The sequence below is a fragment of the Macrococcus psychrotolerans genome (assembly GCF_038095555.1).
Taxonomy (GTDB): Bacteria; Bacillota; Bacilli; order Staphylococcales; family Staphylococcaceae; genus Macrococcoides; species Macrococcoides psychrotolerans.
In genome coordinates, this window is sequence record NZ_CP124591.1 from 576,716 (window position 1) to 692,058 (window position 115,343).

A 115,343-nucleotide genomic window follows, 5' to 3' on the forward strand; every position below is an offset into this window, starting at 1 on the left:
TTTGCAATCTAAAGATCTAGAAAGAATACAAGACAATTATATTATTTTTGGCTACACCCCTTTTTGTGGCACATGTAAACTCGCAGAAAAGATGCTGGATATCGTTAACATGTCACTGAAGCTGGATATATTAAAGCTGGATTTGAATTATTATGAATCCCTCAGTACACAGTATAAGATTTCAAGTGTACCTGTATTGCTCATCGTCAAAGACAATGAAGTCGTTGACACGATATTTCGATTTGAGTCTGTTACTTCAATATACGAAATATTATCGAAATCTATTGACGAATAATTCAATCTGCTTTATTATAAAAATCATTAACAAAACAATTTAATAGTTGCTCTTATCAAGAGAGGTGGAGGGATGTGCCCTTTGAAGCCCGGCAACCGTCTGAAAAGAAATGGTGCCAATTCACATAAAGTGTAAACTTTAGAAGATGAGAGAGTCGAATATATCACTATGTCGTCTTTCTTATGTATTTAAGGAAGACGACTTTTTATTTTAGGAGGATGCACGTGATTAAGTTAAATAATGTTGTAAAGACTTTTACAACGAAAAAAGGTGACATCACTGCTGTAGATCGTGTTTCACTGGATATTACGCAAGGTGAAATCTATGGAATCATCGGCTTTAGTGGTGCGGGTAAAAGTACGTTAATCCGTATGTTTAACGGTTTAGAAAAACCGACGTCTGGTGAAGTGGTGGTTGATAATGATATTATCAATCAACTTGATCAGAAAACATTGAATATGAAACGCCAGAAGATCTCGATGATCTTCCAGCACTTTAACTTATTGTGGTCGCGTACAGTGTATGACAATATTGCGCTGCCACTGGAAATTGCAGGTGTTAAGAAATTAGATATCGATGGTAAGGTGAAGTCATTAATCAATCTTGTTGGACTCAATGGTCGAGAAAATGCATATCCTTCCGAACTGTCTGGGGGTCAAAAACAGCGTGTAGGTATCGCGCGTGCACTGAGTAACGATCCGAAAGTACTGTTATGTGACGAAGCAACAAGTGCACTTGACCCTCAGACGACAGATGAAATTCTTGAACTGCTCGTTGATATCAACAAGAAACTGAACTTAACAATCGTGCTGATTACACACGAGATGGAAGTTATCCGTAAAATCTGCCATCGTGTCGCAGTGATGGAACACGGTAAGGTCGTTGAAGAAGGTTCAGTATTAAGTGTATTCAACAATCCACAGACGAACATTACGAAGCGCTTCGTAAAAGATGATATCTCTGACGAAGAACTGGAAGCTTCTATCAAGGAGATTAAAGCAGAGTATCCTGTAGGGACACTGCTTCGACTTAAGTTCATCGGTTCTGCTACAGGACAGCCGATTGTCAGTCAGGTGATACAGAAGTATGGTCTGGATATGAATATTCTGGCAGGTAACGTAAAGCATACACAAGCAGGCTCATTTGGACATTTAATCGTCCATTTAACGTCGGTGAATGGTGATCTTACGAAAATTGCGGATGAACTTAAGCGTCACGGTGTAGAAGTGGAGGTAGAACAAGATGCAAACTAGTTTTTTAGATACGCTTAAAGAGATGCTGAGCTTCAAAAATGTAATTTGGGCAGATGTATGGACAGCAACGGTAGAAACGTTGCAAATGACATTGATTGCAACCTTCTTTACATTTTTCTTCGGGTTGATTATCGGGATTATCTTATTCCTCACATCACGCAGTAACAATAAAGGAGTGCGCATCTTTTATTCCATCACTGCATTTTTAGTGAATTTATTCAGAGCGATACCATTTATCATTTTAATCTTGCTCCTGTTCCCGTTTACTAACTTAATTATGCAGACAATTAGTGGTGTAAAAGGCGCATTGCCGGCACTCATCATCGGAGCTTCACCATTTTATGCGCGACTCGTTGAAATTGCGATGAAAGAAATTGATAAGGGTGTTATTGAAGCGGTGCAGTCAATGGGTGCGAATACCTTTACATTAGTTCGTAAAGTATTGATTCCTGAAAGTTTACCGGCACTTGTGTCTGGTATTACAGTAACAGCAATCGCTTTAGTAGGGTCTACTGCCATTGCCGGGGTTATCGGTGCAGGTGGATTAGGGAACCTAGCTTATTTAGTAGGGTTCACTAGAGCACAGAATGATGTCATCTTAGTTTCGACAGTGTTAATATTACTGCTTGTATTTGCGATACAATTTATCGGTGATATAATCACAAAACGTATTGATAAACGATAATCAGTTCCAATGGAATTTGACTATAAATTAAATAACGGAAAGAGAGTGAATTAAATGAAAAAGTTTATATCATTATTATTTGTAGCTACATTAGTACTTGTACTTGCAGCTTGTGGAGGCAACGAAAAGAAAGCTTCTAAAGAAGACGATAAGACGATTACTGTCGGCGCTTCACCAGCACCGCATGCGGAATTACTTGAACAAGTTAAACCAGTATTAGAAAAAGAAGGCTATACTTTAAAGATTAAGACAATCAATGACTACACAACTCCGAACCGTTTCTTAGATGCAGGTGAGCTTGATGCAAACTTCTTCCAGCATACACCATACTTAGACACTGAGAAGAAAGCAAAAGGATATAAAATTGAATCAGCAGGTAACATCCATATCGAACCGATGGCTATCTACTCAAAGAAATATAAATCATTAAAAGAGCTTCCAGAAAACGCTGAAGTATTTGTATCAAATAACCCAGCTGAAGAAGGGCGTTTCTTATCATTCTTTACTGAAGCTGGATTAATCACATTGAACGATGGCGTAGATCCAGTAAAAGCTACGTTTAAAGATATTAAAGAAAATAAGAAGAACATTAAATTCAACAACAAGCAAAGTGCTGAATTCTTACCGAAATCATATAACAATGGTGAAGGTGATGCAGTGATCATTAACTCTAACTTTGCACTTGAAAATAAACTGAATCCATTAAAAGATTCAATTGCGATTGAAAAGAGTGATTCACCTTACGCAAACTTGATCGCGGTACAAGAAGGACACAAAGGTGATGCTAAAATTAAAGCTTTAGTGAAAGCATTACAATCTAAAGAAACACAAGATTTTATCAATAAAAAATATAATGGTGCTGTAATCCCGGCGAAATAATATTAGAAAAGATGAATGTTCCTATAGGAATATTCATCTTTTTTTATTATTTAATCTCATTTAATTCATATTCGTTCTCAATTACGTTATAATTAAAACTGTGATTTATGTCATAGGCCTTTGACCTTAGATTAAAATTATTATAAACTAGATGAGATGAAAATTTTATATAAATGGAGGACATCAATATGGTATCAGTATTAGAAATTAAAGATTTACACGTTGAGATAGAAGGTAAGGAAATTTTAAAAGGTGTGAACCTGACAATTAAGCAAAATGAAATACATGCAATCATGGGTCCTAACGGTACAGGTAAATCAACTTTATCTGCTGCAATCATGGGTCATCCGAAATATACAGTGACTCAAGGTGAAGTATTACTTGATGGTGAGAACGTATTAGAGATGGAAGTTGACGAACGTGCGCAAGCAGGTCTTTTCTTAGCAATGCAGTATCCATCAGAAATTTCAGGTGTGACAAACGCGGACTTCTTACGTTCAGCAATTAATGCGAAACGTGAGGAAGGTAAGGAAATCAACTTAATGCAATTTATCAAGAAATTAGATAAAAACATGGAGTTCTTAGAAATGGATCTTGATATGGCACAACGTTATTTAAACGAAGGATTCTCTGGTGGGGAAAAGAAACGTAACGAAATTCTTCAGTTAATGATGTTAGAACCTAAATTTGCGATTTTAGATGAAATTGACTCAGGTTTAGATATCGATGCGCTTAAAGTTGTATCAAAAGGAATCAACGAGATGCGCGGAGAAAACTTCGGCTGCTTAATTATCACGCATTACCAACGTCTATTAAACTATATTACTCCAGACCACGTTCACGTAATGATGCAAGGTCGCGTTGTAAAATCAGGTGGAGAAGAACTTGCACAACGTCTTGAAAAAGAAGGATACGACTGGATCAAACAAGAGTTAGATATTCAAGATGAAACTGTAGACGCATAAACCTGATTAAACATATAGGAGGATATATTCATGAGCAATACGATAGATTTTACACAAGAAATATTAACGGATCTTTCAGCAGCACGTAAAGAACCATCATGGATGCAAAATTTACGTCAAGATGCACTTAATAAATTAAATACAATCGAAATGCCAAAGCCAGATAAAACGAAACTGGATAAATGGAATTTCGATGTGCATCATAAAGTAGTAGAAAGCGAAACTTTTACGTCTAAAGAAGCGTTACCTGAATCTGTTAAAGCACTAATCGATTTAGAGAACACGCATAACTTAATTGTTCAACACAACAACACACCTGCATTCATTGAAATTGAGGAGAAACTTCAATCTCAAGGTGTTATCATTACCGATATACAAACAGCGCTTACAGAACACGGTGAACTTGTAGAGCAATATTATATGACAGATGCTGTTAAAGTTGATGAGCATCGTTTAACGGCTCTTCATGCCGCTATGATGAATGGTGGATTATTTATCTATGTGCCACGTAACGTCGTTATTGAACATCCTGTTCAATACATCGTGCTACACGATAATGAAGATGCGAACCTGTTCAACCACGTTATAATCGTAGCTGAAGAAAGTTCAGAAGTAACATACGTTGAAAATTACTTATCTGGTGTTACATCAGCTAAAGGTCACCTTAACATCATTTCAGAAGTTATCGCTAAAGATAATGCGAAAGTAAACTACGGTGCAGTAGACTTCTTGAATAAAGATTTAGTTGGACATGTCATTCGTCGTGGTATTGCAAGTCGTGACGCAGTTATTGACTGGGCACTAGGATTGATGAATGATGGTGATACGATTCATGATAATACGACTTACTTAATGGGAGATGACTCTAAGAGCCACCTTAAAATTGTAGTTGTTGGTCGCGGTTCACAAAAATTAAACTTTACATCACAAATTATTCAGTACGGCAAACGTTCTGAGGGTCATATTTTAAAACATGGTGTAATGAAAGACAGCGCATCATCTATCTTTAACGGTATCGGACACATTAAACACGGTGGAACGAAAGCGGATGCACAACAAGAATCACGTGTATTAATGCTCTCTGAGAAAGCCCGTGGAGATGCAAATCCAATTCTATTAATTGATGAAGATGATGTAACAGCAGGACACGCGGCATCTGTTGGTCGTGTTGATCCGCTGCAACTCTTCTACTTGATGAGTCGAGGTATTTCTAAACAAGAAGCAGAGCGTCTCGTAATTCATGGATTCTTAGCGCCTGTTGTTAATGCATTACCGATTGAAGCAGTTAAGAAACAATTAACAGAAGTAATTGAGTCTAAAGTTACTGGTAAATAAATACGTTTGAAAGGTCTTGATAGTGTGACCAATTTAAATATACAAGCAATTCGTAAAGATTTTCCGATTCTTTCAGAAGTGGTCAATGATAGACCACTCGTTTATCTTGATTCTTCTGCAACGAGTCAGAAACCAAAGAGCGTCATCGATAAAACAGTAGAATATTATACGCATATGAACGCAAACGTTCACCGTGGTGTGCATACACTTGGGACTCGTGCAACGGATGGTTACGAAGGGGCACGTGAGACCGTTCGTAACTTCATCAATGCAAAGTACTTCGAAGAAATTATTTTTACACGTGGGACAACGACAGCGCTCAATCTTGTTGCTCAGAGTTTTGGCGATCGCGTAATCGAAGCTGGTGATGAAATTCTCATTACTGAGATGGAACACCATGCAAACCTAGTACCTTGGCAACAGCTTGCAAAGCGTAAAGATGCAGTACTGAAGTATATTCCACTAAACGAAGACGGTACGATTTCTCTAGATTCCGTTAAAGACGCATTGACAGATAAAACGAAGATTGTATCGATAGCCCATGTTTCTAATGTATTAGGAACAATTAATGATATACAGGCCATCACAGAACTTGTACATGCACAGGGTGCCTATATGGTCGTTGATGGTGCACAGTCTGTTCCCCATATGAAAGTTGATGTCCAGGCGCTTGGATGTGATTTCTTTGCTTTTAGTGGACACAAGATGTGTGGCCCGACAGGAATCGGTGTGTTATATGGTAAGAAAGCATTACTTGATAAGATGGAACCGATAGAATTTGGTGGAGACATGATTGATTTTGTTGGATTACAAGACTCAACATGGACAGAACTACCGACGAAGTTCGAAGCAGGGACACCGCTTATTGCAGAAGCAGTTGGCTTAGCGGAAGCCATTAAATATTTAGAATCTATTGGTTTAGATAACATTCTAGAATATGAACATGAGTTAACAGCTTATGCTTACGAACAGATGTCAACAATCGAAGGACTTGAAATTTATGGCCCGACCGCTGATAAACGTGCAGGTCTTATTACTTTTAATCTTGAAGGCGTGCATCCACATGACTTAGCAACCGCTTTAGATAGTCATGGTATCGCGATCCGTGCGGGACATCACTGTGCTCAACCTCTTATGAAATGGTTAGGTCAGTCATCAACTGCACGTGCAAGTTTCTACATCTATAACACAAAAGAAGAAATCGATCAGCTAGTAACAAGCTTAAAAGAAACGAAGGAGTTTTTCAGTTATGAGTTTTAATAATTTGGATCAGCTATATCGTTCAGTTATTATGGACCATTATAAGAATCCTCGTAACAAAGGAATTATTGAAGATGGTACATTAACGATCGATATGAATAACCCGACTTGTGGGGATAGAATTCGTTTAACTTTAGATGTAGTCGATGATATCGTTAAAGATGTGAAGTTTGAAGGTGAAGGGTGTTCTATCTCAATGTCAAGTGCATCGATGATGACAGAAGCCATTAAAGGGAAATCAGTAAGTGAAGCACTTGGAATGGGAGAAGAATTCTCTAAGATGATGCTTGGAGAAGACTATACATTTGATGAAAGTGCTGGAGACATCGAAGCGCTTTCTGGTGTGGCGAAGTTCCCTGCACGTATTAAATGTGCAACACTTGCCTGGAAAGCATTGGAACGTGGCACGAAAGAAAACAATGATACACATGTCAGTGAAGAAATAGATGAATAAAATAAAAGGAGTGACGTCAATTGGCTAAAAAAGCACCTGAAGTTGGAGATTACAAATATGGTTTCCACGATAAAGACGTATCGATTTTCCGTTCAGAAAGAGGATTAACAGAGGATATTGTACGTGAAATTTCAAAGATGAAAGAAGAACCACAGTGGATGCTAGACTTCCGCTTAAAATCATTAAAGCAGTTCTATAAGATGCCGATGCCTACATGGGGTGGAGATCTATCAGAACTTAACTTCGATGAAATTACGTATTACGTAAAACCATCTGAACATACAGAGCGTTCATGGGATGAAGTACCTGAAGAAATTAAACAGACATTTGATAAATTAGGTATTCCAGAAGCTGAACAGAAGTATCTTGCAGGGGTATCAGCACAATATGAATCAGAAGTTGTATATCACAATATGCAAGAAGACCTTGAAGACCAAGGGATTATCTTTAAAGATACAGATTCAGCATTACGTGAAAACGAAGATATCTTTAAAGAACACTTTGCGTCAGTAATTCCACCTGCAGATAATAAGTTCTCTGCATTAAACTCAGCAGTATGGTCTGGTGGATCGTTTATCTATGTACCTAAAAACGTTAAACTTGAAACGCCGCTACAAGCTTACTTCCGTATTAACTCTGAAAATATGGGACAATTTGAACGTACATTAATCATCGTTGATGAAGGGGCAAGCGTGCATTACGTTGAAGGTTGTACAGCACCCGTTTATACGACGAATTCATTGCACTCAGCAGTCGTTGAAATTATCGTTAAAAAAGATGCTTACTGCCGTTATACAACAATTCAAAACTGGGCGAACAACGTATTCAACTTAGTTACGAAACGTACTTTCGTCTATGAGAATGGAACGATGGAATGGATTGATGGGAACATCGGTTCTAAACTTACGATGAAATATCCAGCATGTTACCTTCTAGGTGAAGGTGCACGTGGTATGACATTATCTATTGCCTTAGCAGGTAAAGGACAAGTTCAGGATCTTTGGAGCGAAGATGATGCATATGGCACCGAATACTTCTTCTACAATTGTTTCGAAATCAATTTCAAAACAAGGTGGTAAAGTAGTATACCGTGGTATCGTTCACTTCGGACGTAAAGCGACGGGTGCACGTTCAAACATCGAATGTGATACATTAATTATGGATAACGAGTCAACATCAGATACAATTCCATATAACGAAATGTTAAACGATAACATTTCATTAGAGCATGAAGCGAAAGTTTCAAAAGTATCTGAAGAACAACTATTCTATTTAATGAGCCGTGGTATCTCTGAAGAAGAAGCGACTGAGATGATCGTAATGGGCTTCATTGAGCCATTCACGAAAGAATTACCGATGGAATATGCGGTTGAGATGAACCGTTTAATTAAATTCGAAATGGAAGGCTCGATTGGATAATCTTCACATATAAAAAGATTGGGGTAACCCAATCTTTTTTATTTTTTCTAATTATCTATAGATTTTAAATGGAAGTTATTATAAGATTTTAATGTTGATATCACGGAGGTGGGCAAATGATTACTACATATATTAATTCAGAAGAAGGCACAATTATTAAAACAGAGAAGTATCAGACGAATAACTGGGTTAACCTTGTCATGCCTTCCCGTGAAGAAATGGAAGAAGTTGCAGAAGCATTTGAAGTTCCTATAGAGTTTCTCGAGGATCCACTTGATCCAGAGGAAGGGGCACGTATTGAATATGATGAAGATTCTAACAGTACATTAGTGATAACGGATTTTCCGGTACTGGATAAGAATATAAGGCAGACAGAATCGTATATTACAGTGCCTATCGGTATCATATTAAGCAAAGGTTATATTATAACGATTTGTTCAAGAGAAAACGATCTATTCAATAAGATTGTAAATCTGACCTTTGATCTTCGGATGAAATCTCGATTCTTGCTGGAAGTGATGCTTACAGTTGCAACGAAATATAATAACACATTGAAGAAAATAAATCGTGAGCGTATTAAGATTGAAGCAAACTTAAGACACTCCTTAACGAATAAGCAGCTGTATGAATTAATGGAGATTGAGAAGAGTTTAGTCTATTTCTTGACGTCACTTACTGCAAATGGAGATACGATAAAAAAAATATTCAGATCACGTTCACTTAAACTTTACGAAGAAGATAAAGAATTGCTAGAAGATTTAATGATTGAGAATACACAGGCCTTAAATACGACAGAGCTTTATACACGCATATTAGAAAGTATTACAGGATCTTATTCATCATTAATTGCGAATGAAATGAATAATATTATGCGGATATTAACACTGTTTACAGTATTTTTGACGCTTCCGACACTTGTGTTCAGCTTCTTCGGAATGAATGTAGATTTACCGAAACTAACGTGGTATGGAACAATTGCTGCGGCATTAACGTTAATGCTTGTAACGTTTATCACACTCTATAAAAGTAAAATGTTTAAATAAAAGGTCGAGACTCTATGTCTCGACCTTTTATAAATTCTGCATAGGCAATATAGATTACGATTTTGAATATTTACCTATGTATTGCTCACGTTCATTAAATAAGGTTGGATAGCTTAAGAATCCGACAAGGACACTTGATAACGTTGCTGCAGTCATTAACAGGAAGATTATTATAAGCTGTAGCTGTGCCGCAACTAGAGGATCAGCTCCCCCGATAATCTGACCACTCATCATACCAGGAAGCTGAACGAGCCCCATCGTCTTTGTGCTTTCGATTGTTGGTATCATCGAATTTTTAATGCTTGTCATCAATACTCTGTGAATTGCTTGTTTTGGAGTACCCCCAAGTGACAGGATTAATTCAATCTGTTCGTCATTCTGGTCCAATTCACTTAAGAAACGATTCAAGAATAAAAGTGAAAGTACCATCGCATTACCAATCATCATTCCACTGATCGGTATAACATATCTTGGTTCAAATGGAATAATACGAAATCCCGTCAGAATACCGATTGTCAATACTTCCACAACGATAAGCGTAAGGACGATTTTCCAGGTGATTCCTCTGATCCCTTGTCCTTTTTTGATGATGTTCTGAGTTGCTGCTACGATCATGAGTAAGATCATTAAAAACATATAGATAGGATGATTGCCATCAAAGACAAAGGTCAATATATATCCTACAATCATCAGCTGGATTGTACTTCGTACTGCAGCGATGATAACATCTTTCTCAAGACCTAGCTTGAGCACAGCGCTCATCACTAACGGTATAATTACAAATATAAATGCGAGTGAAATTTGAAAAAGTGTCATTCGATCTCTCCTTTCAAGAATGCTTTTAATACAGGATGTTCTGTCGTTTCTAGTTCTGAAGAATGGCCTGATATGATAAATTGTCCATCCTTTAACATACAGTAATCATCTGTGATGCGTTTTGCCTGTTCTACATCATGCGTAATCCAGATAATGGTCACACCGAACTGATCACAGATTTTGCGTATGAGGGCTTCTACTTCCTTGACGCTTCTTGGATCCAGACTAGACGTAATCTCATCCAGTAATAATACTTCCGGTTGATTAACAAGCGTTCTGGCAATCGATAGACGTTGCCTTTGTCCGCCAGATAATGATTTAACATCAGTCGTTAGCTCCGTTGTCTCCAGATTTACCTGATCTAGCAGTTCCATTGCTTTATGACTATCAAGCGTGTCCCCGAAAATCGAGCGCGGTAGATTAAGGTTGTCATATACTGTCCCTTGAATCATCGGTGCGCTTTGAAGTGCCATTCCAATCTGCTGCTTCAGCTTGATAAGGTCGAATGATTGAATCTCTTTTTCACCGATATAGATATTACCGGAATCCGGACTCCTCAGACCATTGATCAGTTTCAGCAATGTCGTTTTGCCCGCTCCAGAGGGACCGATAAGTGCTGTAATCTTACCTGAATGAAAGGTTGTCGTAATGTCTTTTAAGATTTGTTTATTATCAACAGAAAAGTTGATATGTTCTAATTTGATATCAGTCATAAGTGCTCCTTCTTAGTTCAGTTTTCTCATCGTTTTCCTTACTTTATGATAAGATTGTAAATGGGTGATGATATGATATATATTGGATTAACAGGATGGGGCGACCACGATTTATTATATGAAGATTTAACGAATAAATCAGAGAAGCTTTTTAACTATGCTGCACATTTTCCTATCGTTGAATTAGATGCGACGTACTATTCACTGCAGCCGGAACGTAATATTCGTAAGTGGATCAGTGAGACGCCGGACAACTTTAAGTTTATTGTGAAGATTCATCAGGCATTAACAGGACATAATGATATCAGCAAGTTTGCTGCCAATAAAGAAGAACTGATCCGCCAGTACAAACAGATGATTCAGCCACTCTTTGCAGCGGGAAAGCTCGGTTGTATATTAATTCAGTTTCCACCTTGGTATGAATGTTCTACTATTAATATTAACTATATCATCTATTTAAAACAACACCTTAAACCATTTCCACTCTGTATAGAGTTTAGAAATGATAGCTGGTTTACAGATGATATGAAAGCGCATACGTTACAGTTTCTTTATGAACATGAACTGATTCATTCTGTGTGTGATGAACCCCAGGCAGGGCATGGTTCTATCCCTTTCGTCAATAGAGTTACTTCAAATACAGCGTTGATGCGACTTCACGGAAGAAATATTGCTGGATGGACAAAGAAAGACTTAACAGATGATGAATGGCGAGATGTCAGATATTTATACGATTATAATGAGACGGAACTCAAGCACATTGCACAATCGCTAAAGATACTAGATCATAAAGCAAAAGACGTCTATTGTCTATTCAACAATAATTCCGGGGGTCATGCAGCTAAAAATGCTAAACAGACATGTGAGTTATTAGGTATTGAATATACAGGGCTGAATCATAAACAGCTGAAATTATTTTAGGAAGTGACATGATGACAATTCAAGCAATTATTATATTAATTATTCTCGGTTTATTCTCAAGTATTATCGGCGCTATCGTTGGAATTGGTGGCGGTATAATCATTGTTCCTGCACTCATATATCTTGGGATGGATGCTGGGATTATTGATGGTATTACACCACAAAAAGCAATCGGGACTTCTACAGTGATTTTAATCTCTACTGGACTGACCGCTGCAATTGGATATATGAAGAATAAACAGGCAGATCTGAAGAATGCAGTCATCTTTATGATTGGTATCATTCCTGGTGCATTAATTGGTGCACATTTAAGTAAGTATTTAACATTACATAGCTTCAATCTATACTTTGGAATATTTCTCATTATCATGAGTATTGTTCTTTTGGTGAGAGATAAGATAAAACCGATAAAACTTTTTCAGAATAAAGCACATGAGAAGACATTTACGGACAAGGAAGGTGTGACATATCATTATAGCATTGCACCTGTTCCGGCTGTAATTGCGACTTTCTTCGTAGGTTGTCTGACAGGGTTATTCGGCATTGGTGGTGGTGCCCTGATGACCCCTTTGATGATCATTATCTTTAGATTTCCACCTCATATTGCAGTAGGTACAAGTATGATTATGATTTTTGTGTCTAGTGTGACAGGAGCAGTGAGTCATATCGCTCAAGGTAATATTATATGGCCCTATGCACTCATCTTGATTGCTGCCAGCTATGTTGGTGCACGTATCGGTGTACGTATCAATAAATCAATGAAATCCTCAACGGTCGTTATGATGCTCAGAGTAATCTTGATGCTGTTAGGAATATATTTAATAATTAAGAGTACGATAAGCTAAGAGAGGTGAAGCGACATGGAAGTGAAATTATTTCATACGAACGATATACATAGCTATTTATCCAACTATCATAAAATTAGTCGTTATCTCAATGATAGACGTGAAGAACACACAGATATGATTTATTTTGACCTGGGGGATCATGTGGACAGAAGTCATCCGCTGACTGAGGCAACATTAGGAAAGGCGAATATAGAATTACTGAATGATGCACAAGTAGATGTAGTGACGATCGGAAATAATGAGGGAATCACGCTCGATCATGATGCGTTCAATCAACTTTATCAAGATGCACGGTTCGAAATTACATGCTGTAATCTATTTGATGAACAAGGCAATCTTCCAGAAAACATTCGCACATCCGTTATTATGGAAAGACAAGGAATCACTTATGGTATCATCGGTGCTACAGCTGAATTTACACCTTTTTATAAAGCGCTAGGCTGGGAGGTTACGGATCCGATGTCTGCCATTATTCGTGAAGTACATCGCATTCATGAACATGTAGATGTCGTGATTATTCTGAGCCATCTCGGAAAGTTCTTTGATCGACAGCTTGCTGAAGCTTGTCCGCAAATTGATATTATACTAGGTGCACATACACATCATTTCTTCCAGCAAGGAGAAGTTGTAAATGATGTACTTATCGGTGCTGCTGGTAGATATGGTGAGTACATCGGAGAGATGACTTTAATATTTGAAGGGCGAAAGCTTATCCGTAAAAGTGCAAGGTTGATTGATACGAACGACCTCAGACCAACAGGAGAAGACTTCTTTGAAGCAGGTGCAGCGCTGCTCAGCCAAAAAGTTTCAGACAAGCAGCTGGATTTGCCGAGACGCCTTTACAGTGCATCCTATACAACAGATCTGCTCTCACAAGCTTTGATGGATTTCACAGGTGGGGACTGTGCTCTGATTAATTCTGGTCTTATTGTAAAAGGATTTGAAGGTAGAGGTTTTTCATATTTCGATTTACATACGATGCTGCCACACCCGATTAACCCAGTTAAGATTACGCTCTCAGGACGTGAACTAAAAGAAATTATCAATATGAGTATGCTGCATGATTACCGCGATGACATTGTCAAAGGTTTCGGATTCAGAGGGGATATCTTTGGAATGTATGTATGGAAGAATATTGGTTATATACAGTCACAGCAACGCTATTTCATTGGTACAGAGGAAATAGATAATCATAAGAAATATTATTTAGCGACACTCGATATGTATACTTTCGGAAGATTCTTTCCCCAGTTTACGCAAAATGAAAAGCGCTATTATATGCCAGAATTTTTACGTGATATTATGGAAACAGCAGTGAAAAAAATATAATACACATGCTGAGTTTATAAATTTGACAATAATGGCATCTTACATATATGTTATAATGAAATCATCAGAATTTTGGAGGGATTAGTTTGGCTACAAAAAATGAAGAAATACTAAGAAAACCCGAATGGCTAAAGATAAAATTAAATACTAATAAAAGTTACACTGGTCTAAAAAAAATGATGCGCGAGCACAATTTAAATACAGTATGTGAAGAAGCAAAATGTCCGAATATCCATGAATGCTGGGGTGAAAGAAAGACTGCGACAATCATGATATTAGGTGCAATCTGTACACGTGCATGTCGTTTCTGTGCAGTTAAGACAGGATTGCCGAATGAACTTGACTTAAACGAACCAGAACGTGTTGCAGAATCTGTTCGTCTAATGAATCTAAAGCACGTCGTTATCACAGCAGTTGCTCGTGATGACCTAAAAGACGGTGGTGCACATGTTTATGCGGAAACAATTCGTCAAGTACGTGAAGTCAATCCATATACAACAATTGAAGTATTACCATCTGATATGGGTGGCAGCATTGAGAACTGGGAAACGTTGATGGCAGCAAAACCAGATATCTTAAACCATAATATTGAAACGGTAAGACGCCTTACGCCAAGAGTTCGTGCGCGTGCAACGTATGACCGTTCTCTTGAAGTATTACGACGTTCTAAAGAACTATATCCAGATATCCCGACAAAATCGAGTTTAATGGTTGGACTTGGAGAAACAACAGAAGAAATCTACGAAGTGATGGATGATTTGCGTGCAAATGACGTAGATATTATGACAATCGGTCAGTACCTTCAGCCAAGCCGTAAACACCTTAAGGTCCAAAAATATTATACACCGCTTGAATTCGGTAAGTTACGTAAAGTAGCGATGGAAAAAGGATTCAAACATTGCCAGGCAGGACCAATGGTGAGAAGTTCATATCATGCAGATGAACAAGTAAATGAAGCTGCGAAAGAAAAACATCGTTTAGGTGAGCTTTCTAGTAAGTAGGTGCGCTATGATCATACAGACTGGACAACATTATTTTGAAGTCATTGAGAATTATCGAGAAGCATTCAATCAGGAAATGTTTGACCATCGATATTCAGAAATATTAGATCGCTATCCTTATATTGTTGGCGATATAGGATTCGAACAGCTCAGGCTACGTGGTTTCTTCGAAGATAATAAAAAGGGCTCGGAAGTAAATAAAAGGTTCTCTACAATCCAGGATTATTTACTTGAGTACTGCAACTTTGGATGTGCATATTTTGTTCTGAGAAGACTGAATGAACAAGAAGTTGTAAAGCATTTCGGTGCTGAGGTTGTGATTGCAGCGAATACATCACAACAAGATGACACAAAGCGTGCTGAGTCAGAGGTACCTGTTCAACTAGAGAAACAGACACAAGTTGAAAAACAACAGCAGAATGAGCAAGAAGAGCCAACTGAGCATAAAGATAAGACCTTCAAATATTTTCAGAAATAAATTGAATTTATTATACTAGACCGAAAAGCATATGCTTTTCGGTTTTTTTAGGAGAGCGTAATGAAAATAGCCTTTGAATTTTTATTTAATCGTAACCGTAATATATCTTACACTGCAATAGATAAATATTTACATGGTCTAAACTTTAATGGACAAATTCGAATAAGTCATGAAGGGCAGGGTATCTTACATCAAAGCTATGGATATAAAAACTTAAACCAGGATCCGATAACATACGATACACAATTTTTAACAGCATCTATACAAAAATTTATTACGGGTATTATCATTGAACAACTGATAGATGAAGGTAAAATCCGTAGAATGGATAAGATTGTTAAATATATTAACGGTTTACCTGATTTTATTACGATTGAAGACTTATTACTTCATATTAGTGGACTTAGTCCGTATAAGGTACATCACAATTTTTATGGACTTGATCAATCCGTAAATATGATTCGAGCATCGGGTGCTAAACTACCATTTCATAAATTTGATTATAACGATGCAAACTATATATTACTCGCAAAACTAATCGAAATTGTCGAAAATCAGACGTATAGAACGGTAGTTTATGACAGAATTATCGACAAATATCAGCTTGCGCATAGTTGCTTTTATGATGAAGTTACCGATGCAACGACGGGCCTTCACCAATTTGGTAGTGTACTTATTGAAGATTGGCATAATGATCTTGATAAGTACTATGGAGCAGGAAATATGTATATGTCACTGAAGGATATTGATATACTTAGTCATCTATTCGCTAACCATCTTATCTTCAATAAACCAAAAACAGAGTTCATACTAGCACCTCATCGATATAAAAATCAAAAGTACAGAAGTGGGATTTCTTTAAGAGATAATTATTTAAGATTAAGAGGCTCTTTATATGCACATGATGTTGTTGTTTATTTTAATGAAAAATCGTTTATTTGTGTGGCATCCAATAGGGAAAGCAATGTATATCAAGCAGAAACAATACTATTAAATATACTCAATTCAAATGAATGTTGCTAATCATTGGATTATGGGCAGCATTAATTTATGAATTAACAGGAAAAAATAATGAAGGACATGAAGTAAGAGGTAAACAAAATACAGGTGTTCAAACAAACGCAGTCAAAATGATGTATTAAAGATACAAGTAGATCAGTCTTATGGATTTAAAGATGCTGATGAGACTAAAAAATTTGATTAGAAGAGTAAGTATTTAAATGAAAAATTGGCACAACAGATTTATAGTCTGCTAAAATAAAAAAGCGATAATGATTATTATAATAATCATTATCGCTTTTTATAGAATGACCTCATATAAAAAGCTCTTTATTTCTTCTGCATCACTTTCATTGACACCAAGTACGTGTTCAATATAGCCAGGTTCATCCAGATCATCTCGACCAATAATACCGAATTTGTTTGATTGTGTATTTAATACAATGGTCTTACCGTAATGTCGGTCAGTTTGAATTAAAGTCAAATCATGTCGGCTATCGCCAACAAAGCTGACGAATCTGACTTTGGCTTGTTCTTCATCATCATATAAGAACATATCTATCATTTTCTTCACCTCATTTAAGAATAGTATACATTGAAGTGCAGCGGAATACAAAATTTGATAAACTGAGAAGTGGAGGCGATGGTATGTATTTCGTAGATAGAGAAGAACTCACATTAAAGTTAGCGTATATCAATCAATTATCACAAGTGTTAGAAGAGAGTGAAGGATACGCACTCGAGCGTATTGCGCATATGTTGATTGAGAGTGTTGTAGATGTAGGAAATATGATTATCGATGGATTTATTATGCGAGATCCAGGAAGTTATAAAGATGTATTGGATATCCTTGAAATGGAACAAGTAATTCCTGCACAAGATGCGCAGATGATGCGCGATACATTGTATTTAAGACAATGGTTTGTACGTGATTATATTAATATTGATCACAATGAAGTGAAGCGTGTATTTATGGAGAATATTGCAAGCTATAAACAGTTTAAAGCAAATGTGGATACATTTATCGAAAATGAATTAGGACCAGTATCAGCATTTGGAAAGGGTGGAAAAGTTGAAGAAGTATAAAGGTTATCTGTTAGATTTAGATGGAACGATGTACGCTGGCACACGCGTTATAGAAGGTGCAAAGGAATTTATCGAATATTTGTCGAATAATAATCTACCCTATCTCTTTGTTACAAATAACGCATCGAAACGTCCGGATGAGGTTGCTGAGAAATTAACGGATATGGGATTTATCGCAACGCCTGATAATGTTGTCACAAGTGCAATGGCAACAGCAAGTTATATCGCAGAAGAACATCCAGGTGCAAGTGTCTATGTTATTGGTGGTACTGGAATCAGACAAGCATTACAAGATGAACAGCTTGTTATTACAGATGATATTCATGTGGATTATGTCGTTATTGGCCTAGATGTAGACATCAACTATGAAAAATTATCTAAAGCATGTCTTGCTGTGCGTAATGGAGCTCGATTTATTTCGACAAATCCAGATACGTCTATTCCGACAGAACGTGGATTTTTACCAGGGAATGGAGCTTTAACGAGTGTGGTCTCTGTATCAACGGGTATAGAACCTAAGTTTATCGGTAAACCAATGGAAACAATTATGAATAAAGCAGTAGATATGATGCAATTACCGAAAGAAGAACTCGTAATGATCGGTGATTTATATATGACAGACATTATGAGTGGTATCAATGCAGGGATAGATACATTACATGTTCAAACAGGAGTCAGCACTTATGAACAGGTGATGGCAGAGCAAGTTCCGCCAACGCATAGTGTTAAAAACTTATTAGATGTTATTCGCATATACGAAACTGGTGAATAATATACGTGTGTTAATCATCAAAAGAAGAAAACAGAAGTATAAAAATACTATGAGAAATCATAGTATTTTTTTTGTGTCCAAATTATGAACAGGAAATTTATTGATTTTAAAGTTAAAAAATAGTAATATCAGTTATTGTAAATAAATTATTAATATAATTTTAATGTTTGAAATATAGTTGTAATATAATTAGGTGAGAATAAAGAGGTGAAGCCATGAAAGATACAATAAACGAGAATACTAGATTAGTACTCCTAACTTTACTTTATATTTCAATACTGTTCATGTTGTTCTGGATATACGCTGGTGGAAGCGTTGAGAATAACTTTATATACAATGAATTTTAATGTAAGAGGTGGAAAATGGATTTTCTAAAAACGTTTGAACAAGTTGTAAATCAGCAGCCAGAAAAAATTGCTTTTATTCATAGAGAGGAAACGATGACGTATCGTGCACTTGATTTATTAAGTGATGATTTGGGGCAGAAGTTATTACATTCGAAAAAACCACTCATCGTATACGGACATATGTCAAAATGGATGCTAGTAGGTATGATCGCATCACTTAAAGCTGGAATTGGTTATGTACCGATAGATGTGTCGATACCAAGTGAACGTATAGATAAAATAATCGATACAATCCAACCGGAATTTATCTTTGCGACAGAAGAATTAGCAACACCCATACAAACGATAACCCCAAGTGACGTTAAAGAAGAATACTATAATTTACCAGGTCTTAAAGCGGATGATGTAGCCTATACAATATTCACAAGTGGATCGACAGGGATGCCAAAAGGGGTAACAATACTGAGTGAATCATTAAATGAATTTACAGAGTGGATGACATCTTTATACGAAACACAAGAAGAAAATTACTGGTTAAATCAGGCGCCTTTATCTTTTGATCTTTCGGTAATGGCCGTATACCCTTCACTAGCGACGGGAAGCACATTAGTGATGATTGACAAGGATATGATCAAAAAACCGATCGGCATTTATGAAACTTTAAAACGATATCCGATATCGGCGTGGGTATCTACGCCTTCATTCATGGAAATGTGTTTAATGCTACCGGAATTTGACGCAGTGCATCATAGTAATTTAAAGTATTTCTACTTCTGTGGTGAGGCACTCAAGCATAAGACAGCTGAAAGCTTAAAGTCCAAGTTTAACGATAGTCATATTTACAATACTTACGGTCCTACTGAAGCAACTGTTGCAGTGACAGGATTAGAAATAACTGAAGATGTACTGCACAAATATAACCCTTTACCTGTTGGATATGCACGACCAGGTGTTACATTATCTATTACCGATGATGAGCTGCACGTTCATGGTAATGCGGTAAGTACAGGTTATGTCAATGCGCCGGATAAGACTGCAGCGCAATTCTACCAAGATAAAGAACGTAGCTACCGTACGGGAGATAAAGCTAGACTTGAAGATGGACTATTGTTTATTGACGGGCGTATTGACTTTCAGATTAAACTGAATGGTTACCGTATGGAGCTTGAAGAGATAGAACATGTGATTACTGAGCAGGAAGGCATTAAGGCGTGTATTGTAACACCTGTTGAGAAACAAGGAAGAGTACAATACCTAATTGCCCATGTTGTTGCAATTAATCTTCAAGAAGCTACTGTTAAAGAAAAGCTAAAAAATGAATTGCCTGAATATATGATTCCAAGAAAGTTTAATGTGATTGATCAAATTCCTATGACTGCAAACGGGAAAGTAGATCGCAAAGCGCTATTAGGTGATCGATAATGATACCTTATGGAGATTTTCAGTTTTTCTTTATAGCATTAGCACTATTGGTACCTGTCATAGTACTCGGTTTCTGTGGAAGAAGGAACCATTATTATAATTGGTTTGTTACAGTTATCATGCTGGTTTTAATCTTTAAAGATCCTAACAAGAACCTTTTTGGCATATCGATACTGTCGTTTGAGATGATTAGCTTTATTATATATATCATCTATCAACTTATTATAATTAGTAGTTACTTAAAATTAGTAAAGCACAAAAATACCTTATCTTTGTTTATTATCTTTTTAGTGTTATCTATTGCCCCGCTGGCAGCTGTAAAAGTGATTCAAAGTTCACTATTTGGTTTTACAGGTCATCTAGGTGGATTTTCTATTAAATCATTGATTGGATTCTTAGGAATATCCTATATCATGTTTAAATGTATTCAAATAATTATGGAAATAAGAGATAGACGCATCAAAACACTTAATTTATTTGAAGTACTGAAGTTCTTAACCTTTTTTCCGACGATCTCTTCCGGTCCTATTGACCGATATAAACGATTTAATAAAGATATTGCGAGAGAGATAACTCAGGAAAAATATTCTGATCTTTTACAAAAAGCAATTTATTATATTTTTATTGGATTTTTATATAAATATATCATTGCGTATTTTATTAACCAGAAAGTAATATTGAATATAACTTTTGAGAATTCAGATTTATGGATGAAGATTATCTATATGTATGCTTATAGTTTCTATCTCTTCTTTGATTTTGCGGGTTACAGTTTATTTGCCCTTGCATTTAGTTATATTATGGGTGTTGAAACACCACCGAACTTTAATCAGCCTTTTAAAGCAAAGAACATCAAAGATTTCTGGAATAGATGGCACATGTCACTGTCTTTTTGGTTTAGAGACATGGTGTATATGCGTTTTGTATTCTTTATTTCAAAGAATAAATATATTAAGAATAACTTTACGACAAGCAATATAGGTTTTATGCTGAACTTTCTTATCATGGGTATCTGGCATGGCATTGAATGGTTTTATATAGCATACGGAATATACCACGGTATCTTATTTGTACTATATGGTTATTATGAACAATACCGAAAGAAACATCCTTATAAGTTACCAGTAAAAGTAGTTGATTTCATAGGAATTCTGATTACTTTCCACGTCGTGGCATTTGGATTTTTAATTTTTTCAGGAAAACTATTTTAGGAGTGAAGAATAATGGAATTTAAACAAGAAGTATTAGATGTAATCGCAGATGTAGCAGAAAACAATATTGTAAAAGAAAATCCGGACGTAAGAATATTTGATGAGAATATTCTTGATTCGTTTGCAACAGTCGGATTATTACTTGCATTAAATGATCGATTAGATATGGATCTCACAATCACCGACTTTGATCGTGATGAATGGGCAACACCAAACATGATAGCAGATGTATTAGAAGCATTAAGATGATTAAAAAGTTCTTACCGGCAATCATTGCCATTAGTCTATTTGTAGTTTTTTTAGCAATGCCATCTGACTATCTAAAAAGATATGTTCCTTTTAAGACAGTAACCGGTGATGGTGTCAATTTAAATGAAATAACATTTAAGGGAAGTGCGATTCAGACAGAGATGTTCGAAGATAAGAAGTTCTACCCGATATTTGGTTCAAGTGAACTTGAGAAACGTGATCCCTTTCATCCGACGCATATATTCAAAGAAAAGAAATTCGGTAAGATCCCTTTTCTTATTGGGACAGGTGGATCTACCGACTTAATTCACGCCATTAATATTGGAAGTCATGCTGGGCATATCGAAAACAAAAAGTTTGCAATTATCATTTCACCACAATGGTTTACAAAAAAAGGACTGGAAGATAATAATTTTTCTGCACGATATTCTCAATTACAATTAGATAAACTATTGAGCAATCCAAATCTATCTCCAGACTTAAAGCATAGGATGAGTAAGAGATTAATGCATTTTTCTGCGACTAAGGATGATGAACAAGTTAATGTGTATGCAAATAGTGAAGCGGATAATAGCGAAGTTTCAAGGGGCATCTATGAAAATCTTATGGAGAAAAATGATATTGTTAAATCAAAGTTCATGATTCCTGGAAATCGATTTAAAAAGAGAAAGCATCTCAATCTAGAACACAAATCTTGGGAAGAAATCAGAGATTTAGCAGTGAAATTTGGAAGTAGGCATGCAACTAACAATCCATATTTTATGAGAAATGAATATTTTGATATGATACAAAAACATCAAAAAAAATTATATAGAAATGGTGAGTTTTATATCAACTCTCAAGAATTTAACGACTTACAATTATTGCTTGATATTTTAAAGGAGAGCAAATCAGACCCGATATTTATCTCTATTCCTGCTAATGGAAAATGGTATGATCATATCAATATTCCACAATCTCAAAGACAGCCAGTATATGATAAAATCAACAAGAAAATCACTTCAGCTGGATTTAAACTCTATGATTTAAGTGATAAGGAGTACGAACCATATGTATTAAGTGACGCAGTACATATCGGCTGGAAGGGATGGGCGTATATAGATGAACAGATGGATAATCACATTCATCATCGTCCAATAACAACCCCATAAGTAAAATAAAATCCCAAATCAACAGTGTTGATTTGGGATTTTATTAAAATACTTGTTCAACCTCAACAACGCCAGGCACTTCTTCAAGTAATGCGCGTTCGATACCTGCCTTTAATGTGATTGTAGAAGAAGGACATGTACCACATGCGCCAAGTAAACGTAATTTTACGATACCATCTTCGACATCAACTAATTCGCAGTCGCCGCCATCTCTTAAAAGAAATGGACGTAACTTTTCAAGCACTTCATTGACTTGGTCAAACATTGTTTGCTGTTCAGTTGTCATAATAACTCCTTTCCAAGAGTATTACTATGTAATTACTCATTTCTTTAGTATAATCAATATAGCATATTTTAATGAAAAAATTAAGGGGGATGGCTTATAAATGATAAATGTTATCATCTATGGTGCCGATGTTGTATGTGCAAGCTGTGTCAATGCACCGACGTCAAAGGATATTTATGACTGGATTCAGCCAAATTTAAAACGGAAATTTCCAGAGCTCGCATTTAATTTTAATTATATTGATATTAATAATAGTTCTAATTTAACGGATCATGATGAAAATATCATTGAACAGATTAACAATGATGAATTATTCTATCCACTGATTACGATGGATGATGAGATTGTTGCAGATGGTTACATTCAATTGCCGCAAGTAACAAATTTTGTAGCGCAACATTACCGTTAAAGTATTAACGGATAGTATAAGAACCCATCATTTGATGGGTTCTTATATTATCCATTATGATATTTATATAACCAGAGTACACCTGACTTCATAAGTCGTGCAAGTCTTCCTGTAACGGTTTTTTCCATCAAGAATGCAAAGCCTTCTTTATCTCCTAATGAGCCCATGAACCCCTGAATTTTAAGTTCTGGCATTGTTTCAGGTAGCGATTTATTCTGCCATATATGTTTCATGACATCAACAATCTGTTCTGCTTGAAGTTCCGCAAGTTGTGCACTTGGTGCATGTGGTAGTGCAGCACAGTCGCCTACTACGAAGACATTGCGATGCTCAGGTATTTGGTGATACTGATTCACTTTTACACGATTACCTTCAGCAAGTTCGACAGGTAGTGTACGAACTAATTCTACAGGTTGGATGCCTGCAGTCCAAACGCAAATGTCTACATCATAGGTGATGTCATTATTATAAAGTTTCCCTGGCTCCACCTTAACAACATTGGAGTTCGGTATCACTTCAACGTCATTCTTATCGAACCATTTCTTTACATATGTACTCAACTTCTCTGGGAATGCAGGAAGTATGCGTTCACCACGATCAAATAATCGAATCTTAAGATCCTTTCTTGATTCTCGTAGCTCACTTGCGAGTTCTATCCCACTTAAACCGGCGCCTACAATTCCAACGCAGCTGCCATTTGGTAAGTCAGCGATCGCCTGATATGTTTTGCGTGCTTTCGTCATCGTCTGAATACTGTAGGTATATTCTTCAGCGCCTGGTACGTTGTGATACTTATCTTCACAGCCGAGTCCAATAACGAGTTCATCGTAATCTACATGATTTTCACCGAGTGAAATAATCTGTTTATCCAAGTCAATATGTGTTACTTCCCCGAAGACAATATTCAGACGTTTGTCCTTTGGGAATTCTACACGTACATCTTTATCCGATTCCGTTCCAGCTGCAAGTGCATAGAACTCCGTCTTAAGTCCGTGAAATGGTATCTTATCAATCAAAGTAATATTGTACTCATCCGGTAACGTATTAGGCAAAAGACGTTGCATAATACGCATATTACCGTATCCCCCACCAAGTAACACTAAATTTTTCATTGTATTCTCCCCATTTATAAGTCAAAGTTCTATAGTTTTTGTACAATTTAAATTATAATATAGTTTGACTTTAATTTATAGCCATTGTAAGTTTCTCGCTATAAAAAAACTTAATGATTCTTGATAAGTAATAGTTATCATGAAAAAAGGATGATCAGATGAATCCAATCGTAGAATTTTGTATTTCTAATTTAGCTAAAGGTGGCCAGGTCGTTTTTGATGAGTTGTCTCAGGATGAGCATCTGGACGTACTTGAATATGGCTGTCTGACTTATTGCGGGCAATGTAACGAGAGTCTATATGCACTGGTTAATGGTGATATCGTTACTGGTGAGACGCCTGAAGCGTTAAAGAAGAATATTTATCAGCACATAGAAGAAACATGGATTTTTTAGGAGGTAATGCAATGTCAACAGTAATATTAACAGAAGCAGCAGCATATGAAGTAAAATCGATGATGCAACAAAACGGTATGCCAGAAGGTTACTTAAGAATTTCAGTCAAAGGTGGGGGCTGTACCGGATTATCATACGGTATGAGTGCAGAGGAATCACCATCGGATAATGATGAAGTATATGATTTCTATGATGTAAAGGTACTTGTAGATAAAGCCGATGCACCGATATTGAAAGGAACAACTGTAGATTTTAAACAATCATTAATGGGGGGCGGCTTTGCAATCGAGAATCCGAATGCAATTGCTTCATGTGGTTGTGGCAGCTCGTTCAGAACGAAAGACGTCGCTGGTACGCCTGAGAACTGTTAAGCAGTTTTTATTTTGCTTGTATATGCTTGAATTCAAAGTGTAAAAGGATTATTATAAAAGATGGAACACTTAAAATTATATTTGTGACATATATCACAAGATTATTGGAATAAAATTATATAAGAATGGGTGAAATCGATGGGTTTTGAGAGAAAGAGAGTTGTGATTTTAGGTGGAGGTTACGCTGGATTACAAACAGCTACTAAACTTCAAAAATTAGTAAGTTCACAAGATTGTGATATTACGCTTATTAATAAGAATGAATATCACTATGAATCAACTTGGTTACATGAAGCATCTGCAGGTACACGTGCATATCAAGATTGTCTATATCCGATTGCGAGTGTTTTAAATCAGTCTAAAGTTGACTTTGTTACTGCTGAAGTTACAAAGATTAACAAAGATGAAAAGACAGTTGAAACGTCTAAAGGTACGTTCAATTTTGATATTTTAGTCGTAGCATTAGGTTTCGAATCTGAAACATTCGGTATCACTGGTATGAAAGAACATGCCTTCCAAATCGAGAATATCAATACTGCACGTCGTATTGCTACACATATTGAAGAGCGTTTTGCGCATTATGCAAACAGCGCAGACAAAGATGATAAGGACTTAGCAATCTTAGTTGGTGGTGCAGGATTCACTGGTATCGAATTATTAGGTGAACTTGCTGAACGTATTCCTGAACTGTGTAAAGAATACAATATCGATCAGTCTAAAGTTAAAGTGACATGTGTAGAAGCAGCACCAAAGATGTTACCGATGTTCTCTGAAACATTAGTGAAATATGTTGTAGATTATCTTGAAGCACGTGGTGTTGAATTCAAGATTGCAACACCTATCGTTGCAGCAAACGAAAATGGTTTCGTTGTTAAAGTTGACGAAAAAGAAGAACAACTTTATGCAAACACAGTAATTTGGGCTGCGGGTGTACGTGGTTCTAAATTGATGGAAGAATCATTTGACGGCGTTAAACGTGGTCGTATCATAGTGCGTGAAGATTTACGTATCGACGGTTACGATGATATCTTCGTTATCGGTGACTGTTCAGCAGTGATGGCTGGCGAAGGTGACAACAAACGTCCATTGCCAACGACAGCTCAACTTGCAATGCAACAAGGTGAATTTACTGCAGATGCAGTTAAACGTTTATTAAACAATGAGAAATTAGCTACTTTCGAATATGATGATAAAGGAACAGTATGTTCTTTAGGTTCACATGATGGTGTAGGTGTTGTATTCGGTAAAGAAATTACTGGTAAGAAAGCAGCATTTATGAAGAAATTAATCGATACACGTGCTGTATTCAAAATTGGTGGTACAGGTGTAGCGTTCAAAAAAGGTAAATTTCTATAATTGCTATAGAATTTGTACTAAGAATCTAAGTTTGTAGGGATGGGATGCAATGTCCCATCCTTTTTATTTATATAAAGTGGTGAAGAGATGAAAAGAGATAAAGTATGGCTTGGCGTTAGTGGCCTTGTAATAAATGAGCAAGGTGAATGGCTTGTCGTTACGAAGCAATATGGGGGTATGAAAGGAATGTGGAGCTTTCCTGCAGGTTTTGTCGATAATGGAGAGACTGCAGACCAGGCAGTATTAAGAGAAATATATGAAGAGACGGGTATTGAAGGTTCTGTTGAAGGTGTAATTGGATTACGTACAGGGGTAATTAAAGATATCATTTCAGATAATATGATCATCTTTTTAGTACGTCCTGCACATACAACGATTCGTCAAGACATTCCTGACGAAGAGATTAAAGATGTACAGTTCCGTAGCACTGATGATTTATATCAAGATGATCACTGTAGCCCCATGGTTAGAGCGCTGATTGATGAAATGCAGGAACCTTTGCGTTTAAAGAGTACGACTTCACCGGGCCCACAGTTTAACTATACACATTATCATTTATTTTTATAGGAGGATTCAAGTGACAGCATTATTACAATTAATTATATCTACTATCTTGTTTTTTGTATTGTTTTTCGGAATAGCGTTTATTCTCAATATGCTGTTAAAATCTACGTGGATTATGACAGCGCTTTATCCTTTTGTCGTATTTGCGATTGTGGATAAGATTTCTACAGCAGATTATATACTGAAACCAAAATTTGCATTCAACCAGCTTATACGTGGAATCACACATTTGATGCCTGCCGATATTCTAATGTTATCCGGTGGACTCATCGGTGCAATTACTGCAGGGTTTGTGATTCGCAATTTACGTCGTAACGGTTACAGTATGTTTTAGAGGTGAACAGATGAATAATGAAATTAAGGCACATATAGCAAGCTATATGTGTTTTTTACCATCACAAATAAGCCAGTTGAAACCTTATATTGATAACGACATATTTAATGATATTAAGACGGTATATCCGTTGCATAGTAACGAAATTATCATCAGAGAAATTAATGGTAAGCATTATACTTTGATTCCATGTGGTAATTTAAAACACTACCAATTCAGTGATGTAAGAAAGCTGATGCACAAGATTAATACGCTTCACTCAATACATGTAGAAGTGAGCGTTGATTTCACATTGCTCTCGCATTATCTTGACAATGAATTGGTCAGCATGATTTCAGAACTGATACAGAAGAAGCAAAAGAAAGAGGTAATAAAAGCTGAAACGATGCTTTATGATGCAGCGGTATATCATCATAAAGCATTTGAAATCGAACGTTATTTTCCGCTCTCTTATGACAAAATAGAGCATGTAGAAGAAGTGATCGGAGATAATGAACGACTCTATATTATTATTAGTCAACCGGAAAGTGCGCTCTATCATGTTGAACTGAAGCATGAAGATATGATAAAGATAGTTTATCAGTCTGATACACAATTAGCGACGAGAATTGCATATAATAACCGTCTGCTTGAAATCGATGCACCCGTACCATATGCTATCATCTATGATGCACTCAGTTATGCAAAGCAATATAGAAAAAAGCCCGTAATTCTGACGCACCTTAACGACGAAGCATGTATAACAATCAGTGGAACATCAAGCACATATATCGATACTTTGATTGGTTTATCACTTCCTATTCGCTTTCGTTATGATATGGCAGCAGCGGAGTCTGTACTGACAGAGGCTACAGCAGGAAAGTTGCTGTTTGATGAAAGTAAATGGTTTCACTGGATTGATCTCGGACAATATTGGAATTTGACAAGCTATTATCAGTATATTTTAAATAAATTAGTTAAATCGGTTGACGAAAAGTAAAAATTACTTTAGTATGCTAATATATTAGAGAACTAAAGTGAGGTTGAGAAGATGAATGCAGTTTTAATCGCAGTACTTGTAATGGTTATATTAAGTTTATGTCGACTGAATGTCGTGCTGTCATTATTTATCGGTGCACTAGCAGGAGGGCTTGTTTCTGGACTCGGGATAGATAAGACGATCGTTACCTTTACAGGAGGAATTGTCGACGGTAGTGAAGTTGCACTGAGCTATGCATTGCTCGGAGGGTTTGCAGCGATATTATCTTATAGTGGTATTACAGATTATTTCGTTGAAAAAATTATCAATATGCTTAAAAGGGATAACACAGTAAAGACAAGAACAGTTACGAAAGTGACGATACTTGTGTCACTGATTAGTATTGCATGTATGTCTCAGAACATTTTACCGGTACATATTGCCTTTATTCCAATTATTATTCCGCCACTTTTAAGTTTATTCAATGAACTCAAAATCGATAGACGATTAATTGCGGTAATCCTTACGTTCGGATTAAACTTTCCGTATGTGCTGATGCCATATGGTTTCGGTTATATCTTCCATGGCATTATCAAAAAAGGTTTTGATAAAGCAGCCCATCCTATAGAAATGAACCAGATTTTCCCTGCGATGATTATTCCATCGTTAGGATTTGTTATCGGGTTAATACTAGCGTTTATAATATTCAGGAAACCACGCGAATATAAGAGGGTTCAATTTAAAGAAGAGGCTCCGAGAAAAGCATTGAAACCATACGTTGTCATGGTTTCTATAGTAGCAATTGCTGCAACCTTTCTAGTACAGCTTACGACAGAATCCATGATTTTCGGTGCACTGGCTGGGATTCTAGTATTCTTTCTGTCATTTGCATTTGACTGGAAGACACTTGATGACGAACTTGTCTCAGGCATCAAGATTATGGCATATATCGGTGTCGTCATGCTCACAGCGAATGGATTCGCCAGTGTAATGTCAGCAACAGGTGATGTTGAACGTTTAGTTGCGGGTATGGTAGACTTTACAAGTGGCTCAAAAGTATTGACGATTATATTTATGTTAATCGTCGGACTGATTGTAACACTTGGTATTGGATCATCATTTGCAACCATTCCGATTATTGCAGCATTATTTATTCCACTTGGTGAATCTATCGGTTTATCAACTGCGGCAATAATCGCAGTTATCGGTACGGCCGCTGCTTTAGGAGATGCAGGTAGTCCTGCTAGTGATTCTACGTTAGGTCCAACCGCTGGATTGAATATGGATGGTCAGCACCATCATATTTGGGATACATGTGTACCGACATTCCTATTATTTAATATTCCGTTAATTATTTGTGGGTTTATCGCTGCAATGATATTATAGTTAAAAACGATAGGAGTCTATATGGAAGCGATTCATCAATTATTTGAACAGAACAATTTATTGAACCACTTAAATATGAAGTTTCACTCTTTCGATGGTCAGACGATAGTACTTACGATGCCAGTCATTGAAGAAGTGACGCAGCCTTTTGGATATCTCCATGGAGGTGCGACTGTCGCCTTATGTGAAACAGCCGCTTCACTCGGGTCAAAACTTCTCGCTTCAGACGATGAAATTCCGCTAGGATTAGAAATCAATGCCAATCACATCAGAAGTGTGAATAGCGGGATAGTAGAAGTACGTGCGAGCATCGTCCACAAAGGTCAGTCTGCACATGTTTGGCAGATGGAAGTAGTTCAAGGCGAAACACTGATCAGTATTAGCAGAGCGACCATTGCAATCAAGAAGAAGAAATAAAACAAACGCATCCGTTAAAGTTACGGATGCGTTTGTTCTATATTCTGATTTATTTAACGTCCTTTAAATCATCTCTAACTGTACTATCCGTATACTTCGTACCACTGTAATAGGCACTGCGCATAATAAGATGAGATCCAATAGGTCCTGTCGTAAAGATAAATAAAATTGCAAGAAGTAATGTCGGTTCAAAGTGATGATCTCGTGCCAGGAAGTGTAAGAAAACACCGAACATCATAGACATGACACCTAGCGTTGATGATTTACCTGCAGCATGCGCTCTTGTATACACATCAGGAAGACGAATAAGCCCGATTGCACTGACACATGACAGCAGTGCACCAATCATAATAAAGATAATGCTAATGATCTGTACGATTGTTACGATCATATTCAACGATCTCTCCTTTTTGCATAAATTTCGCAAACGCTGTTGTGCCTAAGAAAGCGAGAACTGCGAGTAACATGATAATACTAATGAAATACTTTGTATTTAATAATACTGAAAATAAGGCGATCATTGCCATCAGTGAAATGCCTAATGCATCCAGACCGACCACGCGGTCTGCTAGCGTAGGACCTTTTATTACACGGTAAAGTATTCCGAGCATCGCAAAAGAAACGAGAATCAGTGCGATAATAATTATTAAATCCATATTGATCATTGGATACCAATCTCCTTTATCGCTTTTTCAAAAGACTGTTTGATCCCTTCACATTCAGATTCGATATCACTAAAATCAATCGAATGAATATAAAGTTTAGATTTATCATCACTCACAGCAACAACGACTGTACCAGGTGTAAGCGTGATGAGCAGAGATAATAGGCTAATCTCCCAGTCTTTTCTTAGAGATGTCTCATATGTGAAAAATGCAGGTTTTATATCGATTTTTGGTGACATAACAATCTTTAAGACACCGATATTTGCTTTAAAGAGTTCAATAATAAAAATTGCAAATAATCGTAATACTTTAAGAAACGGAATGAGATAAAATCCACCTGGCAGGAATGGACGCATAATATACAGTGCAAACAATCCAAACAGATATCCTAATATTAAATTGCCAAGTGAAGCTGAGCTGGTCATGATCACCCACATGATCATTAGTCCGATATGAATAATAAGTTGTATTGCCATATTATTTCACCCCCAGAGCTTTAACGTAAGACGCTGGATTATAAATATGCTCAGCTGCAGTCGCTATATACGGATAAAGTTGTTCACTGCATAATCCAAATAATACAGCCACTGTTGTCATGATAACAGAAGCAATCAGCATTTTATGATAAGGTTTGGTTTCATATACAATTCCCTTATCATCACCGAAAAATACCATGATAAAGATTTTTATAACAGAGAGCAGTACGATCAAGCTACTGATCAAAATGATAAGTGCACTTGCAGTATAACCTTCTATAAAGGCCGCTTTTACGATAAAAAATTTACCGAAGAATCCACTGAGTGGTGGAATACCAGCTAAGCATAAAGCTGCAATAAAGAATGTCCACCCGAGCACAGGATAGCGTTTAATTAAGCCGCTGATATTTCTAATATCTGTTTCTCCTGTGATCTTAATGATCACACCGACTAGCATAAAGAGACTTGCTTTAATGAGCATATCGTGAATTAAATAGTATATGCCACCGATTGTAGACTCTTTTGTAAATATGACGATACCCATAATAATTACACCGACTGCAATCATAATGTTATAAATAATAATCTTCTTCATATCGAAATATGCAATCGCACCGATACAGCCGAATATTATTGTGAGCAATGCAAGGACAAGTAATATATTTGTTACTACAGGTCCTGAATAACTGAAGAACAAGCTATATGTTCTATAGATTGCATAGACACCGACTTTCGTAAGTAATGCCCCAAACAATCCTAGGATTGGTATCGGCGGTGCATAATAAGCGCCCGGTAGCCAGAAATAAAGTGGGAACATTCCCGCTTTCGTTGCAAATATGAAGATAAATAGAATAGATACAACGATAATAATATCCTGATCCTGAATCGTTGATATTCTACTGCTGATATCTGCCATGTTCAGCGAGCCGACTACAGAATAAAGCATCCCAATTGCCAGCACGAAAAAGGCAGAAGATGTGACATTGACCAAAATATATTTAATACTTTCCTGTAGCTGTATCTTCGTTCCTCCGATGATCATCAGAACATAGGAAGCAATTAAGAAAACTTCGAAGAATACGAACAAGTTAAAGATATCTCCTGTTGTAAATGCACCGTTAAGTCCCGCAAGCATAAACATTACAGAAGTATAGTAATAATAAGTTTCACGATCTTTTCCGATTGTCTGGAAAGAGTAGAAGATCATGAGCAATGTAATAAATGTAGAAGTTACTACAAGAATTGAAGCAAACATATCAGAAACAAGGACGATACTATAAGGTACTTTCCAGTTCCCGAGCTCTAGATATGTCGTTCCATTCTTGTATACATGAAAGAACTGTATCACAGTTGCAATAAGTGTGATTAATGTGCCGAAAAAAGCCACCATACGCTTGATGATTGGACGTTTACCAATCAGGATTAATATAATTGCGGTAATTGCGGGCAGAATGATCGGCATTATAACTAAGTTACTCATCATCCGGCACCCCCTTAAAATCAGCTACGTTATCAGTTCCGAGTTCTTTATAGCTACGAAAAGCGAGTACAAGGAAAAATGCAGTTACGGCAAAGCTGATAACGATAGCTGTTAAGATCAGTGCCTGTGGAATAGGATCAACATATATTTTATGCTTTCCGGAATAAATCGGAGAAGCAGCATTTTTTAAAGTGCCGCTAGTAAGAAGCAGCAAATTGACTGCGTGCGAAATAATTGAAGAACCAATGATAATTCTAATTAAACTTTTAGAAAGAATTAAATAGACACCAGCAGCAACTAATATGCCGCTTAAAATAATTATTAATATTTCCATTATTCATTCTCTCCAATCGTTAAGATGATTGTCAGTGTCGTTCCGATAACGACGAGCATTACCCCGATATCGAAGAATAATGCTGTATGATAATGTATTGCGCCAAGTACAGGTACATGTAGTTCGCCAAAAGAATGCGTAAAAAATGGTTTGCCCTGCAATAAACTGATAAGCGGTGTCGCATAGCAAAATATAAGTCCGATACCGATTACTTTTTTGAAGTCAATTGGCAGGATGCGATATAAAGTCTTAATATCATAAGCGATTAATATGATCAGTAACGCAGCAGAAATTAATAATCCACCAACGAAACCACCACCTGGCAAATAATGTCCGTTCATAAATATAGAGAATGCAAACATTACAATGATGAAGAAGACGACAAGCGTACAGAATTGTAATATCACATCATTATCTTGTTTCTTCATTATGTTCACCTCTCGTCTTTCTTAATCTGACTAGTGTATAGATACCGATTCCTGCAATGGCGAGCACACTTGATTCAAATAATGTATCAAAACCACGGAAATCCACGAGGATAACATTGACCATGTTTTTTCCTGCTGCAAGATCATATACATTTTTGATGTAGTATTCAGAAATAGATGTAAAGTGTTTATTGCTATAAGATACTAATGCAATGAGTGACACGATTATACCTGTAGCAATGGCAATGATAACATTTGTAACTTTAAATTTCTTTTCCTCAACGTGACGGTATTCCTTAGGCATGTGATAGAAACACATCAGAAATAAAGCGGTTGAAATGGTTTCGATTGACAACTGTGTGAGTGCAAGGTCCGGCGCTTTAAAGAATACGAAGAGTAAAGCGATTGAATAGCCTATCGCACTCAGCATTATAATACTGAATAATCGCGACTGAGCCTTTAATATCATTATCGTTGCAATAACGATGATTAATATAAGCACAAGTTCATACAGTCGAATACTGGCAATGGATTCAAAGTATATTGAGAGATCAGTTTTTAAAAACACATACACAGACATCAATAATAATGTTGAGAAAATACTTAAAATGCTGAAACGAATAGAGTGATAGACAAGTCTTCTATTCACTTCGTAGCTGAGCTTTTGTGATTGATCTAATATAATATTATATACGTTATTCAACTTTAATTGCGCAGGCCATAACTGGTAAACCTTCTGCCACTTTGTAATAAAGTAGAGCAGGACACTACCAATAATAATGATTGCCAGCGTAATTAAAAGAGGCGTATTAATACCATGGAAATGATGGATCTGTTTTAACGTAACAGTATCGTTCACAATTGCACTTGTTGCTGATTGCAATAACGGGCGGAACATATCCGGTAATACTGATATTATCAACATCACTGAAATAAGTATAATCGGTGATAATAAAAAGAATATCGGTGCTTCGTGTGGCTTCTTTTCAGTTTTGTTTTGGGTTTTGTTAGGTAGGAACACATCTTTAATCAGTTTTAAAGAGTAGATAAATGTAAATATACTGCCGACAAACATCAATAGTAGTAGGAACCCACTTAGTAATGTATTAAATAACCCATGTTCTGCTGATAATAATACAGATTCTAAAAACATTTCCTTACTGATAAATCCATTAAACGGGGGCACACCAGCCATGCTGAGTACACCTAACGTTGTAAGTGTAAATGTTATTGGCATGATAAACATTAAGCCGTTGAGCTTATGAATATTACGTGTCCCTGTTTCATGATCGATAATACCGACGAGCATAAACAGTGCACCTTTAAATGTTGCATGGTTCAATATATGGAATACAGCAGCAGTAACTGCAATATAATATGCTGTTTCATGTCCTGCTTTTAAACTGATTGACCCAATACCGAGTAAGCTCATGATAAGTCCGAGCTGACTGACTGTACTGAAAGCTAAAATACCTTTCAAATCAATTTGATTGACTGCTTTAATAGAAGCAAAGCACATTGTGAATAATCCAACGATAACGATTGCATATGTCCATGTATTACTCACTGCAAATAATGGTGTAAATCTTGCAACTAAATAAATGCCGGCTTTAACCATCGTTGCAGAATGCAGGTAAGCACTGACAGGTGTCGGTGCCTCCATCGCATCTGGTAACCAGATGTGGAACGGAAACTGCGCAGATTTTGTAAATGCTGCAAGTAGAATAAGGATAGCTGCTAACGTGAACAATGAGTGTGACTGCACTTTTGTTGCTTGGATAAACATATCAGAAATAACAGGTGTGCCTGTAATACTGATTAGGATGCTCAACCCACCAAGCATCATCAATCCGCCAAACACTGTGATTAGCATTGACTTCAATGCCCCGTCGGTTGATTTCTCTTTGTGGTACCAGAATGATATAAGCAGGAAGCTTGAGATACTTGTAAGCTCCCAGAATAAATAGAGCGATAAGACATTGTTGCTTGTTACAACACCTAACATTGCCCCCATAAACAATAATAAGTATGTATAGAAACGACCGAGCGCTTCCTCTTTATGCAGGTAATGAATCGAATAAAATACAACAAGCGTTCCAATGATTGAGATGAGTAATGTAAATAGCAATGCCAAGCCATCAAGACGGATATCAAAGTTGAGACCGATACTTGGCATCCAGGTGAAGTGTTTGTTGATGGGTGCGTGCATCACTGTTTGAATTAACGATAAAAAGTAGAGTGACGCGATAACAGGTACAAGTAACACAAAATAGCCTGTATGTATGCCTTTTATATACTTTGCCAAAATGCCAGGTAAAAGACTAGCGAAGATTGGAAGTAATACGATTAATAATATAGACACCGATTGAACCTCCTTTAAATTTCATATTCTCTATTATACAGAAAAATGTGAGTTTATTAACGACACTGCTTGGAATAAAATATCATTGTACATATAAAATTCATATTTCTTTAAATAAGAAGAAAACATATTTCCAAATTCAAAAGTTCACGAAATTGTAACAATATAACTTTAAAATTTAACTTTATATTGTCTTTCATATTCTCCCTTTAAATTTCGAAGCATTGCCAATGACTGCTGATTAAATGCACTATCCTCTTTATTAAGTTTTTCTTCCATCTTACTGATAGCATTACGGAGTGATTCTTCATAGGACAGAGGAGCTGCTTCATAAGGTTTCAATAAATTTTTATCAACAATGCGTTTTTCTTTGAAGCTTAGTGCACGGCGTTCATGAAAAAAGACATTTTCCACTTCGTTACGGTTATGTAGATCACCTTGAGTGGGGTGGGTGATAACGTTTATAACCTGGACAAGTTCGCCGTTTGGTCTTGATTCCAGATGTTCTACAATATAAATTCCTGTTTTATGCATTAGTCTAAAATACATATTCATCATCCTTTATGTTAAAATGGTTTATTGTAAACATCATATCATGAAGGAGAGAGAAAAATGACTAATTTTCCTCAATTAAGTACAGAAATTTCTGAAAATGAAAAACTCGTAACAATGCATACAAATAAAGGTGTAATGAAGTTTAAGTTATTTCCTGAAATTGCACCAAAGACTGTAGAGAACTTTATTCAGTTATCACAAAAAGGATACTATGAAGGCATTACGTTCCACCGTGTGATCAATGACTTTATGATTCAAGGTGGAGACCCAACTGGTACTGGCATGGGTGGAGAAAGTATTTATGGTGACAAATTCGAAGATGAATTTTCTATGGAAGCTTTCAATCTATACGGTGCATTATCGATGGCAAATGCAGGGCCGGATACAAATGGTTCACAATTCTTTATCGTACAGATGAAACAAGTGCCGGCACAAATGTTATCACAGTTAAAGCAGGGTGGCTGGCCAGAAGAAATTGTTGATGCATATGCTGAACATGGAGGCACACCATGGTTAGACCAGAAACATACGGTATTTGGTCAGTTGGTTGAAGGTGCAGATACGTTAGAAACTATTGCAGCAGTAAAAGTAGGCGGGCAAGATAAACCTCTTGAAGATGTGATTATCGAACGTATTGAAATACAATAATTAATCATTCATAAGTCATGAAATCGTCATGACTTATGATTTTTTTTTATATCCATCATGTTATAATAATAAAATTAGGAGTGTGAAGTTATTATGATGGAATTTCTATATTTCCCTGAAAATAAGTGGGAGTATATACCTGCAGTCATTTCGCTGATCTTTTTTATGGTCCTTGCTTATATCACATATCGTTTCTTTAAGAAGAATTCAGAAGCGGAAGAGAAAAAGTTAAAAGCATTTGAAGCAGAAGTTATGCAAAGATTAAAAGAGGATAAAGACCATGAATCCAGAATTTAATATTAAGATGTATCAAATTTTAAACCAATGGAATCCGATGCAGCTTGAAGATGCAAACGAGGGCGATATGGAGTATTACGAAATCATGGATATCATTCATCAGAAACTGCCTTACAAAATCACAATTGAAAAGATTCAAGATGTCTTCCTATTCAGTTTTGACGCATCTCTTTCTGAAACAGAAATAGCAGATGTTCTGGTACAAATATATGCATTAGATCAATCATGTGAAGTGTAGACTTCACATGATTTTTTTTAATGATTTAATTATGATAAAATAAGCTTAAGAAAATGAGGGATGAAGATGAAGAAGACATATAAAAAGGGACAGTTTATAAAAGTAAAGGTTACAGGCATTCAGCCATATGGTGCATTCGTTGAAACTGAGGATCATACTGAAGGTCTGATCCATATCTCAGAAGTAATGAACGATTATGTCCACAATTTAAATTTGTTGCTATCAGTAGGACAGATTGTGAAGGTTAAAGTATTGAATGTTTCAAGAGATGGGAAACTCAACTTAAGTTTGAAAGAAAATGAATACTTTAAGAAACAAGAAAGAAAGAAAACGAAGCGTTCGGTACTGGAGCAGCTCAATGAGCCTGAATCTATTGGTTTTGAGACACTTCAAGAACGTTTACCCGGGTGGATAGAACGCGGATTAAAGCTATAATTTTTATTCGCGAACATGTATAAATAATTTTTGTAAAATTTTGAGCATTTAGGGTTGAACTATTGAAAGAAATTGTTCATTATATGTATGTAAGGGTTTTCTAACCATAATACTAAGGGGGAAAATATTAAATGATTTCGTACAGACATGAACCTTTTACAGATTTCACTGTAGAAGAGAATAAACAGGCGATGCTAAAAGGTATCGAAACAGTAAAAGGATATTTAGGAGAAGACTATCCGCTCATTATCGGGGGTGAGCGTATCTTTACGGATAATAAAGTACGTTCATATAATCCGGCGAATCGTGAAGAAACAGTCGGTAATGTATCACAAGCAACACAAGAACATGCTGAACAAGCAATGAAAGTTGCTAAAGAAACATTCAGAACATGGAGAAATACAGACCCTAAAATGCGTGCAGACATCTTATTCCGAGCGGCTGCAATCATTCGTCGCCGTAAACATGAATTCTCAGCGATCATGATTAAAGAAGCTGGTAAACCTTGGAACGAAGCGGATGCAGATACAGCTGAAGCAATCGACTTCCTTGAGTTCTATGGACGTGAAATGTTACGTCTTAAAGATGGCGTAAAAGTTGAGAGCCGTCCAGGTGAATATAACCGTTATGACTATATCGCTCTAGGTGTGGGTGTTGTTATTTCACCTTGGAACTTCCCATTAGCAATCATGGCAGGAACAACAGTTGCACCTCTAGTTACGGGTAACACTGTACTACTTAAACCTTCAAGTAATACTTCGGTTGTTGCATATAAGTTTATGGAAGTATTAGAAGAAGCGGGTATGCCTAAAGGTGTAGTAAACTATATTCCAGGTTCAAGCCGTGATATTGGGGACTTCATCGTAGATCACGTAGATACACGCTTTGTCTCATTTACTGGGAGCCGCGACGTTGGCGTTCATATTTATGAGCGTGCAGCGAAGGTTCATGAAGGTCAATTAAACTTAAAACGTGTCATCGCTGAAATGGGTGGTAAAGATACAATCGTTGTTGACTCTGAAGCAGACATTGAATTAGCAGCAGAATCAATCGTGAAATCAGCGTTTGGTTTCTCAGGTCAGAAATGTTCTGCATGTTCTCGCGCAGTCATCGTTGAAGATGTATACGATGAAGTTGTTGCATTAGTTAAAGAGAAAACTGAAAAGTTATCTGCAGGGAACCCAGAGACGAATGAACATTTCATGGGACCTGTCATCGATGAGAAATCATTAAATAAAATTAAAGAATACATTGAAATCGGTAAATCTGAAGGACGTTTACTTGTAGGTGGAACAACTGAGGAGTCAGTTGGAAACTTTGTAAATCCAACAGTTTTCGTTGATCTAAAACATGATGATCGCTTAATGCAGGAAGAAATCTTTGGTCCTGTTGTCGGAATTACTAAAGCGAAAGACTTCACGCAAGCAATCGAATTTGCAAATGATACAGACTACGGTTTAACAGGTGCGGTTATTACAAATAATCGTGAACATCTAGAACAGGCACGTCGTGACTTCATGGTAGGTAACTTATACTTCAACCGTGGATGTACAGGTGCAATCGTTGGATACCAGCCATTTGGTGGATTTAAGATGTCAGGTACAGATTCTAAAGCAGGCGGACCGGACTACTTAGTACTGCACATGCAAGGTCGTACAACTTCCGAAATGCTTTAATCTATATAAAATCTAAACAGTAGTGCGCCGCACTACTGTTTTTAAAAAAGGGGAATAATAATGACTAAATCTCAAGATATTATCGAAATTACAAATCATTACGGAGCGCCAAACTATCATCCGCTACCAATCGTGATCTCAGAAGCTGAAGGGGTATGGGTAAGTGACCCGGAAGGCAACAAATATATGGATATGTTATCAGCGTACTCAGCGGTAAACCAAGGACACCGTCATCCAAAGATTATTCAAGCATTGAAAGATCAGGCTGACCGTGTGACATTAACTTCACGTGCTTTCCACAGTGACCAATTAGGTCCCTGGTATGAAAAGATCTGTAAACTTGCAGGTAAAGAAATGGTATTACCAATGAATACAGGTGCAGAAGCAGTTGAAACTGCAATTAAAGCAGCACGACGCTGGGCTTATGATGTTAAAGGTGTAGCGAAAGATCAAGCTGAAATCATTGCGATGAAAGGAAACTTCCATGGTCGTACGATGGCCGCCGTATCATTATCAAGCGAAGCAGAATACCAACGTGGCTATGGTCCGTTATTGGGTGGCTTTAAACTTGTTGAGTTTGATGATATCGAACAGATTAAGGCGGCTATAACACCGAACACTGCTGCGGTATTACTTGAGCCAATTCAAGGCGAAGCAGGTATCAATATTCCTGAAGATGGATTTTTAAGACAAGTGCGCGATGTATGTACTGAAAACAATGTATTATTTATCGCCGATGAGATCCAGGCAGGCCTTGGACGCTCCGGTAAGATGTTTGCTACAGATTGGGATAATGTAGTCCCTGATATGTATATTCTAGGTAAAGCATTAGGTGGGGGAGTATTCCCAATCTCATGTGTATTAGCTGATAAAGAAATCTTAGAAGTGTTCAATGCAGGTAGTCATGGTTCAACATTTGGTGGTAATCCGTTAGCGTGTGCAGTTTCAAATGCAGCATTAGATGTATTAGTGGATGAGAAGTTAGCAGAACGTTCCTTAGAATTAGGAGAATACTTCCAGTCCAAATTAAAAGAAATTGACAACCCAGTAATCAAAGAAGTTCGTGGTAAAGGATTATTTATTGGTGTTGAATTAAATGAAGCAGCACGTCCATACTGTGAACAACTTAAAGAACTAGGGTTACTATGTAAAGAAACACATGACACGGTCATCCGCTTTGCACCCCCTTTGATCATCTCTCAAGAAGATTTAGACTGGGCGATCGACAAAGTACAACAAGTATTTTCAAAATAGTTGGTAGCGTTTTCAATTTTAGACTTTTAAAAGTTTTTTAATATGTTACAATTAACAATGTAGAATTATAGAATATAAAAAGAGGCGAATAAAATGTCAGAAACTACTAACTTAGTGTCATCTACACAGGAAATTATTCATGAAGCTTTAGAAAAATTAGGGTTTGATGAAGGTATGTATGATTTAGTGAAAGAACCATTACGTCTATTAACAGTACGTATTCCAGTACGAATGGATGATGGTTCGGTTAAAACTTTCACGGGTTACCGTGCTCAGCATAATGATGCTGTAGGTCCTACTAAAGGTGGGGTACGTTTCCATCCGGATGTTGATGAAGATGAAGTGAAAGCTTTATCAATGTGGATGACATTAAAATGCGGTATCGTTGATCTACCATACGGTGGGGGTAAAGGGGGTATCGTGTGTGATCCACGTCAGATGAGTATTCATGAAGTTGAACGTTTATCTCGTGGTTATGTTCGTGCGATTTCTCAAATCGTAGGTCCAACGAAAGATATTCCAGCACCGGACGTATTTACAAACAGTCAGATTATGGCTTGGATGATGGATGAATACAGCATGATGGATGCATTCAACTCTCCAGGATTTATTACAGGAAAACCGATTGTACTTGGAGGATCACAAGGACGTGACCGTTCAACTGCATTAGGAGTAGTAATTGCGATTGAAGAAGCAGCAAAACGTCGTGGTAAGCAGATTAAAGATGCTCGAGTAGTTATACAAGGTTTCGGTAATGCAGGAAGTTTCTTAGCGAAGTTCTTATATGATGCTGGGGCTAAGGTTGTCGGAATTTCAGATGCATATGGTGCTTTACATGATCCGAATGGTTTAGACATCGATTATCTATTAGATCGTCGTGATAGCTTCGGTACAGTAACGAATCTTTTTGAAGATACAATTACTAATAAGGAATTATTCGAATTAGATTGTGACATTCTAGTACCAGCTGCAATTTCTAACCAGATTACTGGTGATAATGCACATGATATTAAAGCAGATATCGTAGTTGAAGCTGCAAATGGTCCAACAACACCTGAAGCAACTAAAATTTTAACTGAACGCGGCATTCTACTTGTGCCAGATGTACTTGCAAGTGCAGGTGGAGTTACAGTATCGTACTTTGAATGGGTACAGAATAATCAAGGCTATTACTGGACAGAAGAAGAAGTTAATGAGAAGTTAAGAGATAAGCTTGTAACTGCATTTGATAATGTATATACATTATCACAAAACAGAAATATTGATATGCGTCTAGCAGCATACATTATCGGTATTAAACGAACAGCAGAAGCCGCACGTTACCGTGGATGGGCTTAAGATTAATAAATATATAAAACCGAGCATATTTGTTATTATGCTCGGTTTTATTATTCTATTTATAGAAAAGTCTTTTTTCATTTAATTTGTTACGAAATGCTTTTTGCTCCTTACTGCTTTTCTTTTTATAATCTTTAAGAAAATTTTCGTATTGGTCCATAATCTCATTTGTTTCTCCGAAAGCTTTAACTTCTCCGGCTTCAATCCACATTATTTTAGTACAAAATTCTCTTACTTGTTTTAAATTATGGCTTACAAAGAAAATGGTTTTACCAGCATCTTTAAACTCGTGGATTTTATTTAAACTCTTTTGAGTGAATGTCTGATCGCCTACAGATAATGCTTCATCAATAACCAGGATATCAGGATCAACATTGATACTGATTGCAAATCCTAGTTTCGATTTCATACCACTAGAATATTTTTTTACGGGCTGATAAATGAAGTCACCTAATTCAGAGAACTCAATAATTTTAGGTGTAAGTTCTTTGATTTTGGATTTAGAATATCCCATGAGCAACAGTTTAAACTCTATATTATCGTAGCCGGATAATTGCGCGTTTAAGCCAGCTGCGATTGCGATAACGCTCACCTGACCATTTCGAACGACTTTTCCATCAGTAATAGCTACGCTCCCACCGATAATATTACTGATTGTTGATTTTCCTGATCCATTGATTCCTACTAAGCCGACAATATCCCCTTCATATGCTTCAAAATTTATATCTTTTAAAGCATAAAACCTTTTAGTTTTCTTGGGTAAAATGATATCTAATAATCGATCTTTATTATTATTGAAGAGTTTGTATTCCTTTGTGACATTTTCAAATTTAACAGTTGTTTTCATTATACTCATCCTTATGTAAAAAAATGTAAATATTAAGAGATTGTAAAGAATGTTTAAATACTGTATATTATAATATACATTATACTAGAAAATTGCAAAGAGGTGATGGATGTCTTGTACATCTTGACCAATGACATATGAACTTTTAAAACGATATAATATCCATACAGCAATATGTGATGTATTAGATGTTCCTTTCAATGATATAACAAAAGAAGAAACTTTAGAAATAATTGAAAAATTTGATACTATACCTACAACAGATAATTTATTTATAGTAACTGCAAATCCTGAAATTACATATATGGCTAAAAAAAATACGAGTTATATGACACGTATTTCTATGGCAGACTTGATTGTACCTGATGGTATCGGTATTATTAAAGCAGCTAGGCACCTTGGCAGACCTATGAAATCCCGTGTGCCTGGTATTGAATTGATGGAAGGAATGCTAGAAATAGCGAATATGAGAAATAAAAAGGTTTTCCTTCTGGGCAGTTCAAAAAAGACGGTTAAGCAATGCCAGCACAAATTAGAAGAGAGATATCCAAATATTATCTTTAACTCCAAGCATGGATATAAAGAAATAGATGATAAAAAAACTCTAAAGAAGTTAAAAGATTTTGAGCCCGACTATGTATTTGTAGCAATGGGCTTTCCAAAACAAGAAAGTTTTATATATTTTAATCAGCATCATTTTCGTCATACTGTATTCATGGGGGTAGGAGGGTCGTTTGATGTATTGAGTGGTAATGTTAAACGAGCACCTGAAGTTTTTATTAATATGAACTTAGAATGGCTATATAGAATATTGACTGATTTTAAACGATTTAAAAGAGCGATAACAATTCCATTATTTATGATTGAAGTTAGGAAGCAAATGTTTAACGAAAAATATGATCCACATAAACATCTAAAAGAAAAAGAATAGAAAAGAGGATATTATGAATCCTGTAAGCGTTGTTTTAAGAGAACAGTTTAAAAATTTTTATTTAATTCAAAGACTTGCACAATTTCAAATTAAAATATCGACACATGATAATTATTTAGGCCTTGCGTGGGAATTTATTAATCCACTTATTCAAATCGGTGTTTATTACTTTGTCTTCGGCATTGGTATAAGAGGAGGACGAGCAGATATTCATGGTGTGCCATTTATCTTATGGATGCTTGTTGGTATAAGTATGTGGTTCTTTGTGAATCAAGGTATTCTGGAAGGTACAAAGTCCATTTCGATGAAGTATAGTCAAGTTGCTAAAATGAATTTCCCTTTATCCACGATTCCAAGTTATATTTTAATGAGTAAATTTTATACACATATTATATTATTAGGGCTAATTATTGGTATTTGTTTCTTGTCAGGAATTAAACCATCCATACATATGCTGCAGCTCTTAATCTATATACCGTTCGTATACATTTTCAGTCTATCTGTAACAATGTTTACATCAACACTTGGTGTCCTTGTCAGAGATGTACAGATGGCTGTTCAAGCATTATTAAGAGTGTTATTTTACATCTCTCCGATATTATGGCTACCAGAAGGTACATCTGAAAAGATGCAAATAGTAGAATTTATAATGAAATTGAATCCTGTTTACTTCTTAGCGGAAAGCTATAGAAGTGCTATACTATATCATGAATGGTACTTAGTAGAACATTGGAAGTTAGCATTATATAATCTTGGATTTGTTTTGTTTTTCTTTATTCTCGGCTCAATCCTCCATGTAAAATTCAGAGAACGTTTCAGTGACTTCATATAAGTTCAAATATTTGAATATCTATTAGTAGCTATGACATAATATGCTTAATTGCGTATTATGTCATTTTTAATTCAGGAGGAAGCAATGAATCAATTTACATTTTATAATCCAGTTAAACTAGTATTTGGAAAAGAAAGTCTGGAACAGCTGAACGATATGGTGAAAGCCTATAGCAACGGGAATAAAGTACTACTTACCTATGGTGGCGGAAGCATTAAGAAGACAGGTCTTTACGACGAAGTAATGGAAAAGCTATCAGACTTTGAAGTATTTGAACTCGCTGGAATTGAACCGAATCCACGTGTTGAAACGGTACGCAAAGGTGTAGAAATTGTGAAAGCGCATGATATCGACTTTATCGTAGCAGTAGGTGGTGGATCTGTCATCGACGGTACGAAATTGATTGCAGCTGCAAGTAAATATGATGGTGATGCATGGGATATCGTTACACGTAAAGCACAAGTAAATGATGCTGTACCATTTGGCACGGTATTAACTTTATCGGCAACAGGTTCTGAAATGAACTCAGGCAGTGTTATTACAAACTGGGAGACGAATGAGAAGTTAGGATGGGGTTCGCCACTTGTTTTTCCTAAGTTCAGTCTGTTAAATCCAGAAGTGCTATACACATTACCAGAACATCAGACGGTAAATGGTATTATTGATAGCATGAGTCACCTATTAGAACAGTACTTTAACGAAGCGGATAATACAGAAGTACAAGACCAAATGATCAGTGGCGTACTGAAGACTGTGATGAAGACTGGACCAATTGCAGTGAAAGACCCTAAAAATTACGAAGCACGTGAGACATTGATGCTATCATCAACAGTTGCATTAAACGGTTTCCTGCGTCTAGGTTACGTTGGTGACTGGGCAACGCATAACTTAGAACATGCAGTAAGTGCCGTCTATGATATTGCACACGGTGCAGGTCTTGCGATATTATTCCCTGAATGGATGCGTTATGTAAGTAAGCAGTCTCCAGCACGTTTTGTGAAGTTTGCTGAAGATGTATTCAATGTAGAGGCATCTTTATCAGATGAAGACAAGATCAATTATGCGATTGATGAACTTCAGAACTTCTGGACAAGTCTAGGAGCGAAGCAGAAGTTATCTGATTACGGAGTGAACGCTGAAGATTTAGAAGCATTTGCAGATAAAACTTTAATCTATGGCCCATTCGGTAACTTCTATAAGTTACAACGTGAAGATATACTGGCAATCTATAAAGCAGCGTTATAAATCAGTACGCAAATAAAAAGCAGCGGATTCCGCTGCTTTTTTACATACATTTTTCTGCTTTTGCAATTTGTTTCATCACGCTTTTTGTACTTGTACCATTGTCATTGATTCTTCTATTTACTGCATGTTCGGGGTTGAGCTTCGTATATATATCATTCGTAATATCTTTATTAACCGTTTGATAATGGCCTAATGGAATATCTTTTAGCAGGATATTGTTATCAATTGCGTAAAGTACGAGTTGTCCTGTTATTTCATGTGCGTCTCTAAAAGGGAGGCCGAGCGTCACGAGATAGTCTGCAAGTTCCGTCGCATTTGAGAAATCATTTTGTGTGATATCTGTTAGATGTGCCGCATTGACTTCCATCGTATCTATCATGCCAGTGAATATTTGAACAGACTGCAATGCTGTATCGATACTATCGAAGAATCCTTTCTTGTCTTCTTGCAAGTCTTTATTATATGCAAGTGGTAAACCTTTAATCGTCATCAGCAGTCCCATATAGTTACCTGCCACTGTTCCGGATTTACCTCGTATGAGTTCGGCCATATCTGGATTCTTCTTCTGCGGCATAATGGATGAACCTGTAGTATAGGCATCACTTAAAGTTACAAATTTAAATTCTTCGCTGCACCAAAGAATAATCTCTTCAGAGAAACGAGACAGATGCATCATAAGAAGATTAATATTATGCATTATATCGAGTACATAGTCTCTGTCGCTTACTGCATCGATGCTGTTTGCATAGACATCATCAAATTCGAGCAGTGAAGCTGTATACTGCTGGTCAATGGGAAAGGTCGTTCCTGCGAGTGCTCCTGAACCGAGTGGTGATATATTGATGCGTTTTAAGCCTTCACTGAATCTTGCTTTATCACGTTCCAGCATCCAGAAATATGTCATAATATGATGGCTGAAAAGAATCGGCTGTGCACGCTGAAGGTGGGTATATCCCGGCATAATTACTGTATGGTACTGCTTGCTTAAATCGATTATGACGTGTTGTAATGCTTTTATAGATGTAATGATGGCCTCTGTCATCTCTTTTGCATACAAGTGCATATCTGTTGCGACCTGATCATTTCTTGAACGAGCGGTATGCATCTTTCCTCCAACAGGGCCGATTTTTTCTATCAGCAGTTTCTCGATATTAAGATGGATGTCTTCTAGTTCTTTTTTGAAAGTCACGTTACCCGCTTCATAGTCTTCTATAATGTCCTGTAGTCCATTGATAATTTGATTCGCTTCATCTGAAGTGATGATATACGTCTTCTCAAGCATCGTAACATGCGCGATACTCCCTTTAATATCTTGGTAGAACAGTCTCGCATCAACTTCAATCGATTGATTGAAGTCGGCGACCTGTTCACTCATACTTTCTTTAAATCTGCCACCCCATAGCGCTTTACTCATGTGCATCACCTCTATACACTCTCGTTGCCTGCTTCACTGGAAGTTCATAGATTTCAATGAATCCGACACTTGCCTGCTGATTGAATGTATCTTCCTTCGTATAAGTTGCGAGCTTCTCGTTATACAGAGTGTTATCACTTTTTCTGCCGATTACTGTGATATTTCCTTTATAGAGTTTGACCTTTGTTTCGCCATTAACGTATTGCTGCATATCTGTTAACAGATGTTTCAGATGATCGGCAAGTGGAGAGAAGAATAAGCCATTATATATAAGGTTAGCAAACTGCTGCTCAACATAGGGTTTAAAATGCTGTACATCTTTCGTTAAAGTGATTGTTTCAAGGTCGTTATGTGCTTTAAGAATGATCATTGCACCTGGTGCTTCATATACTTCACGTGATTTAATGCCGACAAGACGATTCTCAACGTGGTCGATTCTGCCGACACCGTGTTTGCCTCCTAATTCATTCAACTGTTTGATGATTTCGTGCAATTTTAAAGACTGTCCGTTTAATGCAGCTGGAAGTCCTGCTTTAAAAGTGATATCAATAATTTCTTCTTCATCTGGTGCATCTTTCGGTGATACGGTTAAGTCATATGCATCTTCAGGTGGTGTGGCATAGGGATCTTCTAAGATGCCGCATTCGTTACTTCTGCCCCATAAATTCTGATCTATTGAGTAGGGTGAATCTAAGTTGATAGGCACGGGAATATCATGCGCTTTAGCGTATTCAATCTCTTCTTCACGACTGAATCCCCAGTCACGAACCGGTGCAAGTGTCGTAATAGATGGATCGATACTATGAATCGCAACTTCAAAACGCACCTGGTCATTTCCTTTTCCTGTACAGCCATGTGCAATGAACTTCGCCTCATGTTGATGTGCAACTTCTACAAGCGCTTCAGCGATCAGCGGTCTGCTCAGTGCTGAAATAAGCGGATATGTATTTTCATAAAGGCTGTTCCCTTTGATTGCATATGATAGGTAGTCCTCTGCATATGCTTTAATCTTATCGAGCATGATTGATTCAATCGCGCCAACTTTGAGTGCTTTTTCTTTAATGTGTGCGAGATCCTTTCCTTCACCGACATCAAGGCAGCATGCGATAACATCATACCCTTTCTCGATTAACCATTGAATTGCGACGCTAGTATCTAATCCTCCAGAATATGCTAATACCACTTTTTGTTTTTCGTTCATTTCAATTCCCCCATTAGTTTTTGAATTTATTTTATTAATTAATATACATAATAATGTATCAGTATGCATAACTAAAATCAAGTATAAATATTCATTTTTTAGAATAAAAATATAAATATTTCAATTTTTAAGATATAAGCACTTTATAAAGCGTTATGGATTGTGAACTTAAGTTGAATCGAGTACAATGATTGTGAAACTATGAACGGGAGGAATAGAAATGACGCATATTAAATTTAACTACGACATGGCAAAATCGTTCGTAGGAGATCATGAATTGACACAGATGCAGGATTTAGTGAAAAATATTCATCATGTAATCCATGAAGGTAGTGGTGCAGGTAGCGATTTCCTAGGATGGCTGGACTTACCGGTAGATTACGATAAGGAAGAATTCGCACGTATTAAAGAAAGTGCGAAGAAGATAAATGCAGATAGCGACGTGTTAATTGTTATCGGCATTGGAGGGTCTTATCTCGGTGCACGTGCTGCAATCGAGATGCTGAATAAATCATTTGATCACCTGAAATCAGATAAGACACAGATTATCTTTGCAGGACACCAATTATCATCAAGCTATTTGAACGATTTAATTGAATATGTTCAGGACAAAGATTTCTCAGTGAACGTGATTTCTAAATCTGGTACAACGACGGAACCAGCTGTTGCATTCCGTGTATTTAAGAAACTATTGGAAGAGAAATACGGCAAAGAAGGCGCGAAATCTCGTATTTATGCAACTACGGATAAATCTAAAGGTGCATTAAAGTCACTTGCCACAACTGAAGGCTATGAAACATTTGTCGTGCCGGATGATGTCGGAGGACGCTTCTCAGTATTAACAGCTGTTGGATTATTACCGATTGCAGCAGCAGGCCATGATATTGATGCGATGATGGAAGGAGCTGCGAGTGCACGTAATGAACTGAGTTCATCAGAACTTACAGAGAACATCAGTTATCAGTATGCAGCGCTGCGTAATATTTTATACAACAAAGGGTACACGATTGAGATGTTAATCAATTACGAACCGAGTCTTCAATACTTCAACGAGTGGTGGAAACAGCTATTCGGTGAGTCTGAAGGTAAGGACTTTAAAGGTATCTATCCATCAAGCGCGAACTTCTCAACGGACCTTCACTCATTAGGTCAATACGTTCAGGAAGGGCGTCGTGATATCTTTGAAACGGTCGTTAAAGTAACGACACCAAGAAGCGATGTCACAATTGAAGCGGATGAGAATGATCTAGATGGTCTGAACTTCTTAGCAGGTAAAACATTGGACTTCGTCAACACGAAAGCATTCCAGGGGACACTACTTGCACATAGCGATGGCGGGGTACCAAACTTCGTCGTTGAAGTACCGAAGTTAGATGCATTTACTTTCGGTTACCTTGTTTACTTCTTCGAGTTAAGTGTTGCGATGAGCGGCTACTTGCTCGGTGTTAATCCATTTAACCAGCCAGGGGTTGAAGCGTACAAGCAGAATATGTTCGCATTGCTTGGGAAACCGGGCTTTGAAGACAAGAAGGCAGAACTAGAAGCAAGGCTTCAATAATATATGTCATGTTATTCTTAAAACAAGCTATGAACTGTTCATAGTTTGTTTTTTTTAATATTTACATTATAATCACATAAAAGTGAGGTGAGGGTTTGTTTACAGAAGCGCACTTACTGGAATTATTTGAACGATTTAAAGGTCTCGGCATTATTATTGCTTTTCTTCTGCCATTTATTGAAGCATTTATTCCGATATTACCGATTATGGTCTTTGCTGTTGTTAATGTGAATGCTTATGGTCTGATACCTGGATTCTTACTTACATGGAGCGGTGCAGTAGCTGGTTCATATTGTGTTACGCTTTTAGTGAGAACCTATGGTCAGCATCGACTTTTAAGACGATTAAGCAAACATCCGCAGACATTAAAGTTTATAAGAAGAGTGGATAACAGAGGGATGCTGCCATTATTTTTGTTACTCTGCTTTCCATTCACACCCTCCAGTCTGGTCAATATTGTGGCAGGTCTAAGCACGCTCGATATAAAGAAATATTTATGGGTCGTTCTATTCGGAAAAGCGATTATGTTGTTTACTTTAAGCTTTATCGGTAACGATATATATTCCTTTGTGAAAGCACCTGAAAAGAGTATAATTGTTATTATAGTGCTCGTGATTCTGTGGTGGATTGGTAAAAGAATTGAGCGGCATCTGGAAAGATAAGTGATTAATATAAAATAAGTTGAGGTGCTCCTTTTGAAGCGGGAATTTATTGAATGGCTGATTGCGATTGTCATTGCTACAGTATTATATTTTGTTGTAAAGACATTCTTCTTTATTTCTTATTCTGTAAGTGGTGATTCAATGTATCCGACTTTCACTGATGATGATAAGGTCATCGTTAATAAGATGAGTACACTGCATAATGGCGATGTTATCGTCTTTCATACAGGAAGTACTCAAGATTATGTTAAACGTATTATAGGAAAGCCGGGAGATAAAGTAGAATACAGGGATGATGTTTTATATATTAATGGTGAACGTACTGAAGAACCCTACCTTCAGGAAAACAGAATTGCTAAGACAAATATATTGCTTACAGAAAATTTCAAAGTAAGTGATCTATCTGGCGCGGGTGGTAAATCGGTCATTCCAGAAGGTAAGCTGCTTGTTCTTGGAGACAACAGAGAGACGAGTAATGATAGCAGAAGTTTCGGATTGATCAAAGAGCAGCAAGTTGTAGGAGAAGTACAGGTAAGATATTGGCCGCTAGATACATTTCATGTGAATTTTAATCCACAATAAATATAGATACAACTTTACAAAATATTCCTGTTTGTAAAGTTGTTTTTTTAGGAGGAAACAGATGACAGTTCAATTATTACTCGGCAGAAGAGGGACAGGGAAAACCTATGAAATTATTGAAAGGATAAAGTCACAGCTGAAAGGACAACCGCTTGGTGATCCAATTATCATGATTGCACCAAGACAAAGTACCTTTCAGATTGAACAGGCGTTAAGTCATGATGCGATGATTAAAGGAAGTATGCGTACAGCAATCTATTCTTTTGATCGACTGTTCTGGAGACTTGAAAGCGAAGAAGGAAGCACGGAGCTGCAGCATATTTCAAACAGTGGCGTTGAAATGCTGACGTATCAGATACTCAACGAACATAAAGATGAATTAAAGAGATTTCAGTCGACAAGCGCATACTTTGGCTTTAGTCAGAAGATGGCAGCAGTCATCTCAGAACTAAAAAAATATAATGTCACACCGCCCGATGTTTATACACTGCTCGGAAAAGAAATGGATGTGCGCACGAAAGATAAGCTGCATGACATATATGAAGTGTATACAGCATTAGAGGAGAAGATGAGCGGACGGTATATGCAGACAGAGGATATGCTCGTTTCTCTATGTAGAATGATAGAAACATCAGAGACAATCCGTAATGCGGATATATACATTGATGGTTTCTATAACTTTACGACTGTAGAATATATGGTCATCCAGTCGTTAGCACAGCATGCGAAATCACTGACAATCGCATTGACAATCGATCAGACAGACCCTGTACTGTTTAGAAAGACGACAGAAACGTTAGATCATATTAAAACTTATTTGCATGAGCGCGCATTAACATATCATGTCGACAATATGCATGTTCCTTATCGTTTCAATGACGAACTGAACACGCTTGAAAACAGTTTCTCACGTGAAGTATCAATCAGTCACCCGGAGCATATACATTTATCACAGCATGCATCTGTACCAGCCGAAGCTGCGCATATCGCACATCAAATAATGGACCTCGTGAGAAATGGGGAGAGATTTAAGGATATTGCCGTACTCTATCGTGATGAAAGTTATGTCAAGCAGCTGATTGATGTGTGCCGTAAGCATGAGATTCCATATCATACGGACTATAAAGAACTAATGATTCACCATAAAGCAATTGAACTGATTCGTTCATTACTGGATGCATTTAAGACAAATATGCGTATTGAACATCTATTTCGAGCACTGAAGACAGGTTTAATTGCACACGAATTTAAGAGAGAAGAAGATCTGCTTCTTATTGATATGCTGGAAAACGTTATGATTGAGCGTGGCATGTATTATGATGATTTAATTCATAAACGTAAATTATTTTATGATGAAAAGGATGTCTATGAACAAGACCAATGGGATGCATTACTACAATATATCGAGTATATGCTATCGATTATAGAACCTTTTAAGGAAGGGATAGTGAACGCGCAGTCCGGACGTGCATTTGCAAGCGCAATCTATAATTTTATGCTGTCAATTTCGCTGCCAGAATATTTGATGCAGCATAAAGATATGGCTAAAGACAACGGCGAGCAGTATATTGCGCTGACATTTGATCAGATTCTAACTGGACTAAATCAGGTACTGGATGATTTCGTATTGATTATGGATGAAGTGACATTAGATTATAAGGTGATGTGCGATATTATAGATGTTGGGTTCTTGGCACTTGAATATAATGCACCACCTCAAGGACTCGACCAGATACAGATATTAAACCTTGATCTTGCAAAGGTAGAAAATAAAAAGTATGTATTCGTATGCGGGGTCAATGATGATATTCTGCCTCGACCGATGAAAGAAGATGCGCTGATTACGGACCAGGAAAAACGTATGATGCAGGAAATAGGGGATATTCATCTTGCACCGACAACGGATGTACTGATACAGGATGAATGGTTTGTATTCTATAATGCTGTGACACATGCACAGCATTCGGTATACATATCATACAGTTTAATGAATATGAACCAGGAAGCGATGCGTCCTTCAAGGTATTTAGCGCGGCTAGAGAGACAGTTACACCTTGAGGTTCAGGATATGACGCATGATATGAAACCGCAAGACTGTATCACAACGTATCAGGCAGGTATTAAACATGCAGTGTCACATATTGAAGACGATACTTGGTCAGATGTTATTGCAGTGTATGAGACAGATCCGCAATTTGAACATGTATTTAAGCTGAGACATTACAGAAATCAGTCAGAGATGCTCGTCGAACATGAAGTGTCGAATCTTTATGGCGATACGATAAAGGCTAGCGTCTCAAGGTTTGAAACATTTAACCAATGTGCATTCAAACACTTTGCAAACCATGGTCTAAAATTAAAGGAACGTCTGCCTTATCAATTTCAGTCATTCCAGCTTGGCAATATCTTTCATGATGCACTGCGACACTTAAGTGAGAAGTTTAAGGATCAGGTGCTGCAAGTGGATGCCGCTGTCATCGCTTCAGAAATCGACGACTATTTGAAAGCGTCACTGCCTTCTGTTCATTATGAAGTGCTGTATTCTAAACATTACTATCAATATATCGTTAAACAGATCAGGACAATTTTACTCTCGACTTTCACTGCGATTCAACGTCAGACGAAGTACAGCAACTTTAAGATGGCGCGTTTTGAGACGAAATTTGGTAAAGGTGGCGCACTGGATACGCAAATTTATCGTTTCGGAAAGAATAAACAGATCGAGATTACCGGACAGATTGATAGAATCGATATACTCCCATCAACAGATAAAGATTATGTGCGCATCATCGATTATAAATCACGTGAGACTGATCTTGACTTAAAGCAGGTCTATTATGGACTGCAAATGCAGATGCTGACTTATATGGACGTCGTGCTTTCAAACACTGCACGGCTTGGACTGAAGAGTGATGTAATACCAGCAGGGATGCTTTATTTTCATGTGTACAATCCAAAACTTTCATTTAACGTGAAGCAAGGTGCAGAGCAACTCTTCGATGAACGATTTAATAAATATAGTATGCAGGGGTTTATCCTTGATGACATAGAGATTGCAAAAGATATGGACACGACGCTTGAAGCGGGACAGAAATCGAAAATCGTTCCCGCGATGTTAAAGAATGACGGATCGTTTAATAAGAGAAGCTCCAGAACGCTTGCATTAGAAGAAATGCATGCACTTATTCAGCATAATAAACAGCAGTTTATGCATACAGCACAAAATATATTGCAAGGAGACAGCCGTATCAATCCTGTAAGATACGATAAGCTGAACCCTTGTCAGTTCTGTGCGTTTAAATCGGTATGCCATATAGATCCGATATTAAACCAGGAGGATATCAGAACGTTTGATAAAGAAATCGACCCATTAAATGAAATTATGAAGGCGGTGAATAAAGATGCGATGGACAGCTAGTCAGCAAGAAGCGATAGTGACAACAGGACAGGATACACTCGTTGCAGCAGCGGCGGGTAGTGGTAAGACAGCAGTGCTTGTAGAACGTATCATTAGAAAGGTCATCGATCATTCGGTCAATGTTGATGAACTGCTCGTCGTTACATTTACAAATGCAAGCGCGAAAGAAATGAAACACCGTATTTTTAATCGATTGCAAGAAGCATTGAATGATGCACCTCATAATGAACATCTCAAAACGCAGCTCATCAAATTGCATCAAGCAGATATATCGACTTTGCATCGCTTCTGTCTTAATTTAATCGAGCGTTTCTATTATACAATTGATCTTGATCCGACGTTCAGAACCGCTTCTGAAGAAGAACGTGCGCTGTTACTCATGCAGGCGATTGATGATGTATTAGAAACAGTTTATGAAGCTGCACATCCGGATGATATGACGTTACTTCTGCACCTTTCATCAGACCGTAAAGATGATTACGTGAGAAAGACATTAGTGAAGATGTACGACTTTGCGATTGCGAATAGTCATCCTTCGAGATGGCTAGACGCGATTGCGGCTTCATATCGTGACATTTCAATAGACAGCAGTTATTTCTTATCGATTAATCAACAGATTAATGACGAACTGCTGCAGGCAATCCAGTTAATTAAGCGTGCAGAAGATCTATGTATCAGCGCGGCATTAGATACAAACCTTGAATATCTACAGAAAATACGTCAGCAGCTGGAACAGTTTCCTGAAGCGCTGGAAGATAAATTCTCATTTATTCAAAGTATTCAATTTGGTCGCAAACCGAATATGAAAAAGAGCGATGATCCGTACGATAAAGAATTAAATGAAGGCATAAAAGAATATTTAGCACAGAGTAAGAAGCTGGTATCAAATATTCAGGAAAACTATCTATATGCACCAATAGCAGAACTTGCTGATGATATTCGTGCCATGTCGGTTGAAGTAGAACGATTGACACGTATAACACAGATGGTCATCGATAGATTCAGCCAGCTTAAACGTGAGCGTAAACTGATAGATTTTAGCGATTATGAGCATTTCGCTCTGCAAATATTAATCCATAATGATGAGCCGACTGAAATTGCACACATGCTAAAGGCGCAATATAAGGAGATTCTCGTCGATGAATACCAGGATACAAACCGTGTACAGGAAAGTATCATTCAGGCGATCAAACGTGAGGATAATATGTTTATGGTCGGAGATGTGAAACAATCCATCTATAAATTCCGACAGGCAGAACCTGAACTATTTATGGAGAAATACAGTCATTTCAAATCAGGCGGACCTGGTAAAGTCATCGATCTTTCTCAAAACTTCCGTTCACGTCGTTCTGTTATCGACAATACAAATGAAATATTCTCTAAAATAATGGATGAGAAACTTGGTGATATCATCTATGATGATGCACAGATGCTATATTATGGTGCACCGTATGACGACGTGTCACAGCATACAGAACTGCATCTTCTGAGTAAAGAGGAACTGAATGATATCGAATACTATGCTTCTCATCATATTGCCGATGTCATTGAACAGATTATTGCACAAGAAAAAGTTTATGATGTTAAGATGGGTGAGTACCGTGCAGCTCAGTATAAAGATATCGCAATCTTAGAGCGTGGATTCAGCAATGCGGCAGAGCATATGAAAGTGATGAAAGACCGCAAGATTCCTTTTCATGTGAATAGTAAAGAAGGGTATTTCCAGACGGACGAAATTAATACGACTTTAAGTTTATTAAGAGTGGTAGATAATCCATTACAAGATATTCCTTTAGCTGGGCTTTTGCGCAGCATCATCTATCAGTTTGATGCTCATGAACTTACCGCATTGAGATCCGACTGTTCAGTCTATCTTTACCATAATCTTCTCGCATATAGTGTCAATGGTGAAAATGAACAGCTTAAGCATAAGGTGAAGAAGGTGCTCGCTGATATTTCAGATTATCGTGAACAAAGTAGAAAGGTGAGTGTGAAGGACTTAATCGATTACATATATAATGACACGCTGCTCATTGAAAAGTTTACCTTACTGCCAGGAGGCCACCAGCGACAAGCCAATTTGGAAGGTCTGCTACAAAAGGCAGAGCAGTTTGAACAGAGTAGTTACCGAGGTATCTATCAGTTTCTTCGCTTTGTAGACAATATACTTGAAGCTGGTAAAGACTTTGGTGAGATGAATATTGTTTCAGATGAAGCGGACGTTGTCAGAATGATGACAGTCCACGCCTCTAAAGGATTAGAGTTTCCTTTTGTCATCTATAACAATATTGACCGCCAGTTCAACTTGATGGAAACAAAGGAACAGCTGCTGCTGAATCAACGTCTTGGCCTGTCCATTAATTTCTATGATAAGGCGGCGCATACGACTTATCCGTTAGCAATCAATCAGTTGTTTAAGACGAAGATTCGTAATGAACAAGTGTCTGAAGAGTTGAGGTTGATGTATGTTGCGCTTACGCGTGCCCGTGAAAAACTGGTGCTTGTAGGAAATGTCAAAGACGATAAAGTGATAGAGAAGTTTCAGAATGTAGTAGTCGATAAAAAGATGGATGATTACTATAGACTCAGTGCGCTTAGTCCTTTGCAGCTTATCGCACCGATTGCATTACATGATGCCTCTATTGACGTTCGTATTATTCGTACGCTGAACACGCCTGAAAATGAAGCTACAGAAACAGCTGAATCTAATGAAGCTGAAGGTGTAACATGGCTACAGGAACTTAAAGAGTACCGCTATCCATATTTAAGTGAGAATTTGCTACCGACAAAAGAAAGTGTGTCAGAAATAAAGAAAGCACAGGAAACAGATGATGAAGCCACTGCCTGGACATATATCAATCAATATCGGCTTGGTAAAGCGACTTATGATCGTCCAAAGTTTATGTCTGAAGAGAAGAAGACGGCAGCTGAATATGGAACACTTATGCATAAAGTAATGCAGCATCTGCCGCGCCTGAACAATGTGGAATCAGAGGATATCAAGCATTTTCTTGATGATTTAGTAGAGCGTCGCATTATTTCAGATGAGGAACGACCGCTCATCAACGAAAAACATATTTATCAGTTCACAAAGACTGTACTTTATGACAGATTGGTTCATGCAGACGAGGTTTACTTTGAGCTGCCGTTTGTTATCGGTAAGCAGTATATCACACAAAGTCATCCAGATCAGCTTGTCCAGGGGATGATTGACTGTGTATTTAAGTTTGACGGACATTACTATTTTATCGATTATAAGACAGATAAAGTAATCTCAAGGCTCAGCCGCACGACAGAGGAAACACTATCAGAATTGAAGCTTCGTTACGAAGTTCAGATGAACTACTATAAGAAGACGCTGGAAGTTATATTAGATGAACCTGTAACTGGATATCTATATTTCTTTGAGGCGGGAATGGTTGAGGTGTAATGATAAAATTATTGCTTAAATACAGTATGATGGGAATCGTTTTATTGATCTACGGGTTGCACTTTATATATTTAAGTGCACAGCCTGTTGAATTTATTAATCCATTCGATTATTATGCGCAAGAAGAACTCCCTGTGCTAGAAACTTACTTATTTATCATTTTGTTTACAATGATTCCGGTCATCGCTTATTTTCTGGCACGTGTGCAACTTACACGCAGAATGATGGCTTACTTGATTATTGGTGGGTTTCTCATATTAGTACATTCAAGAATGAGTATCATATTTATGATGATGCTAGGACTTATTGTTACGAATATGATTTATAAGTTCATCGGAGCATATTCACGTACACTTTATATCAGCATCGCCTGTTTATTGATAAGTGTGCTGTTCATCGCTATTTTAATTCCGTCTTTGTTACTCTATGGTGACAAGGAGACATTTCTTAATGTTAATGCATTCCAGGAATTTATTGGCACGTACAACGCATCTCATTACGGAGAAATCTTACAGTTGAACAGAGAACTGTTCAACTCGCATCTGTGGCATTATACAATCGTGCTATGTTGTGTTATCGTACCTTCTATGCTTTTAGGACGTGCACGAATCACGCAGTTCAAGCTTCCGCTAGCGCTTATACTGTTAACATTAGGAACAGCAGCTAAGTTGCAGCTGTTTAGCACCACTTTTGACTGGACACAGTTTATCATTACGTTGTCCGGATCATTATTACAAGGACTAGCTATCGCTATGTTACTCGACCGCAATATTCATGTCACTCCACGTGATGTCATTACTTTTGTGGCTTTTATTGCCATCGTCGAGATCAGTGCCACACTGCTATTTACAGGGTGGTTCCGTGCATTTCCACCAGAGAACTTAAATGTAATGATGACAGAAAGCTTGATATTGACTGTAATTATAAGTGCCGTATTCGTCGTTTTGATGTTAATTCTTCATGTAAAAAATAATAAATTCAAAAAAATCTGAAAAATAACTCTAAAACAATGAAACGTCATCTTATTTTCTGTATAATGAAACAAAGTATAAGAAGGAGTGGAATTCATGAAATTTTTGTCGTTTGAGTATAAAGGTAAACAATCTTTCGGTGTAAAGGTTAAAAAAGAAGATGCAGCATGGGATCTTGTCCGTGTATTTAAAGCAACGAATACAGCGAATTACCCAAAGACGTTATTAGAAGCATTACAGCAAAACAATACGCTCGACTTTCAGGAGCTTGTACGTAAAACAATCGCACAGATAGAACAAGAGAAGGATGCCGAAGATTACAAAGTTGCATATACAGATATGACGTTCCTACCACCTGTTGTTCCGACCAATAATGTTATCGCTATCGGGCGAAATTATTCGGATCATGCCAAGGAAATGAACAATAATGTAGATGAGCTCTATGTCTTTACAAAAGCACCTTCAAGTTTAATTGGAGATGGTGCTTTTGTACCATCACATAGCGATGTTACAGAAGCATTAGATTATGAAGGAGAACTAGGCGTAGTCATCGGTAAGTATGGTCATAAGATTCCTAAAGCATTAGCATTAGATTATGTTTATGGTTATACAATCATTAATGACATTACAGCACGTGACCTGCAGCAGGCGCATGCTCAGGCGTTCTTATCTAAGAGCTTATTAGGTGCATGCCCGATGGGGCCGTATATCGTAACGAAAGATGAACTGCCGACTCCAGAAAATGCAAATATCGTAACAAAAGTGAACGGTGAAATTCGTCAGGATGGCAATACGGAGGATATGGTAAAGAAAATTGACGATCTGATTGCTGAGATTTCACAGTATGTTGCACTACATCCAGGTGATATTATTGCAACAGGTACACCAAGCGGCGTAGGTGCAGGCATGAATCCACCTGTATACTTAAAGCGTGGGGATGAAATTAAAGTGACGATTGACGGTATCGGTACTTTACAGAATACAATCGGAGAATAGTATCCTTTTGTTCATACAGTTATTTTGGTACAAGTATAGGAATCTATGTTAAACTAATAACAGTATGAATATAAAGGAGTGAAATACATGGAAACTGGTATGTTTCATCTGCATATTTTAAGTTGGGTTGTTTTAATTATCGTTTTCTTTGCAGCATACTCTAATTTCTCTGATCGCTTAGGTCCTAGCAAATATTTCAAACCATTACTTATGGTTCAGCGATTATTTGCATTACTTGTGATCATCAGCGGAATTATGATTTTTATGCAGTATATGAAAGTAGATTCAGCATTGTATGGTATTAAATTCTTATTAGGTTTAATTACTATCGGTTTAATGGAGATGACAATTGCGAAGAAGAAAAAGAAGAAACCTTCAAGAACCTTCTTCTATCTCGTAATATTATTTATCATCTTAACAATCGGCTTAGGTATTCATTTACCGATGGGGCCAATTACAACGATGTTTAAGTAAAGCATGAAAAGACGGCAAGAAACGTTTATTGTTTCTCGCTGTCTTTTTTATTTGAATATTTTATGAACTCTTACATAAACGATAAGTAATTTAGTATAATCAATATAATAACTTAAGTGAGGGTATTCAAATGAAAAGAATTTCAATCATATTGATGATATTACTGCTATCATTCAGTGCGCTACCTGCACAAGCAGCGAGTCAGGACGAAATGCGTATCTATAGCATTCTTACTGATCGATTTATGAATGGTGACGAGAATAATAATAAAGACATTCATAATGACAAGGACAATAATCTGCCTTACGGTGGAGACTTTAAAGGTATCATCAATAAAGTAGACTATATTAAGAAGATGGGCTTTAATGAAATTCATGTCTCACCGGTGTTTGACCATGACAAGAATGATTATCTAGGGTATAAGATTAATAATTATAATCAGATTTCTAAAACATTCGGTGGAGAGAAGGACTTCAAACAGCTCGTATATCTTGCACATAAAAATAATATGAAAGTCATCGTCGATATGCCTGTTGTTGCAACGGATGATTTCACAGTAACAGAAGACACGAAGATGAACGCAATAGAGAAATCGTATTACAAAGATACACCGATGATTGATTTAACGAATGAAGCAAATATTAAGCGCTATAAGCAACTGATGACAGACTTCGTAAACAAAACGAAAGTCGATGGCTTATCGATGTATGTACTTCAGGATAATGTCGATCTTTCAAAAGTATTTCCTGAGAATATAACAAAGATTGCTATTACCAATAGCGATGTTAAAGTAACCGGCTATGATTACATTCAGACTGGGAAGACATCAGAGCAAATTGCACAAGCATTCAAGAATGTTGATGAGCAAATCCCAGAGCAGCACAATAAGAAGGAGCTACTTTCAGCTGATAACTTCTTTACCCCACGTTTCACAAGCTATGCGGTTCATGAAAATATGTTCCCAGGAACACGTATTAAACAGATGATGGGCTATCTGTTTGTACAAAAGCAACCGGTCAGTATGACTTATGGTACTGAAATTGCGATGAATGGTGAAAAACTTCCTGATACACACCAACTACTCGATTTTAGAACGGATAAAGAAGTGGTGGAATACTTAGAACAGACGAGCGAAGTTTATCATAAGTACAAAGAAATGTTCGATGGTACTTCTAAAGTAATCTACAACGAAAAAGGTGAACAGCTTATCTATTTCGATACAGACAAAGTAGACTTCATCTATAATATTAACGATACAAGCAAATCTACGAACGTTAAACTGACAGACAAAGACATACCAGGCGATAAGATGCTCAGCGGATTGCTTATTGGAGATAGGATCCATGTGAAAGACGGCACGTTTAATTTGATAACGAACCGTGAAGAAACGGAGCTTTACGCACTCGTTCCACCACGTGGATTGAACTTAGGTTATGTAATCGCATCACTGTTAACAATCGTGCTCTTTACAGTATTTATCATCGGTGCAGCAAGAAATAGGAAGAAACATGTCAATAATTTAAGAAAATAGAAATAACGAAAAGACAATCAGTGAATACGGATTGTCTTTTTTGTTGGGAGATGGGGGTGCCTATACAATGTGCAACACCATGCAAAGACGCCCAAATCTTGGGCGTCTGCTTTCTATATTAACAATCAATGACTACTTCGCTTTATATCCGAGCATATTAATAATGTCTTTCGGGCTGGAGTAGTCAGGATGATACGCAATTTCGATATCTTTGAAGTCATAGATTGTTAATCCACCGATCATAGCCGTTGATAGGACATCGATTCGTTTATCGACACCACTTTTTCCAGAGGCGCTCGCTGATAATATTTTGCCGGTTGATTGCTCGTAGTAAACTGTGATGCTTAGCGGCGAACTGTAAGGCATGTAGCTGGCTTTATGTTTTTGCGTGTGTGACACGTGTGCGATATTATCCATTTCAAGTACGAGCGCTTCAGTGAGGCCTACCGACGCATACGTATGATCAAATAATCGAAGAATATTACTGCCAAGTAGTCCTTTAAATGCTTCTCTATCTTTATGGAATAAGTTATGGGCAATGATAGAGGCAGCGCGATGCGTACCCCAGGCAAGTGCGATTGTTGCTGTCTTATCTATATGGCGATAGAATGTTTCTATTGCATCACCCAGTGCATATATAGATGGATTGCTCGTTTCAAAATAACGATTGACCTTGATATATCCTTTGTCATTGAGTTCTAGTGCATCACCGATAAATTTCGTATTCGGTTGCAGACCGAGTGCTGTGATGATGATATCAAATGTATCGGTATCACCTGACTTGAATGTAACAGTGTGCTCATTAATACGCGCAACCTCATCTTCTAGTTTTAGATGAATACCATTATCTTCAAGTACTTGAGGAACCGTGTCTGTAATATCTCGACTCATCTGTTTTAGGAAGTGACTGCTGCGATGTACAAGCGTTACATCCAGTCCACGATGCTTTAAGTTTTCTGCCATCTCGAGACTGATATAACCACCGCCAACTACGAGTGCACGCTGTGCATGGGTACGTTCAATATACTGATCGATCTTATCCGTATCTTCTAAGTTACGCACTTGGAACACATGATCATGCTTATATAAATCCGGAACAATTTGGCTTGCGCCTGGTGACAGAATCAAGTAATCGTATGTATCGGTGAATGTTTCTTTAGTTTGATGATTGTAAATTTCTATTTTCTTATCATCCGGATATAAACGTGTCACTTCATGATACGTGTGGACTTGAATATTACGATTATCATTAAATGTATCCGGTGTTGCCATAACGATGTTATCACGAGAGGCCACTGTTTCTCCGATGTAATAAGGTAAACCACAGTTTGCATAGCTCATATCACGATCTTTTTCGTAGATTGTGATATCAGCATCTGCATCAAGTCTTCTGATTTGAGATGCAACTGTCGCGCCACCTGCAACTGCACCGACGATAATGATTTTCATTATTATACCTCCAGCTTAAAGTATTGAATAAGAAACTTCGCTATCCCATCTTCATTATTTGTGTCAGTAATTTCGTCTGCGATAGATTTGAGCTCATCGATTGCATTGCCCATTGCTACGCCTGTTCCAGCATATTTAATCATTTCATTGTCATTATCCTCATCACCGAATGCTATAACATGTTCTTGTTTAATATTTAAATATTCGTGACAAAGCTTCACGCCGACTGCTTTATTGATACCTTTCTTAACGATTTCGATGACTGGAAATGGAGCGCCCCAGCGACGATGCTCTAATCTGTCAGCATAGATTTCATCAAAGTGCTTATAGATATTAGGAATCTCGGATTCTTCAGCCTGGATAAGGATGGTTGTCGGAGGCTCTGTAATGTTTTCCAGTAGATTCCCGATCTTGATGACAGGGTTCCCCATGCTGAAACCTTCGAATAAATATTCATCATGATAATGTAAGAAAACATTGTCTTTAATTTCGGCGACGATATTCTTAATATTAAGATTAGGAATCTTAGAGAAGATATCTCTTGATACCTCAAAATCTAAAGTTTCATGAAATGTCTCAAAATTCGTATCACCTGGGTGATGAACGAATGCGCCATTGAAATTAACAATCGGTGTATCCAGGTCCAGCTGATTATAATAAATTTGACTGGCACGGTATGGACGTCCGGTCGAAATAATAAATTTATGGCCTTGTGCCTGCAGCAGACGGATGACCTTCTTCGTTAACGGTGTAATCTCCTGCTTGCTATTAAGTAATGTTCCATCTAGATCGAGACAAATTAAATGCTGTTCCATAAAATAACTCCTTTAAATGTATTTCGTTTATATGTATATTAATTTCTGATATAGTAAGTGTATAATAAACTTTGAGGTGATACAAATGGAAGAAGCTATGAAAGACAGTATAATGGGAGCGCTCGAAAATGTTATTGACCCTGAGCTAGGTATTGATATCATTAACCTAGGATTAGTTTACAATGTAGATATGGATGATGATGGTCTGTGCACAGTTGAAATGACATTGACATCTATGGGCTGTCCGATGGGCCCGCAAATTATTGATCAGGTGAAAACTGCATTAGGGGAATTACCTGAGATTAAAGAGACAGAAGTGAACGTTGTATGGAATCCAGTATGGAATAAAGATATGATGAGCCGTTATGCTAAGATTGCTTTAGGTGTAAGCTAATAATAAAGAGAAAGGAACGAGGCTGAAAATTTATTTTCAGCCTCGTTCCTTTCTTCTTATTCGATGCGACATATATTAAGTGGACAATTTTCGCAGTTAATTTCATTCTTTAGATAGTCTAAATCTTTAATTGTAATTTTCTTGTTATTTGTTTCGATGATACCATTCTGTTTAAGTTCGCTGATGATGCGATTAACGCCTTCTCGTGTTGTGCCACCGAAGTTTGCCAGTTCATTGTTTGTCAGATCAATATTAAGTTTAATGCCTGCGTCTGTTTCAACGCCATACGTATTTGTCAGACGAATCAAAGTAGAGTAGATGGCACCTTTTTTCCCAAGAGTATAAAGGTCACGCAACTTATACTCTTGTTTTTCATTTTCATTTTGAATAAATAGCAGCCATTCATAGTTTAGTACTTCATCGTTAAGAATCGCAGTCTCAAATGTGGCTAAATCCATTTTATAGACAGTAGTCTTTGTTTTCGCCTTAGCAAAGAGTGCATGTTTCTTATTGCCGCAGAACAGGGTGTTCACACCGAACAGGTTACGTCTGCCCAGCAGTTTTAAATTGAATTCCTTGCCATCTTCAAGTACACGATGAATCACAACATTCCCTGATTTAATGATATAGATTGAATCAATAGGATCTTCTGCCTGAAAGATATATTGATTTGCATCGAATGTTTCTATCTTTCCCTCTTCCATAATGTAGTTGACGATACTTGTTGCTTCGTGAAATGCAGATTGAACCATTGTATTCACCTTCTTACGGATCTTTTTCAAATTTGTATTTATTATAACATAACAAATTTCAACTTCTATATACGAACCGTAATATTTGTATTCTATTATAAAACATTTTATAATAGTGTTATAGTCAAAGAAGGTCAAACAGGGGTGAATGACATGAATATAGAACAGATGACATTTAATGTGCAGAGTGCGTTAGAGCAAGCACAGCACAAGGCAAGAGAAGATAAATTGCAGGCCATTGAAAGTGAGCATGTGCTATTACATTTTGCTGAAACAGCTGATAGTATGCTCGTTACAGTGTTCGAGCGTGCGCATCTGGACATCTCTGGATATAAAGCTTTATTACAAGAAGCGCTGGACAAGAAACCTCGAGTAGAAGGGGATGTGCAGTATGGCCAGTATATTGCTAGTAATCTGAGCGAGTTGATGAGTCGGGCTCAGGCACTGATGACAGAAATGGAGGATCAGTATGTGTCAGCTGAACATATTATCCTAGCTGCCACAGAAGTTCATGAAATTACACGTAACTTTGTAGGGAATAAGAATGATGTTATTAAAGAAATCATAATGAATATAAGAGGGGGAAATCATGTGACAACACAAAATCCAGAAGTTCAGTATGAAGTATTGAAGAAATATGGACGCGATCTCGTTGAAGAGGTGCGTAACGGTAAGATGGATCCGGTGATTGGTCGTGATGATGAGATTCGCAATACGATTCGTATATTAAGCCGTAAAACAAAGAACAATCCGATATTAATCGGTGAACCGGGTGTCGGTAAGACAGCGATTGTTGAAGGTCTTGCACAGCGTATCGTGAAGCGTGACGTTCCAGACAGTCTATTAGACAAGACAATCTTTGAGCTTGATTTATCAGCACTTGTTGCAGGTGCGAAGTTCCGTGGTGAGTTTGAGGAACGTTTAAAAGCAGTACTTAAAGAAGTTAAGGAATCTGACGGTAAGATTCTATTGTTTATTGATGAGATTCACATGCTTGTTGGGGCTGGTAAAACAGATGGCGCAATGGATGCAGGGAACATGTTAAAACCGATGCTTGCGCGTGGTGAACTGCATTGTATCGGTGCCACAACATTAAATGAGTATCGTGAGTATATCGAGAAAGATTCGGCGCTTGAGCGTCGTTTCCAGAAAGTAAATGTTAAAGAGCCGGATTTAGAAGATACGATTTCAATACTACGTGGTTTAAAGGAACGTTATGAAGTACATCACGGTGTACGTATACAGGATAATGCACTCGTTGCCGCTGCTGAATTATCAGATCGTTACATTACAGATCGCTTTCTGCCTGATAAGGCGATTGATCTAGTCGATCAGGCTTGTGCAACAATACGTACGGAAATGGGCTCTAACCCGACAGAACTTGATGCGGTAAATCGCCGCGTGTTACAGTTAGAAATTGAAGAGAATGCATTGAAGCATGAAAGTGATGCGAAATCAGAAGCAAGACTGCATGAACTGCAAAGAGAGCTTGCAGATGAGAAAGAACGTCAGCAGATGTTAACTGCGAAAGTTGAGAAAGAAAAAGAACAGATCAGCGTTGTGCAGACTAAACGGGCAGAACTGGATGATTTTCGTAAGCAGCTGGAAGAAGCACAGAGCAACTATAACCTGGAAAAAGCATCAGAACTGCAATATGCGAAGATTCCGGCAGTAGAGAAAGAACTTGCTGAACTAGAAGCACAGCTGCACGAGGAAACGAAAGATACGGACCGTCTGATTCGTGAAGTAGTGACAGAAGAAGAAATTGGTTATATTGTGTCACAATGGACAGGTATACCGGTGAATAAGCTCGTAGAATCAGAGAAAGATAAATTATTACGTCTTTCAGATATTCTGCATGAGCGCGTCGTTGGGCAAGATGAAGCAGTTGACTTAGTATCTGATGCGGTCATTCGCGCGCGCGCAGGGATAAAAGATCCGAACCGTCCGATTGGTAGTTTCTTATTCTTAGGACCAACCGGTGTCGGTAAGACTGAACTTGCGAAAGCATTAGCAAGCACATTGTTTGATTCAGAGAAACATATGGTAAGAATCGATATGAGTGAATATATGGAGAAACACTCTGTGAGCAGATTAATCGGTGCACCTCCTGGTTATGTAGGGCATGAGGAAGGTGGTCAGCTGACTGAAGCAGTGCGCAGAAATCCATATACAGTTCTGTTACTCGATGAGATTGAAAAGGCGCATAGTGATGTATTTAACGTGCTGCTTCAATTACTTGATGAAGGTCGATTAACAGATTCACGTGGACGCAATGTTGACTTTAAGAATACGATCGTCATTATGACAAGTAACATTGGATCTCAATATCTGTTAGATGGCATCGACAATGGTGAAATAACGGAAGATGCCAGAAACAATGTTACAGCTGCACTTCATCAGTACTTTAAGCCTGAGATACTGAACCGTATGGATGATATCATTATGTTTAAACCATTATCCAGAAACGATATGACATTTATCGTCGATAAAATCGTTAACCAGCTGAACATGAGATTAATTAGTAACGGTGTACGCGTCCATTTAACAGACGCAGTGAAAACATGGATTGCTGATACAGCGTATGAACCACAGTTTGGTGCACGACCACTGAAACGTTTCGTTCAGAAGGAAATTGAGACGCCACTTGCTAAATTACTGATAAAAGAAGATTACGCTGAAGGTACGGAAATTACTGTAGATAGAGTTGATGGTGAAGTCGTATTCAGATAACGCGATATAAAGAAAGTACCAGATGATGAATCATCTGGTACTTTCTTATGTCAATATTAATGCTCTTCGTGGTGGGGTATCGGTTCATTCGGAATAATATGTGCAATAATAATTGCAAGAATACCAAAGATGACGCCCATGATTGATGCAAATGGTAAGTTAAGATCCTGTCCGCCACCGAGACTCATTAAAACGAAATTAATCATTTGAACAAGAATGAAAGCCCACACAAATGTGAAAATATAATTCATAATATTTCTCCCCCAATTTTATTCTATATAGTTTATTATAAAAGAGTAGCATAAAAAAGTATACCTTATTTTAGAAAGGAAATATTATGAATTATAAAGTTATCTCCTTAGCAACGGTCTGCGTACTTATTGTCCTATGTATTTATTCTATTATTCCGAAACATCAGGAGATTAAAAGTATCGCATATCTATCCAAAGAATCAGTTCATGACCAGACATGGGGCACAGAAGGATATAAGGGTATATTAAATATTATCCAGACACACAACGCCAACTTTTTTGTTCAGGAGAATCTAAAGACCGATAAGGCGGTAATGGATACGATTCGTCAATTTGCTGAGCGCGATGTCAATATTATATACGGGCAAGGCTCTGAATTTGAAGCAGTGTTTAATCAGGCTGCAGTGAAGTATCCGAAGATGCATTTTGTCTTTTTGAATGGGGAGAGTCGTGCCAAAAATGTATCTTCATTAAATATAGAAGGATATGCGATGGGATTTTTCGGAGGAATGCTTGCGGCACATGAGTCTAAAACGAAGGTGCTTGGAATTGTCGGGGCATTTAAAGGACAGCCAGAGATAGATGGATTTATAGATGGCGCCCATTATGAAGAAAAATCTGTTAAAATTAAAACAAAGTATATAAAGACATGGGGATATAATGGGTATGCACAAGCATGTACAATAAGGTTGATTGATAAGGAGCGTGCAGATGTGATCTATCCAGCAGCAGACGGGACAAATCGAGATGTAATGGAGATTGTTAAAGCACGTAATAAGAAGGCCATCGGGTATATTTCTGATCAAAGTTACTTAGGGGACTTTGTTATCGGTAGTACGACGCAGAATATATCGAAATTATATTCAGATATTGCTGATGATTACTATGAACGGAGACTTAAAGGTGGAACCAAAAAATACGGAATGAATAACAACATCACTGATCTTGAGATATCGAAATCTGTAGATGAAGTGTATGTTAAGAAACTCAAATCGGATATACAGAGATTTAAAGTGACAGGCATTCTTCCGAATAAGAAACTACCCCCGACATATCAGGAGAGTGCGTATCTGATTAAAGCAAGCTAAAAAGCACTTCTTTATATTGAAGTGTTTTTTATTATGTGATAAATTAGTACCAGATACTAAAACTTGATATAAGTGGGTGCTGTAATGAATGCAGGGATTATAGGGATTGGAACATATGTACCTGAAACGATTATAGATAATCATTATTTTGAAAACTATCTCGAAACAACAGATGAATGGATTGTATCGCGTACAGGCATCAAGGAAAGAAGGTTTGCAGATCAAGACATGGATGTCAGTGATATGGCATATTATGCTGCGCTGCAGGCGATTGAAAATGCAGCGATTAAACCGGAAGACATTGATCTGATTCTTGTTGCAACATCAACAGGAGACCATCACTTTCCGTCGGTGGCCTGTCAGCTGCAGCATCGTTTAAAATTGAGCAAAGTGCCGGCAATGGATCAGCTTGCAGCATGTACGGGATTTATCTATTCCCTTATAACGGCACAGCAGTTCATCTTATCAGGAAATTACCGTAATATTCTTGTTGTAGGTGCAGATAAACTTTCGAAAATTACCAATATGGAGGACCGTAATACTGCAGTGCTCTTTGGTGATGGTGCAGGTGCAGTGATTGTCAGTCAGGTCAGTGATAATTATGGTATTCAGGCTTATAGCTGGGGAAGTGACGGTAGCGGTGCATTTCATCTCTATGATGATAAAGCATCCGGGTACCTAAAGATGAATGGGCGTGAAGTATTTAAGTTTGCGGTGCGTATTCTTGAAGAACAGTCACAACTTGTTATGGATAAGGCAGGACTTCATGCACAGGATATTGATATGCTGATTCCACATCAGGCGAACACGAGAATCATTGAATCAGCGAGAGAACGCCTCGGACTCTCCGCTTCACAAGTGAGTACAACGCTCGACAAGTATGGTAATACTTCAGCGGCAAGTATTCCATTATCTATTGCATATGAATGTCAAAACGGTAAAATAAAAAATGGAGATCAACTCATATTAACCGGATTTGGTGGTGGACTGACATTCGGCGCAATCGCATTGATATGGGGACAGGAGGAAAAAAGATGAGAAGAGTTGTAATAACAGGTATGGGTGCTTTGACACCTATCGGTAACGATGTACAGACAACATTTAACAATGCATTAAACGGTGTCAATGGTATCGATACGATTACGCGTATTGATACGAGTGATATGAATGTGAAAGTGGCTGGAGAACTGAAAGACTTCAATGTTGAAGACTATATAGATAAGAAAGAAGCCCGTAGAATGGATCGCTTTACACAATATGCGGTTGTCGCAGCAAATGAAGCGCTTAAAGATTCTAAGCTGCAGATTGATGATGACAACAGCGATCGTGTTGGTGTCTGGATTGGTTCTGGAATTGGTGGGATGGAGACATTTGAGCTTGCACATACTGCGATGACAGAAAAGGGACCTAGACGTGTAAGTCCATTCTTCGTACCGATGCTGATACCTGACATGGCAGCAGGGCAAGTATCAATTGCACTCGGTGCTAAAGGGCCGAATGGCTGTACAGTGACAGCATGTGCCACAGGAACAAACTCTATCGGTGATGCCATGCGTATTATACAGTATGGCGACGCAGATGTAATGTTTTCAGGAGGTGCTGAAGCACCGATTACACGTATGAGCTTAGCAGGATTCAGTGCGAATAAAGCATTAAGTACGAACGATGATCCACATACAGCATGCAGACCATTCCAGGAAGGACGCGATGGTTTCATTATGGGTGAAGGCGCAGGTGTCGTTGTCCTGGAAGAACTCGAGCACGCATTAGCACGTGGAGCACATATTTATGCGGAAGTCGTGGGCTACGGGAATAACGGTGATGCCCATCATATTACAGCACCCGCGCCAAACGGTGAAGGTGGCACACGTACGATGAACATGGCACTGAAAGACGCTGGAATAACACCGAGTGATGTGGGATACTTGAACGCCCATGGTACGAGTACACCCATCGGCGATTTATATGAGACGATGGCCATCAAAGCAACATTCGGTGAATCAGCGAAAGATCTACTTGTGTCATCAACTAAATCGATGACAGGGCATCTACTCGGCGCAACAGGCGCTGTTGAGACGATTATTACAGCCCTCGCATTACAGACAGGGCAGATTCCTCCGACGATACATCAAGATACACCTGATGCGGAACTTGATCTAAATTATGTTCCGGAGAAAGCAGTGACAAAGGATATCGAATACGCCATGACAAACAGCCTTGGATTCGGTGGACATAATGCAGTACTAGTGTTGAAGAAATATTAATAAAAGCGTATGCAGCAATTGCTGCATACGCTTTTATAATATTAATAATAGAATGCTTAACGTTAGTAACAACGTAGATACAATAATTAATGGTGATGTAATTGGATATTTTTCACTTCTGATTGTAAGTGATTTATGTGAATCACTACTCTCGTCCATAGTAGATTTCACACTTTTAGGGGCCATTATATAATGGAATCTTCGAAATGAAAAGCCGATAATACTAAAGGCACCACCGGAATAAATCAAGAGAAGTAAACCAGCACACAAGCCTGTCATACCTATGATGAATAAAGCATTAATAAATGAAAAATGAAATATAAAAGTTAATAATAAAATAAAAAATAATTCAGTCAAAATTATATAAATAAACTTTTCCATATATTGTCCTCCTCTATATTAAATCTATTATATTAAAAAAATAAATATATCTAAATAATTATAACTATATATTATTATAAAAAAATATACTTAAATATGAGATAACGCGATGAACATTTGTTTATCTCATTATATTATGTTGTTTAAAGCCAGATAATTATTAAAAATCTTAAAATAGATATTGATATTTTGTATACATAAGTTTTATAATATAATTAATCTTCTGAAAATTTAGTTACTTTTAAAATTTAAATAATAATTGTACTACAAATATAGAAAAACAATTAAAAATATGTTGTAACTGTTTGAAAGAAGTATTTTATGGAGGAATGGGAGGCTTTTTCATGTTTAAGTATGCTTTAAAAAGATTATTCTACATGGTAATTACGTTATTTATTGTCGCTACAGCAACTTTCTTTCTTATGAAGTTAATGCCAGGGTCACCTTTTAACGATGAGAAATTATCTGCTGAACAAAAGCAAATTGTAAAAGAAAAATACGGGTTAAATGACCCATTACCAGTACAGTATGGTAACTACATTAAAAATGTTGCAACAGGTGATTTTGGAAATAGTTTCCAATATGATGGGAAAGAAGTATTAGATTTAATAATACCGAGATTGGGACCATCAGCGGAAATAGGTGCTTATGCTATGTTAATTGGTGTAACAATAGGTATCATACTAGGTATTATTGCAGCAGTTAAACAAAATACTTGGATTGATTATTTAGCAACTCTCTTTTCAGTAGTAGCTATATCTGTACCTTCATTTGTACTAGCAGTTTTACTTCAGTACTTTTTTGCTGTAAGAAATCCAATTTTTCCTGTTGCAGAATTTGATGGTCTAAAATATGCAGTATTGCCTTCTTTAGCACTTTCTGCAGGAGTAATTGCAACGATTGCACGTTATATTCGTTCAGAAATGATTGAAGTGTTAAGTTCTGATTATATAACTTTAGCTAAAGCAAAAGGAAATTCAACAATCAAAGTATTATTTGGTCATGCATTGAGAAATGCATTAATTCCAATTATTACTTTGATCGGACCAATGACTGTAGGTATATTAACAGGTGCATTAACCATTGAAACAATTTTTGCAATTCCCGGAATTGGAGATCAGTTCGTTAGGTCTATACAACAAAATGATTATCCTGTAATTATGGCATTAACTATTTTGTTTAGCTTTTTATTCATTACAGTGTTATTCATTGTTGATATTCTATATGGAATAATTGACCCGCGAATTCGAGTTCAAGGAGGAAAAGATTAATGACTCAAGAATATAATGAAAAATATATTAATCATGGCGATTTAAACCAATCATTACAAATACATCCTGGCTCATTTATACTTGCTGATAAAAATGAAATTAACGATGAAAAAATTGAAAGAGAATCAAGAACATTTTGGCAGGATGCATGGCTTCAGCTAAAAGCAAACAAAGGCGCTGTCTTAGGTTTGATAGGGTTAGTTTTGTTAACATTAATGGCACTTATAGGTCCGTTGATTAGTGGACATACATATAGAGAACAACATAAAGGTCATGAAAATCTTGCGCCCAGAATTGAAATCTTAAAAGATGTTAAATTCTTACCTTTTACAGGTGAAGATAAGGATGGGTATAACAAATACGAAGAAAATAATATAAAAGACAGTTATTGGTTTGGAACAGATAGGTTAGGAAGAGATATTTTTACTCGAGTGTGGAAGGGAACACAAGTCTCTCTATTAATAGGTATAATTGCAGCATTGTTAGATGTAGTGATAGGAATTACTTACGGGTCTGTTTCTGGATTTTTTGGTGGTGCAACTGATACTTTTATGCAACGTATTATTGAAATTATTGCATCTATTCCAAACTTAATTATTATGATTTTATTTGTAATTATCTTTGATGCGAGTATGTTAACAATTGTATTAGCAATGAGTCTGACAGGATGGATAGGTATGAGTCGAATTGTCCGAGGCCAATTTTTGAAGCTTAAAAATCAAGAGTTTGTTATGGCATCTAGAACACTCGGTGCTTCAAATTCGAGTCTAATTTTTAAACATATATTACCTAATACTTTAGGCCCAATTATTGTAACAGCTATGTTCTCTGTTCCGAGTGCTATATTTTTTGAAGCATTCTTAAGTTTCATAGGGTTAGGTATTCCAGCTCCGAATGCTTCATTGGGATCACTTGTAAACGATGGACGAAAAATGTTATTAATTGAGCCGTATCAAATGTTTGTACCTTCAATGATACTTAGTTTACTAATCTTATGTTTTTACTTATTTGGTGATGGTGTTCGCGATGCTTTTGATCCAAAAATGCGTAAATAAAGGAGGAAATGAAAATGGCAGAAAGAATTTTAGAAGTTAAGAATTTAAAAGTTTCCTTCGATATTAAGGCGGGGGAAGTTCAAGCAGTACGTGGTGTTGATTTTTATCTGGATAAAGCGGAAACACTTGCAATTGTAGGAGAGTCGGGTTCAGGGAAATCGGTTACTACAAAAGCATTGATGAGATTATTACCGACACCTCCAAGTCGTATTAAAGAAGGTCAAATTTTATTTGACGGAAAAGATTTAACGAAATTGAGTGAAAAAGAAATGCAAAAGGTGCGCGGAAAAGATATTTCTATGATTTTCCAGGATCCTATGACAAGTTTAAATCCAACAATGAAGATTGGTAAACAAGTGATGGAGCCATTGATTAAACATCAGAAATTATCTAGAGTTGATGCGAAATCAAGAGCTTTAGATATATTAAGACTTGTTGGTTTACCTAACCCTGAAGGTAGATTTAACAATTATCCACATCAGTTCTCTGGTGGGCAACGTCAACGTATAGTAATTGCAACAGCATTAGCATGTGATCCTAAAATATTAATTGCAGATGAACCTACCACTGCTTTAGATGTTACAATTCAAGCACAAATTCTTGAATTAATGAAAGACTTACAAAAGAAAATTGATACATCAATAATATTTATTACACATGATTTAGGAGTAGTCGCTAACGTAGCTGATCGTGTGGCAGTAATGTATGGAGGGCAAATTGTTGAAACAGGAACTGTTGATGAAGTTTTCTATAATCCAAAACATCCATATACATGGGGATTATTGTCATCAATGCCGAGTTTAGATACTGATGGTGAAACAGAGCTAAAAGCGATACCAGGTACACCACCTGATTTAATTAAACCACCTATTGGTGATGCATTTGCTCGACGTTCAGAATACGCACTTCAAATTGACTTTGAACAAGAGGCACCATGGTATCAAGTGTCTGAAACACATTTTGTGAAATCATGGTTAATGGATCCGAATGCACCTAAAGTTGAACCACCTGAAATGGTAAAACAAATGATGCGTCCAATATCAAGTGATTTTGATAAACCTATTCGCGTTGAGGGGGTTAGCTTTTAATGGTGAGTAAAATAATTCATAATCATTCAACAAATGAGAATGTACACTTTAAAGAACATATGGATGAGAACAAAAAAAATTTACCAAAACAAATAACGTCACAAGGATTATATGGTGATGGAAAAGAAAAACTTATTGAAGTTAAGAATTTGAAACAATATTTCAATGTTGGTAAACCTAATGAAGTACGTGCAATTGATGATATTTCGTTTGATATTTATAAAGGTGAAACTTTAGGTCTTGTAGGAGAGTCTGGATGTGGTAAATCAACTACAGGACGTACTTTAATTAAGTTATATAATGCAACAGGCGGCGAAGTAATTTTTGATGGAATTGATATTCAATCAATTAAGAAAAAGAAAGACTTATTAAAATTTAATCGTCGTATGCAAATGATATTTCAGGATCCTTATGCATCCTTAAATCCAAGATTAAAAGTAATGGATATAATTGCAGAAGGAATAGATATCCATAAATTGGCTAAAAATAAAGAAGAACGTGCTGATCGTGTGTATGAATTATTAGAAACAGTAGGATTAAACAAAGAACATGCGAACCGTTATCCACATGAGTTTTCAGGTGGTCAAAGACAACGTATAGGCATTGCCCGTGCACTAGCAGTAGAACCTGAATTTATTATCGCAGATGAACCTATTTCAGCTCTTGATGTTTCAATCCAAGCACAAGTTGTAAATTTAATGCAGAAACTACAACGAGAACGTGGCATCACTTTTCTGTTTATTGCCCATGATTTATCCATGGTTAAATATATTTCAGATCGAATTGGTGTTATGTATTTTGGCAAGCTTGTTGAAGTAGGTCCAGCTGATTCACTTTACAATAATCCTATGCATGAATATACTAAATCGTTATTGTCGGCAATTCCATTACCAGATCCCGAGTCAGAGAGAACAAGAGTCAGAAGAACATACAATCCGGAAGTTCATGCATATTCTCCAGAAGATAAGCTTGAATTGCGTGAAGTCGCCCCCGATCATTATGTTTATTGTTCTATTGAAGAACTTGAAAAATATAAGAAAAATTACAAATTATAGAGAAATATTAATAAGGAAGATGATTTTGATATTTCTTTAATAATCAAAGTTAAAGAGATATTCAAAAAATTATAGATATATATAATCAAAGGTATTGATTATCTGAAACTATTAAAATATAATTAATTACAAATCTTCTGAATATTTGCGCAGATGATTTAAAAAAAGTTGGGGGGATATATAAATGAAAAAAAGTTTTTCTTATTTACTTGTACTAATAATTACATTATCTGGATTTTTAGCAGCTTGTTCTGGAGGCAACAAATCAGATGATAAAAATGCTCAAGTATTAAACTTACAAGAAGGTTCAGATATACCAACACTTGACTCTTCATTAGCAACAGACGCTGTTGCATTCAATGTATTCTTTCAAGTAATGGAAGGACTTTATACATTAGATAAAAATGATAAAGCGATTCCTGCAGTTGCTGAAGGAAAACCCGAAAAGTCAAAAGATGGAAAAACATGGACGATTAAATTACGTAAAGACGCAAAATGGTCAAATGGAGATCCTGTAACAGCAAAAGACTTTGTTTTTGCTTGGAGAAGAACATTAGATCCTAAAACAGCATCTGAATATTCATACATTATGATGGATCTAAAAAATGCACAAGAAGTTAATACTGGAAAAATGAAACCAGAGGAACTAGGTGTTAAAGCTATAGATGATAATACTTTAGAAATTCAGTTAAATGACAATGTTCCTTATTTTGAAGAATTATTAACATTTGGAGTATTCCTACCTCAAAATGAGAAGTTTGTTAAAGAACAAGGTGATAAGTATGGTACTACAAAAGAAACTACTTTATTCAACGGTCCTTTCGTTTTAAATGATTGGCAAACTGAAAAATCATTTAAGTTAACACCTAATAAAAAATATTGGGATAAAGATAAAGTAAAACTTAAAGAAGTAAACTACAAAATCATTAAAGATCAAAATACTGCATTAAACTTATTTAATACTGGAAAATTAGATCGTGTAACATTACCAGCGGAGCAAGTTGATAAATATAAAGATGATCCTAAATTATCGACAGAATTACAGTCAACTACATTTTTTATCCGCATGAATCAAGAGAATAAAGATTTGGCTAACAAAGACTTAAGATTAGCGATTGCAAAATCAATTGATAAACAAGCGTATGTTGATACTTTACTTAAAAATGGTTCAAAACCTTTAGATACAAATACACCTAAAGAATTTGTTGAAAAAGACGGCAAAGATTTTACTGATTCATTAAAGAATAAATTATCTTATAATAAAGAAGAAGCTAAAGCACATTTCGAAAAAGCTAAAAAAGCTTTAGGTAAAGATTCGTTTACATTTGAATATTTAACTTATGATCAAGAAGAGTCGAAAACTGCTGGTGAGTATATCAAAGAACAATTAGAGAACAACTTACCTGGATTAAAAATAAATATTAAGCAGCAACCATTTAAACAGAAACTTCAATTAGAATCGAAAATGAAATATGATTTATCATTTGCTGGTTGGGGTCCTGACTATCCAGACCCAATGACGTTTGTTGACTTATATGTTACAGATGGAGGCCATAACCAAACAGGTTGGTCAAATAAAGAATTTGATCAAAAGGTTCAAGATGCAAAAGGTCCATTATTAGATGATATTGATAAACGATGGACAACGATGGTTGAAGCAGAAGATATTGTATTAGAAGAAGCTGTAATTGCCCCTATTTATCAACGTGGAGCTGCTCGATTAGTACAACCTCACGTTAAAAACTTTATAATTCACAAATTTGGAGCTGACACTTCATTAAAAGAAGTTTATATCGAAAAGAAAAAATAATTGACGATTTAGCAGTGGAAAATTCCGCTGCTATTTTTTATAAAAACATAAATATCAATATAATATAAAAAAACAAAAATTCTGAAAATAACGTTGACAGAATTGTCTGAAATCAATATAATTTATTTAAGCTAATAATTTATATCGGAATTCGTACATTATTCATTGGGTTTTCCATTATATGAATATAATATTTATTCATATAATGGAAAATCTAACACGATAAGTATAGATTCCAACTTTAATTCAAATATGGGGGGTATAACATGAAGAGAAAGTTTAAGTTTTTCAGTATTTTAATGCTTGCATTAGTTTTAGTACTTGCTGCATGTGGTGGCGGTAAGAAGAATGAAGACACAGGTAAGACAGGTGCAAAAAGTGGTAAAACAGAAAAAAGTGACGCTAAAGGCGGGACTTTAAATGTAGGGCTGAGTGCACCACCAGAAGGTAACTTCCAGTCTATCTTTGCAGGAAGTACGGGAGATTCAGAAGTTATTAGTTATTTCAATGATGGATTAGTAGATTATAACGATGAACTAGAAATGAAGCCTAAAATTCTTTCGTGGAAAGATAAAGGTGACGGTAAAACTTATGAATTCAAAGTTAAAAAAGGGATTAAATGGCAAGATGGTAATGAATTTACAATCAATGACTGGATCTTCACTTTAGAAACTTTAGCGGATAAAGATTACGATGGTCCTCGTTATACTGGTGTGGAAGATATTAAAGGTGCTAAAGAAAAGCACGATGGCAAAGCCGATACTGTATCAGGTATCAAGAAAATTGATGACTATACAGCAGAAGTCACTTTTGATAAGAAGAAAGTAAATAATTTATTAAATTTATGGACAGGCGCTCCAATCAGTGAGAAAGTCTTTAAAGATATTCCAGTAAAGGATATGGGGAAATCACCAGAAGTTCGTAAAAATCCAATCGGTATTGGACCTTTCAAAGTTAAAAAGATTGTTGACGGTGAGTCTGTTGAATTTGAAAAGTTCAAAGACTACTGGCAAGGTGAACCAAAAATCGATAAGGTTAACCTACGTGTAATTGAACAGACTTCATTAACCCAAGCATTAGAAAGTGGAGAAGTAGATATGGCTTCTGTTACTGCACCAATTGCTAAAGAGGTTAAAGAATCTGGAGATGAAAAACTTAAAGTTTTAGAATCACCTTCAACAAGCTACATGATTCTTGGATTTGTATTAAATGATTATGATAAAAAGACGATGAAAATCGGAAAAGAACGTCCGAAGTACCAAGATGTAAGATTACGTAAAGCGATGGCGCATGCAATTAATCGTGATGAATGGATTAAAGCATTCTTATATGGTTATGGAGAAAAAACGAATAGTTTAATTCCATCTAATCACTGGGTAGCAGCGGATAAAGATAAGTTAGAAGATTATAAATATGATACAAAAGAAGCAGAAAAATTACTGGATGAAGCAGGATATAAAGATAAAGATGGAGATGGCTTCCGTGAGGATCCTCAAGGTAAACCATTCGAAGTTAACTTGAAACATTATGCAGGTTCTAATCCGACATTCGAACCACGAACTGCAGCTTTAAAAGGTTACTGGGAAAAAGTTGGTTTAAAAACAAAAGTTCAAATGGTTGAATTTGGTAAGTTTGGTACAGATTTAGAGAATGCTGATAAAGACATGGAAGTGTATTTCAGAAGTTGGTCTCAAGGCGCTGATCCAGACCCATCAGGACTATATCGTTCAGATGCACTTTGGAATGAGTCTCGTTATAATAATCCAGAAGCTGATAAGTTATTAGATGATGCATTAGACTTTGACAAAGTTGGAACAGATAAAGAAAAACGTAAAGACTTATACGTGAAATGGCAACAATTAATGAACAAAGAATTACCAGTTATTCCTATGGCGGAATTAGTAGATACTACGGTAGTTAATGATCGAGTTAAAAACTTTGAAGTATCACTTAAAGGTACAAATCCATCTTATGAATGGGCTGTAGAAGACAAGAAATAATAAAAAAAACCTCGATCCTTATCGAGGTTTTTTTTAAGAAAGAAAGAATGAAGGTGGGAGAATATGAGTGATAGAAGAATTATAGAGGTTAATGATCTAGAGGTTGGATTCGATATCAAAGGTAAGTTCTACAATGCGGTCGATGGCGTATCATTTAGTATAGATCGTGGCGAAGTGATGGGCATCGTTGGTGAATCAGGATGTGGGAAATCTGTGCTTAGTATGTCACTTATGAAACTACTCCCTGAGAAAATTTCTAGAATATCTGGAGGAGAAGTTATATATAAGGGTGAGCATATTGAAAAGAAAACCGAAGAAGAAATCAACAAATTTCGTGGTAAAGAAATTTCGATGATCTTCCAGGAGCCGATGACTTCCTTAAATCCAGTTTTCACAATTGGAAATCAGCTGATTGAAATGATTCAATTACATTTAAAGTTAAATAAACAGCAAGCACGAGAACGTGCAATAGAATTATTAAGACAAGTTGGAATCCCTCGTGCCGACAAGATTGTTGATGAATACCCCCATCAGCTATCAGGTGGCATGCGTCAGCGTGTTATGATTGCGCTTGCTATATCATGTATGCCAAGCTTACTCATTGCTGATGAACCAACCACAGCTTTAGACGTAACTGTTCAAGCTCAAATTCTAGAATTACTGAAAGATGTTCAGACAAAGACGGATATGTCAATTATCTTTATTTCTCATGATTTAGGCGTAATTTCAGAAGTATGTGATACTGTTGCGGTGATGTATGCCGGACGTATAATTGAAAAGGCAACGGTTGCTGAAGTATTTAAGAACCCAAAGCATCCATATACTCAACTTCTACTTAAATCGATTCCGAAATTAGATGAAGAAGTAGAGCGTCTTGAAACGATTAAGGGCATCGTACCTTCCATCACGGAATTAAGATCTGAAGGATGTCGTTTTGCAGAGAGATGTCCATTTGCAATGGATCATTGTTATACAACTACACCAAGGGCGTCGGAGTTTGAAACAGGACATGTAGCATATTGTCATCTATATACTGACGCTAAGGAGGTTGTGAAGTAATGGAGAAAAAAACGATATTAGAAGTTAAAAATTTGAAACAGTATTATCCAATCAAAGGCGGTTTCTTTAAACGCACAGTAGGTCACGTAAAAGCTGTTGATGGTATATCTTTCAAGATATTTGAAGGAGAGACAATGGGTCTTGTCGGTGAGTCAGGTTGTGGTAAGTCAACAGCAGGTCGTACAATATTAAGGTTGCAAGATGCAACAGATGGGACAATCGACTTTCTCGGACAAGATATTACACAGCTCAAAGGTAAAGAATTAAGAGAAGCGCGAAAAGGATTTCAGATGGTCTTTCAGGATCCCTATGCATCACTAAATCCTATGCAGATGGTTGGAGATATTGTTGGTGAACCTATTAGAAATTATTACGGAAAAAAGATGGATGAAATTGAGGATGAGGTTAAGGATCTGCTCAATCGTGTAGGTTTAAATGAAGATGCTTATTACCGCTATGCTCATGAATTTTCTGGTGGACAGCGTCAAAGGATAGGAATTGCACGTGCACTTGCATTAAAACCTAAACTCATCATAGCAGATGAACCTGTTAGTGCCTTGGACGTATCCGTACAATCACAAGTATTAAATATTATGGATGATTTACAGAAAGAGTTTAATCTAAGCTATTTATTTATTGCTCATGACTTAAGTGTAGTGAAACACGTTAGTGATTATATTGGTGTTATGTATCTTGGGCACCTTGTAGAACAAGGGCCAGCAGATGAAGTATACAATAATCCACAGCATCCGTATACGAAAGCACTCATTTCAGCAATACCGGAGATCGATCCTGAAAAGCGTAAAGAGCGTATTATATTAAAAGGTGATCTCCCTTCACCTGCTGATCCACCATCGGGATGTCCGTTCCACACAAGATGTCCTGTAGCAAAAGCAGAGTGTAAGACGATTAAGCCGAGAAGTGTTCAATTAAGTGAAAGACATTATGCTTCTTGCATCTTACTAGAGGAAGGGAGTGCTATAGATGGTTCAGTTAATCATTAAGCGTCTACTATTAATGATTCCGTTATTATTTTTAACATCAATTGTTATATTTGGAATTTCAAAGCTTCAACCAGGAGATGCATTTACTGGGATGGGTGATCCTAAAAATGCTAAATCTGAATACATCGAAGCACAGCGTGAAAAGCTTGGGCTAAATGATCCGATTCATGTACAATACATGAAATGGGGTAAGAACGTAATTAAGGGAGACTTAGGTGATTCTATTCGTTATAAGCGACCAGTTATTGATTTAATAAAAGAAAGAATGCCGAATACAATACTGTTAGGTGTGGTTACTTTAATTATTACATATCTTGCAGCATTTCCATTAGGTATCATTTCTGGACGTAAGCCTTATACGTTTATAGATTATGCGGTTCAATTCTTTAATTATCTCATGCTTGCTGTACCATCATTTGTAGCTGGTGTGTTTGCAATTTATATCTTTGCATTCAAATTAGGGTGGTTCCCATTTTCAGGATCGGTAGCAATCGGGCTTGAAGATGGTTCATTACAATATTATTTAAGTAAGCTATACCATGCAATACTACCAGGAACAATATTGGGGATTCTGTCTACAGCAAGCTATGTTCAGTTTCTACGTAATGATATCATTGAAAATTCACGTAAGGATTATACAAGAACAGCACGTGCAAAAGGATTATCTAAGTCAAAGATTTATAATAAACATATCTTAAGAAACTCGATAATTCCAATCGTTACTTTCTTTGGAGCGGATGTATTGTCAATCTTTGGTGGGGCAGTTATCACTGAAACAATCTTCTCTTATCCGGGTATCGGAAAATTACTCGTAGATTCAATCAGTGGTAAAGATTATCCTCTGATGATGGCGTTATTACTATTCTTCTCTTTCTTAGGGTTACTTGCGAACTTAATCTCAGATATCGCATACAGCATTGTTGACCCAAGGATTAAGAGTAACTAGGAGGATGACTATGAATACAGTAAAAACTGAAACAGTAAACGTAAAACCTAAAAAAGTAGCCAAGTCACCTCTGCAAATTGCACGTGCAAAATTTATGAAAAATAAACTTGCGATGGGCGCATTGATAACTTTATTGACAATCTTTATTATTTCATTGTTATCGCCCCTTATCGCCCCATATGATCCGAATCTTCAGAACTTAGTACTTATTAAAGGTGATATGAGTCCGGAGCACTGGTTAGGAACAGATGCCGGTGGACGTGATATATTAAGCCGATTATTATACTCAGGACGCGTGTCATTAATCTTTGGACTTGTAACAACAGTAGGGTTACTCCTTATTGGTATATTGATTGGAATGATCTCGGGATACTACGGTGGATGGGTAGATACGATACTCATGCGTTTCACTGAGTTCGTAATGTTATTCCCGTTCCTACCATTCGCTATCGTATTAAACGCAACATTCAGCGATAAGATTAAAAACCCATACGGTTCAGCAATGATCTTAGCAGCAGTATTAATCGCGCTGTCGTGGGTCGGAATTGCAAGGCTCGTACGTGGTAAAGTGATGCAGGAGAAAGAAAATGAATATTTTTTAGCCGCAAAATCAATCGGAACACCAACATATAAGATTTTATTCAAACACCTATTCCCGAACATCTTAAGCGTTATTATCGTACAGGCAACATTATTATTCGCAGTACAGATTGTAGCAGAAGCAGGATTGAGTTTCTTAGGATTCGGTATCGATAAAGCTACACCGACATGGGGGAATATGTTATCTGACGCGCAAGAAGGGGATATCCTGCGCGGGAAACCATGGATCTGGATGCCACCAGCGATTGCGATTACAGTAACAATCCTTTGTATTAACTTCATCGGTGAAGGTATTAAAGATGCAATGAACCCTAAATCAAATCGATAGAGGTGATAATATGACAGAACATCACGATGACAGAGAAATTCGTTATGATGAAGACGAACTGATTACAGAGCAGGAAGTGTCTGAAGAAGAAATCACAGAACGAAAGATCGAAATTGAAGAAGAAATCATTGAACATGATCGTAAGTTGATTTAGGAGTGAGGATATGAAAGTAGATATTACTGGAAATCATGACATTATTTCAAATCCATTACTTGTGCCGTCTGTTATTCAGATAATTGCACTTAAAAATGCATTAGTTACAGGTATAGGACTATTACAAAATCATGAAAAACAAGATGATAGAATTTCAATAGATTTACATCATGATGGAGAAGTTGAAGAGACCACTCTATTGGAATTTAAAACTCAACTTGAGCAGATGCTCATAAGTTATTTCAAGTTTGCAAAATTTGAAGTAATAGTTGAAGTACTTTGAAAATAAGCGACTGATAACATAATCAGTCGCTTATTTTTATAAGGAGATTTATATGGAAGATTTAAGGTTAAGATTTTTCAAAAATAATAAACTGGTACAAATTCCAAAGAAAGAAAAAGATAAAATATTATTGTTCGATTGGTTTGTCACTCTGTTTAATCATACTAAAACGTATTCAGAAAAAGAAATCAATGAAATAATCAAAGCATACTACGATGATTATGCAATAATCAGAAGGTACATGGTAGATTACGGATATTTGAAACGAACAGATGATGGGAAGTGCTATGAAAGGGTGAAGTGAGGTGGACGGTCTTTTTAAAGAAAATAAGAAGCTTTTAATCATTACTTTTATTTTTACTTTAATAACTGCACTGCTGACAGTATCTGTACCATTACTGCTTACAACTGTATTTGGTGAGAATTATAATATCAATAAAAGCACGCTTTGGTTAGTCATCATTTTCATGTTCATAACATACGTCATTCAAATTGTCATGGTGTATATTAGAGAGCATTTTGCCTATTCGTTTAATGTAAGCCATACGCATAAATTGTATCGACTGATGCATAAAATGAACTATGATGATCTACTTCAAAAAGAACCGACATATCTTATTGACCGATTTGCTATGATTGTAAACAGTTTCTATATGTTTATCGCAAATAGCATTACCAGTTTAATGAGCAATATTATTATTTTGCTTGTATGCCTTGCGATTGTACTGAAAATTAATTTATGGCTTGCAGTCATATTGTTTATACTGATTCCTATCAACTACTTTGGATATAAACTGATCAATAAAAAATTGATGGAAAAAAGTAAGGTTATGCAGCAGCAGACATCTACAGGGTATAAAGAAATCATTGGTGTATTTAATAATGTTGATATGATTAAACAAGCGACATATGAACGTATAGAAAATTTAATCAGACCTTCTGTTCATCGTATATTTCATTCGATGAAAGAAGTAAATAAATTCGCGCAAAGCACGAGTTTAATGATTAAGTTATTAAACAGCTTTATTCAGAATATGATGTATTTTGTACTCGCTTATTTTATCTATACAGGACAGACTGAAGTAAGTGCGCTTGTTATTGTGAGTATCGTATTACCGATATACTTTGTATCATTACAAGCATTTACAAGTATCAACTTAGAATATCGTGATATGCAGGTGTCCAATGAATTTATTACAGATGAAATTTTGCCTGTAGTTGAAAAAGAAGGACATAAAAGCATTGATGGAATTGATAAAATAACAATTAAAGATGCAACTGTTAAAATTGGCGATCGTATCTTTCAATACCATGTGGACGAGACATTTAACAAAGGTGATATCGTCTTTGTTACAGGCACGTCAGGAAGTGGGAAGAGTACATTGATGAAGAGCTTATTAAAGTATAGAACAAGTTCAGGCGTAATGATTAATGAACAAAGTGTCAATGAACTTAATAATCAAAATTTACGTGAACATATTTATTATCTTTCTCAGGATAGTTCCATATTACCGATATCAATCAAGCATAATATCGCATTCGGGAAAGATGAAAGTGCGATTGACTGGGATATGATGAGCGGTCTGGATGTATTACAGTCAGTATTAACACATCATAATTTAGATGAAGTTATCTATGAAAAAGGTACGAACTTCTCAGGTGGAGAAAAGCAGCGTATTATGATTTCACGACTATTCCATGAACAGGTAGACTGTGTCATTTTAGATGAGGTGACAAGTAACATTGATAAAGCCTCACAGCAGATGATTCTGGAATCAGTGTTAAAGTATTGTAATGACAAAATTGTATTTATAATCTCTCATGATCCGGAGGTCGAACGATTTACAAATAGAACGTTAAAGGTGGGGTGACGAAGTGCTTGCACTGGAAGTTCAAAATTTAAGTAAAGTATTTAAAAATAAGAATGATGTTGTAAATGCGGTAGATAATGTGTCTTTTAGTATTCAAAAAGGAAAGATAACTTGTCTGCTCGGTGAAAATGGTGCTGGGAAGTCTACATTAATTAAATGCCTTGTAGATTTGATTATTCCGGATAGGGGAACGATTCATTACCATATTGGTAATAATCCATTATCTCAGATAGGATGTATTCTAGAAGGAGAACGAAACGTTTATTATTATTTAACGGTGTACGATAATTTGTTCTATTTTGGCAAGTTAAATAAATTAAGACGTAATCAATTGAATCATCGAATTGATGAAGTGCTTGAGGTATTAGATTTATCGCATAAGAAATTTACTTATGTAGCAGAATTATCGAGAGGGATGCAACAAAAAGTTGCGTTAGCAATAGTTATGATTCGCGATCCTGAGCTCCTTATACTTGATGAACCTACACTTGGCTTAGATGTGCAATCTACAAATAGTTTGATGGAATACTTATTGAAGTTAACGAATGCAGGAAAGACCATCATCTTAACGACACATCAAATGGACGTTGCCGAACAGCTCGCTGATCAAATCATCTTATATAAGGATGGTCGTATTATAAAAGACATATCTAAACAGGAATTATTTGCTTCATTTCAAAATGAATCTTATGTAAATATCGTTACTGATAAGAAAGTAACAGGATATATAAGCGAAGATATGATCTATCGAATAGATATGAATATATTATCGAAATTTATACAGAAAGCAAATGAACAAAATATTCAAATCAAAGAAATCACGACCGAGAGACAAGATTTGAAATCGATATTTGTACAAGTGATAGGTGAGTATGATGATTGATATACTATATGCAGAATTTATCAAGTTTAAAGGAATGTTCAAGCGATATTATGTGGATTCTATTGCTGAAATTATTTCATATTTGATATTATTTTCTGGTCTTACTTATGCAGTAGTGACAAGGGATAGTGGGAATAGCAATATTGTTGCACAGTTATTGATAGGAATATTTGTATGGTATATCGGTATCAATGCAATCGCAATATTTACTTTTATATTACAAGAGGAGATGCAGCTGGGAACTCTTGAACAAATTTTTCTGACCAAGACAAATTTAAATTTAATGCTGCTTGGTCGAGCAATTGCAACGTTTATTTTTGATGCAATTGGAGGCATAATACTGTCATCGGGAACATTATTGTTTATCTTTATCTTCTCACCTGATTTAGTTAAAGGACACTTTAATCTTATACCGTTACTCAATCCATTAATGATACTTATATTAATATTGACGATGTTAGGAATATATGGGTTTTCATTTTTGTTAGCTGGTCTATCCATTATTTTTAAAAGAATATCTGCGATTACTGTTATTTTGAATTATATATTTTTATTTTTTACGGGTGTATTAGTTAGTGGCAATAATTTACCGTTCGTATTAGATATTTTTTCAAAATGTTTACCGATAACATGGGGTATTATTAATATCAATGCTATATTTGATGGAACTGTTTCAATAGGTGAGATAATAATGCTCATTATTAATTCGTTTGTATATTTTGTAATTGGTGTGATAGTGTTTAATCGTTTGTCATATTATGCAAGAAAGAAAGGATCACTCAATCAATATTGAGATGCACGTATGCATGATGGATGGTGCTTAATGGTAAGATTCTGCATTTACTAGAGTATGTTTGATCACAACTACTCGGAAACGCCCAAATACTCATCTGTTTGTGCACAAAATGCCCAAACACTAACCTATATGGGCACAACACTATGAAAACGCCTGAACCATCACCGGTTCAGGCGTTCTTAATTGAACTTTAACTTACCTTCTCTTTCTTCCGAGTCCCATTGCGTTTTCCATTTTCTTTAACATCTTGAATGATTTCTTACGTGCTTTCTCAGCACCTTCGTCTAATATTCTGTCTAATTCCTCAGAGTTCATATAATACTCATATTTCTCCTGGAATGGCGTAATAAATTCAACCATGACGTCAGCAAGATCGGATTTAAAGTCGCCATATCCTTTGCCTTCATACATTGCTTCAAGTTCGGCGATTGTCTTACCGGTAAATATTGAATAGATGCTGAGTAGATTCGAGATACCTGGCTTATTTTCCTTATCATATTTCACAATTCCGTCAGAGTCTGTTACTGCTGATTTAATTTTCTTAGCGACAGTATTTGGCGGGTCTAGTAATGAGATGAATCCTTTCGTGTTGCTGTCAGATTTACTCATTTTCTTCGTCGGTTCCTGTAAGCTCATAATTCTGCCACCGACTTTAGGCATGCGTATCTCAGGGATTGTGAAGATGTCGTTATAACGTGCGTTGAAGCGTTCTGCTAAGTCGCGTGTTAATTCCAGATGTTGCTTCTGATCTTCACCAACGGGTACGATGTTCGTTCCATATAAAAGAATGTCTGCCGCCATTAGTGGTGGATATGTGAGTAATCCTGCAGGTATGCCTTCTTTACGGTCTTTCGCTTTATCTTTGTATTGTGTCATACGTTCTAATTCGCCGATTGATGAGATAGTAGTCAGCATCCATCCAGCCTGAGCATGTGCCGGGACTTCTGACTGAATGAAGAGTGTCACTTTTTCTGGGTCGAGTCCACTTGCTAGGTAAAGGGCTGCGAGTGAGCGGATGTTCTTACGTAGTGCCGCTTTGTCCTGTGGTACTGTGATAGCATGCTGATCAACGATGCAGAAATAGCAGTCGTACTCATCTTGTATCTCTGTAAATTGCTTCAATGCGCCGATATAGTTACCAATTGTCGGAACCCCGCTCGGCTGTATACCTGAGAATAATGTTTCCATTTGATTAACTCCTTTGATTAAGTTTCTTCTATATTATTATTCATTGTACTATAAAATATACATTATCGAAATATGACGATTGTGAAACTTTATGAAAACGTATTGTTATTATTGTTTGATGGGTGTATAGTGTAAGAGTAAATATTAAAAGTTTTATTTAGGTTCTTGCTTAAGATATAAATAAGGCAAAAATGTGAATTATCTGAAAGTAATATAAAATCTTTTTAAAATATTAGAGAATTCTCATTTAATTTTAATGTTTACGTATTATAATGACATTATCAGGTTAGGAAAGACAAATAGTTTAAAGATTTGTCAAATCATATGTTTAACGTCCCGGTATTCGGGTATATAGGTAGAGTACACACCTCGTATGAAAGAACTAACCGATAAATCTAAACAATTAGGAGAGTGAGATGTATGGTAACATTATTTACTTCACCAAGTTGCACATCTTGCCGTAAAGCGAAAGCATGGTTACAAGAACATGACATTCCGTATACGGAGCGTAATATTTTTTCAGAAAACTTATCAATTGATGAGATTAAAGCGATTTTAAGAATGACAGAAGATGGTACAGATGAAATTATCTCTACACGTTCTAAGACATTCCAGAAATTAAATGTAGATATCGATTCATTACCATTACAAGATTTATACGATATTATTCAGAAGAATCCTGGATTACTTCGTCGTCCGATTATTTTAGATGAGAAACGTCTTCAAGTTGGATACAACGAAGATGAAATCAGAAGATTCTTGCCACGTAAGGTTCGTACATTCCAATTATTAGAAGCACAACGTATGGTAGAATAATATTGATATAAAGAGAGGTGCCTGCATTTTGCAGGTACCTCTTTTTATAAACAGTTTTATTGTAGGAAATCTTTTCTTCGTGTACAATGATATTACCATTCATACATAGGATTGGAGGAATGACTCATGAGAATAGAGCGAGTGAATGAATCAACTTTAAAATTTTATTTGACATATACTGATATTGAAGCGCGTGGTTTCAAGCGTGATGATCTGTGGACGAGCCGCAAGAAAGGTGAGGAATTCTTCTGGTCTGTGATGGAAGAGGTTAATGAGGAAGAGGATTTCTTTTTCGATGGTCCGTTATGGATACAAGTCCATGCCTTTGATAAAGGAATTGAGGTTGTTGTAACAAAATCTAAGAATGATGATCTGCAGTTACCAGAAGATGACAGTGACTTAAATATAGATGAGAAAGTGAATGATTTTATTAATAATTCAATGCACAGCGATTCTGAACTACGTGATTTACTTATGCGTGCGTCAGAAGAATCGACAGAACAGTTCTTTATTGTACACTTTGATGATCTAGAAGATTTGATTCAATTTAGTTATCATAATTATGAAGATGTAGACATTGAAGACTTATTGTATATGTATGAAGGTAAGTATTATTACTATGTAGAGTTCGATGACCATATGTCAGAAGATGCGATTCATAGTTATATTGCACATATACTGGAATATGCGGATGAGACACAAATCTCTCACGAACAGCTGGATGAATACGGTAAGATTGTGATGAGTCACAATGTAAAGCGTCAAGTAAAGCAGTATTTTAAACAGTAATCTTTACAAAATCTTATAGAATCAAAACAGCACTTTCTGATATATATCATCAGGAGGTGCTGTTTTTTGATTCAGGCGATGAATAGCAATGGAGAATTAGTACAAGCACAGTTTGCAGCGCGTAATCAACATTATTATTGTCCGGTATGCCACCAGAAGGTTGTGCTGAGAAGAGGAGAGATGAAGATTCCTCATTTCTCGCATATTTCAACACATGATTGTTTCAGTAACGTCTACCGTAAAGAGTCGCTCAGTCATCTGCAAGGGAAGTATATGCTTTACCGCATGTTCGGGGCACATCAAGCATCTCTTGAATACTTTATCAGTGAGATTGAGCAGATTCCTGATATTCTGCTGAAAGAAGGGGTTGCATTAGAACTTCAGCTATCAGTAATTCCTGCGCGAATAGTTGCAAGCAGGACAGCAGGCTATCAGTCGCTCGGCATGAAAGTGTGCTGGATTACCGATTATCGTTCGCTTAAGATAGAGGAAGATATACTCATATTGAATTATTTTCAGCAGTCATTGATCTATTATCCGTCACATACTTTGTTTGTACTGGACAATGCAGATGAGACACTTTATGCACTGAAGATTCAGCAAGTAGTGGGACGTTTTAAATATAAAGTGCAGCGGTTTACAGTGCAATCAAAGGAAGAGCTCTTCCATCATATGATACACTCACTACTGAAATCGGCACATAAGGTGATGAACGATAGAGACGTGCAGCAGTATATTAGAAACTGCGTTGCGAGACGCTCTGTATTAGAACCGACATTAAGTGCACTCTATCAGCTGAATATTCACAAGGACAATATACCTTTACACTATCGCATCATTCTGCCTGAGCAGATACTGTTGAATGCGCATCCAATCTATTGGCAGCTGGAACTGGAACGCATGGTTCATCATGATGCGTTTACATTAGAGGCATTCAGTTCGGTATTGAATATTCATCCTGCAGCACAGTGTTATGGTCATGAACTTTCTTTATGCACACACATTTTACAAGAATATTATCGGATATCGAAGCAAATACGTGCAATTTCCGCGAAAAAATGAGAAAATTAAGATAAATTTATTTTAGGAGGCTATTTATGTCAGAATTGATTACTAGAGATGAACAGAAACTAGAGAATACATGGGACTTAACTACAATCTTTGAAAGTGATGACGCATGGGAAAGTGCATTCAAGAAGCTTGAAGGATACCTCGGCCGAGAAGAAGAAATAAAAGGGAAAATCGGTGATAGTGCAGAAAACTTATTAGAAGCATTGCTATTAGATGCTGAAATCGATGAACAGCTCGGAAAAGTTTATGTATATGCACACTTAAAGCACGATCAGGATACTTCAGATGCGAAGTATACAGCATTAGAACAGCGCGCTGCAAATTTAGCGAGCCAGTTCAGTGCACGCTGGAGCTTTATGCTGCCTGAATTGATGTCGATTGACGAAGCGACTTTAAAATCTTATGTCGCTGAGCTGGATGGCTTACAGCGCTTTAAGTTTGATTTAGAGCGCATCAATAAGAAGCGTCCACACGTGTTAAGTGAAAGTGAAGAGAAGATTCTTGCAGAAGCGTCTGAGGCATTATCTGCGTCGACAAACACATTCGGTATGTTTAACAATGCTGACTTGAAGTTTGATAACGTCAAAGATAAAGAGGGGAACAGCTTACCATTATCTCACGGCAACTATATTACCTATCTAGAATCAGATGACCGTGTGTTAAGAGAGAATGCATATAAAGAAGTGTATTCAAAGTATGGACAGTTCAACAATACGTTAGCACAGACATTAGCAGGTAAAGTGAAGGCGAGTGTATTTTCAAGCAAAGTTCGAAACTACGAAAGTGCACGTGCACAGGCCCTGTCTAACAATGATATTCCAGAATCGGTTTATGATAATTTAGTGCAGACAGTGAATGATAACTTGCACTTATTACATCGCTATACGAAGCTGCGTAAGGAATTACTTGGATTAGATGAAATGCATATGTATGATATGTACACGCCAGTAATTCAGGATGAGAAATTCGAAGTGACATATGAAGAAGCGAAAGCGTGGATGCTGAAAAGTTTAGAACCTATGGGATCTGAGTATACAGATGTCATCAAAGAAGGTTTAACGAATCGCTGGGTGGATGTTTATGAGAATAAGGGCAAGAGAAGCGGAGCATACTCTTCAGGTACGTTCGGTACTAATCCATTCATCTTAATGAACTGGACAGATAGTGTGAACAACACATTCACCTTGACGCATGAATTCGGACATAGTGCACATAGTTATTTCTCAAGAAATAATCAGCCGTCAAATATGTCAGGCTATTCTATCTTCGTAGCAGAAGTTGCCTCAACTTGTAATGAAGCATTACTTGCTGATTATATGTATAAGCATCTAGATGATGATAAGAAGAAGCTCTATTTACTGAACTATCAGTTAGACGGATTCCGCGGTACAGTGTTCAGACAGACGATGTTTGCAGAGTTTGAATATTTAATTCATACACTTGCTGAACAGAATGAGCCGTTGACAGCAGAGCGACTAAACGCAGAGTATCGCAAGTTAAACGAGAAGTATTACGGGGACGCTGTAATTACAGATGACTATATTCAATATGAATGGAGCAGAATTCCACACTTCTATTACAATTACTATGTGTATCAATATGCAACTGGATATAGTGCAGCATACGCATTAAGTAAGAAGATTTTAGAAGAGGGGCAACCAGCAGTTGAAAAGTATATCAATGAATTCCTGAAAGCCGGAAGTTCTGATTATCCGATCGAAGTGCTGAAGAAAGCAGGTGTCGATATGAACGAAAAAACACCAATTGAAAATGCATGTAAAGTATTTGAAGAACGTCTGGATGCATTCGAAGCATTAATCAAATCAAGGTCGTAACACTCGCGAACAGACACGCGCAAAATCACGAAAAGATACAAAGACTTTGTGAAATCGTTTACAATATGTCTATTTTGTGAACGATAGATAAAAACGTTGAAATGAACAATCACACATGTTATATTTTATACATGAAATTGATCACATACCAAACATACCCCTTTGTTTGAGTGAAAGATTTCTCCCATCCCCTTTGTTTAATACCGTGTATACAGACACGGTATTTTTTTATGCCTTCTTTTAAAGTTAACATATAGTAGATAAAATCACCCGGACAATACTGAGGATACGTATTGTTCGGGTGATTTATTTTTGAATATAAATTCTATATACTGACCTTTCTCCAGAAAAGATCATGGTCATAGTGGACATCTTCTATTAATCGCTGCATCTTCAATTTACGTAGTTCATTGATGAGCAGAGGTTTCGGCCATTCATAGATGACTTCGAGCTCTGATTCACTGACGAGCTCCTGTTCGTTGATATAGTCCATGAGTTTTGGTGGTAGTTCTTTTTCTATAGGAACATCCATCAATTCACTGATAATATACGTATAGATTGAATAGTTCTGAATGCCTTCCACCTTCAACCCCTCATCTTCGAAGTTTTCATTGAAGAACACGAGTGTCGGTGTATAGTTGACATCCATTTCGTTCGAAATATGCTGATCGCATTTTAGTGATGTAGTCACATGACTGCTTTTAATATCCTCTAAGAATACTTCAACATCAATCCCTGCTTTGTCCGCTGAATGGAGTATCAGTTCTTTGGTGATGATATCCTGTTTCGGCATAATAGCATTCTGGATGTAGTTCAAAAAGTGTGCAGCCTTTTTGCGACCTTGCAGTTCAGCGGCTTTAAATGCAAGTGCGATATTATCATCGATTGTCGTACTTTGCGCCTGACATTTAGTCAGGACTTTCAGGCTCGGCAGAAGAATCTGCTTAATGTCGACAAACTGATTATATTCTATTTGTAGCTTACGAAGTAACGATTTCATCTGCCATGAGTCCTTACAGAAGGGATCGAAGAAAGAATAGATTTCGATTTTCTTCTTAGGCATCAATGGTTCATATTGTTTTTCGCGTACAAGCTGTAAATGATTCATTGTATTCACCTGCAATTAATATTCAGCATTCACCATATGTTCTGCTGTTAATGTCAGCCTTTGTAATAGATACGTTCTGACATCCTTATCCATATCCACTTCATGTGCTGCCCTGTACATGTTCTCAAGCCATGCGTCCTTTTCTTGTGAACCTATAGTAAACGGCATATGTCTGCCACGTAGCATTGGATGACCATGCTCATCTGAGTATAGTGTAGGTCCACCAAGAAACTGTGTTAAGAATTGTTTCTGTTTACGGCTCGTTTCTTCGAAGTCGCCAGGAAACAGATGGTTGATACGTGTATCATGTGCGACATATCGATAGAAGATATCAATCATCTCATACAACGTTTCCTGACCGATTTGTTCAAATGGCGTGTTCAATATGCCAGCTCCTTTTTAACTAAATATATCATGTATATTCCTTTTTAAAAGTTTTTTGCTTGTAACTGCACGAAATGATCATAGAATCGCTGTACTTTATTTTTACTTACAGAAACAGGGATACTGTGCTGTTTTAGTAAGTTATCGAATATTTGTTTACCGCTATCGTAATCTGAGACTTCATATTCAAGTTCGAAGTCTTCTGTATCCAGATAGGCACTGGCATCAAGTACAAGCAGGCCGGATTCGTATTCCGTCTCCATGCGTTCAGTTGATAATGCGCCGAATACTTTCAGCGGTGCGTGGATATCCCGTCTGATCAGTTCACTGCGAATGGGTTCCGGTAGCGTATCTACTTCATAGAAATCTTGTGTTAGATCGCTATCATCAAGTGGAATATTATATTCCATGACGCCAATCTGCTGAGGAATCTTCAATGTCATCTCTTTAAGCTTTCCGGCGTCTCTTATGCGCAGTGCGATGTGCTTATCTCTAAGCTTGAAGTCTTTCGTATCCATATAGAAGTTGGTCTGCGTAAAAGGCGATACGTCTTTAAAGTAAAGTGATTTAAGTAAGGCATAGCTTTCATAGTTAAGCATGTTCTTGAATTCGATTTCCAGGTGATTCATCGTGAGCCTCCAATAATAAATGTTAACTTTATTATGCGAAAACTGTACTTTTAAGTAAAGAAATTAACATATTTTATATAGAAATTATCAATCCGTTAAAGTTATGTGCCGTTTTATGTTAAAATATTGTTGTTAAGGAGTGGATATTATGAATTTACATGTCAACGAAATCAAACTGGAAGATAACAAAGTCAAGATATATACAGAGGAATCACAACTGGACGTTACAGCAACAGGAACAATGGTCGTAGATAGTGATCATATGCAGTTTGTCTATCTGCTGGATGATGGGGAATTCCATCACTTACGATTTGTCCAGGAAACATGGCCGATGTTAAAGCAGTATCAGGATAAAGACTGGTATCTATACGGAACGCTACAGTTAGATAACTTTAAGGAAGAACTGCAGTTTCTGCTTGAGAACATAGAAGGTAACTATAACTATGGGAAAGAATTTACAGAGAGTGTTGAGCATGCATTTGAATTGTAGGACGGAGTGAGCGTATGAATCAATGGGATTTATTCTTGTCGCCGTATTATCAGGCGGTTGATGAACTTAAAGTGAAGCTTAAAGGCATAAGGAAACAGTTTATTAATGAAGGTAAATCATCACCAATTGAATTTGTGACCGGACGCGTAAAGCCGGTACCAAGCATTATCGAGAAAGCGAATACGAGAGGAATCGCATTTGATAAGCTCAGTGAAGAGATGTATGATATTGCGGGTTTAAGGTTGATGTGTCAGTTCGTAGATGATATCGATGTTGTCGTTAATATGCTTAAAGCAAGAAGTGACTTTGAAGTCGTTGAAGAGCGTGATTATATCAAAGATACGAAGGAAAGCGGATATCGCTCGTATCATGTCATCATCAAGTATCCGATAGAAACGTTATCGGGCCAGAAGTTTATTCTTGCAGAAATTCAGATTCGTACACTTGCCATGAATTTCTGGGCAACGATTGAACATACGCTGCGCTATAAGTATAGTGGGGACTATCCACCGGAAATCAGAACGAGACTGGAACGTGCGGCTGAAGCTGCATTTCTGCTGGATGAAGAGATGTCTGAAATTCGTGAAGAAATACAGGAAGCACAAAAATATTATACCGAACAACGCAGCGAAAAACGCTAAGAGGTGAAGCGATGAGATATGCAATATTGACTAAAGGTGACTCTAAGAGTAATGCTTTAAAGCAGAAGATGGTCAGTTATATGAATGACTTCAATATGACAGAAGATACAGCGACTCCTGAAATTGTCATCTCTGTTGGGGGAGACGGGACATTACTTCAGGCGTTTCATACATATAGTCATCAACTGGAAGAAACGAGTTTTGTTGGTATACATACGGGACATCTTGGCTTCTATGCAGACTGGCTCCCGCATGAAGTGGAAAAACTGATCATTGCAATCAATAATGATTCATTCCAGGTCATCGAATACCCGCTTGTTGAAGTTGTTGTCAGATACGATGAAGGTAAGGCGAGTCGATATCTCGCACTGAACGAAGCTACTGTAAAGACACATAATGGTGCAACGCTGGTCGCAGATATAAGTTTAAGAGGTGAGCTATTTGAACGTTTCAGAGGCGATGGATTGTGTATTTCAACACCGAGCGGCTCTACGGCATATAATAAAGCGCTTGGCGGTGCACTGATACATCCTTCATTGGATGCAATTCAAGTGACCGAAATTGCTTCGATTAACAATCGTGTGTTCCGTACAGTCGGTTCACCGCTCGTACTCCCTAAACATCATAATTGTCAGGTGGAACCTGCAAATCCAATCACGTTACAGCTTACATTTGATCATATCACTGCGGATCATAAAGGTGTTTCGTCGATACAGTACCGTGTTGCGGATGAGAAAGTGAGATTTGCACGATTTAGACCCTTTCCTTTCTGGAAACGTGTGCACGATTCATTTATCGCAAGCGAATGAAACAGCTTACTTATGCAGTGACAGAACAGATAACAGTTAAGAAATTTCTTCAGAACCATCAATATAGCAGAAAGAGTATAAGCGCCATTAAACAAAATGGTGCTTTACTTGTTAATGGGCGTCAGGTGACGGTGCGATATGAGATGCATAAGGATGATACTTTAACTGTCTGGCTCCCGGATGAATCAAGAAGTAAAGCACTTATAGCAAGTCATATTCCAATACGAATACACTATAACGATGAGTATCTGATCGTTGTGTCTAAACCCCCTTTTATGAATACGATACCTTCAAAGCAGCATCCGCATGACAGTTTGATAGAAGCAGTATATGGTTATCTGGAAACGCACGGTGATAAGAGCGTGCTCCATCCAGTCAGCAGGTTAGATCGTGATACGAGTGGACTTGTTGTATTCAGCAAACATCAGCTGACCCATCATCTGTTAACAGGGAAGATAGAGAAATTCTATCTTCTCATTGCTGCAGGTCATGTGAAAGACCATGGTAACTATGTCTATCCGATTGACAGAGCATCTGATTCTATCATTACACGTACTGTTGCTATTAACGGACAGCATGCACGTACAGAATATCATTTAATAGATTATGATGCAGCGTTAGATATAAGTCTTGTACACGCAAAGTTACATACAGGTAGAACGCACCAGATTAGAGTGCATTTCAGTGCAGCTTTACATCCGCTTGCTGGAGATAGCCTCTATGGGGGCAATTCATTGATGAATAGACAGGCGTTACACGCAGCTGAAGTACGCCTGACCCATCCGATTACAGGGGAAAAGCTGCATATTCTTGATGCCCTACCGGAGGATCTTGAAACATTATTAGTAAATATGGAGGTACATCATGGCAGAACAAGATTTTATGACTGACGAAGCAATGTATGATAAAGCATTGCTCGATTCACTCTTATTGAATAATGAAATAGATGCATTTCGTGATGAATTCCTGGAACTTCATACATACGACCAAGGAGCATACTTTACTCAAGCAGATGATGAACTGAGAAATCAGATGTATCATTTATTATCTCCGAAAGAAGTCGCAGAGTTGCTTGAGACGACAGAAATGGAAGATGAAGATTACGATCATATCTTCGATACGATGGATGCGCGTTATGCCAGTGATATGCTGTCTGAAATGTCATTTGATAATGCGGTCGATCTACTGAAGATCTTACCGAAAACAAAAGTTGCAAGCTTACTGCTGTTGATGGATAAAGACGCTTCAGAAGAAATTAAAGCGTTATTGCATTATGAAGAAGATACAGCTGGAAGTTTGATGACAACTGAATATATTTCAATTTCAGAGATGATGTCCGTGCGTGAAGCAATGATTCATGTAAAGGAGCAAGCACCAAAAGCTGAGACAATCTATGTCATCTTTGTGCAGAACGACAAAAAGAAGCTCGTCGGTGTTATTTCACTCAGAGAATTAATTGTAGCAGAAAATGATGCATACGTAGAAGAAGTGATGAATGAACGTGTTATCAGTGTCAATGTTGCTGATGATCAGGAAGATGTTGCGATGATTATGCGAGATTATGACTTTCTTGCAGTACCTGTCGTTGACTATCAGAATCATCTGCTCGGGATTATTACGATTGATGATATCCTCGATGTTATTGACGAAGAAGCGAGTGAAGACTACTCTAGACTTGCCGGTGTCAGCGATATTGACTCGACGAAAGATACGGTCTTTACAACAGCACGCAAACGACTGCCGTGGCTGATGATTCTAACGGTACTTGGAATGATCACAGCAACGATCCTTGGCAATTTTGAAGAGACGCTGGAGAAAGTAGCACTGCTTGCAGCTTTTATCCCAATTATCGGGGGAATGGCCGGGAATTCTGGTACACAGAGTCTGGCGGTTGCAGTGCGCGGGATTTCTACGGGTGAAGTGGATGAGCAGAGTAAAGTAAAGCTCGCACTCAGAGAAGCGGGATCTGGATTGCTTTCAGGATTGTGTTGTGCGGTATTATTGTTTATTATTATTGTATTGATTTATCAAACGCCGATTCTTGCACTCATCGTTTCCTTTAGTTTAACGATTGCGATGACGGTGGCAACATTGTCTGGTGCATTGGTCCCGTTACTCATGCACAGAATGAAGATAGATCCTGCAGTTGCAAGTGGTCCTTTTATTTCGACAATCAATGATATTATCAGTATGCTGATCTATTTCAGTCTTGCAACGACATTTATGAGCTATTTAGTTTAGGAGGGTTATATGGAAAATCATGACCAGTTAATTTCACTCGTTGTAGTCGTAGTATGTGCGTTTTTAACGCCGATACTGCTCAATAGACTACGTATTACATTCCTGCCGGTTGTTGTTGCAGAGATATTGATGGGGATTATCGTCGGAAAATCATTGTTCAATTGGGTAGAAAGAACAGAGATGCTGAATATCTTATCGACGCTCGGCTTTATTTTCCTTATGTTCTTAAGTGGTCTGGAAATTGACTTTAAGACATTTAAATCAAAGCCTGGCACTAAAAAAGGAAAAGAACCGAATCCTTTAATTTTAACGCTCTCTATATTTCTCGGGATACTGCTGTTAAGTATTGGCGCTGCCTATCTCTTTAAATGGGCTGGACTTGTTGATGATGTCCTGCTGATGGTTATTATTATCTCGACAATTTCGCTTGGTGTCGTTGTACCGACATTAAAGGAAATGAATCTGATGCAGACGAGTATCGGACAAATCATCTTACTTGTAGCCGTAATCGCAGACCTAGCGACAATTCTCCTGTTAACGCTCTATGGAACATTGCATGCAGAAGGGGATTCTCCGGTATGGCTGATCGGGATACTCGTCGTATTCACTGCACTCTTCTATGTGATGGGGAACCGTCTGAAGAAGTTAGAGTTTCTGCATAATTTAATGGCAGGAACAACGCAGATTGGAATACGTGCGGTATTTGCTCTTATTCTGTTACTTGTTGCACTTGCTGAAAGTGTCGGTGCAGAGAATATCCTTGGTGCATTCTTAGCGGGATGTGTCGTGAGTTTACTCGGTCCTGACAAAGATATGGTCGACAAGCTTGATTCATTCGGCTATGGGTTCTTTATTCCGATATTCTTCATTATGGTAGGGGTGGACCTCGATATTCCATCATTATTTATGGATCCATCGAAGCTTGTGTTAATCCCCATCCTATTCATCGTATTCTACTTGACGAAAGCGATACCCCTTGCAGTATTGCTCAAGTGGTATGATAAGCAGACGGTGCTTGCATCAACCTTTCTACTGACTTCAACATTGTCACTCGTTATCGCCAGTGCCAAGATTGCTGAGAGATTAGGTGCGATAGATAGCTCAACATCAGGAACTTTGATTCTTGCAGCAGTGATTACTTGCGTGATCGTGCCCGTCTTCTTTAAGAAGCTCTTCCCGGTGCAGTTAAGCGAAGAGAAAGTCATTCGAATTGCATTCATCGGAAATAATCAGCTCTCGATACCTGTAGCACAAAGCTTTAAATCAGCGCTGTATATGCCAACAATTATCTACAGGAAGAGTAACGATGCACGTCAAATCAGTGATATCGATGTCATTGAGATTGATGAATATACTTACGATGAATTAAATTCAATCGGATTGTTCGATTTTGATATCGTCGTATGTTCAGCAAATGATGAATCGATTAACCGCAGTGTGGCATTGATGGCAAAAGAAGAAGGTGTTGAGCGTGTTATCTGTCGCGTAGAGTCCAAGAAAGAAGACGATGAACTATTGGAGGCAGATATTGAAATCTTCAGTGAATTCCAGAGTACGAAGACATTGCTGAAAGGTCTGATCGAGTCACCGAACATGCTGAATTTATTGTCTAACGTAGAGACATCACTGTATGAGATAGAAATGTTGAATACGCGTTATCATGAAATGCGTCTACGTGAGTTTCCGTTCAGTGGCGATATTATCTTCGTCCGCATATTACGCGGCAAAGATTCAATCGTACCTCATGGAGAAACCGAATTACACTTTAAAGACCGTCTTATCGTAACAGGGTCAAGAGAGTATGTAGATGAAATTAAGCGGGAACTCGAATTATTCTAAGTTTACAGTACGCCTGAAGGAAACTTCAAGGCGTATTTTTTATTGAAGTCTCCAATTATTATTTCTTAAAAATATATTATTTTTTACTGAAATTCAAATGAACTTCTGATATATTTAGTAGTAGGTACTAGAACTTACTTTTATAAAAGGAGACTTATATGTTAAATTTTCAGGATAAAGTGTATGTCATTATGGGTGTGGCGAATAAACGCAGTATCGGATATGGTGTGGCACAAGTATTAGATGAAGTTGGTGCTAAGCTGATATTTACATATCGTAAAGAGCGTAGCATGAAAGAACTGGAACGTCTGCTCCCTAATTTAAAGAATAATCATGATGCACTGATGATTCAATGTGATGTGCAAGAAGACGCGGATGTCGTACGTGCGTTTGAACAGATTAAAGCTGAAGTAGGGCATATCGATGGCGTGTTCCATTCGATCGCATTTGCCAATATGGAAGATCTGCGAGGTCGCTTTATTGATACGACCCGTGAAGGGTTCCTACTTGCTCAGGATATCAGCTCATACTCGTTAACGATTGTAGCGAGAGAAGCGAGTAAGTTAATGTCTGAAGGTGGATCTATCGTGACGACGACATATATTGGAGGAGAATTCGCGATTCCGAACTATAACGTCATGGGCGTTGCGAAAGCAAGCCTTGAAGCCAATGTCAAATATTTAGCATTAGACCTCGGTCAAGATGGTATCCGTGTGAATGCCGTATCACCAGGACCGATTCGTACATTAAGCGCAAAAGGCATCGGAGACTTTAATACGATATTAAAACGGATCGAAAATGAAGCACCGTTAAAACGTAACGTAGATACGTTGGAAGTTGGTAAGACAGCACTGTACCTGTTAAGTGATTTATCAAGTGGTGTCACCGGAGAAAATATTCATGTGGATAGCGGTTATCATATTGTAGGATAAAACTGGACTATAAAACGAGAGGCTAGGACATGTGTCCTAGCCGTTTAGGTTATTCTCCAAGTTTAAACGTTTCCAGTACATTCCATGTTCCGTTTTCTAATTGGTAACATAGACAGACTTTATCGATTACTTCCTGATGGCTTTCATCTTTCATCTGTAGCTGACCGAAGATGTCTTCAAACTCCTGTGACGATAGTCCTTGTCCAATTGTGAAGTGTGGAACGAAAGGGTGTGCGTTCTGTCCATAGAAGTCACCATTATTGAATGCTTCATAGAGTTTCTTCAATCCTGTGTTTGGTGTGACTTTCAGATAGATGACATTCTTTGTCGGAACAAAGCTTGATACTTTCTCAACGTTTACCTCAACCGGTGCACTTGACTTTGCGACGTCAGCAATTTTTTCTGTAACAGCTTCGACCTCATCTTCTGATACTTCGAATGCATCCTTGAGTGTAATATGTGGTGCAATCACCCCATAATGACTGTCGTAACGCTTTCGGTAGTTATTGATGTAATCCTGATAAGCCTTTGATGGATATAATACGATACCAAGTTTCATATTGATCACCTCTAAAATTTTTTGATAATTCAATTATATCAGAAAGTTTATAAGAAGTAATAGCTTAACATGTTTTCTATTTCCGGTTTCCATGTCTTCCAGTTATGTGAGCCTGATAGTTCTTTGTAGTAATGCGGCTTTCCATTCTGGTTAAGTGTGTCGTGTAGTTCTTGTATCGGCGTCAGAAAGTCAGCTGATGTACCGTCCTTCAGTGTGAATTCATACTCTTCATCACCAACTGCGATATAATAATCAGCATCTGTCTCGGCAGCAGCTGTAATCATGTCGTGCGTCAGCATCGGGCTGAACAGCACCGCCTTATTAAAGACTGGATACTGAATCGCAAGCATCAGTGCAATGCTTGCAGCCAGGCTGTCACCGATAAGCAGAATGTCATTCGTGTTAATATTGTAGTGGACTAGCAGATAATTCAGCAGCTCATCATGGACGAAGGTCATCATCGCAGTTTGCTTATCACCTTGTGGATGATATTCTTCAGCACGCACTGCAACATTCGGATAATGTATGAAGACAATGATATGCTGATTAATATTCAGTGCTTCATACTGCCTATGTAACTGCGCCATCTGAGCAAGATCTTGTCCGTCAAAAGCAATGATGACTTTCGGCGATTCGATATGTTCTGGTATATAGATGCCAAGCTTAACGATACGCTCGAGTGCTGTGCTGTTTATTTCTAGGGGATGAATAAGTCCTGGTTTCATATAATCACTCCTTTAGTTTAAATATATTATACAATTTTACATCAATTTTTATGAAAAGGATTTTTCAAATTGTGATAAACAGGAGGAATCTGGGGTATAATGAGAAATAAAGACAATTTGGAGGAATTTATGACAAATAAAGTTTGGTTTAGATTCGGTGTAGGGCTTCTTCTTACATTTTTAATCATCAAGTATTTCTTAGAGATTAACCATATCTTCTACCCGATCATCATCATTGTAAAATCTATTATCCTGCCGTTATTACTCGGTGGTTTCCTGTACTATATTGTAGTACCGTTCCAGGATAAGCTGGAAGAAAAGCGTCATTTAAAACGCTGGCAAAGTGTTACATTAATCATGATTGCACTGTGTTTAATTATCGGTCTATTATTCTCGTTTGTAGGACCTATTGTATCAAAGCAGACGAATAATTTCATAGATAACTATCCCGCAATTCAAAAGGAATTTCAATCGTATGTAAGTCTGGCACTAGATCAGCGCGATAAATTACCTGAGAATGTTAAAGACGGGATTAATAATGGGATAGAGAAGATGAACGAATATTCAGGGAAGATTGTAACGAATGCGTTCTCTTTTATTACACAGTTCATCTCTACGCTGTTCTTGTTAATCTTAGTACCATTCTTCCTGATCTATATGCTGAAAGATCATGACCGCTTCGTACCCTTTGTATCAGCACCGTTCACAGGGAAGCGTAAGGTGTTCGTTGTCACTTTATTTAAAGATATTGATAAGACGTTACGCTCATATATTCAAGGGCAGGTAACGGTCAGTATCATTCTGGGGTTACTACTCCTTGCCGGCTACTTAGTTATTGGATTAGATTATGCAGTAATTCTCGCGATGTGGGGCATGGTAACGAACTTAATTCCATTCTTAGGACCATATATGGCGGTAATACCTGCCATTATTATTGCGTTGATCCAAGACCCTGTTATGGCGATTTACGTGATCATTATTATGTTTGTGGCCCAGCAGCTAGAAGGAAATGTCATTACACCGAATATTATGGGTAAGACATTGAATATGCACCCGTTAACCATTATTACGGTCATCCTTGCAGCTGGAAACCTTGGTGGTTTCTTAGCCATCTTAGTTGCCGTACCAACTTATGCTGTGTTAAAGACAATCGTAAGAAACTTCTATATGCATCGACAGGAGATTACTTCTGAAGCGAATAAGATTGTTAAAGAACGACATATGAGGTAATCCAGGATATTAAGCACCAGTTAGAAGCGCTTTATGAACTTCACACTGTGTGCTTTTTTTATATTTAGTATCTATGTTAAAATTAATAAAATATCTATAAAGGAGAACGCACATGAAAAAGGTTAGAAAAGCGGTGATTCCTGCAGCGGGGATTGGTTCTAGATTTCTTCCGGCGACAAAGGCGATGCCTAAGGAAATGTTACCGATATTAGACAAGCCGACGATTCAGTATATCGTTGAGGAAGCGGTAGCAGCGGGAATCGAAGATATTATTATCGTAACTGGAAAACATAAACGTGCGATTGAAGATCACTTTGATGCACAGATGGAGCTGGAACATCATCTTGCTGCTCAAGAAAAATTTGAACTGCTTGAAAAAGTTCAGCATTCAACGCAGCTTGCGAATATCTTCTATGTGAGACAGAAGGCACCACAGGGATTAGGTCATGCGATATGGACTGCAAAGCAGTTTATTGGGGATGAACCATTTGCTGTACTGCTTGGAGATGATATCGTTGACTCACCTACGCCTGCCATCAAACAGTTGATAGAGCAGTACGAGAAGAAAGGGAAGTCGGTGATTGGTGCTAAGACTGTTCCTTATGAAGATACACAGCGTTACGGCATTATCGAAAGTAAAGCACAGCATGATCGTCTCTATGAGATCAGTAATCTCATAGAAAAACCGAAGCTCGGAACAACGGATTCACGTTTAGCCATTATGGGTCGTTATATTTTGACGCCTGATATCTTCAAGTACCTTGAAGAGCAAAATATCGGTGCAGGGGGCGAAATCCAGCTGACGGATGCGATTGCGCGTGTCAATGAGACGGATGAAGTGTACGCATATGACTTTGTCGGCAACCGCTATGACGTAGGCGATAAGATTGGCTTTGTGATGACAACGATGGAGTATGCAATACGTTCAGAAATGAAAGAAGCGCTGATTCCATTTCTAGAAGCATTAATAGAAGAACATAAATGAAAATAAAGAATGACCGCTACAGCTGTAGCGGTCATTCTTCTGATGTATACTATAAAAGCATGTGCTTATCTTTGGATGCGCTTTGTTCTATAGAAATAGAACAGATAGAAGAATGCGAGACCGATAAATACGGTTGCTGAGGTGAACAATGTGTAATTTGTATTATGAAACAGCTCCGTAATCAGACCACCAATAATTGGACCGAGCATGGTGCCGATGCCTTGCAGACTATTAAATACACCCCATGATTCTTCCTTTAATGCAACATCGACCTGGCTTGCCATAAATGCATTCCATCCTGGCAGAAGCAATCCATAGAATAAACCAATGACAAGTGCGGCACCGAGAACAATCATATAGTTGGTTACCTGTGTCATAAGAAGAATGCTGATTCCAAAGATAAAGAATCCGGCAAGAATGACGATATGAGCATAAATATTTGAAACATCATCCATAAATTTAGAAATAAAGAGCATCGATACAGTACATCCGGCACCTCCAGCAATGAGCAGATACGTATACTCAAGCGTAGAGACGTTCAGGCTATGTACAGCGTAAGATGGCAGTATAGGAACAAGCATCCCGATGGCAATCCCTTGGAAGAGGATGCCAGGAAACAGCACGAGATGTCGTGACATTACATGCTTAATATGTTTGTACTGAGTCTTCAGTGATTTCTTTTCGATAAATGAAACCTCGACATGCACGAATAAATACAGCACCCATGCACAGAGTACAAATAATGGCATCAGGAATATATACTGAACAGGATGAACTTTAATGATCAGGTTCATGATGATCATCCCGCTCATCATCCCGACAAGCCATGCAAAATAAACATATCCCATATGTTTGGAACGCTTATTATCTTCAACAGATGACAGCATAATCACCCAGATTGGACTGACCGCAATACCGAGCAGTATTGCTGCTGCCACAAGCGTCACTGGGTGACGGTCAAATATAATGAGTGCAAGACCGGCGACTGCGATAAAGAAACCGGCATTCAGCACTTTCTTCGTCCCGTAGCGTTTAAGCAGAAAACCGATTCCGAAATTTGTCAGTGCATCACTGACAAAATGCAATGTAATACATGCAGAGATAATACCGACGGTTACATTTGACAGGGTAGGTAATACCGGCAGAAAGCTGAGTATATACATCCCGCGTGCAAATTCCATCAGAAACAATATGACAATCATTAACCAGAAGTTCTTACCTTTAAACTTACCTTGCGAAGAGGCGGGCATAGAGTCCTGCTTTAGAAGTCATCATTGCATCTGATGAGGTGTGATCTAACATCTGGAGCAATGTGCGTGAAATATTAAGTGAGGCATCTGGTATATAATGTTGCTGCATATTGTATTTATATTGATTAAGTAAGACTTCGTCTGAGAGTAACTCAAGCACAGTTGACGTTGTTTCTTCATACGTCTGTGTGATACGCGAGAACCCTTGTTTCGTGAAATAGATTGCATTCTCACCTTCCTGCCCGGGTGCCGGGTTAAAGAATACGAGTGGAATACCTTTGCATAAGCTTTCTGAAATTGTGATACCACCAGGCTTTGTTAGCATTAAGTCACAGCAAGACATCCACTGCGCCATCTCTTGTGTATAGCCGATGATGATCACGTTACGATTGTCTTTATACTCAGACTGCAGCTGCTGCAATAGCTGCGTATTATTGCCGCAAACAACGACAAATTGATGCGTGCTCGCTGCAGTTAAGTCTTTAAGCATTTCGTTGAAGCCGCTGACCACACCGAATGCACCTGCAACCATCAGCAATGTCTTCTTGTCAGGAGACAGACCATGCGATAATAACCAGGCGTCTCGGTCGACGGGGTCATTAAAGCATTCATGAATCGGTATCCCTGTAATATCGATGATCGCTTCATCTACACCGAGCGCTATCAGTTCAGACTTCAGCGCTTCTGTAGCAACAAAGTAACGGTTGCTGTTTGGCGTCAGCCAGTTTTTATGCATTGTGTAATCGGTAATTACAGTCGCTACCGGTGTATGGATGTTGAGCTCTTTTTTGATGATTGACATCACCGGTGTCGGGAAGGTCAGAAGAATTAAATCTGGCTTCTCCTTCAAAATGAGATTAATGAGACGATTTAATCCGTAATAACGATAGAAGCAGCTTTCCGGCTTATCTTGATTTGCATAGTAAAAATAGCGATAAGAATTTCTAAAGTACTTATAGCTGTTAATATAGTATTTCTTGGCAATGCTATTGATGATAGGATGTGCCTCCTGAAATAAATCATGTTCAATCACTGTTAACTGAGGTAACTGCATACGATTCAACTGATTAACAATTGCATTTGTCACTGAGATATGACCATTACCATAGGAACCTGTGATGATCAGAATCTTCTTATTGTTTGACATAGTGCACACTCCGATTCTAAAGGTTAAACGTTCTATTATCATTATTAATGAAATTATACAACTTGTCATCTTAAATACAAAAAAATTACAATATTTATAATAAGTTAAATATCCATTGATGCTATCTCTATTCTTTATCAATGATAGAGATGATTGTGGTGTTTCTTTAATAATATGATATTCAGTATGGTAAATACTACTGAAAACATAGACAACATAAAATTATTTATTAATTATACGCTAATATCCTTCTATTTTATACAAATTATTTATTTAAACCTATCTTCAACAATTCATAATCCTATAAAAAAGGTGTATAATTAAGAATTGACTAAAGGAGGCTTATCAGTGAAAACGTCTGAATTACTTTCTAAAATAAAAGCCAAGAAGCTTTACGGAACATTTCCTGAACATATCAATAAAGTGGTTGTAGATTCAAGGGCAGCAGACAGCGAGAGTGTATTTGTAGCTAGTCATGGGTATACAGTAGACAGCCATAAATTTATACCGAATGTAGTTAGGCAGGGCTGTCGTATGATTATCGTCGATCACTATATCGAAGGACTGGATATCGGGCAGGTTGTTGTGCGTGATACTTTGCAGGCAGCACGTATATTCACGCAGCATGTAATGGATTTCCCGTCACATCAGCTTACGACTTATGGTGTGACAGGTACGAACGGTAAGACGAGTGTGGCAACAATGATTCATCATCTGCACCGCGCACTGAACATAAATAGTGCATATCTCGGTACGAATGGCTTTCAATATAATGAAGAAGTTGCTAAAGGCGCGAATTCAACCCCTGAAACGATTACCTTAAATCAGCATATTGCACATGCAGTAGAACAAGGCGCACAGGCGATGGCGATGGAAATGTCGAGCCATGGATTAGCGCTTGGTCGTACGGATGGTGTTGACATCGATGTTGCAATCTTCACGAATTTAACACAAGATCATCTGGATTTTCATGGAACGATGGAACGTTATGGTTTTCATAAGGCGCTGCTCTTTGCACAGCTTGGGAATGACTTTAAGCAGCAGAAGTATGCAGTGGTAAATGGAGATGATGATTATTCGAAAGAACTGATTATTGCTTCACCAAGAGAAGTGATTACATATGGCATTGAACAGGATACAGATATTAAAGCAACAAATATTAAAGAATCTATCGATGGCATTGCTTTTACACTTGAAACACCAGATGGCAATGTTGAGATTACATGTCCTTATATTGGTCGATTCAACATCTATAATATGCTTGCAGCCCTCACCGCACTGTGGACGCAAGGTCATGCACTGAGTGCACTTGCTGAAGCAGCGCAAAGTTTACCGCCAGTAGAGGGCCGTCTAGAAGTGCTGGACCGCAACTTACCGATAGACTTAGTGATTGATTATGCACATACGCCAGACGGCATGAACAAACTTATCGATGCACTTGAACCTTTTAAACGTGGTAAGATGATTTTCTTAATCGGTATGGCAGGAGAACGAGATTTAACGAAGACACCTGAAATGGGCGCAATTGCTTGTCGCGCAGATTATGTGATATTTACACCGGATAATCCTGCGAATGATAACCCGCGTAAATTAACCGATGCACTGGAAAGTGGTGCAACACATTCAAATTATGTGTCTTTCTTAGACCGTGCACAAGGGATTCGTCACGCGATTGAAGTAAGTGCACCTGGAGATATGGTCGTCCTCGCTTCAAAAGGACGTGAGCCTTATCAGATTATGGAAAATTACATTAAAGTACCGCATCGTGATGATTTGATTGGTCTGGAAGCGGCATATGATAAATATGGGAGAGAGTAACGATGAAAATTAGAAACAGCATAGGAGAAAACCTGCAATGTAAAGTATACATTCATGAAAACAAAAAGGAAGAAACGTTTTTAGTAAGTATTCCGGATATCTTCTTCTCTATTCAGTTCGATTATGATCTATACGGAGAGGCTTTAGAAGAACATTTATATTTACATCTATTTAATTTATTAGACGAAAAAGATGCATCTGAACTTGCACGCCGCATAGTGCAATGGACGAGCGAAACTTAAGGAGCGAATTTATGACATTAAGAGAAGAAGTAGAAATAAGAAAGACATTTGCCATCATCTCTCACCCGGATGCCGGTAAGACCACATTAACGGAGAAATTATTATTATTCGGTGGTGCCATTCGTGAAGCAGGTACCGTCAAGGGTAAGAAGACGGGTAAGTTTGCGACAAGTGACTGGATGGAAGTAGAGAAACAGCGTGGGATTTCTGTAACGAGTTCTGTGATGCAGTTTGATTATGATAACTTTAAAATTAATATTTTGGACACACCTGGACACGAAGATTTCTCAGAAGATACGTATCGTACGTTAATGGCGGTAGATAGTGCTGTCATGGTGATCGACTGCGCAAAAGGGATAGAACCACAGACGTTAAAGTTATTTAAGGTCTGTAAGATGCGTGGGATTCCGATTTTCACATTCATCAACAAACTTGACCGTGTCGGTAAAGAACCGTTTGAGTTGCTGGAGGAAATCGAGAAGACGCTTGAAATTGAGACATATCCGATGAACTGGCCAATCGGTATGGGGCAATCATTCTTCGGTATTATTGACCGCAAGACGAAAACGATAGAGCCGTTTAGAGATGAAGAGAACGTGCTGCATTTAAATGAAGATTATGAACTTCAGGAAAGTCATGCGATCACTTCAGACAGCGCATATGAACAGGCGATAGAGGAGTTGATGCTTGTCGATGAAGCAGGAGAGACGTTTGATAAAGAGAAACTGATGACAGGCGATCTAACACCCGTATTCTTCGGCTCAGCACTTGCGAACTTCGGTGTACAGAACTTCCTGAATGCATATGTAGATCATGCGCCGATGCCATCTGGGCGTAAAACGGAGTCAGGGGAAGAAGTATCACCATTTGATGAAAGTTTCAGTGGATTTATCTTCAAGATTCAGGCGAATATGAATCCGCAGCATCGAGATAGAATCGCCTTCATGCGTATCGTCAGTGGTGCATTTGAACGTGGCATGGACATTAAGATGACGCGTACAGATAAGAAGATGAAGATTTCACGTTCAACATCATTTATGGCAGATGATACACAAACGGTAAACCATGCTGTAAGTGGTGATATTATCGGACTATATGACTCTGGGAACTTCCAGATCGGTGATACGCTTGTCGGTGGAAATCAGAAATTCGAGTTCGAGAAATTACCGCAGTTCACACCAGAAATCTTTATGAAAGTGTCACCGAAGAACGTAATGAAGCAGAAACATTTCCATAAAGGAATCGAACAGCTTGTCCAGGAAGGTGCAATTCAGCTTTATCGTACACTGCATACCAATCAGATTATTTTAGGGGCTGTCGGGCAGCTTCAGTTTGAAGTATTTGAACATCGTATGAATAACGAATACAATGTAGACGTCATTATGGAACCTGTAGGGAGAAAGATTGCCCGCTGGATTGAGAACGAAGCGGATATTCGAGATGTTATGAACTCAAGCCGTTCGATTCTTGTGGAAGATAGATTTGAAAACAAAGTATTCTTGTTCGAGAATGAATTTGCGACGCGCTGGTTCCTGGATAAGTTCCCAGAAATTAAGCTCTACAGTTTACTGTAAGAAGGAGGAGTTATAGTGGATCCGTCAATTATCATTACCTATCTGTGGGTTATACTCGTACTCGTTGTATTAGAAGGCCTGCTTGCTGCAGATAACGCTATCGTTATGGCAGTAATGGTCAAGCATTTACCGGAAGAACGTCGTAAGAAAGCTTTATTCTATGGATTAGTCGGTGCATTTATCTTTAGATTTGGGGCACTCTTTGCCATCAGTTACCTTGCCAACTACTGGCAGATTCAAGCAGCGGGTGCTGCATACTTGTTATATATGTCCACTAAAAACCTCATAGATTACTTTAGAACAGACGATGCAACAAGTGCGTCAGAAGAAGCTGAGCTTGAGAAATATGGTAGTAGCAAAGGAAGCGGCTTCTGGATGACTGTTGCTAAAGTTGAATTCGCAGATATCGCATTTGCCATTGATTCAATGCTTGCAGCAATCGCCATCGCACTGACATTACCGGAAGTAGGACCACAGTTCGGTGGTATGAATCTCGGTCAGTTCCTTGTAATGTTTACGGGAGGAATGCTTGGTGTGATCATCATGCGATTTGCGGCAACATGGTTTGTTAAACTGCTGCATGACAATCCTTCACTTGAAGCAGCAGCATTTGCGGTTGTCGGATGGGTCGGTGTCAAGCTTGTTGTGATGGTGCTTGCACACGAAAAGGTAGGCATATTACCACACGAATTCCCACATAGTACATTATGGCAAGTAATATTCTGGACAGTCCTGCTTGGCATTCTTGTAATCGGATGGTTCAGCGGCAACAAGAAAAAAGCATAATACAATACTCAACTTAATGTATCTATATTATAATAGAAACATTAAGTTTTTTTAGTGGAGGCAGCGATGAAGAAGATTACGATAAAAAGAAGAGATTATAGAAGACCGAAACGCCTATTTTATGAGGGGCAGGGTAAACGCCATATATTTCCGTATCTGCATAAGAGAGATGAAGAAAAATTAATCATTGAACCTGATACTAAGGATACAGTGGATGAAGGTGTGGCTATTCCACCGGTCACGGAAACCCTCTCACAACAACCACAGGATGAAACCAAAGAGACGCCTGCTGAGGAAACAGTTGAAACGGAAATGCCTGTAATGCCTGAAAAAGCATCTGAACAAGAAGTGAAAGCACACGAAGTGTCTACCGAACCATTGGCAGAAGAAGTCTCTGGAAGCAGCTTTAGATGGTTATTACCATTACTTATGGGTATTCTTGTAGGAATAATGCTAGCTGCACTGTTATTACCAAAGATGTTCCAGCAAAAAGATAAGCCACAGGAAGAAGCGGCGCTTACTCAGACGGAATGGATTGCAAAGCATAAGGATACGGTCGTAACGGTTACAAATCTGCAAAAGGCATCAGCAGATGAACCTATCGATGCACAGGCTTCTGAAAAGGCACCTGAGGAAACAGGCATCGGCAGTGGCGTTATCTATAAGCTCGATGAAAAATATGCATATATCGTAACGAACCATCATGTTGTGGCAAAAGCACCCACAATTGAAGTGACACAAGGAAAACTAAAGGAAAAGGCGACGCTTGTCGGCAAGGACATATGGACCGATATCGCAGTGATCAGAATACCTAAAGGAAATCTGAAATCTACCGTTACTTTTGGTGATAGCAGTAAACTTGAAGCAGGAGAGCATGTGCTGGCGCTAGGTAGTCCCCTTGGCAAAATATTTGCAGGAAGTGTAACAAGCGGAATCATCTCTGGGCTCGATAGAACGGTACCTGTGGATATTGATGGCGATAACGAGTATGACTGGTCAATGGATGTCCTTCAGACTGACGCTGCGATTAATCCGGGTAATTCAGGAGGTGCCTTGTTTAATGATAAGGGTGAGATGGTTGGACTGAATTCACTTAAGATTACGATGAACGGTGTCGAAGGGATTGCC

At 37.4% G+C, this 115,343-nt stretch carries 119 protein-coding genes, 1 pseudogene and 1 riboswitch (3 of these 121 only partly in view); of the genes and pseudogenes, 91 read left to right on the forward strand and 29 right to left on the reverse strand.

Going from position 1 to position 115,343, the window contains the following annotated elements:
• Nucleotides 1-12 carry the end of a toprim domain-containing protein gene (locus QA539_RS03000; RefSeq protein WP_219494136.1) on the forward strand. It extends 378 nt beyond the left edge of the window, so the window shows 12 of its 390 coding nt (coding positions 379-390); its start codon lies beyond the left edge, outside the window; its stop codon occupies nucleotides 10-12.
• A protein-coding gene (locus QA539_RS03005) for a thioredoxin family protein (RefSeq protein ID WP_099482557.1) crosses the window boundary here: on the forward strand, nucleotides 1-295 show its 3' portion. 17 nt of this gene lie to the left of the window's left edge; 295 of the gene's 312 nt are visible here — the last part of the coding sequence; the start codon falls outside the window, past its left edge; its stop codon occupies nucleotides 293-295. Before QA539_RS03000 ends, QA539_RS03005 begins: the two co-directional genes overlap by 29 nt.
• Nucleotides 296-344: 49 nt before the next feature.
• A riboswitch (SAM riboswitch) is annotated at nucleotides 345-447 on the forward strand.
• Between the two features lie 72 nt (nucleotides 448-519).
• Nucleotides 520-1,548, forward strand: coding sequence for a methionine ABC transporter ATP-binding protein (locus tag QA539_RS03010; RefSeq protein ID WP_283721796.1), 1,029 nt, complete (start codon nucleotides 520-522; stop codon nucleotides 1,546-1,548).
• A complete protein-coding gene (locus QA539_RS03015) occupies nucleotides 1,538-2,233 on the forward strand; it encodes a methionine ABC transporter permease (protein WP_120786594.1) in 696 nt (231 codons plus the stop codon). The genes QA539_RS03010 and QA539_RS03015 overlap by 11 nt, the downstream gene beginning before the upstream one ends.
• A gap of 54 nt (nucleotides 2,234-2,287) precedes the next feature.
• Nucleotides 2,288-3,112 carry a MetQ/NlpA family ABC transporter substrate-binding protein gene (locus QA539_RS03020; protein ID WP_283721795.1) on the forward strand — a complete coding sequence of 275 codons (825 nt, stop codon included), beginning with the start codon at nucleotides 2,288-2,290 and terminating at the stop codon, nucleotides 3,110-3,112.
• A 188-nt stretch (nucleotides 3,113-3,300) separates the two neighbouring features.
• Nucleotides 3,301-4,077 (forward strand): Fe-S cluster assembly ATPase SufC, encoded by a 777-nt coding sequence (gene sufC, locus QA539_RS03025; protein WP_120786592.1) that lies wholly within the window; start codon nucleotides 3,301-3,303, stop codon nucleotides 4,075-4,077.
• 30 nt (nucleotides 4,078-4,107) lie between these two features.
• Nucleotides 4,108-5,412, forward strand: coding sequence for a Fe-S cluster assembly protein SufD (sufD, locus tag QA539_RS03030; protein WP_219494141.1), 1,305 nt, complete (start codon nucleotides 4,108-4,110; stop codon nucleotides 5,410-5,412).
• Nucleotides 5,413-5,436: 24 nt separating this feature from the next.
• On the forward strand, nucleotides 5,437-6,672 hold the full coding sequence (locus QA539_RS03035) for a cysteine desulfurase (protein ID WP_283721794.1): 1,236 nt from the start codon (nucleotides 5,437-5,439) through the stop codon (nucleotides 6,670-6,672).
• Nucleotides 6,662-7,126 (forward strand): Fe-S cluster assembly sulfur transfer protein SufU, encoded by a 465-nt coding sequence (gene sufU, locus QA539_RS03040; protein WP_101140368.1) that lies wholly within the window; start codon nucleotides 6,662-6,664, stop codon nucleotides 7,124-7,126. Before QA539_RS03035 ends, sufU begins: the two co-directional genes overlap by 11 nt.
• A 20-nt stretch (nucleotides 7,127-7,146) precedes the next feature.
• Nucleotides 7,147-8,545: pseudogene (sufB, locus tag QA539_RS03045) on the forward strand (Fe-S cluster assembly protein SufB).
• A gap of 116 nt (nucleotides 8,546-8,661) precedes the next feature.
• Nucleotides 8,662-9,588, forward strand: a complete 927-nt coding sequence (locus QA539_RS03050) for a magnesium transporter CorA family protein (RefSeq protein ID WP_283721793.1) — start codon at nucleotides 8,662-8,664, stop codon at nucleotides 9,586-9,588.
• A 54-nt stretch (nucleotides 9,589-9,642) separates the two neighbouring features.
• Here the strand turns inward: QA539_RS03050 and QA539_RS03055 are convergent, their stop codons facing one another.
• Both QA539_RS03055 and QA539_RS03060 read right to left on the reverse strand, forming a co-directional pair.
• Nucleotides 9,643-10,404, reverse strand: a complete 762-nt coding sequence (locus QA539_RS03055; RefSeq protein WP_283721792.1) for an ABC transporter permease — start codon at nucleotides 10,402-10,404, stop codon at nucleotides 9,643-9,645.
• Nucleotides 10,401-11,117 carry an ABC transporter ATP-binding protein gene (locus QA539_RS03060; protein ID WP_283721791.1) on the reverse strand — a complete coding sequence of 239 codons (717 nt, stop codon included), beginning with the start codon at nucleotides 11,115-11,117 and terminating at the stop codon, nucleotides 10,401-10,403. The genes QA539_RS03055 and QA539_RS03060 overlap by 4 nt, the downstream gene beginning before the upstream one ends.
• A gap of 72 nt (nucleotides 11,118-11,189) precedes the next feature.
• On the opposite strand from QA539_RS03060, the gene QA539_RS03065 reads away from it, so the two are divergent.
• From QA539_RS03065 to QA539_RS03090, 6 genes are all read left to right on the forward strand, one after another.
• Entirely contained in the window at nucleotides 11,190-12,038 is an 849-nt protein-coding gene (locus tag QA539_RS03065) for a DUF72 domain-containing protein (protein ID WP_419895417.1), read from the forward strand.
• 11 nt (nucleotides 12,039-12,049) lie between these two features.
• On the forward strand, nucleotides 12,050-12,883 hold the full coding sequence (locus QA539_RS03070; RefSeq protein WP_419895418.1) for a sulfite exporter TauE/SafE family protein: 834 nt from the start codon (nucleotides 12,050-12,052) through the stop codon (nucleotides 12,881-12,883).
• 15 nt (nucleotides 12,884-12,898) lie between these two features.
• On the forward strand, nucleotides 12,899-14,215 hold the full coding sequence (locus QA539_RS03075; protein ID WP_219494155.1) for a bifunctional metallophosphatase/5'-nucleotidase: 1,317 nt from the start codon (nucleotides 12,899-12,901) through the stop codon (nucleotides 14,213-14,215).
• Nucleotides 14,216-14,301: 86 nt separating this feature from the next.
• Entirely contained in the window at nucleotides 14,302-15,216 is a 915-nt protein-coding gene (lipA, locus tag QA539_RS03080; protein WP_219494157.1) for a lipoyl synthase, read from the forward strand.
• 10 nt (nucleotides 15,217-15,226) lie between these two features.
• Nucleotides 15,227-15,694 (forward strand): YutD family protein, encoded by a 468-nt coding sequence (locus QA539_RS03085; protein ID WP_419895588.1) that lies wholly within the window; start codon nucleotides 15,227-15,229, stop codon nucleotides 15,692-15,694.
• Between the two features lie 60 nt (nucleotides 15,695-15,754).
• The gene (locus tag QA539_RS03090; protein ID WP_419895419.1) at nucleotides 15,755-16,717 is read left to right on the forward strand and encodes a serine hydrolase domain-containing protein; all 963 of its coding nucleotides are present in this window, start codon (nucleotides 15,755-15,757) and stop codon (nucleotides 16,715-16,717) included.
• Between the two features lie 277 nt (nucleotides 16,718-16,994).
• Here the strand turns inward: QA539_RS03090 and QA539_RS03095 are convergent, their stop codons facing one another.
• Nucleotides 16,995-17,258 carry a DUF3055 domain-containing protein gene (locus tag QA539_RS03095; protein WP_219494163.1) on the reverse strand — a complete coding sequence of 88 codons (264 nt, stop codon included), beginning with the start codon at nucleotides 17,256-17,258 and terminating at the stop codon, nucleotides 16,995-16,997.
• A gap of 83 nt (nucleotides 17,259-17,341) precedes the next feature.
• On the opposite strand from QA539_RS03095, the gene QA539_RS03100 reads away from it, so the two are divergent.
• The 7 genes from QA539_RS03100 to dltD all read left to right on the forward strand — a co-directional run bounded on the left by QA539_RS03100 (nucleotide 17,342) and on the right by dltD (nucleotide 22,931).
• Nucleotides 17,342-17,779 carry a DUF86 domain-containing protein gene (locus QA539_RS03100; protein WP_219494165.1) on the forward strand — a complete coding sequence of 146 codons (438 nt, stop codon included), beginning with the start codon at nucleotides 17,342-17,344 and terminating at the stop codon, nucleotides 17,777-17,779.
• The gene (locus tag QA539_RS03105; protein WP_219494166.1) at nucleotides 17,766-18,551 is read left to right on the forward strand and encodes a TIGR01457 family HAD-type hydrolase; all 786 of its coding nucleotides are present in this window, start codon (nucleotides 17,766-17,768) and stop codon (nucleotides 18,549-18,551) included. The genes QA539_RS03100 and QA539_RS03105 overlap by 14 nt, the downstream gene beginning before the upstream one ends.
• Nucleotides 18,552-18,835: 284 nt before the next feature.
• Nucleotides 18,836-18,898, forward strand: coding sequence for a hypothetical protein (locus QA539_RS10935; RefSeq protein WP_414738592.1), 63 nt, complete (start codon nucleotides 18,836-18,838; stop codon nucleotides 18,896-18,898).
• A gap of 15 nt (nucleotides 18,899-18,913) precedes the next feature.
• A complete protein-coding gene (gene dltA / locus QA539_RS03115) occupies nucleotides 18,914-20,320 on the forward strand; it encodes a D-alanine--poly(phosphoribitol) ligase subunit DltA (RefSeq protein WP_219494170.1) in 1,407 nt (468 codons plus the stop codon).
• Nucleotides 20,320-21,531, forward strand: coding sequence for a D-alanyl-lipoteichoic acid biosynthesis protein DltB (gene dltB / locus QA539_RS03120; protein WP_419895420.1), 1,212 nt, complete (start codon nucleotides 20,320-20,322; stop codon nucleotides 21,529-21,531). The genes dltA and dltB overlap by 1 nt, the downstream gene beginning before the upstream one ends.
• 12 nt (nucleotides 21,532-21,543) lie before the next feature.
• The gene (gene dltC, locus QA539_RS03125; protein ID WP_283721785.1) at nucleotides 21,544-21,780 is read left to right on the forward strand and encodes a D-alanine--poly(phosphoribitol) ligase subunit 2; all 237 of its coding nucleotides are present in this window, start codon (nucleotides 21,544-21,546) and stop codon (nucleotides 21,778-21,780) included.
• Complete coding sequence (dltD, locus tag QA539_RS03130; protein WP_283721784.1) at nucleotides 21,777-22,931, forward strand: D-alanyl-lipoteichoic acid biosynthesis protein DltD; 1,155 nt, start codon at nucleotides 21,777-21,779, stop codon at nucleotides 22,929-22,931. The genes dltC and dltD overlap by 4 nt, the downstream gene beginning before the upstream one ends.
• Nucleotides 22,932-22,974: 43 nt before the next feature.
• Here dltD and QA539_RS03135 read toward each other — a convergent pair whose 3' ends face one another.
• Nucleotides 22,975-23,217, reverse strand: a complete 243-nt coding sequence (locus QA539_RS03135; RefSeq protein ID WP_041635844.1) for a NifU family protein — start codon at nucleotides 23,215-23,217, stop codon at nucleotides 22,975-22,977.
• A 100-nt stretch (nucleotides 23,218-23,317) separates the two neighbouring features.
• On the opposite strand from QA539_RS03135, the gene QA539_RS03140 reads away from it, so the two are divergent.
• Complete coding sequence (locus tag QA539_RS03140) at nucleotides 23,318-23,626, forward strand: YuzD family protein (RefSeq protein ID WP_283721782.1); 309 nt, start codon at nucleotides 23,318-23,320, stop codon at nucleotides 23,624-23,626.
• A gap of 47 nt (nucleotides 23,627-23,673) precedes the next feature.
• Here QA539_RS03140 and QA539_RS03145 read toward each other — a convergent pair whose 3' ends face one another.
• A complete protein-coding gene (locus QA539_RS03145; RefSeq protein WP_219494176.1) occupies nucleotides 23,674-24,738 on the reverse strand; it encodes an NAD(P)/FAD-dependent oxidoreductase in 1,065 nt (354 codons plus the stop codon).
• A 158-nt stretch (nucleotides 24,739-24,896) separates the two neighbouring features.
• Between QA539_RS03145 and QA539_RS03150 the strand changes: the two genes are divergently transcribed.
• The 8 genes from QA539_RS03150 (at nucleotide 24,897) to QA539_RS03185 (ending at nucleotide 30,519) form a co-directional block, all read left to right on the forward strand.
• Nucleotides 24,897-25,133: a YuzB family protein gene (locus QA539_RS03150; RefSeq protein ID WP_219494178.1), complete on the forward strand. Its 237-nt coding sequence runs from the start codon at nucleotides 24,897-24,899 to the stop codon at nucleotides 25,131-25,133.
• A gap of 11 nt (nucleotides 25,134-25,144) precedes the next feature.
• A complete protein-coding gene (locus QA539_RS03155) occupies nucleotides 25,145-25,504 on the forward strand; it encodes a HesB/IscA family protein (RefSeq protein ID WP_419895421.1) in 360 nt (119 codons plus the stop codon).
• Nucleotides 25,505-25,642: 138 nt separating this feature from the next.
• Nucleotides 25,643-26,860, forward strand: a complete 1,218-nt coding sequence (locus QA539_RS03160) for an NAD(P)/FAD-dependent oxidoreductase (RefSeq protein ID WP_219494182.1) — start codon at nucleotides 25,643-25,645, stop codon at nucleotides 26,858-26,860.
• An 87-nt stretch (nucleotides 26,861-26,947) separates the two neighbouring features.
• Nucleotides 26,948-27,427, forward strand: a complete 480-nt coding sequence (locus tag QA539_RS03165) for an NUDIX domain-containing protein (protein ID WP_283721780.1) — start codon at nucleotides 26,948-26,950, stop codon at nucleotides 27,425-27,427.
• 10 nt (nucleotides 27,428-27,437) lie between these two features.
• Nucleotides 27,438-27,758: a YuiB family protein gene (locus QA539_RS03170; RefSeq protein ID WP_283721779.1), complete on the forward strand. Its 321-nt coding sequence runs from the start codon at nucleotides 27,438-27,440 to the stop codon at nucleotides 27,756-27,758.
• 10 nt (nucleotides 27,759-27,768) lie between these two features.
• Nucleotides 27,769-28,737 carry a hypothetical protein gene (locus tag QA539_RS03175; RefSeq protein ID WP_283721777.1) on the forward strand — a complete coding sequence of 323 codons (969 nt, stop codon included), beginning with the start codon at nucleotides 27,769-27,771 and terminating at the stop codon, nucleotides 28,735-28,737.
• Between the two features lie 51 nt (nucleotides 28,738-28,788).
• Nucleotides 28,789-30,102, forward strand: a complete 1,314-nt coding sequence (locus QA539_RS03180; protein ID WP_419895422.1) for a Na+/H+ antiporter family protein — start codon at nucleotides 28,789-28,791, stop codon at nucleotides 30,100-30,102.
• Between the two features lie 21 nt (nucleotides 30,103-30,123).
• Nucleotides 30,124-30,519 carry a PaaI family thioesterase gene (locus QA539_RS03185; RefSeq protein WP_283721775.1) on the forward strand — a complete coding sequence of 132 codons (396 nt, stop codon included), beginning with the start codon at nucleotides 30,124-30,126 and terminating at the stop codon, nucleotides 30,517-30,519.
• Nucleotides 30,520-30,568: 49 nt separating this feature from the next.
• Here the strand turns inward: QA539_RS03185 and mnhG are convergent, their stop codons facing one another.
• The 8 genes from mnhG to QA539_RS03225 all read right to left on the reverse strand — a co-directional run bounded on the left by mnhG (nucleotide 30,569) and on the right by QA539_RS03225 (nucleotide 36,813).
• Complete coding sequence (gene mnhG / locus QA539_RS03190; protein WP_219494812.1) at nucleotides 30,569-30,910, reverse strand: monovalent cation/H(+) antiporter subunit G; 342 nt, start codon at nucleotides 30,908-30,910, stop codon at nucleotides 30,569-30,571.
• On the reverse strand, nucleotides 30,882-31,184 hold the full coding sequence (locus QA539_RS03195) for a Na(+)/H(+) antiporter subunit F1 (RefSeq protein WP_012656481.1): 303 nt from the start codon (nucleotides 31,182-31,184) through the stop codon (nucleotides 30,882-30,884). Before QA539_RS03195 ends, mnhG begins: the two co-directional genes overlap by 29 nt.
• Nucleotides 31,181-31,660 (reverse strand): Na+/H+ antiporter subunit E, encoded by a 480-nt coding sequence (locus QA539_RS03200; RefSeq protein ID WP_219494196.1) that lies wholly within the window; start codon nucleotides 31,658-31,660, stop codon nucleotides 31,181-31,183. Before QA539_RS03200 ends, QA539_RS03195 begins: the two co-directional genes overlap by 4 nt.
• Nucleotide 31,661: 1 nt before the next feature.
• Nucleotides 31,662-33,143, reverse strand: coding sequence for a Na+/H+ antiporter subunit D (locus QA539_RS03205; RefSeq protein WP_419895423.1), 1,482 nt, complete (start codon nucleotides 33,141-33,143; stop codon nucleotides 31,662-31,664).
• Nucleotides 33,133-33,474 (reverse strand): Na(+)/H(+) antiporter subunit C, encoded by a 342-nt coding sequence (locus tag QA539_RS03210; RefSeq protein WP_219494200.1) that lies wholly within the window; start codon nucleotides 33,472-33,474, stop codon nucleotides 33,133-33,135. The genes QA539_RS03205 and QA539_RS03210 overlap by 11 nt, the downstream gene beginning before the upstream one ends.
• Nucleotides 33,474-33,902 (reverse strand): Na(+)/H(+) antiporter subunit B, encoded by a 429-nt coding sequence (locus QA539_RS03215; protein WP_219522166.1) that lies wholly within the window; start codon nucleotides 33,900-33,902, stop codon nucleotides 33,474-33,476. The genes QA539_RS03210 and QA539_RS03215 overlap by 1 nt, the downstream gene beginning before the upstream one ends.
• Complete coding sequence (locus QA539_RS03220) at nucleotides 33,886-36,264, reverse strand: Na+/H+ antiporter subunit A (protein ID WP_419895424.1); 2,379 nt, start codon at nucleotides 36,262-36,264, stop codon at nucleotides 33,886-33,888. Before QA539_RS03220 ends, QA539_RS03215 begins: the two co-directional genes overlap by 17 nt.
• Nucleotides 36,265-36,435: 171 nt before the next feature.
• Nucleotides 36,436-36,813, reverse strand: a complete 378-nt coding sequence (locus QA539_RS03225; RefSeq protein ID WP_219494204.1) for a kinase-associated lipoprotein B — start codon at nucleotides 36,811-36,813, stop codon at nucleotides 36,436-36,438.
• A gap of 63 nt (nucleotides 36,814-36,876) precedes the next feature.
• Here QA539_RS03225 and QA539_RS03230 point away from each other — a divergent pair, with 63 nt between their 5' ends.
• The 7 genes from QA539_RS03230 (at nucleotide 36,877) to QA539_RS03260 (ending at nucleotide 42,705) form a co-directional block, all read left to right on the forward strand.
• Entirely contained in the window at nucleotides 36,877-37,467 is a 591-nt protein-coding gene (locus QA539_RS03230) for a peptidylprolyl isomerase (RefSeq protein WP_219494205.1), read from the forward strand.
• Between the two features lie 96 nt (nucleotides 37,468-37,563).
• Nucleotides 37,564-37,764 carry a hypothetical protein gene (locus tag QA539_RS03235; RefSeq protein WP_419895425.1) on the forward strand — a complete coding sequence of 67 codons (201 nt, stop codon included), beginning with the start codon at nucleotides 37,564-37,566 and terminating at the stop codon, nucleotides 37,762-37,764.
• On the forward strand, nucleotides 37,748-38,002 hold the full coding sequence (locus tag QA539_RS03240; RefSeq protein ID WP_219494209.1) for a DUF1871 family protein: 255 nt from the start codon (nucleotides 37,748-37,750) through the stop codon (nucleotides 38,000-38,002). The genes QA539_RS03235 and QA539_RS03240 overlap by 17 nt, the downstream gene beginning before the upstream one ends.
• A 66-nt stretch (nucleotides 38,003-38,068) precedes the next feature.
• Nucleotides 38,069-38,437 (forward strand): S1 domain-containing post-transcriptional regulator Ygs, encoded by a 369-nt coding sequence (gene ygs, locus QA539_RS03245; protein ID WP_219494211.1) that lies wholly within the window; start codon nucleotides 38,069-38,071, stop codon nucleotides 38,435-38,437.
• Between the two features lie 131 nt (nucleotides 38,438-38,568).
• Nucleotides 38,569-40,113, forward strand: a complete 1,545-nt coding sequence (gene pruA, locus QA539_RS03250; protein ID WP_283711578.1) for an L-glutamate gamma-semialdehyde dehydrogenase — start codon at nucleotides 38,569-38,571, stop codon at nucleotides 40,111-40,113.
• A gap of 60 nt (nucleotides 40,114-40,173) precedes the next feature.
• Entirely contained in the window at nucleotides 40,174-41,367 is a 1,194-nt protein-coding gene (locus QA539_RS03255) for an ornithine--oxo-acid transaminase (protein WP_219494215.1), read from the forward strand.
• Between the two features lie 93 nt (nucleotides 41,368-41,460).
• Entirely contained in the window at nucleotides 41,461-42,705 is a 1,245-nt protein-coding gene (locus QA539_RS03260; RefSeq protein ID WP_099482529.1) for a Glu/Leu/Phe/Val family dehydrogenase, read from the forward strand.
• Between the two features lie 55 nt (nucleotides 42,706-42,760).
• Here the strand turns inward: QA539_RS03260 and tagH are convergent, their stop codons facing one another.
• Nucleotides 42,761-43,552, reverse strand: a complete 792-nt coding sequence (gene tagH / locus QA539_RS03265; RefSeq protein WP_419895426.1) for a teichoic acids export ABC transporter ATP-binding subunit TagH — start codon at nucleotides 43,550-43,552, stop codon at nucleotides 42,761-42,763.
• A 130-nt stretch (nucleotides 43,553-43,682) separates the two neighbouring features.
• Between tagH and QA539_RS03270 the strand changes: the two genes are divergently transcribed.
• The 3 genes from QA539_RS03270 to QA539_RS03280 all read left to right on the forward strand — a co-directional run bounded on the left by QA539_RS03270 (nucleotide 43,683) and on the right by QA539_RS03280 (nucleotide 46,560).
• Nucleotides 43,683-44,483, forward strand: coding sequence for a WecB/TagA/CpsF family glycosyltransferase (locus QA539_RS03270; protein ID WP_419895427.1), 801 nt, complete (start codon nucleotides 43,683-43,685; stop codon nucleotides 44,481-44,483).
• 13 nt (nucleotides 44,484-44,496) lie between these two features.
• Nucleotides 44,497-45,315 carry an ABC transporter permease gene (locus QA539_RS03275; protein WP_419895428.1) on the forward strand — a complete coding sequence of 273 codons (819 nt, stop codon included), beginning with the start codon at nucleotides 44,497-44,499 and terminating at the stop codon, nucleotides 45,313-45,315.
• Nucleotides 45,316-45,399: 84 nt separating this feature from the next.
• Nucleotides 45,400-46,560: an iron-containing alcohol dehydrogenase gene (locus tag QA539_RS03280; protein WP_219494217.1), complete on the forward strand. Its 1,161-nt coding sequence runs from the start codon at nucleotides 45,400-45,402 to the stop codon at nucleotides 46,558-46,560.
• Between the two features lie 40 nt (nucleotides 46,561-46,600).
• On the opposite strand, the gene argH is transcribed toward QA539_RS03280, so the two are convergent.
• Together argH and QA539_RS03290 are read right to left on the reverse strand one after the other, a co-directional pair.
• On the reverse strand, nucleotides 46,601-47,974 hold the full coding sequence (argH, locus tag QA539_RS03285) for an argininosuccinate lyase (RefSeq protein WP_419895429.1): 1,374 nt from the start codon (nucleotides 47,972-47,974) through the stop codon (nucleotides 46,601-46,603).
• Nucleotides 47,967-49,175 (reverse strand): argininosuccinate synthase, encoded by a 1,209-nt coding sequence (locus tag QA539_RS03290; RefSeq protein WP_419895430.1) that lies wholly within the window; start codon nucleotides 49,173-49,175, stop codon nucleotides 47,967-47,969. The genes argH and QA539_RS03290 overlap by 8 nt, the downstream gene beginning before the upstream one ends.
• Nucleotides 49,176-49,395: 220 nt before the next feature.
• Between QA539_RS03290 and QA539_RS03295 the strand changes: the two genes are divergently transcribed.
• From QA539_RS03295 to QA539_RS03335, 9 genes are all read left to right on the forward strand, one after another.
• Nucleotides 49,396-50,733 carry a glucose-6-phosphate isomerase gene (locus QA539_RS03295; RefSeq protein WP_219494223.1) on the forward strand — a complete coding sequence of 446 codons (1,338 nt, stop codon included), beginning with the start codon at nucleotides 49,396-49,398 and terminating at the stop codon, nucleotides 50,731-50,733.
• Nucleotides 50,734-50,828: 95 nt separating this feature from the next.
• A complete protein-coding gene (locus QA539_RS03300) occupies nucleotides 50,829-51,395 on the forward strand; it encodes a TVP38/TMEM64 family protein (protein ID WP_219494225.1) in 567 nt (188 codons plus the stop codon).
• A gap of 33 nt (nucleotides 51,396-51,428) precedes the next feature.
• Nucleotides 51,429-51,977 carry a signal peptidase I gene (lepB, locus tag QA539_RS03305; protein ID WP_283721763.1) on the forward strand — a complete coding sequence of 183 codons (549 nt, stop codon included), beginning with the start codon at nucleotides 51,429-51,431 and terminating at the stop codon, nucleotides 51,975-51,977.
• Nucleotides 51,978-52,038: 61 nt separating this feature from the next.
• Nucleotides 52,039-55,395: a helicase-exonuclease AddAB subunit AddB gene (addB, locus tag QA539_RS03310; protein WP_419895431.1), complete on the forward strand. Its 3,357-nt coding sequence runs from the start codon at nucleotides 52,039-52,041 to the stop codon at nucleotides 55,393-55,395.
• Complete coding sequence (addA, locus tag QA539_RS03315) at nucleotides 55,379-58,825, forward strand: helicase-exonuclease AddAB subunit AddA (RefSeq protein ID WP_419895432.1); 3,447 nt, start codon at nucleotides 55,379-55,381, stop codon at nucleotides 58,823-58,825. The genes addB and addA overlap by 17 nt, the downstream gene beginning before the upstream one ends.
• Entirely contained in the window at nucleotides 58,825-59,817 is a 993-nt protein-coding gene (locus QA539_RS03320) for a hypothetical protein (RefSeq protein ID WP_419895433.1), read from the forward strand. The genes addA and QA539_RS03320 overlap by 1 nt, the downstream gene beginning before the upstream one ends.
• Before the next feature lie 75 nt (nucleotides 59,818-59,892).
• Nucleotides 59,893-60,792: a fumarylacetoacetate hydrolase family protein gene (locus QA539_RS03325; RefSeq protein ID WP_419895434.1), complete on the forward strand. Its 900-nt coding sequence runs from the start codon at nucleotides 59,893-59,895 to the stop codon at nucleotides 60,790-60,792.
• Nucleotides 60,793-60,879: 87 nt separating this feature from the next.
• Nucleotides 60,880-61,266: a YisL family protein gene (locus QA539_RS03330; protein ID WP_241427487.1), complete on the forward strand. Its 387-nt coding sequence runs from the start codon at nucleotides 60,880-60,882 to the stop codon at nucleotides 61,264-61,266.
• Nucleotides 61,267-61,396: 130 nt separating this feature from the next.
• Entirely contained in the window at nucleotides 61,397-62,797 is a 1,401-nt protein-coding gene (locus QA539_RS03335; RefSeq protein ID WP_419895435.1) for an alpha-amylase family glycosyl hydrolase, read from the forward strand.
• A 132-nt stretch (nucleotides 62,798-62,929) separates the two neighbouring features.
• Here the strand turns inward: QA539_RS03335 and QA539_RS03340 are convergent, their stop codons facing one another.
• On the reverse strand, nucleotides 62,930-64,249 hold the full coding sequence (locus QA539_RS03340) for a CoA-disulfide reductase (RefSeq protein ID WP_419895589.1): 1,320 nt from the start codon (nucleotides 64,247-64,249) through the stop codon (nucleotides 62,930-62,932).
• On the reverse strand, nucleotides 64,249-65,061 hold the full coding sequence (locus QA539_RS03345) for a Cof-type HAD-IIB family hydrolase (protein ID WP_419895436.1): 813 nt from the start codon (nucleotides 65,059-65,061) through the stop codon (nucleotides 64,249-64,251). Before QA539_RS03345 ends, QA539_RS03340 begins: the two co-directional genes overlap by 1 nt.
• An 85-nt stretch (nucleotides 65,062-65,146) precedes the next feature.
• On the opposite strand from QA539_RS03345, the gene QA539_RS03350 reads away from it, so the two are divergent.
• A complete protein-coding gene (locus QA539_RS03350) occupies nucleotides 65,147-65,455 on the forward strand; it encodes a metal-sulfur cluster assembly factor (protein ID WP_219494239.1) in 309 nt (102 codons plus the stop codon).
• Nucleotides 65,456-65,511: 56 nt separating this feature from the next.
• On the opposite strand, the gene QA539_RS03355 is transcribed toward QA539_RS03350, so the two are convergent.
• Complete coding sequence (locus QA539_RS03355) at nucleotides 65,512-66,207, reverse strand: Crp/Fnr family transcriptional regulator (protein WP_419895437.1); 696 nt, start codon at nucleotides 66,205-66,207, stop codon at nucleotides 65,512-65,514.
• A gap of 153 nt (nucleotides 66,208-66,360) precedes the next feature.
• Here QA539_RS03355 and clpB point away from each other — a divergent pair, with 153 nt between their 5' ends.
• A complete protein-coding gene (clpB, locus tag QA539_RS03360) occupies nucleotides 66,361-68,940 on the forward strand; it encodes an ATP-dependent chaperone ClpB (protein ID WP_419895438.1) in 2,580 nt (859 codons plus the stop codon).
• Between the two features lie 56 nt (nucleotides 68,941-68,996).
• On the opposite strand, the gene QA539_RS03365 is transcribed toward clpB, so the two are convergent.
• Nucleotides 68,997-69,191 (reverse strand): DUF2929 family protein, encoded by a 195-nt coding sequence (locus QA539_RS03365; protein ID WP_120786550.1) that lies wholly within the window; start codon nucleotides 69,189-69,191, stop codon nucleotides 68,997-68,999.
• 86 nt (nucleotides 69,192-69,277) lie between these two features.
• On the opposite strand from QA539_RS03365, the gene QA539_RS03370 reads away from it, so the two are divergent.
• The 3 genes from QA539_RS03370 to fabF all read left to right on the forward strand — a co-directional run bounded on the left by QA539_RS03370 (nucleotide 69,278) and on the right by fabF (nucleotide 72,543).
• A complete protein-coding gene (locus QA539_RS03370; RefSeq protein WP_419895439.1) occupies nucleotides 69,278-70,279 on the forward strand; it encodes a BMP family ABC transporter substrate-binding protein in 1,002 nt (333 codons plus the stop codon).
• A gap of 84 nt (nucleotides 70,280-70,363) precedes the next feature.
• Complete coding sequence (locus QA539_RS03375) at nucleotides 70,364-71,317, forward strand: beta-ketoacyl-ACP synthase III (protein WP_419895440.1); 954 nt, start codon at nucleotides 70,364-70,366, stop codon at nucleotides 71,315-71,317.
• On the forward strand, nucleotides 71,293-72,543 hold the full coding sequence (gene fabF, locus QA539_RS03380; RefSeq protein WP_423245802.1) for a beta-ketoacyl-ACP synthase II: 1,251 nt from the start codon (nucleotides 71,293-71,295) through the stop codon (nucleotides 72,541-72,543). The genes QA539_RS03375 and fabF overlap by 25 nt, the downstream gene beginning before the upstream one ends.
• Nucleotides 72,544-72,576: 33 nt before the next feature.
• Here the strand turns inward: fabF and QA539_RS03385 are convergent, their stop codons facing one another.
• On the reverse strand, nucleotides 72,577-72,924 hold the full coding sequence (locus QA539_RS03385) for a DUF3899 domain-containing protein (RefSeq protein WP_219494250.1): 348 nt from the start codon (nucleotides 72,922-72,924) through the stop codon (nucleotides 72,577-72,579).
• A gap of 344 nt (nucleotides 72,925-73,268) precedes the next feature.
• On the opposite strand from QA539_RS03385, the gene opp3b reads away from it, so the two are divergent.
• The 16 genes from opp3b (at nucleotide 73,269) to QA539_RS03465 (ending at nucleotide 89,124) form a co-directional block, all read left to right on the forward strand.
• Nucleotides 73,269-74,195 (forward strand): oligopeptide ABC transporter permease, encoded by a 927-nt coding sequence (gene opp3b, locus QA539_RS03390; protein ID WP_219494252.1) that lies wholly within the window; start codon nucleotides 73,269-73,271, stop codon nucleotides 74,193-74,195.
• Nucleotides 74,195-75,250: an oligopeptide ABC transporter permease gene (gene opp3C, locus QA539_RS03395; protein WP_219494254.1), complete on the forward strand. Its 1,056-nt coding sequence runs from the start codon at nucleotides 74,195-74,197 to the stop codon at nucleotides 75,248-75,250. Before opp3b ends, opp3C begins: the two co-directional genes overlap by 1 nt.
• Nucleotides 75,251-75,264: 14 nt before the next feature.
• Nucleotides 75,265-76,338 carry an ABC transporter ATP-binding protein gene (locus QA539_RS03400; RefSeq protein WP_283721752.1) on the forward strand — a complete coding sequence of 358 codons (1,074 nt, stop codon included), beginning with the start codon at nucleotides 75,265-75,267 and terminating at the stop codon, nucleotides 76,336-76,338.
• Entirely contained in the window at nucleotides 76,338-77,393 is a 1,056-nt protein-coding gene (locus QA539_RS03405) for an ABC transporter ATP-binding protein (RefSeq protein WP_283721751.1), read from the forward strand. The genes QA539_RS03400 and QA539_RS03405 overlap by 1 nt, the downstream gene beginning before the upstream one ends.
• 184 nt (nucleotides 77,394-77,577) lie before the next feature.
• Nucleotides 77,578-79,203 carry a peptide ABC transporter substrate-binding protein gene (locus QA539_RS03410; RefSeq protein ID WP_219494258.1) on the forward strand — a complete coding sequence of 542 codons (1,626 nt, stop codon included), beginning with the start codon at nucleotides 77,578-77,580 and terminating at the stop codon, nucleotides 79,201-79,203.
• 266 nt (nucleotides 79,204-79,469) lie between these two features.
• Complete coding sequence (gene opp4A, locus QA539_RS03415) at nucleotides 79,470-81,203, forward strand: oligopeptide ABC transporter substrate-binding protein (RefSeq protein ID WP_283721749.1); 1,734 nt, start codon at nucleotides 79,470-79,472, stop codon at nucleotides 81,201-81,203.
• A 63-nt stretch (nucleotides 81,204-81,266) separates the two neighbouring features.
• On the forward strand, nucleotides 81,267-82,262 hold the full coding sequence (locus QA539_RS03420; RefSeq protein ID WP_219494261.1) for an ABC transporter ATP-binding protein: 996 nt from the start codon (nucleotides 81,267-81,269) through the stop codon (nucleotides 82,260-82,262).
• Nucleotides 82,262-83,266 (forward strand): ABC transporter ATP-binding protein, encoded by a 1,005-nt coding sequence (locus tag QA539_RS03425; protein WP_219494263.1) that lies wholly within the window; start codon nucleotides 82,262-82,264, stop codon nucleotides 83,264-83,266. Before QA539_RS03420 ends, QA539_RS03425 begins: the two co-directional genes overlap by 1 nt.
• On the forward strand, nucleotides 83,247-84,212 hold the full coding sequence (gene opp4B, locus QA539_RS03430; protein ID WP_219494265.1) for an oligopeptide ABC transporter permease: 966 nt from the start codon (nucleotides 83,247-83,249) through the stop codon (nucleotides 84,210-84,212). Before QA539_RS03425 ends, opp4B begins: the two co-directional genes overlap by 20 nt.
• A gap of 10 nt (nucleotides 84,213-84,222) precedes the next feature.
• Nucleotides 84,223-85,140: an oligopeptide ABC transporter permease gene (gene opp4C / locus QA539_RS03435; RefSeq protein ID WP_413474309.1), complete on the forward strand. Its 918-nt coding sequence runs from the start codon at nucleotides 84,223-84,225 to the stop codon at nucleotides 85,138-85,140.
• 10 nt (nucleotides 85,141-85,150) lie between these two features.
• Complete coding sequence (locus tag QA539_RS03440) at nucleotides 85,151-85,294, forward strand: hypothetical protein (RefSeq protein WP_157891043.1); 144 nt, start codon at nucleotides 85,151-85,153, stop codon at nucleotides 85,292-85,294.
• Nucleotides 85,295-85,304: 10 nt separating this feature from the next.
• Complete coding sequence (locus QA539_RS03445; RefSeq protein WP_219494268.1) at nucleotides 85,305-85,577, forward strand: hypothetical protein; 273 nt, start codon at nucleotides 85,305-85,307, stop codon at nucleotides 85,575-85,577.
• A gap of 52 nt (nucleotides 85,578-85,629) precedes the next feature.
• Complete coding sequence (locus QA539_RS03450; protein WP_219494270.1) at nucleotides 85,630-85,881, forward strand: DUF2087 domain-containing protein; 252 nt, start codon at nucleotides 85,630-85,632, stop codon at nucleotides 85,879-85,881.
• A gap of 1 nt (nucleotide 85,882) precedes the next feature.
• Nucleotides 85,883-87,448: an ATP-binding cassette domain-containing protein gene (locus tag QA539_RS03455; RefSeq protein WP_219494272.1), complete on the forward strand. Its 1,566-nt coding sequence runs from the start codon at nucleotides 85,883-85,885 to the stop codon at nucleotides 87,446-87,448.
• A gap of 4 nt (nucleotides 87,449-87,452) precedes the next feature.
• A complete protein-coding gene (locus QA539_RS03460; protein ID WP_419895442.1) occupies nucleotides 87,453-88,331 on the forward strand; it encodes an ABC transporter ATP-binding protein in 879 nt (292 codons plus the stop codon).
• Nucleotides 88,324-89,124, forward strand: a complete 801-nt coding sequence (locus QA539_RS03465) for an ABC transporter permease (protein WP_219494816.1) — start codon at nucleotides 88,324-88,326, stop codon at nucleotides 89,122-89,124. Before QA539_RS03460 ends, QA539_RS03465 begins: the two co-directional genes overlap by 8 nt.
• Before the next feature lie 198 nt (nucleotides 89,125-89,322).
• Here the strand turns inward: QA539_RS03465 and trpS are convergent, their stop codons facing one another.
• Nucleotides 89,323-90,315 carry a tryptophan--tRNA ligase gene (gene trpS / locus QA539_RS03470; protein ID WP_219494274.1) on the reverse strand — a complete coding sequence of 331 codons (993 nt, stop codon included), beginning with the start codon at nucleotides 90,313-90,315 and terminating at the stop codon, nucleotides 89,323-89,325.
• 420 nt (nucleotides 90,316-90,735) lie between these two features.
• On the opposite strand from trpS, the gene spxA reads away from it, so the two are divergent.
• From spxA to pepF, 4 genes are all read left to right on the forward strand, one after another.
• Nucleotides 90,736-91,131 carry a transcriptional regulator SpxA gene (gene spxA / locus QA539_RS03475; protein ID WP_219494276.1) on the forward strand — a complete coding sequence of 132 codons (396 nt, stop codon included), beginning with the start codon at nucleotides 90,736-90,738 and terminating at the stop codon, nucleotides 91,129-91,131.
• A gap of 126 nt (nucleotides 91,132-91,257) precedes the next feature.
• Nucleotides 91,258-91,920: an adaptor protein MecA gene (gene mecA / locus QA539_RS03480; RefSeq protein ID WP_419895443.1), complete on the forward strand. Its 663-nt coding sequence runs from the start codon at nucleotides 91,258-91,260 to the stop codon at nucleotides 91,918-91,920.
• A 66-nt stretch (nucleotides 91,921-91,986) separates the two neighbouring features.
• Nucleotides 91,987-92,982 (forward strand): competence protein CoiA, encoded by a 996-nt coding sequence (locus tag QA539_RS03485; protein ID WP_419895444.1) that lies wholly within the window; start codon nucleotides 91,987-91,989, stop codon nucleotides 92,980-92,982.
• Between the two features lie 35 nt (nucleotides 92,983-93,017).
• On the forward strand, nucleotides 93,018-94,826 hold the full coding sequence (pepF, locus tag QA539_RS03490) for an oligoendopeptidase F (protein WP_419895445.1): 1,809 nt from the start codon (nucleotides 93,018-93,020) through the stop codon (nucleotides 94,824-94,826).
• Nucleotides 94,827-95,151: 325 nt separating this feature from the next.
• On the opposite strand, the gene QA539_RS03495 is transcribed toward pepF, so the two are convergent.
• Genes QA539_RS03495 through QA539_RS03505 form a run of 3 tightly spaced genes read right to left on the reverse strand, consistent with a single transcriptional unit; the run spans nucleotide 95,152 to nucleotide 96,947 of the window.
• On the reverse strand, nucleotides 95,152-95,934 hold the full coding sequence (locus QA539_RS03495; protein ID WP_219494283.1) for a ClpXP adapter SpxH family protein: 783 nt from the start codon (nucleotides 95,932-95,934) through the stop codon (nucleotides 95,152-95,154).
• Nucleotides 95,935-95,949: 15 nt separating this feature from the next.
• Nucleotides 95,950-96,321 carry a globin gene (locus QA539_RS03500; RefSeq protein ID WP_086038402.1) on the reverse strand — a complete coding sequence of 124 codons (372 nt, stop codon included), beginning with the start codon at nucleotides 96,319-96,321 and terminating at the stop codon, nucleotides 95,950-95,952.
• Nucleotides 96,322-96,362: 41 nt separating this feature from the next.
• Entirely contained in the window at nucleotides 96,363-96,947 is a 585-nt protein-coding gene (locus QA539_RS03505) for a CYTH domain-containing protein (protein WP_219494284.1), read from the reverse strand.
• Between the two features lie 148 nt (nucleotides 96,948-97,095).
• Between QA539_RS03505 and QA539_RS03510 the strand changes: the two genes are divergently transcribed.
• The 7 genes from QA539_RS03510 to fabI all read left to right on the forward strand — a co-directional run bounded on the left by QA539_RS03510 (nucleotide 97,096) and on the right by fabI (nucleotide 103,899).
• Nucleotides 97,096-97,437 carry a hypothetical protein gene (locus QA539_RS03510; protein ID WP_219494286.1) on the forward strand — a complete coding sequence of 114 codons (342 nt, stop codon included), beginning with the start codon at nucleotides 97,096-97,098 and terminating at the stop codon, nucleotides 97,435-97,437.
• Nucleotides 97,438-97,451: 14 nt separating this feature from the next.
• The gene (locus QA539_RS03515; protein WP_219494288.1) at nucleotides 97,452-98,078 is read left to right on the forward strand and encodes a GTP pyrophosphokinase; all 627 of its coding nucleotides are present in this window, start codon (nucleotides 97,452-97,454) and stop codon (nucleotides 98,076-98,078) included.
• A gap of 11 nt (nucleotides 98,079-98,089) precedes the next feature.
• Nucleotides 98,090-98,887, forward strand: coding sequence for an NAD kinase (locus tag QA539_RS03520; RefSeq protein WP_219494290.1), 798 nt, complete (start codon nucleotides 98,090-98,092; stop codon nucleotides 98,885-98,887).
• The gene (locus QA539_RS03525; RefSeq protein WP_419895446.1) at nucleotides 98,884-99,777 is read left to right on the forward strand and encodes an RluA family pseudouridine synthase; all 894 of its coding nucleotides are present in this window, start codon (nucleotides 98,884-98,886) and stop codon (nucleotides 99,775-99,777) included. Before QA539_RS03520 ends, QA539_RS03525 begins: the two co-directional genes overlap by 4 nt.
• The gene (gene mgtE / locus QA539_RS03530) at nucleotides 99,752-101,128 is read left to right on the forward strand and encodes a magnesium transporter (protein ID WP_419895447.1); all 1,377 of its coding nucleotides are present in this window, start codon (nucleotides 99,752-99,754) and stop codon (nucleotides 101,126-101,128) included. The genes QA539_RS03525 and mgtE overlap by 26 nt, the downstream gene beginning before the upstream one ends.
• Before the next feature lie 9 nt (nucleotides 101,129-101,137).
• Nucleotides 101,138-102,967 (forward strand): monovalent cation:proton antiporter family protein, encoded by a 1,830-nt coding sequence (locus tag QA539_RS03535; protein WP_419895448.1) that lies wholly within the window; start codon nucleotides 101,138-101,140, stop codon nucleotides 102,965-102,967.
• A 158-nt stretch (nucleotides 102,968-103,125) separates the two neighbouring features.
• Nucleotides 103,126-103,899: an enoyl-ACP reductase FabI gene (fabI, locus tag QA539_RS03540; protein WP_419895449.1), complete on the forward strand. Its 774-nt coding sequence runs from the start codon at nucleotides 103,126-103,128 to the stop codon at nucleotides 103,897-103,899.
• Between the two features lie 49 nt (nucleotides 103,900-103,948).
• Here the strand turns inward: fabI and QA539_RS03545 are convergent, their stop codons facing one another.
• A complete protein-coding gene (locus QA539_RS03545) occupies nucleotides 103,949-104,458 on the reverse strand; it encodes a YjcG family protein (RefSeq protein WP_101030505.1) in 510 nt (169 codons plus the stop codon).
• Between the two features lie 47 nt (nucleotides 104,459-104,505).
• On the reverse strand, nucleotides 104,506-105,183 hold the full coding sequence (locus tag QA539_RS03550; protein ID WP_219494301.1) for an alpha/beta hydrolase: 678 nt from the start codon (nucleotides 105,181-105,183) through the stop codon (nucleotides 104,506-104,508).
• A 129-nt stretch (nucleotides 105,184-105,312) separates the two neighbouring features.
• Here QA539_RS03550 and QA539_RS03555 point away from each other — a divergent pair, with 129 nt between their 5' ends.
• On the forward strand, nucleotides 105,313-106,413 hold the full coding sequence (locus tag QA539_RS03555; protein ID WP_413474320.1) for an AI-2E family transporter: 1,101 nt from the start codon (nucleotides 105,313-105,315) through the stop codon (nucleotides 106,411-106,413).
• Nucleotides 106,414-106,525: 112 nt separating this feature from the next.
• On the forward strand, nucleotides 106,526-107,398 hold the full coding sequence (galU, locus tag QA539_RS03560; protein ID WP_419895450.1) for a UTP--glucose-1-phosphate uridylyltransferase GalU: 873 nt from the start codon (nucleotides 106,526-106,528) through the stop codon (nucleotides 107,396-107,398).
• A 65-nt stretch (nucleotides 107,399-107,463) separates the two neighbouring features.
• On the opposite strand, the gene ltaA is transcribed toward galU, so the two are convergent.
• Together ltaA and QA539_RS03570 are read right to left on the reverse strand one after the other, a co-directional pair.
• Nucleotides 107,464-108,648: a lipoteichoic acid biosynthesis MFS flippase LtaA gene (gene ltaA, locus QA539_RS03565; RefSeq protein ID WP_419895451.1), complete on the reverse strand. Its 1,185-nt coding sequence runs from the start codon at nucleotides 108,646-108,648 to the stop codon at nucleotides 107,464-107,466.
• Nucleotides 108,626-109,795, reverse strand: a complete 1,170-nt coding sequence (locus tag QA539_RS03570; RefSeq protein ID WP_419895452.1) for a diglucosyl diacylglycerol synthase — start codon at nucleotides 109,793-109,795, stop codon at nucleotides 108,626-108,628. The genes ltaA and QA539_RS03570 overlap by 23 nt, the downstream gene beginning before the upstream one ends.
• A gap of 348 nt (nucleotides 109,796-110,143) precedes the next feature.
• Here QA539_RS03570 and QA539_RS03575 point away from each other — a divergent pair, with 348 nt between their 5' ends.
• The 5 genes from QA539_RS03575 to QA539_RS03595 form a co-directional block, all read left to right on the forward strand.
• Entirely contained in the window at nucleotides 110,144-111,613 is a 1,470-nt protein-coding gene (locus tag QA539_RS03575; protein ID WP_419895453.1) for a UDP-N-acetylmuramoyl-L-alanyl-D-glutamate--L-lysine ligase, read from the forward strand.
• A 2-nt stretch (nucleotides 111,614-111,615) separates the two neighbouring features.
• Nucleotides 111,616-111,855, forward strand: coding sequence for a YueH family protein (locus QA539_RS03580; RefSeq protein ID WP_101039518.1), 240 nt, complete (start codon nucleotides 111,616-111,618; stop codon nucleotides 111,853-111,855).
• An 11-nt stretch (nucleotides 111,856-111,866) separates the two neighbouring features.
• Entirely contained in the window at nucleotides 111,867-113,429 is a 1,563-nt protein-coding gene (locus QA539_RS03585) for a peptide chain release factor 3 (protein ID WP_219494311.1), read from the forward strand.
• Between the two features lie 15 nt (nucleotides 113,430-113,444).
• The gene (locus tag QA539_RS03590) at nucleotides 113,445-114,215 is read left to right on the forward strand and encodes a TerC family protein (protein WP_219494313.1); all 771 of its coding nucleotides are present in this window, start codon (nucleotides 113,445-113,447) and stop codon (nucleotides 114,213-114,215) included.
• A gap of 66 nt (nucleotides 114,216-114,281) precedes the next feature.
• Nucleotides 114,282-115,343 carry the 5' portion of a S1C family serine protease gene (locus tag QA539_RS03595; RefSeq protein WP_419895454.1) on the forward strand. 345 nt of this gene lie beyond the right edge of the window, so only the first 1,062 of its 1,407 coding nucleotides appear in the window; its start codon is at nucleotides 114,282-114,284; the stop codon falls past the right edge of the window.

Bases quoted from the DNA above. Each gene is read 5' to 3' on its own strand.
- galU (WP_419895450.1), top strand. From the start codon at position 106,526: ATGAAAAAGGTTAGAAAAGCGGTGATTCCTGCAGCGGGGATTGGTTCT.
- QA539_RS03450 (WP_219494270.1), top strand. From the start codon at position 85,630: ATGGAAGATTTAAGGTTAAGATTTTTCAAAAATAATAAACTGGTACAA.
- QA539_RS03055 (WP_283721792.1), bottom strand. From the start codon at position 10,404: ATGACACTTTTTCAAATTTCACTCGCATTTATATTTGTAATTATACCG.
- QA539_RS03465 (WP_219494816.1), top strand. From the start codon at position 88,324: ATGATTGATATACTATATGCAGAATTTATCAAGTTTAAAGGAATGTTC.
- QA539_RS03280 (WP_219494217.1), top strand. From the start codon at position 45,400: ATGAATCAATTTACATTTTATAATCCAGTTAAACTAGTATTTGGAAAA.
- opp4C (WP_413474309.1), top strand. From the start codon at position 84,223: ATGAATACAGTAAAAACTGAAACAGTAAACGTAAAACCTAAAAAAGTA.
- QA539_RS03050 (WP_283721793.1), top strand. From the start codon at position 8,662: ATGATTACTACATATATTAATTCAGAAGAAGGCACAATTATTAAAACA.
- QA539_RS03325 (WP_419895434.1), top strand. From the start codon at position 59,893: ATGAAATTTTTGTCGTTTGAGTATAAAGGTAAACAATCTTTCGGTGTA.
- ltaA (WP_419895451.1), bottom strand. From the start codon at position 108,648: ATGCCCGCCTCTTCGCAAGGTAAGTTTAAAGGTAAGAACTTCTGGTTA.
- QA539_RS03370 (WP_419895439.1), top strand. From the start codon at position 69,278: ATGAATTATAAAGTTATCTCCTTAGCAACGGTCTGCGTACTTATTGTC.
- addB (WP_419895431.1), top strand. From the start codon at position 52,039: ATGACAGTTCAATTATTACTCGGCAGAAGAGGGACAGGGAAAACCTAT.
- opp3b (WP_219494252.1), top strand. From the start codon at position 73,269: ATGTTTAAGTATGCTTTAAAAAGATTATTCTACATGGTAATTACGTTA.
- QA539_RS03375 (WP_419895440.1), top strand. From the start codon at position 70,364: ATGAATGCAGGGATTATAGGGATTGGAACATATGTACCTGAAACGATT.
- mgtE (WP_419895447.1), top strand. From the start codon at position 99,752: ATGGCAGAACAAGATTTTATGACTGACGAAGCAATGTATGATAAAGCA.
- QA539_RS03405 (WP_283721751.1), top strand. From the start codon at position 76,338: ATGGTGAGTAAAATAATTCATAATCATTCAACAAATGAGAATGTACAC.
- QA539_RS03355 (WP_419895437.1), bottom strand. From the start codon at position 66,207: ATGGTTCAATCTGCATTTCACGAAGCAACAAGTATCGTCAACTACATT.
- QA539_RS03270 (WP_419895427.1), top strand. From the start codon at position 43,683: ATGACATATGAACTTTTAAAACGATATAATATCCATACAGCAATATGT.
- QA539_RS03150 (WP_219494178.1), top strand. From the start codon at position 24,897: ATGAATCCAATCGTAGAATTTTGTATTTCTAATTTAGCTAAAGGTGGC.
- mnhG (WP_219494812.1), bottom strand. From the start codon at position 30,910: ATGATCGTAACAATCGTACAGATCATTAGCATTATCTTTATTATGATT.
- clpB (WP_419895438.1), top strand. From the start codon at position 66,361: ATGAATATAGAACAGATGACATTTAATGTGCAGAGTGCGTTAGAGCAA.
- dltD (WP_283721784.1), top strand. From the start codon at position 21,777: ATGATTAAAAAGTTCTTACCGGCAATCATTGCCATTAGTCTATTTGTA.
- fabF (WP_423245802.1), top strand. From the start codon at position 71,293: ATGGGGACAGGAGGAAAAAAGATGAGAAGAGTTGTAATAACAGGTATG.
- QA539_RS03020 (WP_283721795.1), top strand. From the start codon at position 2,288: ATGAAAAAGTTTATATCATTATTATTTGTAGCTACATTAGTACTTGTA.
- QA539_RS03570 (WP_419895452.1), bottom strand. From the start codon at position 109,795: ATGTCAAACAATAAGAAGATTCTGATCATCACAGGTTCCTATGGTAAT.
- QA539_RS03155 (WP_419895421.1), top strand. From the start codon at position 25,145: ATGTCAACAGTAATATTAACAGAAGCAGCAGCATATGAAGTAAAATCG.
- sufC (WP_120786592.1), top strand. From the start codon at position 3,301: ATGGTATCAGTATTAGAAATTAAAGATTTACACGTTGAGATAGAAGGT.
- QA539_RS03195 (WP_012656481.1), bottom strand. From the start codon at position 31,184: ATGATCAATATGGATTTAATAATTATTATCGCACTGATTCTCGTTTCT.
- QA539_RS03140 (WP_283721782.1), top strand. From the start codon at position 23,318: ATGATAAATGTTATCATCTATGGTGCCGATGTTGTATGTGCAAGCTGT.
- dltB (WP_419895420.1), top strand. From the start codon at position 20,320: ATGATACCTTATGGAGATTTTCAGTTTTTCTTTATAGCATTAGCACTA.
- QA539_RS03065 (WP_419895417.1), top strand. From the start codon at position 11,190: ATGATATATATTGGATTAACAGGATGGGGCGACCACGATTTATTATAT.
- trpS (WP_219494274.1), bottom strand. From the start codon at position 90,315: ATGGAAACATTATTCTCAGGTATACAGCCGAGCGGGGTTCCGACAATT.
- QA539_RS03230 (WP_219494205.1), top strand. From the start codon at position 36,877: ATGACTAATTTTCCTCAATTAAGTACAGAAATTTCTGAAAATGAAAAA.
- QA539_RS03135 (WP_041635844.1), bottom strand. From the start codon at position 23,217: ATGACAACTGAACAGCAAACAATGTTTGACCAAGTCAATGAAGTGCTT.
- QA539_RS03235 (WP_419895425.1), top strand. From the start codon at position 37,564: ATGGAATTTCTATATTTCCCTGAAAATAAGTGGGAGTATATACCTGCA.
- QA539_RS03255 (WP_219494215.1), top strand. From the start codon at position 40,174: ATGACTAAATCTCAAGATATTATCGAAATTACAAATCATTACGGAGCG.
- addA (WP_419895432.1), top strand. From the start codon at position 55,379: ATGCGATGGACAGCTAGTCAGCAAGAAGCGATAGTGACAACAGGACAG.
- QA539_RS03585 (WP_219494311.1), top strand. From the start codon at position 111,867: ATGACATTAAGAGAAGAAGTAGAAATAAGAAAGACATTTGCCATCATC.
- QA539_RS03210 (WP_219494200.1), bottom strand. From the start codon at position 33,474: ATGGAAATATTAATAATTATTTTAAGCGGCATATTAGTTGCTGCTGGT.
- QA539_RS03440 (WP_157891043.1), top strand. From the start codon at position 85,151: ATGACAGAACATCACGATGACAGAGAAATTCGTTATGATGAAGACGAA.
- QA539_RS03330 (WP_241427487.1), top strand. From the start codon at position 60,880: ATGGAAACTGGTATGTTTCATCTGCATATTTTAAGTTGGGTTGTTTTA.
- QA539_RS03185 (WP_283721775.1), top strand. From the start codon at position 30,124: ATGGAAGCGATTCATCAATTATTTGAACAGAACAATTTATTGAACCAC.
- QA539_RS03505 (WP_219494284.1), bottom strand. From the start codon at position 96,947: ATGAATCACCTGGAAATCGAATTCAAGAACATGCTTAACTATGAAAGC.
- sufD (WP_219494141.1), top strand. From the start codon at position 4,108: ATGAGCAATACGATAGATTTTACACAAGAAATATTAACGGATCTTTCA.
- sufU (WP_101140368.1), top strand. From the start codon at position 6,662: ATGAGTTTTAATAATTTGGATCAGCTATATCGTTCAGTTATTATGGAC.
- argH (WP_419895429.1), bottom strand. From the start codon at position 47,974: ATGAGTAAAGCGCTATGGGGTGGCAGATTTAAAGAAAGTATGAGTGAA.
- QA539_RS03095 (WP_219494163.1), bottom strand. From the start codon at position 17,258: ATGATAGATATGTTCTTATATGATGATGAAGAACAAGCCAAAGTCAGA.
- QA539_RS03365 (WP_120786550.1), bottom strand. From the start codon at position 69,191: ATGAATTATATTTTCACATTTGTGTGGGCTTTCATTCTTGTTCAAATG.
- QA539_RS03075 (WP_219494155.1), top strand. From the start codon at position 12,899: ATGGAAGTGAAATTATTTCATACGAACGATATACATAGCTATTTATCC.
- spxA (WP_219494276.1), top strand. From the start codon at position 90,736: ATGGTAACATTATTTACTTCACCAAGTTGCACATCTTGCCGTAAAGCG.
- QA539_RS03295 (WP_219494223.1), top strand. From the start codon at position 49,396: ATGACGCATATTAAATTTAACTACGACATGGCAAAATCGTTCGTAGGA.
- QA539_RS03070 (WP_419895418.1), top strand. From the start codon at position 12,050: ATGACAATTCAAGCAATTATTATATTAATTATTCTCGGTTTATTCTCA.
- QA539_RS03100 (WP_219494165.1), top strand. From the start codon at position 17,342: ATGTATTTCGTAGATAGAGAAGAACTCACATTAAAGTTAGCGTATATC.
- tagH (WP_419895426.1), bottom strand. From the start codon at position 43,552: ATGAAAACAACTGTTAAATTTGAAAATGTCACAAAGGAATACAAACTC.
- mecA (WP_419895443.1), top strand. From the start codon at position 91,258: ATGAGAATAGAGCGAGTGAATGAATCAACTTTAAAATTTTATTTGACA.
- QA539_RS03225 (WP_219494204.1), bottom strand. From the start codon at position 36,813: ATGTATTTTAGACTAATGCATAAAACAGGAATTTATATTGTAGAACAT.
- QA539_RS03515 (WP_219494288.1), top strand. From the start codon at position 97,452: ATGAATCAATGGGATTTATTCTTGTCGCCGTATTATCAGGCGGTTGAT.
- QA539_RS03385 (WP_219494250.1), bottom strand. From the start codon at position 72,924: ATGGAAAAGTTTATTTATATAATTTTGACTGAATTATTTTTTATTTTA.
- opp4B (WP_219494265.1), top strand. From the start codon at position 83,247: ATGGTTCAGTTAATCATTAAGCGTCTACTATTAATGATTCCGTTATTA.
- QA539_RS03320 (WP_419895433.1), top strand. From the start codon at position 58,825: ATGATAAAATTATTGCTTAAATACAGTATGATGGGAATCGTTTTATTG.
- QA539_RS03520 (WP_219494290.1), top strand. From the start codon at position 98,090: ATGAGATATGCAATATTGACTAAAGGTGACTCTAAGAGTAATGCTTTA.
- pepF (WP_419895445.1), top strand. From the start codon at position 93,018: ATGTCAGAATTGATTACTAGAGATGAACAGAAACTAGAGAATACATGG.
- QA539_RS03260 (WP_099482529.1), top strand. From the start codon at position 41,461: ATGTCAGAAACTACTAACTTAGTGTCATCTACACAGGAAATTATTCAT.
- QA539_RS03180 (WP_419895422.1), top strand. From the start codon at position 28,789: ATGAATGCAGTTTTAATCGCAGTACTTGTAATGGTTATATTAAGTTTA.
- QA539_RS03400 (WP_283721752.1), top strand. From the start codon at position 75,265: ATGGCAGAAAGAATTTTAGAAGTTAAGAATTTAAAAGTTTCCTTCGAT.
- QA539_RS03145 (WP_219494176.1), bottom strand. From the start codon at position 24,738: ATGAAAAATTTAGTGTTACTTGGTGGGGGATACGGTAATATGCGTATT.
- QA539_RS03495 (WP_219494283.1), bottom strand. From the start codon at position 95,934: ATGAATCATTTACAGCTTGTACGCGAAAAACAATATGAACCATTGATG.
- QA539_RS03420 (WP_219494261.1), top strand. From the start codon at position 81,267: ATGAGTGATAGAAGAATTATAGAGGTTAATGATCTAGAGGTTGGATTC.
- QA539_RS03335 (WP_419895435.1), top strand. From the start codon at position 61,397: ATGAAAAGAATTTCAATCATATTGATGATATTACTGCTATCATTCAGT.
- QA539_RS03445 (WP_219494268.1), top strand. From the start codon at position 85,305: ATGAAAGTAGATATTACTGGAAATCATGACATTATTTCAAATCCATTA.
- QA539_RS03090 (WP_419895419.1), top strand. From the start codon at position 15,755: ATGAAAATAGCCTTTGAATTTTTATTTAATCGTAACCGTAATATATCT.
- QA539_RS03535 (WP_419895448.1), top strand. From the start codon at position 101,138: ATGGAAAATCATGACCAGTTAATTTCACTCGTTGTAGTCGTAGTATGT.
- QA539_RS03165 (WP_283721780.1), top strand. From the start codon at position 26,948: ATGAAAAGAGATAAAGTATGGCTTGGCGTTAGTGGCCTTGTAATAAAT.
- pruA (WP_283711578.1), top strand. From the start codon at position 38,569: ATGATTTCGTACAGACATGAACCTTTTACAGATTTCACTGTAGAAGAG.
- QA539_RS03015 (WP_120786594.1), top strand. From the start codon at position 1,538: ATGCAAACTAGTTTTTTAGATACGCTTAAAGAGATGCTGAGCTTCAAA.
- QA539_RS03410 (WP_219494258.1), top strand. From the start codon at position 77,578: ATGAAAAAAAGTTTTTCTTATTTACTTGTACTAATAATTACATTATCT.
- QA539_RS03060 (WP_283721791.1), bottom strand. From the start codon at position 11,117: ATGACTGATATCAAATTAGAACATATCAACTTTTCTGTTGATAATAAA.
- dltA (WP_219494170.1), top strand. From the start codon at position 18,914: ATGGATTTTCTAAAAACGTTTGAACAAGTTGTAAATCAGCAGCCAGAA.
- QA539_RS03510 (WP_219494286.1), top strand. From the start codon at position 97,096: ATGAATTTACATGTCAACGAAATCAAACTGGAAGATAACAAAGTCAAG.
- opp3C (WP_219494254.1), top strand. From the start codon at position 74,195: ATGACTCAAGAATATAATGAAAAATATATTAATCATGGCGATTTAAAC.
- QA539_RS03550 (WP_219494301.1), bottom strand. From the start codon at position 105,183: ATGAAACCAGGACTTATTCATCCCCTAGAAATAAACAGCACAGCACTC.
- fabI (WP_419895449.1), top strand. From the start codon at position 103,126: ATGTTAAATTTTCAGGATAAAGTGTATGTCATTATGGGTGTGGCGAAT.
- QA539_RS03580 (WP_101039518.1), top strand. From the start codon at position 111,616: ATGAAAATTAGAAACAGCATAGGAGAAAACCTGCAATGTAAAGTATAC.
- QA539_RS03345 (WP_419895436.1), bottom strand. From the start codon at position 65,061: ATGGAACAGCATTTAATTTGTCTCGATCTAGATGGAACATTACTTAAT.
- opp4A (WP_283721749.1), top strand. From the start codon at position 79,470: ATGAAGAGAAAGTTTAAGTTTTTCAGTATTTTAATGCTTGCATTAGTT.
- dltC (WP_283721785.1), top strand. From the start codon at position 21,544: ATGGAATTTAAACAAGAAGTATTAGATGTAATCGCAGATGTAGCAGAA.
- QA539_RS03240 (WP_219494209.1), top strand. From the start codon at position 37,748: ATGAATCCAGAATTTAATATTAAGATGTATCAAATTTTAAACCAATGG.
- QA539_RS03275 (WP_419895428.1), top strand. From the start codon at position 44,497: ATGAATCCTGTAAGCGTTGTTTTAAGAGAACAGTTTAAAAATTTTTAT.
- QA539_RS03205 (WP_419895423.1), bottom strand. From the start codon at position 33,143: ATGATGAGTAACTTAGTTATAATGCCGATCATTCTGCCCGCAATTACC.
- QA539_RS03545 (WP_101030505.1), bottom strand. From the start codon at position 104,458: ATGAAACTTGGTATCGTATTATATCCATCAAAGGCTTATCAGGATTAC.
- ygs (WP_219494211.1), top strand. From the start codon at position 38,069: ATGAAGAAGACATATAAAAAGGGACAGTTTATAAAAGTAAAGGTTACA.
- QA539_RS03425 (WP_219494263.1), top strand. From the start codon at position 82,262: ATGGAGAAAAAAACGATATTAGAAGTTAAAAATTTGAAACAGTATTAT.
- QA539_RS03175 (WP_283721777.1), top strand. From the start codon at position 27,769: ATGAATAATGAAATTAAGGCACATATAGCAAGCTATATGTGTTTTTTA.
- QA539_RS03555 (WP_413474320.1), top strand. From the start codon at position 105,313: ATGACAAATAAAGTTTGGTTTAGATTCGGTGTAGGGCTTCTTCTTACA.
- QA539_RS03160 (WP_219494182.1), top strand. From the start codon at position 25,643: ATGGGTTTTGAGAGAAAGAGAGTTGTGATTTTAGGTGGAGGTTACGCT.
- QA539_RS03215 (WP_219522166.1), bottom strand. From the start codon at position 33,902: ATGAAGAAACAAGATAATGATGTGATATTACAATTCTGTACGCTTGTC.
- QA539_RS03290 (WP_419895430.1), bottom strand. From the start codon at position 49,175: ATGAACGAAAAACAAAAAGTGGTATTAGCATATTCTGGAGGATTAGAT.
- QA539_RS03350 (WP_219494239.1), top strand. From the start codon at position 65,147: ATGGAAGAAGCTATGAAAGACAGTATAATGGGAGCGCTCGAAAATGTT.
- QA539_RS03525 (WP_419895446.1), top strand. From the start codon at position 98,884: ATGAAACAGCTTACTTATGCAGTGACAGAACAGATAACAGTTAAGAAA.
- QA539_RS03200 (WP_219494196.1), bottom strand. From the start codon at position 31,660: ATGGCAATACAACTTATTATTCATATCGGACTAATGATCATGTGGGTG.